Source organism: Stappia indica (assembly GCF_009789575.1).
Lineage (GTDB): Bacteria > Pseudomonadota > Alphaproteobacteria > Rhizobiales > Stappiaceae > Stappia > Stappia indica_A.
Window position 1 is genome coordinate 2,335,001 of record NZ_CP046908.1, and the last position, 112,957, is coordinate 2,447,957.

The following is a 112,957-nucleotide window of genomic DNA, read 5'->3' on the forward strand; positions in this document are numbered from 1 at the left end:
CCGAATGCGACACCCCCTCGGCAATTGTGGCAGGGCATGTCACAAATACGCCAGATTGCTCTTGTCCTTCGGGGTTCCTATGATGCCGCCTGCGCCGTAACGGGATATCGGGCGCGGCACCGCTCTCGCAGATGCGGGAAGAGCCGGTCGCCGCACATGTCCAGGCGCGGATTCTTTTGAAAGGTTCGGGCTGTTTGCGGGTACTGTCCCGCCGGCCACCAGGACAGGCATCGCGCCAGGCGCCGGGGCAGGCGCATGGTTGCCGGACGCAGGGACGGGCCCCACGGGTCCGCAAGAAGATCAAGGCAGCTGCCGCGCCGACAGGCGATGGCGGCGGCCGACGAGCACGACGAGAAGGACGGAATGCATCTCGGCGCGACACACCGCAACTCTCTGGACCTTGGCGACGAACCGCCTCTCATGGTCCATGACGAACGCGATCAGCTTCCGGACCGTCGCAGGGTCAGCCTGCGTTGGCTGACCGGGTCGGTCCTGACCGGCCTCACCTCGGTGACCCTGATGGGCGGCGCCCTGTTCGCGGCCCTCGACGGGCAGTATCAGGTCTCTGCGGCCCCCTCCCGGGGCGACCAGCCGGAGGCGACGACCTCCCGGGTGGTCGGCGGCAACGGTTCGGCCAAGGGCGATCGCGTCATTCGCGCCGCCGCGCAATATTCCAACCGGCACGTCATTCCGGTCTCGACTCTCAACCGCATCGACGGGCGGGACCACATCAAGCTGCGTCCCTACGCTCTGGTGACCGCCACCCTGGCCACCCGCGCCTCGCGCGAGGCCTCCGAGGAAATCCCTCCCTTCAACCCGCTTCAGCTCTTTTCCGATGCCAACGTCATCCCGGCGCGCGCCGTCAGCGACGCGGTCTACGATGCCCGCGTCGAGGGAGAAGTGACGATCAGCACGCGGGACTTTCCGGTCGACAATCCTCTCTCCACCGTCGACAGCGGCTATGGCGAGATGGAGATCGAACAGTTCGTGCGCCAGTCGGCACACTTCCTGTCGGGCAATTCGGTAAGCGAGGCCAGCGGCCCGGTCATCGATCCCGGCCGCTTCGACTTCAACCTCGCCCAGCAGCCGGAACTGTCGCGCCTCACCGTGCGGATCACCCCGGAGAACGTTTCCTTCGTCTCCAAGAGCGAAGCGTCCGACATCTATGCCGGCATGGAAGAGAAGATCGTGCCGGTGACGGGCGAAGAGAGCTTCCAGGAAGAGCTGATGGCGAATTACGCCACGGAGGAAGAGGCGGCGAGCATCGTCGACGCCTTCGTACGCGAGTTCGGCATCGAGAAGCTCGATACCGGCCAGCGGCTGCGCATCGCGCTCGCCCCGAGCCCGGACGAGACCGGACGCCTGCAGCCGCAGCGCGTCAGCCTCTATGCCGATACCGAGCACCGCGCCACCATCGCTCGCTCCGACACCGGCGAGTTCGTCGCCGCCCAGGCACCCGACACGTTCCTGGCAGATGCCTTTGCCGAGGCCGACCGTGTCGGCTATGCCGGCACCACCCCGACGATCTACGACAGTCTCTACCAGACGGCCCTGGAACAGGAGATGCAGCCGGAGATGATCTCCGACCTGGTACGCATCTTCTCCTTCGACGTCGATTTCAAGTCGCGGGTCAAGCCGGGCGATTCCTTCGAGGTCTTCTACGGCCTCGAGCAGGACAGCGACAACGTACCGGCCGAGATTCTCTATACGGCGCTGACCACCCGCAGCACGGCGCGCCGCTTCTACCGTTTCCGCACGCCCGACGACGGCCTCGTCGACTTTTATGACGAGACCGGCAAGAGCGCGAAGAAGTTCCTGATGCGCAAGCCGCTGTCGGGCGGCCAGTACCGCTCCGGCTTCGGCATGCGCCGTCACCCGATCGTCGGCGTGATGCGGCTGCACAGCGGCGTCGACTGGTCGGCCCAGCGCGGCACGCCGATCATGGCCGCGGGCAACGGCGTCGTGACCAAGGCGCGGTGGGTCTCCGGCTACGGCCAGCGCATCGAGATCCAGCACGCCAACGGCTACGAGACCACCTACAGCCACCAGACCAGCTTCGCCGACGGCATTCGCGAAGGCGTCAAGGTCCGCCAGGGCCAGGTGATCGGCTATGTCGGCTCCACCGGCCTGTCGACCGGTCCGCACCTGCACTACGAGGTCAAGGTGAACGGCCGCTTCGTGAACCCGATGCGTATCCGCCTGCCGCGCGGCCGCGTGCTGGAAGGCGACCTGCTGGCAGCCTTCAACCGCGAGCGCGAGCGCATCGATGCCTTGGTCGAGCGCGCAGCCGGCCCCTCGCGGATCGCATCGGCCTCTGCCGCCGCCATCAACTGAGCCACGGCTCCGCCCCGACATCAGGCCGGGCAAGAAAACGCAAAAAGGCCCGGGCATCGCTGCCCGGGCCTTTTGTTTTTCGCCTTAAGCGACCGGTCAGGCCGCGGCGCTTTCCGCACTGCCCACCTCGAAGAGCAGGCGGTCGGACCCTGCGCTCGCCTCGACCGTCTGGCCGTCGGCGATGCGTCCGCCGAGGATCATCTCGGCGAGCGGGTCCTGCACCTCGCGCTGGATCACCCGCTTCAGCGGCCTTGCGCCATAGGCGGGGTCGTAGCCCTTCTCGGCCAGCCAGTCGCGGGCGCTCGCATCGAGCCGCAGGGTGATCTTGCGGTCGGCCAGCAGCTTCTCCAGCCGCTTGAGCTGGATATCGACGATCGCCGCCATCTGCGAGCGCTGCAGGCGGTGGAACAGGATCTGGTCGTCCAGCCGGTTGAGGAATTCCGGGCGGAACGACGAGCGCACCACGGCCATCACCTGGTCCCGCACCGCCGAGGAGTCCTCGCCCTCCGGCTGGGCCACCAGATATTCGGCACCCAGGTTCGAGGTCAGGACGATCAGCGTGTTGCGGAAGTCGACCGTCCGGCCCTGACCATCGGTCAGCCGTCCGTCGTCGAGCACCTGCAGCAGCACGTTGAACACGTCGCCATGCGCCTTTTCGATCTCGTCGAACAGCACGACCTGGTAGGGCCGCCGCCGCACCGCCTCGGTCAGCGCGCCGCCCTCCTCATAGCCGACATAGCCGGGAGGTGCGCCGATCAGCCGGGAAACCGAGTGCTTCTCCATGTATTCCGACATGTCGAGCCGGACCATCGCCGTCTCGTCATCGAACAGGAACTCGGCCAGCGCCTTGGTCAGCTCGGTCTTGCCGACGCCGGTCGGCCCGAGGAACAGGAACGAGCCGATCGGCCGGTTCGGGTCCTGCAGGCCGGCGCGCGCACGGCGGACCGCGGTCGACACCGCATGCACCGCTTCCTGCTGGCCGATGACGCGCCGTGCCAGCTCGTCTTCCATCCGCAGCAGCTTGTCGCGCTCGCCTTCCAGCATCTTGTCGACCGGGATGCCGGTCCAACGAGAGACGACATGGGCCACGTGATCCGTGGTCACGGCCTCCTCGACCATCGCCCCGTCGGCACCGCCCCGGGCCTCGACATCGGCGAGCGTCCGCTCGAGCCCGGGAATGACGCCATAGGCCAGCTCGCCCGCCTTGGCGAGGTCGCCGCGACGCTGCGCCTTCTCCAGGTCGATGCGCGCCTGCTCCAGCTGCTCCTTGAGCTTCTGCTCGGACGACAGCTTCTCCTTCTCGCCCTGCCAGCGGGTGGTGAGGGCATCGGACTCCTCTTCGAGGTCCGCCAGCTCGCCCTCCAGCTTGTCCAGCCGGTCGCGGGCCGCCGGGTCGGTCTCCTTCTTCAGCGCCTCGCGCTCGATCTTCAGCTGGATGATCCGCCGGTCGAGTTCGTCCAGTTCCTCCGGCTTGCTGTCGACCTGCATGCGCAGGCGGCTCGCCGCCTCGTCGATGAGGTCGATCGCCTTGTCCGGCAGGAACCGGTCCGTGATGTAGCGGTTGGACAGGGTCGCGGCCGAAACCACGGCCGAATCGGTGATTCGCACCCCGTGGTGAAGCTCGTACTTGTCCTTGATGCCGCGCAGGATGGAGATCGTGTCCTCCACCGTCGGCTCGTCGACGAAGATCGGCTGGAAGCGCCGGGCAAGCGCCGCGTCCTTCTCCACATACTTGCGATATTCGTCGAGGGTCGTGGCGCCGACGCAGTGCAGCTCGCCGCGCGCAAGCGCCGGCTTCAAGAGGTTGGAGGCGTCCATGGCGCCGTCGGCCTTGCCCGCGCCCACCAGCGTGTGCATCTCGTCGATGAACAGGATGATGCCGCCGGCGGCCGACTGGACCTCGGACAGGACGGCCTTGAGCCGCTCCTCGAACTCGCCGCGATATTTCGCGCCGGCGATCAGCGACCCCATGTCGAGCGCAAGAAGCTTCTTGTCCTTCAGGCTCTCGGGCACGTCGCCATTGACGATCCGCAGCGCCAGTCCTTCGGCGATGGCGGTCTTGCCGACGCCGGGGTCGCCGATCAGCACCGGGTTGTTCTTGGTGCGGCGCGACAGGACCTGCATGGTCCGCCGGATCTCGTCGTCACGGCCGATCACCGGGTCGAGCTTGCCGTCCCGGGCGACCTGCGTCAGGTCGCGCGCATATTTCTTCAGCGCGTCGTACTGCCCTTCCGCCGAGGCGCTGTCGGCCTTGCGCCCCTTGCGCAGGTCGTTGATCGCCTCGTTGAGCCGGACCGCCGTCACGCCGCCATCGGCCAGCGCCTTGCCGGCCGCACTGTCCTTGACGATTGCCAGCGCGACGAGCAGCCGCTCGACGGTGACATAGGAATCGCCCGCCTTCTCGGCGAGCTTCTCGGCTTGGTCGAACACCTGTGCCAGCGCCGGCGCCAGATACAGCTGACCGCCGCCGCCCGAGACTTTCGGGAGACCGGAGAGCGCCCTTTCGGTGGCCGCCAGAACATCGCGCGAGCGCCCACCCGACCGGTCGATCAGACCGGCCGCGAGCCCTTCGGGATCGTCCAGCAAAACCTTCAGAAGATGTTCGGGCGTGAACTGCTGATGGGACTGTCCCAGCGCCTGGGTCTGCGCCGACTGGACGAAGCCCCTCGCCCGCTCGGTGTATTTCTCGAAATCCATCATGACCTCCAGATCCGGCCGCCCCCCGCAGCGAAGCAGCCTTTTCGGAATGCGGACCCGTCATGGCATCCGCACGGCCCCTCAAGGACCGTACCCAGCATATAGTGTTGCATTTCGAGCACAAAAGAGGGGGAGAGTGCGGATAGCGGTGCGGCAACGCAAAAGGGCCGCAGCGTGCGGCTGCGGCCCTTCTTTTTCAAACCCTGCGGCAGGCATACCTGCCGTGCCGGAGACGGATCACGCCTCGCTCGCGGCGGCTTCGGCGTCCGCCGGCTTGCGGCTGCGCGGCGCGCGCCGGGCCCGCGGCTTCTTTTCTTCGGTCGCTTCAGCCGGGGCCTCCGCCTCGGCGGCAGGCTCGGCACTGCCGTTCGCCGCCTCGTCCGAACCATCGCCCTCGCCCTCGCCCTGGGCGGAGCGACTGCGGCGCAGGCCGCGTCCGCGGGCACCGCGCACGCGGCGCCGGCTGCGGTCGTCGCCATCCTCGCCGGCCTCGTCGCCGGTGTCGGTGTCGGCGCTCTCGCCGGGCAGCGACTTGGTGTTGATCACCGGAATGTCGTCGACGAAGGGCTGCGGTGCGTCCACCGGCATCACCGGCTTGCCCGAAGAGGCTCCGGCCTCGCGATCCCGGTCGCGGTCGCGGCGCTCGTTCCGCTCGCTGCGGTCGTTGCGCTCGCCGCGGTCGCTCCGCTCGACGCGGTCGTTGCGCTCGGCGCGTTCTGCACGCTCGTTGCGCTCCTCGATCTCGTCGGCCTCGTCCTCGGCCTCATCGCCGCGCGGCAGGACCACCGGCTGATGCATGCTCTGCTGGGCTGCGGCAATGATGCGCAGGTAATGCTCGGCGTGCTGGAGATAATTCTCGGACATCACGCGGTCGCCGGCAGCGGCGGCGTCACGCGCCAGCTGCTGGTACTTCTCGGCGACATGGTGCGCGGTCCCGCGGATCTTCACATCGGGACCGTTGGACTCATAGGTCCGCGACAGCGGATTCGGTCCCTTGCGGTTACCACGGCCGCGGATGCGCTTGTTGTTGTTGCTCTGATTTCCTGGTCTCATTCTGCCGTTAACTCTCAAGAACGGCGACCGGCAAATCCGGTCAGGAGTCCGGTCCACCATCGGTGACCGGCGCCATGAAACGCAACTGCACAAGGCCTGTGTTGCGTGGGCCGATCAAGACAGACCTTCGGCGGGACGCGATACGACTGACGTCGCTCATTCCCGCTGGATTTTAAGGGTTCATCTTGAACAGACCGATGCCGAGCAACCCCGGGACCATCTGGTCCACCGGGCATCTTTTCCGACGGTTAGCTCCGTCGTGCGATGCGAGATCTGGCCGGAACGAAAACTATCGTACTGCCTACCCGTGGCTTCGAACGCCACCCCCGTCGGGTCTCGGCGAGGTGAACCTAGCCCTTTCCGCCCGGTTTTCCAAGCGTCTTTTTCACAAGCGCCATATCTGCCGCTATTTTGCAACACACGCCGCGCGCACGACCCGATCCTGTCCTGCAAGATCTTGAAATACCTGGACATCCTCAAGACCGGCAATTTTGGCCAGCCGGGCCACGGCAACCGCCTGCGATGCGCCGATTTCGAGAAACAACGGCGCGAATCGGGCAAGCAGCGCCTTCGCCTGAGGCAGGATCATCCGGTAGGCATCCAGGCCATCTTCGCCGGCAAACAGGGCGGCGCGGGGATCGTGCTCCCTCACCTCTCGGGAGAGCTGCACTTCTTCCGTAAGGGAAATATAGGGCGGATTCGAGACAAGGAAATCCATGCCCGGTGCCAGCATCGAGGCGAAATCGCCACGGCAGGGCAGGAACCTGTCGCCGACGCCGTTCCGGACGGCATTGTCGCGGGCCGTCAGCAGGGCGCCCGGCGCCATGTCCGTGGCAATGGCCACCGCATTCGGTAACTCGCTGAGCAGGGCGATGGCGATGGCCCCGCTCCCGGTGCCGAGGTCCGCAAAGCGATAGGGATGCTCGCGCCCCTGCGCACCCTCGCACCAGTCGAGGACGGCTTCCACCAGGCGTTCGGTGTCGGGGCGCGGCTCCAGCACCTCGCGCGACAGGGCGAATGTCAGCCCCCAGAATTCGCGCGCACCCAGGATCCGGCCGACCGGCTCGCCGGCGACACGCCGCGCGATGTGGCTGTCCGCCAGGGCCAGCACCGCGTCCGTCAGCTCGCGGTCGGGATCGGTGAGGGGCACGACCGGTTCGACACCGGCGGCAGCGGCGACCAGAAGGCGCGCATCCAGCGCCGCCGTCTCCACGCCCGCCGCGGCAAGGCGCGCCCGCGCCTCGCGGCAGACCGTGCCGATCCGCCGGTCGCGCGGGTTCGAGCTCACAGCCCTTCCGCCGCCAGCAGGGTCGCCTGATGGTCGAGCGCCAGCGGCTCGATCACCTCGTCCAGCGCCTCGCCGCTGATCACTTCGGGAAGCTTGTAGAGCGTCAGGCCGATCCGGTGGTCGGTCACCCGCCCTTGCGGAAAATTGTAGGTGCGGATGCGCTCGGACCGGTCGCCCGATCCCACCTGCAGCCGGCGCGCCTCCGTCCGCTCGCTCGCCAGCCTTGCCCGCTCCTCGTCGAAGATGCGGGCCCGCAGCAGCTGCAAGGCCTTGGCCTTGTTCTTGTGCTGCGAGCGCTCGTCCTGCACCGCGACGACGATTCCCGTCGGCATATGGGTGATGCGCACGGCCGAGTCGGTGGTGTTGACGTGCTGCCCGCCTGCACCCGACGCGCGGTAGGTATCGATGCGCAGGTCCGCATCGTTGATCTGGACATCGACGTCCTCGGCCTGCGGCAGCACCGCCACCGTCGCGGCCGACGTGTGGATGCGCCCGCCCGATTCCGTCTCCGGCACGCGCTGGACCCGGTGAACGCCCGATTCGAACTTCAGCCGGGCGAAGACCTGGTCGCCGGTCACGGACGCGATCACTTCCTTGAAGCCGCCGACCTCACCCTCGCTCGCCGAGACGATCTCGACCTTCCAGCCCTTCAACTGCGCATAGCGCTGGTACATGCGGAAAAGATCGCCGGCAAAGAGCGCCGCCTCGTCGCCGCCGGTGCCTGCGCGCACTTCGAGAATGACGTTACGGTCGTCCGCCACATCCTTGGGCAGGAAGCCGATGCGCACCTCCTGCGCCAGCGCCTCGACATGCTCGCGCAAGGCGCCGAGCTCGATCTCGGCCAGCTCTCGCATCTCCGCATCGGCGGCCGGGTCCTCAAGCATCGCCTCGACCCCGGCCAGTTCCTCCTCCGCCTTGCGCAGGGCCGTGATGCGGGCGGCCAGCGGCTCCAGTCCGGCATAGTCGCGGGACAGGCGGACATAGGTTTGCGGGTCCGGATTCTGGCTCATCCGGTATTCGAGTTCGGCGACGCGCGACAGCAGCGCATCCAGTTTTTCCGCCGGGATCATGGCGTTGCGATCCTCACGATTCGGGAAGGAAGGCCCTTGCGGGCAAGGCAGGCCTGGCGTGCAGCCTCGCTACAAGGCGACGTCCGTGTCGGACGAGAAGGCGCGCAGGAAGCCGCGGATATCGGCAGCAGCCGCCGGCTCGTCGAGGCGCGGCAGCAGGCGCGCCGCCAGCCGGCCGACATCGAGCGTGCGGACCATCGCCTTCACCGGGCCGAGAGCGGATGCCGACATCGACAGGCTGCGATAGCCCAGCGCCGCCAGCGCCATTGCCTCCAGCGGCCGGCCGGCGATCTCGCCGCACAGCGTCACCGGGGTGGAATAGGCATTGGCCTTGTCGACGATATGCTTCAGCGCCCGCAGGAAGGCCGGGCTCATCGTGTCGAAACGGCCGGCAACCCGGGTGTTGCCCCGGTCGACCGCGCTGAAGAACTGGAACAGGTCGTTGGAGCCGACCGAGACGAAGTCCACCGCCTGGAACAGCTCGTCGAGCTGGTAGAGGAGCGAGGGCACCTCGACCATCACCCCGAGCATCAGCCGTTCCGGAACCGGATAGCCGTGGCGGCGCAGGTGCTTCAGCTCGCGCTCGACCACGCCGCGCGCCTGGTGGAATTCGGCGACTTCGGTGACCATCGGGAACATCAGCTTCAGGTCGCGGCCGGCCGCGGCATGCAACAGGGCGCGGACCTGGGTGCGCAGGATGCCCGGCCGGTCGAGCCCGAAGCGGATCGCCCGCCAGCCCATGGCCGGGTTCTCCTCCTGGATCGCCCGCAGGTAGGGCAGCACCTTGTCGCCGCCGATGTCGAGCGTGCGGAAGGTGACGGGCCGTCCGCCCGCTGCATCCAGCACCTGGCGGTAATAGTCGCGCTGCTCGCTCATCCGCGGAAAGGCGGAGGCGACCATGAACTGCAGCTCGGTGCGGAACAGGCCGACGCCGCTCGCGCCCGATTCGGCGACGGCCGGCAGATCGACCAGCAGGCCGGCATTCAGCTGCAGCGAGACGTCGACCCCGTCGCGGCTGATCGAGGGCTTGTTGCGCAGCCGCCGGTACTGGGCCTGCCGGCGGGCGCGGAAGCGGACCTTCTCGGCATAGGCATTCTCGATATCGGGCGCCGGGCGCAGGTGCACCTGGCCGCTTTCGCCGTCGACGATGACCGGATCGCCGGCCTCGGCCAGGCTGACGAGATTGTCCGCAAGTCCCACCGCCGCGATGCCGAGCGCCCTCGCGACGATGGTGACATGGCTGGTCGGACCGCCCTCCTCCAGCGCGATGGCGCGGATCCGGTCGCGGCCGTAGTCCAGCAGCTCCGCCGCGCCCATGTTGCGGGCGATGATCACCGCATCCTGCGGCAGGGTCTCCGACAGCGGCCCGTGCTGGCGGCCCATCAGCTCGCGGATCAGGCGATGGGCAAGATCGTCGAGATCGTGCAGCCGCTCGCGCAGATAGGGGTCGGTCTGGCGCAGCATGCGCGCGCGCGTGTCCGACTGCACCTTCTCCACCGCCGCCTCGGCGGTCAGGCCGTTGTTGATCGCTTCCTCGATCTTCCGGATCCAGCCCCGGTCATGGGCGAACATCCGGTATGCCTCGAGCACGTCGCGATGTTCGCCATGCTGGGCGAAGTCGCCGGAATTCAGCAGATCATCGAGCGAGATCCGCAGCCGGTTGATCGCCCGCTCCAGACGCTCCAGCTCGACACCCGCATCCTCGGCGATGAGATTGGTGACCACGACGCGCGGCTCGTGCAGCACCACATGGCCGAGACCGACGCCGTCGGACAGGGCGACGCCCTGGAAATGCATCGGCCGGGTCAGGTCGAGCTTGGTGCCCTGCTGGACGATGGCTTCCAGCTCGCCGGCGGCGACCATCTCGGCGATCACCATCGCCGTGGTCTGCAGCGCCTCCACCTCGTCCTCGAAATAGGTCCGGTGCGACTGGTTCTGGACGACGAGCACGCCGAGCGTCCGGCCGGCGCGCAGGATCGGCACGCCGAGGAATGAGTTGTAGGCCTCCTCTCCCGTTTCCGGGCGATAGGCGAAGGCGGGATGCGCCTGGGCGTTCGGCAGGTTGAGCGGGCGGGCATCGGCGGCGATGAGGCCGACAAGGCCTTCGCCGACCTTCAGGCTGGTCTTGTGGACGGCATCGCGGTTGAGGCCCTCGGTGGCATAGAGCTCGAGGACGCCGTCGGCACGCAGGATATAGACCGAGCAGACCTCGGCCACCACGTTGGCCGCGATCAGGACTACGATCTTGTCGAGCCGCTCCTGTGCGTTGATCGGCTCCGCCATGACCTCGCGGAGGCGCCGCAACAGCACGCGGGGCCCTGCGAGAGTGCTCCGCATCACCCGTCAGATCCTTTCCGCACCACCGTCATGGGCCCGCGGGCCCGAAGGCCCGCGTCGCGAGGCGGCAGGTGCCGCGGATCGCTTACCCGTCCAGACCGTATAGCGAATGGAGAGTCCGCACCGCAAGCTCGGTATAGGCGGAATCGATGAGAACCGAGATCTTGATCTCCGACGTCGTGATGGCGCGGATGTTGATTCCCTTCTCGGCAAGGCCCTGGAAGCAGCGCGCGGCGATGCCCGCATGCGAGCGCATGCCCATGCCGATCACCGAGACCTTGACCACGTCGCGCGCACCCTCGATCGCCTGGTAGCCGATCAGGTCCTTCTTGTCGCGCAGCACCGCGAAGGCCCGGTCGTAGTCGCTTTCCGGCACCGTGAAGGTGATGTCGGTGGTGCGCCCGTCCGGCGAAATGTTCTGGACGATCATGTCGACATTGATGTTGGCATCGGCCAGCGAGCCGAACACCGCGCTGGCAACGCCGGGCTTGTCGGCCACGTTGCGGATGGAAATCTGCGCCTCGTCTTTCGCGAAGGCGATGCCGGTTACGACTTGCTGTTCCACGATCTCGTCCTCGTCGCAGATGAGTGTGCCCGGCGGCAGGCCGCCCGCGCCGAGCTGCGGCGCATCCGGGTCGTCGAAGCTGGAGCGCACGAAGGTGCGCACTCCGTGAACCATGGCCATCTCGACCGAGCGCACCTGCAGCACCTTGGCACCGAGCGAGGCCATCTCGAGCATTTCCTCGAAGGCGATGCGCTCCAGGCGCCGGGCACGGGGCACGATGCGCGGATCGGTGGTGTAGACGCCGTCCACGTCCGTGTAGATGTCGCAGCGGTCGGCGCGGATCGCCGCGGCCAGCGCCACCGCGCTGGTGTCGGAACCGCCGCGCCCGAGCGTCGCGATGCGGTTGTCGGGAGCCACGCCCTGGAAACCGGCGACCACGGCGACCTGGCCCTTTTCCAGCCGCTCGATCAGCCTGTCGCCGTCGATGTCGGTGATGCGGGCGGCGCCGTGCTGGGCGTCCGTCTTCAGCGGGATCTGCCAGCCCTGCCAGGAGCGGGCCTCCACGCCCATGTCCTGCAGCACGATGGCCAGCAGGCCGCTCGTCACCTGTTCGCCGGAGGACACGACCGCGTCGTATTCGCGGGCATCGTGCAGGAGCGATGCCTCGCGGCACAGGCCGACCAGCTTGTTGGTCTCGCCCGACATGGCGGAGACGACCACCGCCACCTGGTGGCCGGCATCGACCTCCCGTTTCACATGCCGCGCCACATTACGGATGCGTTCGAGATTTGCGACGGACGTGCCGCCGAACTTGAGAACCAGACGGGCCATGAGCTGTGTTGAGTCGTCTTCGAGAAGGTGAAGGTCGGCCGCCGGGACAGCGGGCCGGATCGGGCGACATCCATACAGACTGCGGCCCGCCGCCGCAACTGCCACGCTTGACAAAGAGCCTGCGACGCTCGACCAAACCTCTCGGGGAAAACCGAAAGGACAACAGCATGAGCGCCGCAGAAACCGTCGCCGGCGGATCCGGCACCACAGTCGACGATGCCGAGGTCGCCCGCTTCTCGGCCATGGCCGCCGAATGGTGGAACCCGGCGGGCAAGTTCCGTCCGCTGCACAAGTTCAATCCGGTGCGCCTTGCCTATATCAAGCGCCAGGTCAGCGCCCACTTCGGCCGCGACGAAAAGGCGCCCGATGCCTTTGCCGGCCTGCGCCTGCTCGACATCGGCTGCGGCGGCGGCCTGCTCAGCGAGCCGATGGCGCGCCTCGGCGCTCACGTGACCGGCGCCGACGCCTCGTCCACCAATATCGAGGTGGCGAAGATCCATGCCGCAAGCTCCGGCCTTGCCATCGACTACCGCGCCACCACGGCGGAGGCGCTGGCAGCGGCGGGCGAGCAGTTCGACGTCGTTCTCAACATGGAAGTGGTCGAGCATGTCGCAGACGTGCCGCTCTATCTCGATGCCTGCGCGCAGCTGGTGAAGCCGGGCGGCCTGATGTTCGTCGCGACGATCAACCGCACGCTGAAGGCCTACGCGCTGGCGATCGTCGGGGCGGAAGTCGTCCTGCGCTGGCTGCCCCGCGGCACCCATACCTACGAGAAGCTGGTGCGCCCGCAGGAGCTGCTGGAGCCTCTGACGGCCGCCGGCCTGCGGGAAATGGAGCGCTGCGGCGTCTCCTTCGATCCCCTGCGCGACCGCTGGCAGGAAACCTCCGACACCGACGTCAACTACATGATGCTCTTCTCGCGGCCGGCCTGATCCGCCGCAGCACAAGGACACCGCCGATGGATCCTCTCGTTCTCGTTCCCGGCCTGCTTTGCACCGAGGCGCTGTTCGCGCCGCAGATAGGCGCGTTGGCCGGCGACGGGGTCAAGGTCCAGGTCGCCGACCATCGCCAGGACGAGACCATTGCGGCCATCGCCACGCGGTTGCTGGGCGAGGCGCCGCCGCGCTTTGCGCTCGCGGGCCTGTCCATGGGCGGCTACATCGCGATGGAGGTCATGCGCCGGGCGCCCGAACGGCTGATGCTGCTGGACACCTCCGCACGCCCCGATACAGAGCAGCAGACCGAGAACCGCGGCCGGCTGATCGCCTTGGCCGAAAGCGGCAAGTTCGACCAGGTGACGCCCTCGCTGTTTCCGCTCTTCGTCCACGAGGACCGGCAGGAAGACGCCGCGCTGCGCGCGCTCGTCGGCCAGATGGCGATCGCCACCGGGCCGCAGGCCTTCGTCCGGCAGCAACGCGCCATCATCGCGCGGCCGGACGCGCGTCCCTTTCTCGGCGCCATCGCCTGCCCGACGACCATCGTCGTCGGCGACGGCGACCGGCTGACGCCGCCCGAGCTTGCGCGCGAGATGCAGGAGCTGATCCCGCGTGCCAAGCTGGAACCGGTGGCCGGCGCCGGTCATCTTCCCACGCTGGAGGCTCCGGACGCCGTCACCGGCCTGATGCGGACCTGGCTCGCCGCCTGACCGGCGGCCGCCAGCCGCGTTCTACTTTCCGGCCGCCGCGGCCTCGAGCCCGGCAATGTCCAGCTTCACCATCGTGAGCATGGCTTCGGCGACGCGCTTGGCGACCGCCGGGTCCGGATCGCCCATCAATTCCGTGAGGCGGCGCGGCGTGATCTGCCAATAGAGGCCCCAGCGGTCGCGCAGCCAGCCGCATTGCTGGATTTCGCCGCCCTCCGAGAGCCCGTCCCACAGGCGGTCGACCTCCGCCTGGTCCTCGCATTCCATCATCACCGAGAACGTGTGGTTGAAGCTCCAGGGCGCCTCCGTCTCGATGGCGCGGTAGCGCTGGTCGCCGAGCCGGAAGGCGGCGATCTTGACGCTGCCGGCCGGACCGGAGGGCGAGTCGGCCGGCAGCGCCGACGTCCACTCGACCGCCGATCCGGGGATCAGTCGGACATAGGTTTCAAGCGCTCCGGCCATGTCGGCCCGGAACCACAGATGCTGGATAACGGTTGCCATCGGATCCTCCCGGTCCTGCCGTCCGGAGCATGCCCGCCCGCAAGCGCATGCGGCGGACATGCTCCAACTAGTTCACGCGTCGAGGATCGGCGCGAAGCCGCCGAAGATCATCCGCTTGCCGTCGAAGGGCATGGTCTCGCCCATCTCCTTCATGCGCGGATCGCTCATCATCTTCTGGACGGCGGCGTCGCGGACTTCCTTGGATGGATATTCGATCCAGCTGAACACGACGATCTCGTCTTCCGTCGCCTTCACGGCTCCGCGGAAGTCGGTGACCTTGCCGTCCGGCACGTCGTCGCCCCAGCACTCCACCACCCGCGTGGCGCCGAATTCGCGGAACAAGGGGGCGACCGTCGCCGCGAGCTTCAGATAGCTTTCCTTGTTGGCAGCCGGCACCGCGACCACAAAGCCGTCGACATATCCCATTGCAACCATGTCCGTATCTCCCGATCTCTTGCTCGTTGGGGGAAGTTCCGGCGAACCGCCGGCGGGCTACATTTGTTCCAGCGCTGCCCGGTCCATCCAGAACAGCTCGAAGATGTGGCCGTTCGGGTCTTCGCAGCTGCGGCCATACATGAAGCCGTGATCCTGCACCGGGCCCGGGTCTGCCCGCCCACCGGCGGCGACCCCGGCCGCCACCAGGGCGTCGACCTCGTCGCGGCTGCCGACCGACAGCGCGAACAGACCCTGCACCTGAGCGCGGGCGTCGACGATGGTCTTGTCGGTGAAGTCCGCAAACCGCGCATGCGTCAGCAGCATCACCACGATGCTGTCCGAATGGACCATCGCCGCCGTCCGATCGTCGGAAAACCGCATGTCCTGCGTCGCGCCCAGCGCCTTCTGAAAGCCGATAGCCGCATCCAGGTCGGACACCGGCAGGTTGAGAAACACCATTCTGGTCACGCAAAACTCCTTGTTTCGCCCCCCGCACGGCGCCCGCCGCCATGCTTGCGAAGTCTGTGAACAAGCGCATCCGGAAGGGCCGGTTCCGCTTGACAAAAAGGTTGATATCAACATATTTAGATCATGTCAAACAGGCTTCCCTTCGAGACCACCATCGAGGTCCGCGACACCTGCCTCTGCCTGCACGCACAGCGGGCCGCGCGGGCGCTGGCACGCCGCTTCGACGAGGCGCTGAAACCGTTCGGTCTCACCAACGGTCAGTTTTCATTGCTGATGTCGCTCAACCGGCCGGAGCCGCCCTCGCTCGGCCCGGTCGCGCGCTTGCTGGCGATGGACCGCACCACGCTGACCGCAGCGCTGAAGCCGCTGGAGCGCAACGGCCTGGTCGCCTCGCGCCCCGATCCGAAGGATCGGCGCAGCCGCTTGCTGGTCCTCACCGAGAAGGGGCACGCGGCCCTGATCGCCGCGGTACCGGTCTGGCGCTCCGTTCATGCGGAGATCGACGCGGCATTGCCCGGCGACGGGCCGGATCAGGCCCGCACGCTGCTGGGCGCTCTTGGAAACGTCGGATAGAGGGAGAAAAGACGGAAGAGCGTCAGTTGCGGTCTTCGGGCAGCACCGGCAGCGGCATCACGGCGATGCCCTCCTCCAGCAGCTCGCCGACATCCTCGCGCGAGGCGGCACCATAGATGCCGCGTGCTTCCGCCTCGCCGTAGTGGATCTTGCGCGCCTCTTCGGGAAAGGCCGTGCCGACATCCTCGGCATTGGCGGTCAGCTCCGCCCGCAAGGCCCGCAGCTTTTCCATCAGCGCCGCCTGTTCCGGCGAGCGCGGGGCGGCAATCGCCGGCACCTGCGCAGGCTCTGCCCCCTCGGCCGCAGCCGCCTGCCGCACGGAGGCCGCCACCGTCTCGGCCCGCGCCTCCTTGCGGCGCGAGGTGGACACCGCCGGCGCCATCAAGGCCTTGTCGACCTCGCTGCCGCCGCACACGGGACAGGACAGCAGCCCGCCCGCCTTCTGCCTCTCGAAATCCTCGAGCCCCCGGAACCAGCCTTCGAACCCGTGGCCGGCCTTGCAGGACAGCGCATAGCGGATCACTCGGCCGCCTCCGTCCTGGACGCCGCGCCCGACGGGCCGACGCGGGTGAAGGACCGCTGGTTGGCGATGGCGGGGATCCGCCGACGCGCGTCGTCGGCCTTCTCCGGATCGAGCACGGCAAGCGCATAACCCGGCGCGTCGCCATCCACCTCGGCGATCACCTCGCCCCAGGGCGCGACGACGAGGCTGTGGCCATAGGTCTCGCGCCCGTCCTCGTGGCGGCCTCCTTGCGCGGCCGAGACGACGAAGGCGCCGTTCTCGATGGCGCGCGCCCGCTGCAGCACATGCCAATGCGCCTCGCCGGTCTGCCGGGTGAAGGCGGCCGGCGCGGTGAGCACCCGCGCCCCTGCCCCCGCCTGGGCGCGAAACAGCGCCGGAAAGCGGATGTCGTAGCAGATGCCGAGGCCGATCAGCGTGCCGGCGGCCGGCACCACGATCGCCTCCTCCCCCGGCTGATAGGTCGCCGATTCGCGCCAGCTCTCGCCGTTGGGCAGGTCGACGTCGAACATGTGGATCTTGTCGTAGCGGGCAAGCGTTGCCCCGTCGGTACCGAACAGGAAGCCGCGATTGGCAGCCTTGTCTTCACCCGTGCGGATCGCCAGCGAGCCGACATGCAGCACGATCTGCAGTTCGGCGGCCAGCGCCGCGAAGACCGCCACCGAGGGATCTTCCCTTTCGGCCCGGATCTTGACGAACAGCTCTTCCCGGCTGCGCTCCAGCAGGTTGGTCATCTCGGGCGTCTGGATATAGGTGGCGCCCTCTGCCGCCGCCTGCCGGATCAGCGTCGACGCCGCGTCGATATTGGCCGCGACATCCCGCCCGCTGCGCATCTGGATGACGGCCGCGACGAGGGTTCCATCCGTTGCCTTGCTCATGACGTTCGCCCTGTTGTCCGTGTCCCGGTTTCCGTGTCTCTGGCTCAGTTCGCCGCAAGCAGCGCGTCGAGCCGGCCGGCACGCTCCAGCGCCATCAGGTCGTCGCAGCCGCCTACATGGGTGTCGCCGATGAAGATCTGCGGAAACGTCGTGCCGCCGCGCCCGGTGCTGGCGCGCTGGATCATCTCCTTGCGCAGCTCCGGGCTGTAGGTTGCGTCATACTCGCGAAACGCCACGTCCTTCTTCTGCAGGAGCTGCTTTGCCATGGCGCAATAACCGCACAGCTGCCGGGTGTAGATCTCCACTGCCATGATATCCGTCCTGCCGTCCCCAAGCTTGCGCGCCGACTGCGTCCTTGCGAAGCCGGCACTGTTGTCCTCCCTTGCATATATTGACCATTTCCCCTTCGCCGCAAGTCGTCAGCCGAGCGGCGTGTCCGCGCCGGCATGGGCGAAGACCATCACGTCCACCGCCGTCGCCCCCTCGCGCAGCAGCGCGCGGGTCGCCGCGCCGACTGTCGCGCCGGTCGTGTAGACGTCGTCGACCAACACCACCCGCCGGCCGGAAATCGTCATCAAGCCCTGCGGCGTCACGCTGAAGGCCCCGCTGACATTGCGCGCCCGCGCCGCTGCATCCAGCCCGACCTGCTGCCGGGTGCGCTTGCGCCGGACCAGCGCCTGCGGCGCAACCGTGAGGCCAAGGGCGCGGCCCATCTCCCGCGCCAGCAGCCCGGACTGGTTGTAGCGCCGGCTCCACAGGCGAAGGCGGTGCAGCGGCACCGGCACGATCACGGGAGGCCCCGCCTCTTCCTCGCGCGGCGCAAGCAGTTCGCTCCCCGCCCGCGCCATCCATTGGCCCATGGCCGCCGCCATTGCCGGCCGGTCGTAGTATTTCAGCCGCGACACCAGCACCCGTGCCGGCCCCTCATAGGCCGCAACGGCCCGCAGCCGGTCGAAGGCCGGCGGCCGCGCGATTGCCTGCGGCGACAGGGCGCCGGGACCAAGATCATAGGCGAAGGGCAGGCCTAGACGCTCGCACCAGGGCGGCGCCAGGAACGGCATCTGCTCCCAGCACGAAGGGCACAGCGTCGCCTCCTGCCCGACGATGGCATCGCAGGCAAGGCAGGTCGGCGGCAACACCAGGTCGAGCACCCGCCGCCCGGCCGCAGCGAAGGCACCCGCCACAGCCTGCCCCCTGAGCGGCCACCTGATCCGCCTGCCGGTCCGGCCTCCATCTGCCGCCGCTTCACCGCCCGCCATTCTCTCGCCCTGCCCTTGCTGTTCAGGCCGTAGGGGCACAAGTGAACGCGCAAGCGGCGCGCAATGCAATCGAAAGGCGAAACGGATCTCGTCGCACCGGCGCAAACGCACCGCCTCTTGATCCCTCGCCCCTCCCGGCGCTACCTGTGGCACGCCGCCGCTCGGGCGGCCGGGCACCCCGCACAGGACTGGAACAGCCGTGTCACACAGCGAGCGACCTGAGATCTTCGACCGGCGCCTGTTCGCCCGCCGGCGCGCACGCGCGCTGGAGCGGCTTGCCGCCACCTTGGGAGATGCGGACTTCCTGCTGGCCAATGCTGCGACGGACCTTGGGGAAAGGCTGGCGGCGGTGAGCCGCGATTTTCCGCTCGCCATCGATCTCGGCGGCCATCGCGGGCATGTCTCGGCGGCCCTTGCCGCCTCGGGCCGCGTCGGCACCGTGCTGCGCGCCGACCTCCTGGTCGAGGACCGCTCGGTGCCGGGCGCCGCGCTCGTTGCCGACGATGCCTTCCCGCCCTTTGCCGACGGCTCGCTCGATCTCGTCGCCTCGGCCCTGTCGCTGCATCTCGTCAACGACCTGCCCGGCGCGCTGATCCAGATCCGCCGGGCCCTGCGCCCGGACGGCCTGTTCCTTGCCAACCTGCTCGGCGGCGACACCCTGTTCGAGCTGAAGGACGCCTTCATGCTGGCCGAGTTGGAAACGCTGGGCGGCGCGACGCCCCATGTCGTTCCCTTCGCCGACACGCGGGCGCTCGGCGCCCTGCTGCAGCGGGCGGGCTTTGCCCTGCCGGTCGCCGATGTCGACCGCCTGACGGTGCGCTACGGCGACATGTTCGCCCTGATGCGCGACCTCAGGGCAATGGGCGCGGCCAATATCCTTGCCGACCGCAGCCGCACGCCGCTGTCGCGCGCCACTCTTGCACGTGCCGCGGAGATCTATGCACAGCGCCATGGCGACCCGGACGGGCGGATCCGCGCCACGTTCGATCTCGTCTCGCTGTCGGGATGGGCACCGCACGAAAGCCAGCAGAAGCCGCTGAAGCCGGGCTCTGCCAAGGCGAGCCTGGCCGACGCCCTGTCGGTTATCGATGCGGAGCGGAAAAACGACGACCCGCAGCCGGACTGACGGCGCGGGTCTTGGTGCGTCGGGATCGGCCGAGCCGCGGCTTGCGGCTTCGTGCCTCGATCAGATGTTGGAGATGGCGGAGGCGACCACACCGAACACGTCGTCGCCCAGAATGCCCTGGATGCTCAGCAGCGCGCCGATGATCGCGAAGGAGACGAGCCCCATGATGAGGCCGTATTCGATTGCGGTGGCGCCCGCCTCGTCGCGGCGCATGGTGCCTGCGAGGTCGGCGAACTGGTCGCTGCGATCGCGCAACTTGTCGAACTGTCCCTGCATCTGCCGCGTCCCGTGCTGACTGCGTCAACGGTGGCGGCTGCGGATCTTCCGCTTGTCAGGCCAGATCGATCAGATGCGGAATCAGGGGTTCGTCCGCCGGAGGCATCGGGTAGTCCCGAAGCCTCACCGCTCTCACCCACTTGATCGCCTGACCTTCCCGGCCCGCCACCGTGCCCGACCATCGTCGGCATACGAAAAGTGGCATCAGCAGGTGAAATTCCTCATAAGCGTGACTGGCGAATGTGAGCGGTGCGAGGCACTCTTTCTTAACCGTGATGCCCAGCTCTTCCGCCAGTTCGCGGATGAGCGCATCCTCCGGACGCTCGCCCGGCTCGACCTTGCCGCCGGGAAATTCCCACAAGCCGGCCATCGCCTTGCCCTCGGGTCGCTGGGCGATCAGCACGCGGTTGTCGGCATCGAGCAGCGCGCAGGCCGCGACTAGCAGAAGTTTCATCCGTTTCCCCGTTCCGTTTCGGGACGCTGCTGCAAGGTTTTGCTCACCATGCCGGAAGCTTCCTGCGGCAGGCGGTAGTGATAGCCGTAGCCGCGGCGAAACCCCATGCCCCGATAGAGCGCCCGCGCAGGCCCGTTTTCCGCCGTCACCTGCAGCCAGGCCAGCCGGCAACCGCGCGCCGCGCCCTCGGCAAGACAGCGGGCGACGAGGCGGGCGCCGATCCCCTGCCGGCGGGCTTCGGGCCGCACCGCCAGATCGTAGATGCCGAGCAGGCCGCGCTCGGCGACCGCCAGCACCACGCCGAGCGGCGCGCCGTCCCGGTCCTCGGCAAGGAATGTCAGCCGCGCGACGGCGACCCGATTGAGCGCATCGGCAAGCCGTTGCAGCGCTACGCTCGTCACCGCTTCCGCCCGCGTGCCGCCGATGGTTCCGAACGCCGTGATGAAGGCATCGAGATCGACGGACCGGATGCCGTCCGCGCCCTCTTCGGCATTGGCCCCGACCTCGAGATCGCCCTGTTCGCGCACCCAAACGTCCGTCTCGCCGCTGCGCGTCCAGCCTTCGTCGTCGGCGATCTCCGCAAGTGCCATTGGCGTCAGGGGCGTATGGCGCAGATGGAAGGGCACGCCGTTGCGGGCGAACAGCACCTGCATTTCGGCAAGCCGCTGCCGTGCATCCCTGCCGTCGCGCGGATCCATCACGTTGAGGGAATTCACCCGCCGCGCCGGATTGCCGGGGGAAAGCCGTGCGACCCAGGCCCCGTCGACGACGCTGCGCTCGCTCGGGAAGCCGTTGAGATTGGCTTCCTCGAGCGCCTTGATCGTCGCCAGGTCCAGGGACGGGGCATCATCCGGCATGCGAGGCACCTGCCTCAGGACCGGTAGTCGCCGTTGATCGCGACATATTCCTTGGTGAGATCGCAGGTCCACACCGTCGCCGTGCCCTCGGCCAGGCCGATATCGACGCGGATCGCTATCTCTTCCTCGCGCATGGCGGCGGAGGCCGCCTCTTCCGAGTAGCCCGGGTCGCGCTCGCCGTCGACGGCGACGCGCACGTCGCCGAACCAGATCGCCAGCCGGTCGCGGTCGGCCGGCTCGCCGGCCTTGCCCACCGCCATGACGATGCGGCCCCAGTTGGCGTCCTCGCCGGCAATCGCGGTCTTCACCAGCGGCGAATTGGCGATGGAAAAGCCGATGCGCTTGGCCGAGGCGTCGCTCTCCGCACCCGTCACGGTGACGGAGACGAACTTGCGCGCGCCCTCGCCGTCCTTGACGATCAGTTGCGCCAGCTCGCGCATCAGCTCGCCGAGGGCCTGGCGGAAGCCGGCAAGCCGGGGATCGTCCGCCCGCTCGACCCGTTCGCCGCCGGCCTTCCCGGTCGCGAACAGCAGCACGGTGTCGGACGTGGAGGTGTCGCCGTCGATGGTGATGGCGTTGAACGTCCCGCCAACCTGCTCCGACAGCAGCTCCTGCAGGACGGGCGCGGCAATCGGCGCATCGGTGAAGAGGAAGGAGAGCATCGTCGCCATGTCCGGCGCGATCATGCCCGCGCCCTTGGCGATGCCGTTGAGCGTCACGCTCCGGCCGCCGAGATCGACGCTGCGCGAGGCGGCCTTGGGGAACGTGTCCGTCGTCATGATGGCGCGCGCCGCGCCCTGCCAGTCGCCGGCCTGTGCCTCGCTGACCAGCGTGTCGACGACGCCGGCAAACTTTTCCGCCGGCAGCGGCTCGCCGATCACGCCGGTGGAGGCAAGAAACACCTCGCCCATGGCGCAGCCGGCGGCTTCCGCCACATAGCGGGCCGAAAGCTCCGTCGCCTCGCGGCCCTTGCGTCCGGTGAAGGCATTGGCATTGCCGGAATTGACCAGCAGCGCCCGGGCACGTCCGCCGGCGAGATTGTCGCGGCACCAGTCGACCGCCGCCGACGGGCAGCGCGACTTGGTGAACACGCCGGCAACGTCCGCGCCCTCGTCGAGCAGCACCATCAGGACGTCGGTGCGGCCCTTGTACTTGATCCCGGCCTGCGCGGTGGCGAAGCGCACGCCCGCGACCGCAGGCAGTGCCGGATAGGATTTCGGGGCGAGCGGCGAGACGGCCGTGGACATCGGACACTCCCTTGAAAAGCGGGCGCAAAAGACTGCCGCGAGCCTTGCCCCATCGCCGCCGCTCGCGCAAGTCCTATCCTGCCGAGGGCCTGCGAACCGGATGCAGGAAGGCGGAAAAGCGCCGGTGCAGGAAGGGGATGAGGCCCCAGACCATGGTCACGACCACGACCGGCACGATCACCAGCGTCTGCTGCCAGAACATCCAGCCGCGGGTCAGCGGGGCAATCAGGTAGAGCAGCGCGGTCACCAGCGGATAGACGCCGGCAAAGACCAGCAGAGCGAAACGCGGACGCGACAGCACGCGCGGTGCGGCGGCCGGCGCCGGACGGGGGCCTGCTGCCTCATCGGCGCTGTCGGGCGCGGCGGAAGCGGAATGTGCGGACATCGGAGGATCTCCCGGTGAGGTGGGACAGGCCGAAGGCGATGGAGTCACCCGGACGCATTCCGGCTGCAGCGTCGGCTCTGTGGATTGGCGGTTCAGCGGATTGTTGGATTGGCGGTTCGGCTGAACGCCTTGCAGGGTGGTTTGAACGCTCGATATACGAAACGGACCGTATCGTTTCGCATTATCTAAACGGGCCGTTTCGTTTCGTCAAGCCCTGTGCTAAGGCTGCCTGTGCTAAGGCTGAATACGACGACAGAGCTGCCCGCCGCCCCCGCGGAAAGGCGGCCGAACGGCGGAAAACTCGAGGAAACGCGATGCGGGACAACAATGCGGAAGACGAAGCGGCGGATGCCGGGACCGGATCGCCCCTCGCCCGCCCCTCGACCGGCGCACGGCGCAATCCGGCAAGCGCCGATGCGATCCGCCAGGCGGCCGCCGACATTCTCGCGGAAGACGGCTATGCACGCTTTTCCATCGAGGCGGTCGCCCGCCGCGCCAGGGCCGGCAAGCCGACGATCTATCGCTGGTGGCCGAGCAAGGCGGCCCTGCTGCTCGACGTCTATCACCGCCAGAAGCACGGCGTCGTCGCGCCCGATACGGGCGATCTGGTGGAAGACCTGACGGCTTTTCTCGACTCGCTGTTCCGTCACTGGCGCGACACCCCGACCGGCCCGGTCTTCCGTTCGGTCATCGCCGAGGCCCAGAGCGATGAGAGCGCCGCCGAGGCGCTCGGCGCCTATATGGAGGAGCGTTTTTCGCAGTCGTCGCAGATGATCGAGCGCGCCCGCCAGCGCGGCGAGATCGCCGCCCATGTCGACCCGCGCCTCGCCATCGAGCTGGTGGTCAGCTTCGCCTGGTGCCGGCTGCTGACCGGGCGGCTGGACATGGAAACGGCCGCCGTGAGGGCGGCCGTCTGCCTGTTCGTGGATAGCTGGCGCACCGCGCCGGCAAGGCCGGCCTGACGGCCCGCTCGGCTTACTCGGCCTTCGGCGCCTCGGCAGGGGCCTCGCCGCCTTCCGCGGGAGCCTCGCCGGCCTCAGCCGGCGTTTCCTCGACCATCACCTCGATGCTGGTCTTGGCCTTCAGGTCCGCCAGCACCTCGGCATAGCGGGCGCGCAGCAGCTGCTGGCGCAACTGGTCGCGCACATCGGCCAGCGCCGGCGCCGGCTGCTTGCGGGCCTCCTCGACCTTGATCACGTGCCAGCCGAACTGCGTCTCCACCGGCTCCTTGGTATAGGCGCCGACCTCGAGCGCGAAGGCCGCGTCCTCGAATTCCTTGACCATGCGGCCGCGGGTGAAAAAGCCGAGGTCGCCGCCATTGGGGCCGGACGGGCCGGTCGACTTTGCCTTCGCCACTTCGGCGAAATCGGCGCCGCCGTCGAGCTCGGCGATCACCGCCTCGGCCTCTTCCTTGGTCTTCATCAGGATATGGCGGGCCTTGCGCTCGTCCTCGCCCTCGAAATTGGCGAATTCCTTGTCATAGGCTTCCTGCACCGCCTGGTCGGTGATCTTGCCTTCGATCTCGCGGGCAAGATAGGCGTTGCGCAGCGCGCGCATGGTCAGGAACTCGACCTGGCGCTTGAACGCCTCCTCGTCCTGGATGCCGGCTTCGCGCGCCGCATTGGCAAGGACGTTCATGTCGACGACCACGTCGGTCAGAATCTTGCGCCACTGGGTCGGCGGCACCTGGGAGAGCTGATCCGCGAAGTCCTGCGAGGCGAAGGCGATGTCCGCCTCGGTCACCTCGGTGTCGCCGACCTTGGCAACCACGTCGCCCGGCTCCTGTGCCAGCGCACCGGAAGTGGCCAGTCCACCGACCAGGCCGCCGGCCAGAAGCGCGGCAAGCGCGGTGCGACGCGCCGTTGCGGCAAAAAAGCGTGTCATGCTCTGTTTCCCTGTCATCTTGTGTTCCGGCAGCCGCCTCTACGGCAGTCCGCCTCTCGCCGGTTGCCTGCGCGCCCGCCGGCAAGCGGTTTGCGCGACGTTGACAACCTCCGGACCCCCTCTTATCTGTCGAGCGTCCCCCTTGGAAGGGCCGGACGCTCCCAGTCGAGCGTGCGTTCGTCTCGCCGCAATGCGGCGGTTGTGAGGCCTGCGCATGTCCGTACCGTCAATCCGATATCCGGGTTGCTGCCAGGACAGGATGCCCCGGCGCGGCCTGACCAAACGATAAGGACCGCCACATGGTCGGCCTCGGCGCACTCGCCAAGAAGCTTTTCGGTTCCGCCAATGACCGCCTGGTCAAGCAGCTGCGGAACCGCGTCACGGCAATCAACGCGCTGGAGGACGAACTCCGGGCCCTCAGCGACGACGACCTCCGCGCCCGCACGGACATGTTCCGCCGCCAGCTCGCCGACGGCGCCAAGCTCGACAGCCTGCTGGAGCCGGCCTTCGCCACGGTCCGCGAGGCCGCCCGCCGCGTTCTCGGCCAGCGCCACTACGATGTGCAGCTGATCGGCGGCATGGTCCTCAACGCCGGACAGATCTCCGAGATGCGCACCGGCGAGGGCAAGACGCTGGTCGCGACCCTGCCGGTCTACCTCAACGCGCTGACGGGCAAGGGCGTCCACGTCGTCACCGTCAACGACTATCTCGCCAGCCGCGACGCGGAATGGATGGGCCGCGTCTACCGCTTCCTCGGCCTTTCCGTCGGCGTCATCGTCCACGGGCTGACCGACGAGGAGCGCAAGGCCGCCTACGCCGCCGACGTCACCTACGGCACCAACAACGAGTTCGGCTTCGACTACCTGCGCGACAACATGAAGTACGAGCGCGGGTCGATGGTCCAGCGCGGCCACAACTTCGCGATCGTCGACGAGGTGGACTCGATCCTGATCGACGAGGCGCGCACGCCGCTGATCATCTCCGGCCCGCTCGAGGACCGCAGCGAGTTCTACAACACGGTCGACGCGCTGATCCCGCATCTTGCGGCGGAGGATTTCGAGCTCGACGAGAAGCAGCGCTCGGCGAGCTTCACCGAGGCCGGCAACGAGAAGCTCGAAGGCCTCCTGCGCGAGCAGGGCCTGCTCAAGGGCGACAGCCTCTATGACGTGGAAAACGTCTCGGTCGTCCACCACCTGCAGCAGGCGCTGAAGGCGCACAAGCTGTTCCAGCGCGACAAGGACTACATCGTGCGCAACCGCGAGGTCGTCATCATCGACGAGTTCACGGGCCGCATGATGCCGGGCCGCCGCTATTCGGAAGGCCTGCACCAGGCGCTCGAGGCCAAGGAGAAGGTGCAGATCCAGCCCGAGAACCAGACGCTGGCCTCGATCACCTTCCAGAACTATTTCCGCCTCTACACCAAGCTTGCCGGCATGACCGGCACCGCCCAGACCGAGGCCGAGGAATTCGCCAACATCTACGGCCTGGAAGTCGTCGACATCCCGACCAATGTCGGCGTGAAGCGCATCGACGATGACGACGAGGTCTACCGGACCGTCGACGAGAAATACAACGCGATCATCGAGCTGATCGAGGACTGCCGCAAGCGCGCCCAGCCGGTGCTGGTCGGCACCACCTCGATCGAGAAGTCCGAGCTGCTCGCCGCCCGCCTCAAGGCCGCCGGCTACAAGCAGGCCGACGTCTCCTCGCCGGCCGCCTTCGAGCCGCTGTTCGCCGGCACCGGCAATGCCGAGCGCATCTTCACGGTGCTGAACGCCCGCTACCACGAGCAGGAAGCCTCGATCATCGCCCAGGCCGGCCTGCCGGGCGCCGTCACCATCGCCACCAACATGGCCGGCCGCGGCACCGACATCCAGCTCGGCGGCAATGCCGACATGCGCATCGAGGACGAGCTCGCCGACATGCCGGCCGGTCCCGAGCGCGACGCCCGCGAGGCAGCGATCCGCGCCCAGGTCGAGGAGCGCAAGCAGCAGGCGCTCGCCGGCGGCGGCCTCTACGTCATCGGCACGGAGCGCCACGAAAGCCGGCGCATCGACAACCAGCTGCGCGGTCGCTCGGGCCGTCAGGGCGACCCCGGCCATTCCAAGTTCTTCCTGTCGCTGCAGGACGACCTGATGCGCATCTTCGGGTCCGACCGCATGGACGGCATGATGCAGAAGCTCGGCCTCAAGGAGGGCGAGGCCATCGTCCATCCCTGGATCAACCGGGCGCTCGCCAAGGCGCAGCAGAAGGTCGAGGCGCGCAACTTCGACATCCGCAAGAACCTGCTGAAGTTCGACGACGTCATGAACGACCAGCGCAAGGTCGTGTTCGACCAGCGCATCGAGCTGATGGACGGCGAGGCGGTGGCCGAGGCGGTGACCGACATGCGCCACGACGTGATCGAGGATCTCGTCGCCAAGCACATCCCCGAGAAGGCCTATGCCGAGCAGTGGGACACCGAAGGCCTGCAGGCCGAGGTGCGACGCCTGCTCAACCTCGACCTGCCGGTCGCCGACTGGGCCAAGGAAGAGGGCATCGCCGAGGAAGAGGTCACCGAGCGCCTGAAGAAGGCGGCCGACGAGGCCATGGCCCGCAAGGTCGGCCAGTACTCGCCCGACATCATGCGCCAGGTCGAGAAAGCCGTGCTGCTGCAGACCCTCGACCACCTGTGGCGCGAGCACCTGGCCAATCTCGATCACCTGCGCTCGGTGGTCGGCTTCCGCGGCTACGCCCAGCGCGATCCGCTGCAGGAGTACAAGACCGAGGCCTTCACCCTGTTCGAGAGCATGCTGGTCAACCTGCGCCAGGCGACCACCGCGCAGCTGATGCGCGTGGAGCTGGTCCAGGAACAGCCGCCCAGCCTGCCGGGCGACGGCAACTTGCCGCCGATGCATGCCGAGCACCGCGACCCACTGACCGGCGAGAACGAGTTCGACGAGGCTTACCTCGCCACCGCCCCCGGAACGCCGCGCGATCCGCAGAATCCCTCGACCTGGGGCAAGGTCGGCCGCAACGAGGCCTGCCCCTGCGGCTCGGGCAAGAAATACAAGCATTGCCACGGAGCCCTTGCCTGAGGAACTCTGGCAAGGATCCGGGTCGCAACGCAAACAACGGCGGGCTGCTCGGCCCGCCGTTTTTTGTGACCAGAGGCCTGTCCTGGAGGGTGAGGCGTTGAAAACCAATCCGACGCTTGAAGCAATCGAGGACTGGCTGATCCGCGAGGCGCTCGGCCAGCCGGACATCGGCGAGATGTTCTCCGGCTTCTGCGAACGCCTCGTCGCCGCCGGCATGCCGGTGGAGCGTGCCATGCTCACCTGGGCGACCCTGCATCCGCTGGTGGAGGCCGAATCGGTCCTGTGGCGGGCCGGCCGGGAGGCGCAGCTCGCGCAGTATCGCCACGACGAGGAAGAAACCGACGACTGGCTGCGCAGCCCCATCCGCGCCGTGCTCGAGGCGCGCGAGACGCGCCTGCGCCGCAATCTTGCCGGCGCCAATGCGGCGACCGACGATTTCCCGATCCTGGCAACGCTGAAGGCCGACGGCTTTACCGACTATCTCGTCCTGTCGACGCCCTTCGACCTGCCGACCGCCAAGGATTTCGGACCCTCCGGCATGCTCGTCACCTGGTCGACACGGGCGGAAGGCGGCTTTTCCGATGAGGCGGTGGAAGGGCTCGACTATCTGCAGATCCGCCTGGCGCTGGCCTGCCGCGCGACCATCCAGTCGCGGATCGCCCGCACCCTGGCCGAGACCTATCTCGGCGCGCGCGCCGGGTCCCGTGTGCTGTCCGGCCTGATCCGCCATGGCGACGGCGAACGCCTCGACGCGGTGATCTTCTACTCCGACCTGCGCGGCTCAACCGCCCTTGCCGACCGGCTCGCCCCGGACGTCTACATGATCCACCTCAACGCCTATTTCGACGCGACGGCGCGCACGGTGATGGCCCATGGCGGCGAGGTGCTGGATTTCATCGGCGATGCGGTGCTTGCCGTCTTTCCCATCGAGGCGGGAGGGTTCGACGCTGCCGCCACCCGTGCCCTGCAGGCCGCCGATGCCGTACTGGCGCGGCTGGAGCAGGCCCAGGCGGCGACCGAGCACCCGCTTCACTGCGGCATCGCGCTCTCCTCCGGCGACGTCATGTTCGGCAATATCGGCATTCCCGAGCGGCTGACCTTCTCGGTCATCGGCCGCACGGTGAATGCCGCCGCGCGCATCGAGGCGATGACCAAGACGCTGGGGCGCCCACTTCTCGTCACCGCCGACATCGCCGCCCGTGCCCCTGGCGCCTTCGCCCCGCTCGGCCGCTTCCGGCTCGCCGGCTTCGGCGAGGAGGTGGAACTGCACGCGCCCGTGTGAGAGGGCCGCGGTCAGGCAGCGGCAATCACCTCGATTTCCACCAGCCAGTCCTCCTCCAGCGTCTGCACCACGATGGCCGTGGTCGGCACCGGACGGCCGCCCAGCGCCGCGATGCGCGCATCCTTGTTCGGCCCGGCAAAGGCACCGTCCCTCAGGTAGCTCGTGACCCGGACCACGTTGTCCAGGGTCATCCCCGCTGTCGCAAGGATCCGCCGCAGGTTCTCCCAGACCAGAACCAGTTGCTCGGCAAGGGTGGCAGGGGCGCGTCCTGAGCGGTCGAGCCCCATCGTCCCGCTGACGAACACAAGGCTCCTCGCCTCCTCCAGCCGGATCGCATGGGCATAGTCGGGTGCTGCCGCGTAGACGCCGTCGACGGGATTGATCAGTTGGCTGTTCATGATGAATCTCCTTTCTATTTTCAGGAGATTGGCCGAACACAATTCTGCGTAAACTGGAAAATCGGAAATTATGTCAGAAACAGAAAACGTTCCGCCGAAGAAGACTTCTCCACGGGCGCTTGATGGGTTTGACCGAAGAATATTAGCCGTCCTGGCGGAGGACGCGAAGCGGACCTACGCCGAGATCGGCCGGGCGGTCGGTCTCTCCCCTCCCGCCGTGCACGAACGCATCAGGCGCCTGCGGGACAGCGGGGTCATCTCACGGACCGCGGCGATACTCGACGGCCCGGCCGTCGGCAAGCCGCTGCTCAGTTTCGTACATGTGGATGCGGACGGCTGGGGAAAGAGCCAGGCGATGATGCAACTGGCCGCATTCCCGGAGGTGGAGGAGATGCACTCGGTCGCGGGCGACACCTGCGTCGTCCTGAAGGTGCGGACGGAAAGCCCGCAGGCCCTTGAGCGTTTCCTGTCCCAGGTCTACGTCCTGCCCGGGATTCGCGGAACGCGAAGCTATGTGGTCCTGTCGACCTATCTCGAGCGCCCGGTTCAGGCCGACGTGACGCAAGTCTGGCCGGCGACCGGCCTGCCGCCGGGCCGCTAGCGGCCCCGCACCCGCAAGCGAAAGAAAAAGGGCGCCGAACCTTGCGGCCGCGGCGCCCCTTGAAAGACCTGTCGCAAGGTCGATGTTGGCGGCGAACCCGCCTTACATCACCGTGACATGCGCCCCGACGGACACCCGCTCGTAGAGATCCTCGACATCCTCGTTGAGCATGCGGATGCAGCCCGACGACACGGCCCGGCCGATCGACCAGTCCTCGTTGGTGCCGTGGATGCGGTATTCGGTCGCCCCGAGATAGAGAGCGCGCGCGCCCATCGGGTTCTTCGGCCCGCCGGGCATGAAGCTCGGCAGCTTGCGGCCGTTCTTGCGCTCGCGGACGATCATTTCCGGCGGCGGCGTCCAGCCCGGCCACTTGGCCTTGCGCGTCACCTTCTCGGTGCCCGACCAGGAAAAGCCCTCGCGCCCGACGCCGATGCCGTAGCGCACCGCCTTGCCGCCCGGCAGCACGTAGTAGAGATAGCGGTCGCGCGTATCGACGATCACCGAACCCGGCTTCTTGTCGGTGCGGTAACGCACCTCGGTGCGCTTGTACTTCTCGCGCACGATCTTGCCGGCGGCTTCCGGCGTGATCCGGTAGGTCTGCCAGCTCCGGCTCACCGGATCGTAGTAGCGCTCCGTCTGCGCCTTGGCAGGCGCACCGCCAGCCACCGCTGCCGCCAGCACCAGCCCGGCCAGCCCAGTCAAGATCCGTCCAGCAAAGATCCGCATATCGCCTCCCCATGCCGGCAGGATGCGCCATCCGCGCCGCCGGCTGATTCGAAACCGGAGGCGAATTTACACGGGCCTCAGGCGCCGCGCTGCTGCTCATTGGCCAGCAGGGCAAGGACATCGGCGCGATGTGGCAGGGGGGCAACAGCGCCGAAGCCGCAGACGGCAAGCGCCGCCGCCGCATTGGCGTGGCGTGCCGCCGCCAGTCCGTCGCCGCCGGCAAGGAACTCGGCCAGGAACGCCCCGTCGAAAGCATCGCCCGCGCCCGTCGCGTCCACCGCCTCGACCGCGTGCGGGGCGATCGTCTCGGTCCCTTCCGGACCTGCATAGAGCACGCCCTTGTCGCCGAGCGTCAGCGCCACTCGTGCCGCGCCCTTCGCCCGGTAGTGGTCGGCGATCTCCTGCGGGCTCTCCAGTCCCGTGAGCTGCCGCGCATCGTCGAGACCGGGCAGCAGGATGTCGGCCATCGCCGCTGTCGCCTCGACCACCGCCCGTGCCCGCGCCAGCGGCCACAGCGCCAGCCGCAGGTTGGTGTCGTAGGAGATCAGCCCGCCGGCCGCCTTCACTTCCTCGATGGCCGCGAACACCGTGTCGCAGGCGCTCGCCGAAATCGCCTGGCTGATCGCCGAGACGTGCAGGACCCTCGCCTTGCGCAGCAGCTCGAGCGGCAGGTCCTCGGGGCGCATCAGGCTCGCCGCCGATCCGCTCCGGCGATAGGAGAACGTGTGGCCCGACGGCCCGTGGGTGACGAAATAGATGCCCGTCGGCGCCTGCGCCATCCGCAGCACGCCGGTGGTATCGACGCCCTCGCCCGTCCACAGCCCGTCGAACAGGTCGCCGAACACGTCGCGCCCCGTGGCGCTGACATAGCCGACGCTCGCCCCCTGCCGGGCCGCGGCAATCGCCGCATTCGACGTGTCGCCGCCGAACCCTTGCACATAGGGGCCGCCCGGCGCCGTCTGGTTGAACTCGATCATCGGCTCGCCGAGGCAAAGAAGCTCGCTCACGTTGGTCCCGCTCCGGTCATTTCAATCGATTTAAGTCCATGCGACGCGGTCCCGCGCCTGTCAAGTCCGCGGTGCCTGCGAAGACCCCGCCGGGCACACCTCCCCTCTCGCATCCTCAAGCTGTGCATGCGAAAAGAGGCGAAAGACCACTTAGCGGAGCAACGCCCATGTCCGAATTGCCGCCCTCGATCCTGCCCGTCACCGCCAGCGGCCCGGACAGTCCGGAACCGGTGGTGCTGCTGCACGGGTTCGGCGGCGATGCGCGTGGCTTTGCCACCCTGCAGGGCGAGCTGTCGCGCAGCCGCCGCACGCTGGCCTTCGACCTGCCCGGCCACGGCCGCGCCCTCGGCTGGCCGAAGATCGGCGGCGCCGTCGTCGCCTCGCGCGCCGTGCTCGGCTCGCTGGAGGCGCTGGGGCTGACCCGCGTCCATCTCGTCGGCCATTCCATGGGCGGGGCGGCCGCAGCCCTCATCGCGCTGAAGGCGCCGGAGCGGGTGGCGAGCCTCACCCTGCTCGGCCCCGGCGGCTTCGGGCGCGAGATCAACTCGACCCTGCTGCGCCGCTATGCGGCGGCGAGCGCACCGGCGGAGCTGGAGCTTCTGCTGGAGCAGTTCTTCGGCCTCGGCTTCGACCTGCCGCGTCTCGTCGTGCGGCAGGCGGCGGAGGCCCGCGCCCGTCCCGGCGTCTGCGAGACCTTGACCGAGATCGTCGAGACCCTGCTCGACGGCAAGGACCAGAAGACCCTGCCGATTGCCGAGATCGCGGCGCTCGGCCCCCCGGTGCGGCTGATCTGGGGCGCCCAGGACCGGGTGCTGCCGGTTTCCCACGCCCGCGGCCTGCCCGGCGACATCGCCGTTCAGGTGTTCGACGGGGTCGGCCACATGCCGCATCTGGAGATCCCGCAACAGGTCGCGCGCGCCATCCGCGCCCAGACCGGCGACAGCGCCTGACACCCGGAATCCGCAAACGGCTCAAAACGCAAAAGGCCGCGTCCTTGCGGGACGCGGCCTTGAATTTTCAAGCCGAGGCGATGCTCAGGCCTTGGCCCGCTCGATCGATTCCTCGATGATGCGCTTGGCCTCGTCCGGCCCGCCGAAGCCGGTGATCTTCACCCACTTGCCCGGCTCCAGATCCTTGTAGTGCTCGAAGAAGTGCTTGATCTGCTGGATGGTGATGTCCGGCAGGTCCTCGTAGTGGACGACGTTCTCGTAGCGGCGCGTCAGCTTGTTGGACGGAACCGCGATAATCTTCTCGTCCTGCCCCGCCTCGTCTTCCATGAACAGCACGCCGATCGGGCGGCAGTTCATGATCGCGCCCGGCACGATCGGGCGCTGGTTGGCCACGATCACGTCGACCGGGTCGCCGTCGCCGCACAGCGTATGGGGAACGAAGCCGTAATTGCCCGGGTAGCGCATCGGCGTGTAGAGGAAGCGGTCGACGTACATGGCGCCGGCTTCCTTGTCCATTTCGTACTTGATCGGCTCGCCGCCCACCGAGACCTCGATGATGACATTGATGTCCTCGGGCGGGTTCTTTCCGATCGGAACGGCGTCGATACGCATGGATGGGGGCTCCTCTTTGGATGTTGGCGGCTGTATCGCAAGCGCCGTGTCCAAAGGCAAGCCGGAACTTGTTGCACTGCAACTTAAGGCCAGTGCGGCCCCGCGCCGCTGCGTCCGCCGCGCCCCGTCCTGCTCAGCGATGCTGGCCGGCGAAATGCGCCGGGCCGTCGGGCAGGCCGTAGCCGCCGCCCTGCCGGTCGAGCGGATAGGCCTCCTCCACCAGATAGGGCCCGCCGCCGACGCTGGCGCGCGAGGAGAACAGCACGAAGCGCGTCGCCGTGAAGCTCTGGGAATAGAAGTCGCCATGCTCGGCGAGCCAGCGCGCCACATCCTGGTTGCTGCAGGTGCGGCAGCGCGCCAGCGTCACATGCGGCACGTATTTGCGCCGCTCCGCCGGCAGCCGCAGCCGCTGCAGGATGCGCTCCTGTTCGCTCTGCAGCTCCATCAGCTCCGGGGTCGGCTCCACCCTTGCGAAGACCGCATGCGGCTTGCCGTTGGCGAAGGCGCCGAGCCCCGTCAGCCGGATCTCCACCGGATCGCGGCGGATGCGGTCGAGCGCATCGGCCACCTCGTCGGCCATGCGGTCGTCGATGTCGCCGATGAAGCGCAGGGTGATGTGATAGTTCTCGGGATCGATCCAGCGGACGCCGCGCAGGCCGCCGCGTATCAGGGAGAGCATGAGGCCGGTCTGGGCCGGAATCTCAAGCCCGGTGAACAGTCGAGGCATGGTCAAACCCTCCGCTGTCGCCGAAGGACTTCATCAGGACGGGTTTTTCGCTGCACCGCAAGCAAAAACGGAACGCGCTGATTTGCCAGCGCATTCCGCCTCGTGCCGGCATTTTTGCCGGGGTGGCCGGCCCGGGCTGGACAGCCCGGGCAGCCGATCGTGATTCGCGCCGCGGCCCCGCCCAGCGCTTACGGGCAGGGGCTGCCGTGGCGCTGGTAGAGCGTGTTGATCCGCTCCTCGATCTCCTCGGAGATTTCCAGATCGAGCGCACCCAGATCGTGCTCCAGCTGCGCAAGCGAGGTTGCGCCGAGGATCACCGAGGTGGTGAAGCCGCGCGACAGCGCGAAGGCGATGGCCAGCTGCGAGGGCGACACGCCGAGCTCCTCGGCAAGGTCGAGATAGGCGTTGATGGCCTCCTCCGCGCCCGGCTTCTCGTAGCGCTGCAGCCGGTCGAACAGGGTCTTGCGGGCACCGGCCGGCAGCGCGCCGTTGCGGTACTTGCCGGTGAGATACCCCTGGCCCAGCGCCGAATAGGCGAGCAGGCCCACCTGCTCCCGGTGCGCGATCTCGGCCAGCCCGCTCTCGAAGGTGCGGTTGACCAGATTGTAGGCGTTCTGGATCGACACCACCCGCGGCCAGCCGTTGCGCTCGGCCAGTTCCAGGAAACGCATCGTGCCCCAGGGGCTTTCGTTCGACAGGCCCAGCTGGCGGATCTTGCCGGCCTTCACCAGCCGGTCCATCGTCTCCAGCGTCACCTCGATCGGCGTCTCGTCGTCGCAGGGCTTGGGCTCCTTCCAGATCGTCGGATTGGAGCCGAAGCCGGAGACGTTCCGGTCCGGCCAGTGGATCTGGTAGAGGTCGATATAGTCGCTCTGCAGCCGCTTCAGGCTCTTGTCGACGGCTTCCTCGATCTGGGCGCGGGTCAGCCGGCCCTCGCTGCCGTCGTTGCGGAACCAGGTGTTCTCGGTGCGGCCCACCACCTTGGTGGCGATCACCACCTTGTCGCGGTTGCCGCGCGCCTTCAGCCAGGTGCCGATGATTTCCTCGGTGCGCCCCTGGGTCTCGGCCTTGGGCGGGATCGGATAGAGCTCGGCGGCGTCGAAGAGGTTGATGCCCCGGTCGAGCGAGAAGTCGAGCTGGGCATGGCCCTCGGCTTCGGTGTTCTGCTCGCCGAAGGTCATCGTGCCGAGCGACAAGCTGGAGACATGAATGTCCGTGCGTCCGAGACGGCGCTTTTCCATGGGCGGATCTTTCTGCTGCGATAACTGTCGAAATTAAGGAGGGTGGCGGGACCTTGACCGCTCGCGCGCGCCTCGTCAACCGCCTGCGGCCGGGTCGCCGCACAGGGCTCCGGCCGGGGCGGGAGCCCGCCTCAGCCGCGCGCGGCGGCGGCCCGCTCGATCAGCTCTTCCACCTTGGGCAGGATGCCCTCGACGATGATCGCAACACCCTTTTGCGTCGGATGGATGCCGTCGGGCAGCACCGTCTCGGCCGAGATCGGGATGCCTTCGAGGAAGTTCGGATAAAGGATCGCGTCATGCTCGGCCGCGATCTCCGCATACATGCGCTCGAACTCGGCGACATATTCATCGCCCATGTTGCGCGGCGCGGCGATGCCGGCGAGCAGCACCGGGATGCCCCGCTCCGACAGGCTCGCGACGATCTTGTCGAGGTTCGCCCGTGCCGAGGCCGTCGGCAGCCCGCGCAGCGCGTCATTGGCGCCGAGTTCCACGATCACCGCATCCGCCCCCTCGCCCAGCGACCAGTCGAGACGGGCAAGGCCCGCCGCCGTGGTGTCGCCGGAAACGCCGGCATTGATCACGATTGCGTCATGACCCCGCGCCTTCAGCGCCGCCTCCAGCTGCACCGGGAAGGCCGCCTCGGGAGGCAGCTGATAGCCTGCGGTCAGGCTGTCTCCCAGCGCCAGGATGCGCAGCGGCTCGGCCCTTGCGGGCTGCGCTGCAAAAATGCCGGCGAGGGCGATAAAAACTGTAACGAAACGTATCATGTCGGCTGATCCTCTGGACGCTCCCTGCGTAACCTCCCATATCGCGAGGAACGCGTGCAGCGCGGCATGCTGCGAATTCGACCCGTTCATATAGGCAGAGCATGACCGACGGAACAGTCCCGCCCCCCATCGTTTCCCTGTCCGGCGTTCATCTGAGCCTTGGCCGCGACGCCGGCCGCGTGCACATTCTCAAGGGCGTGGACCTCGATATCGCCGCCGGTCGCCGGGTCGGCATCATCGGCCCGTCGGGCTCCGGCAAATCCACCCTTCTCATGGTGATGGCGGGGCTGGAGCGCGCCGACAAGGGCTCGGTCACGGTCGGCGGATCGGAGCTGACAGGCATGTCGGAGGACGAGCTCGCCCGCTTTCGCGGCCGCTCCGTCGGCATCGTCTTCCAGTCCTTCCACCTCATTCCCAACATGACGGCGCTGGAAAACGTCGCCGTGCCGCTGGAGCTTGCCGGCGTGCCCCGCGCCTTCGAGGCCGCGCGCGAGGAGCTGGCCGCCGTCGGCCTTGCCGAGCGCACCTCGCACTATCCCTCGCAGATGTCGGGCGGCGAGCAGCAGCGCGTCGCCATCGCCCGCGCCCTCGTCACCCGCCCGCCCCTGCTGCTGGCCGACGAGCCGACCGGCAATCTCGACGAGACCACCGGCGCCCAGATCGTCGACCTGATGTTCTCCGCCACCCGCGAACGCGGCATGACCCTGGTCATGGTCACCCATGACGCGGCGCTCGCCCGCCGCTGCGACGAGACCATCCGCGTGCGCTCCGGCCATATCGAAACGCTCGAGCCCGTCCCCGCCGCCGCCGGGGAGGCGTGAGCATGCACGGTGTCCTGCCCGCCCCCTCGCAGCGCCGCGCCCGCCCGCCCCTCGGTCTTGCCTTCCGCTTCGCGCTTCGCGAGATGCGCGGCGGGCTGAAGGGCTTCTACGTCTTCATCGCCTGCATTGCGCTCGGTGTTGCGGCGATTGCCGGCGTCGCCTCGGTCTCGCGCGCCCTTGTAGAGGGCATTGCCGCCGAAGGCACCTCGATCCTCGGCGGCGACATGTCGGTGCGCCTGATCCACCGCACCGCAGACGAGCAGGAACTCGCCTGGCTCGACAGCCTCGGCGATCTCTCGCGCATCGCCACCTTGCGCGCCATGGCGCGCGTGCCCAGCAGCGGCGAGCAGACCCTCGTCGAGCTGAAGGCCGTCGACAACGCCTACCCGCTCTATGGCGAGATGCAGCTTTCAGGCGGCGAAGCGCTGGACGCGGCCCTTGCCCAGCAGGACGGGCTCCACGGCGCCGTCGTCGAGCCGGAGCTGCTGGTGCGCCTCGGACTTGAAAAGGGCGACACGCTGGTCCTCGGCCGCGCCAGCCTGCGCATCGCCGACACCATCGCCGCCGAGCCGGACCGCCTCAGCGACGGCATCAATTTCGGCCCCCGGATGATCGTCTCGGATGCGGCGCTGGAGGAGACCGGCCTCGTCCAGCCCGGCAGCCTGGTGCGCTGGCTCTATCGCATCCGCCTCCCCGAGGGCACCTCCAACGCCGCCGTCGAGACGCTGGCCGAGGAAGCCGACCAGCGCTTCCCGCTCGCCGGCTGGCGGGTGCAGTCGCGCGCCAATGCCGCGCCCGGCCTGCAGCGCAACATCGACCGCCTCGCCCAGTTCCTCACCCTTGTCGGCCTGACCGCGCTGGTGGTCGGCGGCGTCGGCGTCGCCAATGCGGTGCGCTCCTATCTCGATGCCAAGCGGCCGGTCATCGCCACCTTCCGCTGCGTCGGCGCCGACGGCGATTTCGTCTTCCGCGTCTACCTCATCCAGATCCTCTGCCTGGCCGGGCTCGGCATCGCCGCCGGCCTCGTCATCGGCGCCCTGATCCCCTATGTCGCCGCCGGCTTCATCACCGCCGTGCTGCCGGTCAAGGCGATCGCCGCGATCTATCCGGCCGAGCTCGGCCTCGGCGTGCTCTATGGCGGGCTCACCGCGCTCGCCTTCGCGCTGTGGCCACTCGGCCGCGCCCACGACGTGCCGCCGAGCCTCCTGTTCCGCGACGATGCCTCCGCCACCCGCACCTGGCCGCGCAAGCGCTACATCGTCGCCACCGCCGCCGCCGTGCTGCTGCTCGCCGGCCTTGCCGTCCTGCTGGCCGGCGACCTGCGCATTTCGCTCACCTATGTCGGCGCGACGGCAGTGGTCTTCGTGCTGTTGATGCTGATCGCGCGCGGCATCATGGCCGCGGCCCGCCGCATGCCGCATCCGCGCGGCGCGGAGTTGCGCCTGGCGCTGGCCAACATCCACCGGCCCGGGGCGCTGACCCCGTCCGTCGTGCTCTCGCTCGGCCTCGGCCTGTCGCTGCTGGTCGCGCTGGCGCTGATCGACGGCAACCTGCGCCGCGAACTCGGCACCACCATCACCCAGAACGCGCCGAGCTTCTTCTTCCTCGACGTGCAGCAGTCCGAGCGCGAGGCCTTCGACGCCCTGCTCGCCCGCGAGGCGCCCGGCGGCACCATCGACGGCGCGCCGATGCTGCGCGGCCGCATCGCGGCGGTCAACGGCGTGCCGAGCGACCAGATCGTCGCCCCGGAAGGCGGCGGCTGGGTCCTGCGCGGCGACCGCGGCATCACCTATGCCGCCGAAAAGCCGGCCAATGCCGTCCTGACCGAGGGCAGCTGGTGGGCGCCCGACCACAGCGGCACGCCGCTCGTCTCCTTCGAGGCGGATGCGGGCACCGATCTCGGCCTGAAGATCGGCGACACGATCACCGTCAACGTGCTCGGCCGCGAGCTGACCGCCGAGATCGCCAATTTCCGAAGGGTCGAGTGGGAATCGCTGGCGATCAATTTCGTCATGGTGTTCTCGCCCAACACCTTCGCCGGCGCGCCGCACACCCACCTGCGCACCCTCGCCTATGCCGACGGCGGGGACGAGGCCCGCGAGCTGGCGCTGCTCAAGACCCTCTCGCAGGAATTCCCGACCGTCACGGCGGTGCGCGTCAAGGACGCGATCCAGCAGGTCAACGCCCTGGTGGAGCAGCTTGCCGTGGCCATCCGGGCCGCCGCCTCCATCACGCTGGTCGCCTCGGTCCTCGTGCTGGGCGGCGCGCTCGCCGCCGGCCACCGGCACCGGGTCTACGATGCGGTGATCCTCAAGACGCTGGGCGCCACCCGCGGCCGGCTGATCGCCAGCTTCTCGATGGAATACGCGATCCTCGGCCTCGTCACCGCCGCGTTCGCGGTGATCGCCGGGGCGCTCGCCGCCTCCTTCGTTCTGGTCGAGATCATGGATGCGACCTTCACCTTCCTGCCCGTGACCGCCTTCGGCGCGGCCCTCGCCGCGCTGGTCCTGACGGTCGGCTTCGGCCTTATCGGCACCTGGCAGGTGTTGGGGCGCAAGCCCGCGCAGGTGCTGCGCAACCTGTAACGGACGCCAGGGAACGGGCGGCGGGGCTCTCCGCCGTCCGCATGTTCTCCCCAGGCGGCCGGCAAGAGGGTTCCAATATGCGCGTATCGCGATAGTCTCGCCGGAGGCTGCCCTGCGTTCCGGGGCGGCGCATGCCATGACACCCCGGGGGACAAGACCATGACCAAGACCCGCCTGCACGCGGCCCGTGCCGCCTTTCTCGCTGCCGCCATCGCCCTTTCCGGCACCGCCGCCCATGCCGAGTCGCCCTTCCATACCGGCGTCTGGCAGGTCAACGAGCCGACGGGCCCGAACGGTCTCGTGGTCAGCGACTGGCTGGTCTTCGAGAACGGGCTGCCGAAGCGCTGGCTCTATCGCCGCGCCGGCACCAACGACCAGAACCAGTTCGACTTCCTCGTGCGCAACATCGGCGAGAGCACCTATGCACCGGTGCAGATCCGCGTCTACCGGACCGGCGACCACGAGATGAAGTACACCACCTTCGTCAAGGGAGCCGAGCCGGTCGAGCATCCGGCCAAGCGCCTGTCCATCCCCAACTACAAGAACTCCTGCCTGTCGGTGGAGAACAAGGGCGAGCGCCTGTTCGGCACCTGGGCGGGGACCACGGCCGCCTCGTTCAAGCGGCTGCGCCTGTCGAAGACCAAGCTGACCATCGACGGCCAGACCCGCAACGTCGAGGTGGCGCCCGTGCGCGTCGGCCGGCTCGGCATCGTCGAGAACGGCCAGCCGGTCGCGTTCCTCACCGATGCGGGCGGCGACTACGCGGTGCTGCAGTGGTTCAAGCCGGGCATCGACACCGCCACCATGGGCGACCCGAAGAAGGAAATCCTCGACTTTGCCCGCGAGGAGATCGTCCGCTGGCCGGGCGGAACCTGCGACCGGCAGATCGCCTCGCGCCTGAAGGCGATGAAATAGGCGGTTCCGACGGTTAACCCCCGCAGCAAAATGACAGAACGGTAATGTTCGCCGATCCGATTGCACCTTGTGGGCTGCCCGGCTTGTGCCCATATTCAGGGGGACGTGCGCGCGACCGTTGCGGAACGCGACGTTCGCATGACAGGCACGGGGTTGCGCAAGGGGCATCACAGGGCTTCCGGCGCGGCCGGGAGACCGCCCGAAAGGGCAACCGTTTCAACGGATAGAGAGGATTTCGATGTCGACCTTCGACCGCAATTCCAACACGAGGTACGCTGCGGCCGGCGCACACGCACAGGCCGGCGTCTATGATGAGGGCCTGCGCGCCTACATGCTGGGCGTCTACAACTACATGGCCCTCGGCCTCGGCATCACCGGTGTGCTGGCTCTGGCCACGGCCTATTTCGCCACCACGCAGGATCCCGCCCAGGCGGCCGCCACGCTCGGCAACGGCACCCTGCTGACCCAGCTCGGCGTCACGCTCTACGGCAGCCCGCTGAAGTGGGTGGTGATGCTTGCCCCGCTGGCCATGGTGTTCTTCCTGAGCTTCCGCATCCAGTCGATGAGCGCCTCCACCGCGCAGACCACGTTCTGGGTCTATGCGGCGCTGATGGGCGTGTCGCTGTCCTCGATCTTCCTCGTCTATACGGGCGGGTCGATCGCACGGGTGTTCTTCATCACCGCGGCCTCCTTCGGTGCGCTGAGCCTCTACGGCTACACCACCAAGAAGGACCTGTCGGGCTGGGGTTCGTTCCTGTTCATGGGCCTGATCGGCATCATCATCGCCTCGCTGGTCAACCTCTTCCTTGCCTCTTCGGCGCTGCAGTTCGCCATCTCGGTGATCGGCGTGCTGGTCTTCGCGGGCCTGACCGCCTACGACACCCAGCAGATCAAGGAAATGTACCATTCGGGCGACGGCTCCGAGGTTGCCAAGAAGAAGTCGATCATGGGCGCCCTGCGCCTGTACCTGGACTTCATCAACCTGTTCCTGATGCTGCTGCAGCTGTTCGGCAACCGCGAGTAATCGCGGGGCCCGACATGGCTCAAACATCGACGAGGGCGCGGCGCAAGCCGCGCCCTTTTCGTTTGTGCCCCCCGCGCATATCCGCCCGGCCGCCCCCGGTTTGCAAAGCGTCCGCGCGCGGCGCCACTGCGTCCATTTTTGCAGCGACGGGCCTCAAACCCCTGTTTTTCAAGGGCGTCGCCGATTGACGAAACCGGCCTCCTCGCGATTATCTCGCCCCGTTCTGTACTCCCTTCCTCACGGTCGAACGGATCCCATGTCCCGCGTTGCCAGAAGACTTGCCCGCGCTGTCCGGGCCTCCACCTGCCTGTCGATCCTGCCCCTCGCCTTTGCCGCCCCCCAGACGGCGGCCATGGCGGACGAATACTCGGCCCAGTGGGGCCTCGGCATGATCGGCGCCCGCATCGCCCACGAACGCGGCTGGACCGGCCGCGGCGTCACCGTCGGCGTCGTCGACAGCGGCATCATCGCCGGCCATCCCGATCTTGAGCCGAACGTCACGCCGCAGTCCTTCAGCGGCCACACCCTCGGCCCGTCCGACGGCGACGTCGTCGGCCACGGCACCCATGTCGCCGGCACCATCGCCGCGCTCGCCAACGGCGTCGGCATGGTCGGCGTCGCGCCGGGTGCGCAGGTCACCTCGTTGCAGCTGTCCGGCCCCACCGGCGACATCGACGAACTCCGCCTCGACAGCATCGCCGCCTCGGCCATTTCCTATGGCCTCGACCACGGCATCCAGTTCTTCAACAACTCCTGGGGCTCCGACCCGATGATGCCGGAGGGCGGCACCGATCTCGAGACGGTCCGCACCTTCTTCCTGAACGAACGCCCGGAAATGATGGCGACCTTCCGCCGTGTCGTCGACCAGGGCGCGGTGCTCGTGTGGGCCAACGGCAATGACGGCCTCCCGAGCGTTGCGCTGGAGCCCGGCCTGCCGCACCTCTTCCCCGAGCTGCGGGCCAACTGGCTGTCGGTCGCCGCCGTCGGCCGCGACGGCACGCTCGCCAACTATTCCAACCGCTGCGGCCTTGCCATGACCTGGTGCCTGTCGGCACCGGGCGGCGGCGACGACGAGGATGCCGACGGCATCTACTCGACCTCCAACACCGGCGGCTATGTCAACATGTCGGGCACCTCGATGGCCGCCCCCCATGTGACGGCCGCGCTCGCCATCGCCCGCGAGATGTTCCCCGACGCCGCCGCCACCGATCTGGCGCAGCTGGTGCTGGCGACCGCCCGCGACGTCGGCGCAGCCGGCATCGACAGCGAATACGGCTGGGGCCTGCTCGACCTTGCCAACCTGACGGCCACTCGCGAGGGCAGCACGGCTTCCGTGTTCAGCCAGTCGCAGACCGCCCAGGCCTCGACCCTGTCGCAGATCGCCGGCACCATCTCGAACCTTGCCGCCGCGCACGGATCGGGCAACGCCATGCCCGGCACGGTCAGCCTGTCGAGCCATGGCGCCGCCCCCGGCGAAGCCGCCCGCTACCGGCTGTGGGGCTCGATGCTCGGCAGCTTCTCCAGCACCTCGGCCAGCGCCGCCGCGCCCGGCAGCATCAGCCGCACCGGCGGCATGCTCACCGGTATCGACGTCACGCTCGCCGACGGCATCGGCGGCGGTGTCGGCATCGGCTTCACCTCGGGCAACAGCCAGGGCGGCGGCAACACGGCACGGGCGACCGGCCTGCACGCGGTCGCCTATGGCAGCTATTCGGCCGGCGGCTTCTTCGCCGACGCGGCCGGCGGCCTGACCCGCTTCGAGACGAGCCGCACCCGCAATGCCATCGCCGGCGCGGGCGGCGCCGTCGCCTTCTCCGGCTCCAGCAATGCCGTCGATATCGGCGCCTGGTCGAATGCCCGCATCGGCATGACCTTCGAGACGATGGGCGCGACCGTGCAGCCCTATCTGCAGACCCGCCTCGTGCACCAGTGGCTGGGCAGCTCGACCGAGACCGGCGCCGGCGTCTTCTCGCTTGCCGCCCCGTCCGCCAATGCCAGCCAGTTCGATGCCGGCGCGGGCGTGCGGGTCGCAGCCCCGGCCATGGCGCTCGGGACTGTCGCAACGGTTGCCCCGGTGATGGACGTCGCCTATGCCCGGGCCATCGGCTCGCTCGGCGACCGCCGCAGCGCCACCATGCTGGGCGCCCCGGTCACCGCCACCGGCAACGGCGTCGGCCGCGACATCGCCCGCCTGTCGGCCGGCGTCGAGGTCAACTCCGCGACCAACGGCCTGTCCGGCACGCTCACCTATGCGGGCGAGTACCGGGCACGCGCCCGCTCGCATGCCCTCGCCGCGCGCATGTCCTACAAGTTCTGACGTTTCGACGGTTCCGTGCTCGCAATCCCTGCGGCACCCCCTTGCGGAGGCCGGCCAGCCTGGCCTCCGCCTTTTCCTCGTCGGTTGGGGCCGGCCAGCCTGGCCTCCGCCTTTTCCTCGTCGGTTGGGGTCGGCCCGCCTGGCCTCCGCTTTTTCCGTCGGTTGGGGCCGGCCCGCTTGGTCGCCGCCTTTTCCTTGCCGGGTCACACCAGGCTGAGGTGACGCTTCTTCTCGAAGACCTTGAGAACCTGAGCGAGGTCGCCGCCGCGCTTGAGGATCACCCCGCCCGTGCCGACGACGGCATAGGCGCCCTGCCGCTTGGCATTGCGCGGCACCTTCTCGATACGAAACAGCGGCATTTCGGAGCTGCGGCGGAAGACCGAGAACACCGCCCGGTCCTTCAGATGATCGATGGCGTAGTCGCGCCATTCGCCGGAGGCCACCCGGTGGCCGTAGACCCGCAGGATCAGGTCGAGTTCGCGTCGGTGGAAGGACACCAGAACCGGGACCGAAGGGGCGGCCGGTGGAGCGGCCGATGGAGCCGCCGGACTGCGGGCAGGCGCGAAGCCGGAGATTGCCGCCGGTTCCGCACCCGGCCTGGATGCCTCTTCATCGAATTCGCTCATCGCGCCTTCTGCCTCGCCGCCCAATGATCAGCCCGTCATCCAGCCGTCATGATGGGCTCCCCTTTCCGCCTTTGGCAAGTCCCGGCCAGTCCGGCCGCGGCCGGCGCCCCCTGCCCCCCTGGCACCGCCCGATATCCGTGCCGTGTATCGACGCGGCAAACCCTTGGGCAAAAATGGCAATTTCAAACAAATTCAGCCCGCTTCCGGGGGTTTTTGCGCCTCGTGTCGATTTCATAGTTTTGCCCCATTGCAGCCAAGACGGTGCCATCTTGGCCGGCGAAATTGGCATCGTTGCATGAGGGACTGACGACAAGGCTTCGGTACGCAACAGCCCCCCAGCCCCCCGGGGTTTTGTCTCAGGCGTTCCCCGACCCGCAAGGGCCGAGACTGCAACCGGAAGGGCCGGCTCCAATGCCGGCCCTTTTCCGTTTCTGCAGCACTTGTTCCCCGTTTCTCCGCTTTTTCCACCTTGTCGGCGACCGCCGTTGATCAGGGCATGCGCAACGGCTTTTGTCGGCCGGCGAAGGGCGCTATCATGTGCTCATGAGTATCGGCCTGACAGCCCTGCGCCCTGCGCTCCACGACGATGCCGAAGCGCTCGCCACCATCCACGAGGATGCCTGGCGATCGACCTATCGGGGTATCATCGACGGCCTGGAGCTGGAGCGGATGATCTCCCGCCGGGGGCCGAAATGGTGGCGCACCGCCCTGTCGCGCGGCGTCCAGATCCAGATCCTCGAAGTCGCCGGCATTCCTGCCGGCTATGCCACCTGGGGCCGCAGCCGCATGCGCGAGCTGCCCTTCGAGGGCGAGATCTACGAGCTCTATGTCCGGCCCGACCACCAGGGTCTCGGCTTCGGCAGCGAGCTCTTCACCGCCACCCGCGCGGCCCTGGCCCGCGCCCGCCTCGACGGCCTTGCCATCCGCGTGCTCAAGGACAATGACGAGGCGGTCCGCTTCTACCAGCGCCGCGGCGGCCAGGTCCTGATGACCAGCCGCGAACGCGTCGCCCAGACGACGCTCGACCTCACGGTCTTCGGCTGGTTCGCCGAGGAGCGCTTCTGAAGCGCCCGCCCCTTGCGAAATGCTCAGGCAGCCGCGCCGTACCGTCCCGCCGCCTCGATCCAGCCCTTGCGCTTTTTCTCGTCCGAGCCCTGCACCGGCGCGAAGGTGCGAAAGCGCACCGGCGAGAAACCGCAGAACTCCAGGATCTGCTTGCGCATCACCCGGAAACCGGGCGTCCACAGCAGGAAGCGCAGATACCAGGGCGGCGTGTCGGAGGTGACCAGCACCTCGGCCGAGCGCCCCTTCAGCAGCTTGGCCGGCACCATCTGGCCCGGCTCGTAGCGGAAGGCGAAGCCCGGCAGCAGCGCCCGGTCGATCAGCCCCTTCAGCTTGGCCGGCATCGACCCCCACCACAGCGGATGCACGATCACCAGATGCTCGCACCAGGTGATCGCCGCCTGCACGTCGGAAAGGCACGGCTCCAGCACCTTTTCCGGCTTGTAGCCCGACCCCATGTCCGGATCGAACTGCATCTGCGACAGGCGCAGCAGCTTCACCTCGTGCCCGGCACGGGTCGCGCCCTGCACATAGGAGGCGGCCAGCGCGCCGCACAGGCTGTCGGGGCCGGGATGCCCGTCCAGCACGAGAATACGTTTCGCCATTGTCGGTCTTCCTGTTTCGGAGCTAGAATTGACCGCGGTCACAAATTGATGCCGCATTTAATGACCGCGGTCAATAATTGAATCCACAAGAAGGACGCCATGGTCGGACGCCCCCAGAAACGCACCCGCGAAACCCGCGAGAAGATCCTGGCCGAGGCGACCCGCCTGTTCTCAGGCCAGGGCTTCGAGGCGACCAGCGTCGATGCGGTGGCGGAGGCCGCCGGCGTTGCCAAGGCCACCGTCTTCGCCCATTTCGCCGACAAGACCAGCCTGCTGATCGCCGCGCGCACGAGCGACCTGGAGGAGCTGGAGGCAGCTATGCGCGCCCATGTGGCCCGCGCGCCCCTCGGCGAGACCCGCGACTACATTGCCGGCATCTTCCATCCCTGGCTGGCGCTCTACCGCTCCGATCCGGATTTCGCGCGCCTCTATCTCGTCCAGACGACCCTGCGCGACGGTCCCTGGACGCGGCTGTTTCTCGATGTCTGCCAGGCGATGGAGGACTGCACGCGGGATGCGTTCGCGCGGCTGTCGCGCGAGGGCCGCCTTGCCCCCGGCGCCGATCCGGACCTTCTGGCCGAGGGCGTGCTCGCCTTCTTCTACCACATGATCGTCGGCCACAGTCTCGGCGCCCTGCCGGGCGAGGCCGAACAGACCGCCCGGTTCGACGGGCTGCTCGCCACCTGGCTTGCCGCCGGCGCGTCAGGCTGACCCCGCCCGCAGCTTTCCGGGAAACCCGGCCGCCTCGGCAACCGTCTTGACGTCGCGGCCGTTTCCTGAAAAGTTGCAATTGAAACTAATATCCGGCAGCGGCAGGGTCCCTCGGCCGGAACATGGGAGGAAACAATGCGCTTCACGGTGAAATCCGCCGGGTTCGGCCTTGCCGCGCTCGCTTGCGGGCTCGTTGCCGGCCTTGCCGGTGCCCGCGCCGACACCACCCTGGTCATGTCGTCCTGGCTGCCGCCCAAGCATCCACTGGTCGAGAACGCCATGAAGCCCTGGGCCGACGAGGTCGAGAAGGCGACGGAAGGCCGCGTCAAGGTGCGCGTGCTGGCCAAGCCCCTGGGCGCCCCGCCGGCCCATTACGACATGGCCCGCGACGGCGTTGCCGACATCACCTACGGCCTGCATTCCTTCACCCAGGACGACCGGTTCCTGCGCTCGCGCATCGGCCAGTTCTCGCTCCTCGGCAATGACGCGGTCACCGTCTCCAAGGCCTACTGGAAGGTCTATGCGGGCACGCTGGACGCCGCAGCCGAGCATGAGGGCGTCAAGCTGCTCTCCGTCTTCGCCCACGGCCCCGGCATGGTCCACAACAACCAGCGCAAGATCGAGAAGCCGGAGGACTTCGCCGGCCTCAAGCTGCGCACGCCGGGCGGCTACATCGCCGACCTGATGCAGGATCTCGGCGTCGTCACCCAGTTCATGGGTCCGGGCGAGGTCTACGAGAAGCTGTCGCGCGGCGTCATCGACGGCGTCACCTTCCCGATGGAGGCGCTGAAGGCCTTCCGCCTCGCCGACCACCTTTCCTATACGCTCAAGGTTCCCGGCGGCATCTACAACACCTCCTGGTTCCTGGTCATGAACCAGGCCAAGTGGGACGAGATCTCCGACGCCGACAAGGCCGCGATCGAGAAGCTCTCGGGCGCCGCCTTCGCCGAAAAGGCCGGCGCGGTGTGGGATGCGGCCGATGCCGGCGGCATCGCGCTCGTCGCCGAGACCAAGATCGAGGTGCACGAGGCCAACGACGCCGTCCTTGCCGCCATTCGCGAGAAAGCGGCAAAGCACGAAGCCGCCTGGGCCGAGGCGGTCAAGGCGCAGGGCTTCGACGGCGCCGCCGCCTTGGCCGAACTGCGCGCCGAGACCGGCGTCTCCTTCTGAGCCGCCAGGACGCAAGGGCCATGACGCAAACCGCCAACAGCAAGGGCCGGCCGCCGCGCCGGCCCTTTGGTCATGCTCTGGAGACGCTGCTCTCGGCGGCCTCCGGCGCGCTGCTCCTCGCCCTCACCCTCGTCACCTGCATCGACGTGGTCGCCCGCTACTGGTTCAACGCACCCTTGGCCGGCGCCTACGAGCTGACCGAGATCTTCCTCGCCTCGCTCGTCTTCCTCGCCCTGCCGGTGACCACTGGCCGCGGCGAACATGTCGAGGTCGACCTCATGGACATGGTCGCGGGCGGGCGCATCACCCGGGCCGTGCGGCCGGTCACCGGCCTGCTGGTGGCCCTGGTGCTCGCCGTGTTTTCCTGGCGGCTGTTCCTGCATGGGGAGCGGCTCGCCGAGGACGGCGCGGTCAGCGATTCGCTGTCCCTGCCGCTGGCGCCGGTCGCCTTCCTTGCCGCGGCCGCCTGCGCGCTCGCCTGCCTTGCCGCCGTCTTGCGGGCGCTTCGCCCGGACGCCTCCCCACGGGATCCCTCATGACGGAATCGCTCATCGGCTTCGCCGTCCTGCTTGCCCTCATCTTCCTGAAGATGCCGGTGGCCTTCGCCATGGCGCTGGTCGGCATCGCCGGCTTCGCCTGGATGCGCGGGCTCGACGCCAGCCTTGCCATGACCGGCACGCTGGTCTTCGACGCCGGCCTCGCCTATTCGCTCTCCGTGGTGCCGCTGTTCATCTTCATGGGCAACGTGCTCGCCCGCTCCGGCGTCGCCAACGGGCTCTATGCGGTCGCCAACCACGCGACGGCGCGCATGCGCGGGGGCCTCGCCATGGCCTCGGTCATCGCCTGCGGCGGCTTTTCCGCCGTCTGCGGCTCCTCGCTCGCCACCGCCGCCACCATGTCGCGGGTGGCCATGCCCTCGATGCGCCGCTTCGGCTATGCCGACAGCCTGGCCGCCGGCTCCATCGCCGCCGGCGGCACGCTCGGCATCCTCATTCCGCCCTCGGTGATCCTGATCATCTACGGGCTGCTGACCGAGTCCGACATCGGCAAGCTGTTCATCGCCGGCGTGGTGCCGGGCATCATCGGCCTGCTGTTCTATCTCGCCGCCGTGCAGGTCGCCGTCTGGCGCAACCCCGAACTCGCCCCGCCGGCCACCGAAGCCGAACCGCTGACCCGGCGCGACGCGCTCGGCGTCTTCGCCCTGATCGTGCTGTTCGCCATCATCATGGTCGGCATCTATGGCGGCTTCTTCACCCCGACCGAGGCCGCCGGCATCGGCGCCGGCGCCGCCCTGCCGCTCTCGGCCCTGTTCGGCCGGCTCGGCTGGCGGGCCCTTGGCGAGGCCATCGGCGAAAGCACCCGCGCCACCGCGATGATCTTCGCCCTGATCATCGGCGCCGACATCTTCACCAATTTCGTGAACTTCGCCGGCCTTCCCGACGCGCTGTCCGACTTCGTTTCGGATCTCGACGTCAGCCCCTGGCTGGTGATCCTGGCGATCGTCGCCGTCTACATCCTGCTCGGCTGCGTGCTGGAAAGCCTGTCGATGATCCTGCTCACCGTGCCGGTCTTCTATCCGCTGGTGACGGGGCTGGATTTCGGCTCGGGCCTGCTCGCCGATCCCGAGCTGGTGCTGATCTGGTTCGCCATCGTCGTCGTCGTGGTCACCGAGATCAGCCTGATCACCCCGCCCGTCGGCCTCAACGTCTTCGTGCTGCGCAGCGTGCTGGACGACGTCAGCCTGACGACGATCTTCCGGGGCGTCACGCCTTTCTGGATCGCCGACATCTTCCGCCTCGCCCTGCTCGTCGGCGTGCCGTGGATCTCGCTCTGGCTGGTCGTCGCCATGGGGTGAGGTGTCAAAGGTGAGGCTCACGCCTCACCCTGCCGCCTGAGCCCCCCCCCTCAACCGCGATCCTCCAGCACCCTTCGGGCGATCACCTGCGCCTGGATTTCCGCCGCGCCCTCGAAGATGTTGAGGATGCGCGCGTCGCACAGCACCCGGCTGATCGCATATTCCAGCGCGAAGCCGTTGCCGCCGTGGATCTGCAGCGCATTGTCCGCCGCCGCCCAGGCAACGCGCGCGCCGAGCAGCTTGGCCATGCCCGCTTCGAGATCGCAGCGCCGGCCGGAGTCCTTTTCCAGCGCCGAAAAATACGTCAGCTGCCGCGCCGCCATCAGCTCCGCCGCCATCATCGCCAGCTTGTCGGAGACGCGCGGAAAGGCGATCAGCGGCTTGCCGAACTGCACCCGCTCCTGCGCATAGCGCAGCCCCAGGTCGAGCGCGGCCTGGGCGACGCCGAGCGCCCGCGCCGCGGTCTGGATGCGCGCGCCCTCGAAGGTCTGCATCAGCTGCTTGAAGCCCTGCCCCGGCACGCCGCCGAGCAGGTTCTCATGCGCCACCTCGAACCCGTCGAAGGCGATCTCGTATTCCTTCATGCCGCGATAGCCGAGCACCTCGATCTCGCCGCCGGACATGCCCGGCGCCGGGAACGGATCGGCATCCGTGCCGCGCGGCTTTTGCGCGAGGAACATCGACAGGCCCTTGTAGCCCGGCTCCGACGGATCGGTGCGGGCGAGCAGCGTCATGATGTCGGCGCGCACCGGATGGGTGATCCAGGTCTTGTTGCCGTAGATCTTCCACACATCGCCCTCGCGCACGGCGCGGGTCTTCAGCGAGGCAAGGTCGGAGCCGGTGTTCGGCTCGGTGAACACCGCCGTCGGCAGCACCTCGCCGGAGGCGATCCGCGGCAGCCATGTCTGCTTCTGCACCTCGGTGCCCCCGCACAGGATCAGCTCGGCGGCGATCTCCGAGCGGGTGCCGAGCGAGCCGACGCCGATATAGGCCCGGCTCAGCTCCTCCGAGACGACGCACATGCTCTCCTTGCCCAGGCCGAGGCCGCCATATTCCTCCGGGATCGTCAGGCCAAAGACGCCGAGCTCGGCCATCTCGTCGATCACCTCCAGCGGGATATAGGCGTTCTTCAGGTGCCACTCATGCGCATGCGGCACCACCCTGGCGGCGGCGAAGCGGCGCATTTCCTCGCGCACCTGCTCGTAGGTCTCATCGAGCCCCGAGGTGCCGAAGATCGAGTTGCCCTCCTGCTGGCGGATCAGCTCGGCCAGCCGCGCCCGCACCGCCGGCGTGTTGCCGGTGGCGATCAGCTCCTCCACCGCCGCGCTGCGGAAGGAGGCTGCCGCCTCCGGCCCGAGCCCGAGATCGGCAAGGCGCACGACCTCGCCCTGGTTCATCGGGATGCCGCCGAAGACCTGCGCCAGATATTCGGCGAAGGCGAGGCGCACCAGAAGCTCTTCCGTCTCGCCGAAGCGGCTCTCCTCCTCCAGCCGCCCGGCATAGGCGGCGAGCTGGCGCAGCGCCTCCACATAGGTCGCCAGCCAGGCGAGCCCATGGGTCGCACGCTGCTCGGCCTCGAGCTTTTCCGCCGACAGCCGCCCATCGGCCGACACCACGCGGGCGCGCACGCGCACTGCTGCCGCATCGAGCAGCGCACCGAGCGTTTCCACCGCCTCGCCCGCCAGCGCCGTCAGCCGCGTTTCCCGTGCCTCGTGACCGAATTCGCTCGCCAGGGACATGCCTTCCTCTCCATTGCCGTTTCCCGCCGCACCCCGCCCCTCCCGGCGGGCGATGCTGCAGCGCAAACAATATCGCGGCGGCTTGGCGAAGCAATGCTTCTTTTGAAGGAGGTGAAAAGCAATAATATTTCATGCGTTTCGCGACGCAGCATGAAATGCCGGCCACGGCTTGACCCCGGGCGGCGCCTCCCGCAAAAGCGGCGGATGAACCCGTTTCGCCTGCTGCGGTCCGCGCTCGCCACCATCTACGACGCCGTCATGCACATGACGAACGACGACGGCTTCGCGCTGGCGAGCCATGTCGCGCTGTCCTCGCTGCTGGCGCTGTTTCCGTTCCTGATCTTCGTGGCCGCGCTCACCGGCTTTCTCGGCATGTCGGACATGGCCGACCGCATCGCCACGCTGCTGTTCGATGTCTGGCCGGAACAGGTCGCCCGGCCGATCTCCCGCGAGATCCACGTGGTGCTGACCCAGCCGCGCGGCGACATCCTCACCTTCGGCATCATCGCCGCGCTGTGGTTCGCCTCCAACGGCGTGGAGGCCCTGCGCGTTGCCCTCAACCGCGCCTATGGCGTCGGCGAGACCCGCAACTATTTCTACCTGCGCGCCCAGTCGCTGCTCCTGGTGCTGTTCGGCACCTTCGTGCTGATCAGCTTCGCCCTGCTGATCGTCTTCGCGCCGCTGGTCTGGCGCGCCGTCGTCGCCCATGCGCCGCTGCTGGAGCCTTTCACCGCCCGGCTCAACATCTCGCGCTACGTCATCGCCTCGCTGCTGACCCTCGGCGGCCTGTTCGTCGCCCATGCGGTGCTGCCGGACGGCCGCCGCCGGCTGCTCGACACGCTTCCCGGCGTTGCCGCCACGCTTCTTCTGTGGCTGGCCTCGGGCATGGCCTTCGGCGCCTGGCTGGCCGGCTTTGCCGACTACGTGTCGACCTATGCCGGCCTTGCCGGCGCCATGACCGCGCTGATCTTCCTCTACCTGATCTCGATCTGCTTCATCTTCGGCGGCGAGCTCAACGCGGCGATCCTGCGCCGCCGCGCCCGCAAGCTCGCCAGCGTGTGACGGAAAGGCCCTGCCTCAGGCGGGCGTGCGCCGGGTGCCGATCCGCCGCTCGCGGATGATCAGCAACGCGCCGATCACCAGCGCCGCGCCCGCCACCTGCACCAGGGACAGCGTCTCGCCGAACAGCAGGTAGCCCTCCACCGCGGTCGCCACCGGCGCCAGGTAGAACAGGCTCGACACCCGCGAGGCGCTGCCCCGCTTGATCAGGACCATCAGCAGCAGCACCGCCCCGATCGACAGCACCAGGACCAGCCAGGTCATGGCAATGAGCAACTCGCCGGTCCAGGCGATCTGCCAGTCCTCCAGCATCGACAGCGGCATGACCAGCGCCAGCGCGCCGAAATACTGCAGCAATGTCCCCGGGATCAGGTCGATGCCGACGACGAAGCGCTTCTGGTAGATCGTGCCGACCGCGATGCCGGCCGCGGCCGCAAGGCAGGCCAGCACGTTGACCGTCGAAAAACCCGCCGTGTCCGCCCCTGCAAGGCGCGGAACCACCACCAGCAGCAGGCCCAGCGCGCCGACGGCCAGCCCCAGCCAGTGGCGCGGCGCCACGCTCTCGCCCAGCACCGGACCGGCCATCAGCGCCGTCAGCAGCGGCTGCAATCCCAGGAACAGCGCCGTCACACCCGCCGGCATGCCGTTGTCGATGGCATAGAAGATGCCGCCCAGATAGACGCCATGGATCAGCATTCCGGCGACGAAGCAATGCGCCCATTCCCTCCCCCGGCGCGGCCATGTCGCGCGCAGCATCATGGCCAGCGCCAGCATCACCGGCAGAACCAGCGCGAAGCGGATCGTCAGAAAGACGAAGGGCTCGATATGCGGCGCGCCGAGCTTGGAGCCGATGAAGCCGGTCGACCACAGCAGGACGAAGATGCCGGGAACGGCCTTGTCGAAGAACGAGCGCACGGAAGATCCAGTTCATAACGTTGCGGAAGGCGGCGGCAGAAATAGCGAACCCTGCGGCATTTTGTGCCGAAGACCAAAATATCGGCACCGCAGCGCCCAGCTGGTCAGTGGAATGTTAACTTTGCTGGTGGACTTTTGCACAAGGTGGGGACTGACCAGTCGAGGTATGCCTGTGTTGCATTTTCGAGGTTTCGCGTCGGTAGCGACCTTAGTCGGCCGACTGTCCGTGCGCATCAGGATTTTTCTTCTGATCGCCGTCACCATGACAGGCCTTGCCGCCATCGGCGGCGTCTTCTGGTGGAGCCAGACAAGCGTCGAAAGCGCCTTCGCACGGGCCGAGGGCTTTTCCGACCTTGCCGGCACCGTCGCGGACCTTTCCACCGCGGCCGGCACCATGCGTGTCACCGAGAAGACCTATCTCGCCGTCCCTTCCGCCGCGCTCTACCAGTCCTTCACGTCCGAGATCGCCTCGGCGCGCAGCCAGCTCGACGCGGTGCGCGGCCTTGCCGTCGCCGCGCCCTATGCCTCGGAAATCGACCAGGTCGCCCTTGCGCTCGACAATATCGAGGCGACGTTCCGCGACCTGCATTCGGTGCAGCAGCGCCTCGGCCTTGCGGGCGGCGAGGACGGCGCGCGCGGCGCGCTGACCGTCAATGGCGATGCCCTGGTCGCCGGCGTCCAGAAGCTGGCCCGCTTCAAGCGCGGTCCCGAGACCGAGCGGCTGGCCTTTGCCGGCGTCGACCTGCAGCGCAGCGAGAAGGCCTATCTGCTCGACCGCAGCGACGTGAATCTCGGCGGCTTCGAGGTCGCCGCCGCCCGCGTCGAGCGCGCGCTCTCCCGGGCCAAGCTCGACGAGGCGGCAAGCACCGAGCTGACCGGCTTCCTCACCGCCTATCGCGAGGCCTTCGACACCTATACCGGCGCCGGCGGCGAACACACGGCGCTGGTGGAAAAGCTCGAAGCCTTCTTCGACGTGCTGCCGCCCTATCTCGCCCAGCTCCAGGCCGCCGCCGAAAGCGGCCAGGCCGAGGCATCGAGCGCCCTTGCCGAGGGCCGTTCCGTCGCCGCCATGACCATGCTGGCGATCATGGGCCTCACGGTCGCCGTGCTGCTTGCGGCCGGCCTCGTCATCGGCGCCTCGATCTCCGGACCGCTCGCCGCCCTGCGCCGTGCCATGGACCGGCTGGCTGCCGGCGAGACCGATATCGACCTGCCGGAGGCGCGCGGGCGCACCGAGCTCGATGCGATGGCCGCCAGCGTCGCCGTCTTCCGCGACAACGCGCTGGACCGGGGGCAGCTTGCCGCCGCCCAGGAGGCGGAAAACGCCGCCCGCGACCGCCGCATGCGCCATCTCGACCAGTTGATCGCCGGTTTCGAGGCGACCGTCGGCGACGCGCTCTCGCGCCTCGACGGCGCCGCCGAGGAGCTTGCGGGCGCCTCCGGTGCGCTGGACCAGGCGGCCGGGCGCGCAGCCGAGGAAGCAGCCACCGCCGGCAATGCGGTGCGGGTCGCGGCCGACAGCGTCACCTCGGCGGCCTCCGCCTCCGAGGAGCTCAACGTCTCCATCGCCGAGATCGCCGACCAGGCCAACCGCTCGACGCAGGTTGCGGAAAAGGCCGTCGCCAGCGCCCGCGACACCGGCTCCAGCATGAGCGCCCTGTCGCGCACCGCCGACCGGATCGGCCAGGTCATGGGCCTCATCCGCGACATTGCCGAGCAGACCAACCTCCTGGCGCTCAACGCCACCATTGAGGCGGCCCGCGCCGGCGAGCACGGCCGCGGCTTCGCGGTCGTCGCCGCCGAGGTCAAGGAACTGGCCAGCCAGACCGGCCAGGCCACCCAGGACATCGCCCAGCAGGTGGAGGCGATCCAGCAGGCCTCCGCCAGCGCGGTCATGGCCATCGGCGACGTCGAGCAGATCATCGTGCAGATGAACGAGATCGCCGGCTCGGTCGCCGCCGCCGTCGGCCAGCAGAGCATCGCCCTGCGCGAGATCACCGAGAATGTCGCCCGCGCCTCGGAGCGCTCCAGCAGCGGGGCCGAGGCGATGGGCCGGGTGTCCGGCGCCACCGACCATGCCCGCGGCACCGGCGCCATGGTCGGAGACCTGTCCGGCACGCTGGGCGAGCAGGCCCGCCTGCTGCGCAAGGAGATCGGTACCTTCCTGGAGAGCGTGCGCGCCGCCTGACGGTGCGCGCACCCCGCCTCTCCCCCTCTGGCCTCTCCCTCGCCGGCCACTCCCCCTATTGCCACCGCCGGCAATCTCGCCACATAACGCGTGCAGACCGAACGACGGCACGGGCGGACGAAACGCCGCCTTGCCGTTCCCGCCAGCCACGCGCGACGGCCGCCGGCTCCCCGCCGGTCTCGCAGCAAAGCCTCGCAGCAGGCCAGCCGCACGCCAGCCACACGCCAGATTGCCGAAGGAATTCCCATGCAGGACAGCATCGTCATCGTCGGAGCGGGCCAGGCCGGCGCCCAGGCCGTCCAGTCGCTGCGCACCGGCGGCTTCGGCGGCCGCATCGCCCTTGTCGGCGAGGAGCCGCATCCGCCCTACCAGCGCCCGCCCCTGTCGAAGAAGCATCTCGCCGGGGAGATCGACGACGAGGCGCTGCACCTGCGCCCCCCGAGCTTCTACGAGCAGAACGCCATCGACTGCCATTTCGGCAAGGCGGTCGAGGCTATCGACCGCGACATGCGCGCCGTCCTGCTGGCCGGCGGCGAGCAGCTTCCCTATGAGCGGCTGATCATCGCCACCGGCACCCGGCCCCACGCCCTGCCGATCGCCGGCGCCGACCTGCTCGGCGTCGTCACCTTACGCAAGATTTCCGATGTCGAGGCGATGCGCCCCCTGCTGCGCGAACCCGGCCGCGTCGCCATCGTCGGCGGCGGCTATATCGGGCTGGAGGTCGCCGCCGTCGCCCGCACCATGGGCCACGAGGTCACAGTCATCGAGGCGCAGGACCGGGTGATGAAGCGGGTGGTCTCGCCCACTGTTTCCGCCTGGTTCCAGCAGCTGCATGCGGACAAGGGCGTGCAGCTGATGCTCGACACCGGCATCACCGGCTTTTCGGGGAGCGACCGCGTCACCGGCGTGCAGCTTGCCGGCGGCGGCGAGGTTCCTTGCGACATCGCGCTGGTCGCTGTCGGCGCGGTGCCCAACGACGAGCTGGCGGCCGCCTGCGGCCTGGCCACCGGCGACGGCATTCTCGTCGACGATAGCGCGCTCACCTCCGACCCGCTGATCCATGCAGCCGGCGACTGCACCCGCTTCCATTCCGCGCTATACGGCCGCTCGATCCGCCTGGAAAGCGTGCAGAACGCCATCGACCAGGCCAAGGCCGTCGCCGCCTCGATCCTCGGCCAGGAGGTGCATTACGATCCGGTGCCGTGGTTCTGGTCCGACCAGTATGCGGTCAAGCTGCAGATCGCCGGCCTGTCGCAGGACCACGACGAGGCGCGCACCTTCGGCGATCCCTCCTCCGGCTCCTTCTACGTCGCCTATCTCGGCGGCGGGCGCCTGCTTGCCGTCGACAGCATCAACCACCCGCGCTCGCACATGATGGCGCGCCGGGCGATCGGCAAGACCTTCGAGGACGGGCTGCTTCCCGCCGCCTGAAGCTGGTGCTTGTCTGAAACGATAGCGAGGGCCGGCGGCTCAGTCGGCCGCCGCCTCGATGGCCTCCATGTCGTCGTCCGACAGGCCGAAATGGTGGCCGATCTCGTGGATCAGCACATGTGCGATGACGCCGTCCAGCGGCTCGTCATAGGCGCACCAGTAGTCGAGGATGGCGCGGCGATAGAGCCAGACCCGGTTCGGCATACGGCCGCTGAAGGCCTCCGCCCCGCCCTGCGCCAGTCCGATTCCCTCGAACAGGCCCATCAGCTCGAACGGATCCTCGACGCCGACCGACTCCAGCGCCTCGTCCTCGGCGAAATCCGCGACGCGGATCTCGATCTCGCCGCACAGCTCGCGGAATTCAGGGGGAAGTTCGTCGAAGGCAGCAAGCGCGATCCGCTCGAATTCGGCCAGATCCGGCGCCACCAGGCCCGCCCAGCTGCTGCGTTCGTTACCGGCCGCGCGAGATCCCATCTTGCCGCCTCTCCCTTAATTGGCTGTCGGGGCGATGAGGTAGGTCCAGATCAGATAGGCCGCAAGGCCCAGCGCGAAGACCGCGCCCGCGCCCCGGCCGATCTTGCGGCCCAGCCGCTCGATGGGATCGTCCTCGTCGACAGGAGCACCCGTGCGTTTGTGCGCGCCCTCGAAGGTGGTGCGCAGCACGGTCTCGCTCTCGCGCTCGGCCCGGTCGAGCACCGACTGCGCCTCGCGGCGCCGCTCTTCCTCGCGCGGGTCCCTGCCGCTCACGCCGCGCTCCCGCGCCGCCAGGCCCAGGCCGCGCCGAGCGCCAGCACGGCGATGCCGGCGGAGATCACCGCGTTCCAGCCCGCGAACGACAGGCCGAACATCCGCCAGCTCGCCTCGGTGCAGCTCACCACGCGGGTGGAGCGCAGGGCGTTCAGCATGTTGGCGGCCGAATCGGGCATTCCCCCGCCGCCGCCGCAATCCGCCGGGCCCGCCCAAAAGCCCCATTCCGCGCCGGCCTGATAGCCGCCGATCCCTGCGCCCCAGGCGAAGACGCCCGCGACCGCCAGCAGCAGCACGCTCACCACCAGCCGCCCCTGCGCCGGCGTTCCGCGCAGCATGGCGACGAGCGCCAGCACGGCCAGAGGCAGGCCGATATAATAGGGAATGCGCTGCTCCAGGCACAGCTTGCAGGGCACGTAGCCGCCGATCAGCTGAAAGCCCCAGGCCGTCAGGATCGAGGCCAGGCCTCCGGCGATCAGCAGCAGTACCAGCTGCCGGGACGTTCTTGCGGGATCGGTCATCTCACCGCCTCGGTTTCACAGGAAGCGGATTAGCGCGAAGCCGCCGACAAGGCCAATCACGAAGATCGTGAACATCAGGCCGAGGCGCTGCTCGATGAAGGTGCGGATCGGCGGCCCGAACAGGTAGAGCAGGCCGGCGACGGCAAAGAAGCGCAGGCCCCGCGCCAGCACGCTCGCCACCATGAACACCGGCAGGCTCAGCCCCGTCGCGCCGCTGGCGATGGTGATCACCTTGTAGGGAAAGGGCGTCACGCCGGCGATGAAGACGATCCACGCGCCGTACTCGTTGAAATTGCCGCGGAAGGTCTCGAACTTGTCGAGATAGCCGTAGAAGGCGAGGATCGGCTCGGCCAGCTGCAGGAACAGCAAGGCGCCGATGGCGTATCCCGCCGCCCCGCCCAGCACCGAGGTCACCGTGCAAATCGTCGCATAGGCGAACGCCTTCGAGCGCCGCGCGATCACCATCGGGATCAGCAGGATGTCCGGCGGGATCGGGAAGAACGAGCTTTCGGCAAAGGACACGGCCCCGAGCGCCGCCGGTGCGTGGCGGCCCGAGGCGAGCGACATGGTCCAATCGTAGAGGCGGCGCAACATGTCGCCTCATTAGCCGGAAGCGCGGCCCTTGTCATCCGACTTCCGCTGCGGCGCGGTGACCGCAATCGCGCACGGGACAGGCGTCATGTTTCAATTGACGGGGCAAGCGCTGCGGCTATGATCGCGCCGTTTCCCGCGGGCCCCCGTGGCGGAATTGGTAGACGCGACGGATTCAAAATCCGTTTCCCTAACCGGAGTGTCCGTTCGAGTCGGACCGGGGGCACCATTTTCCCTTTCGCACTGCCTTTCGGTTGCCTCGCGGGCCCTTCATCTGCACCTCTTGCGGGGATACCGACGAGGAGGACGCCATGCTTTCCCCCGAAGATCTTGCCGAGAATCGAAGCGAAGACCTTGCCGCCCGCCGCGCCGTCATCGACGCCTGCCTGAAGATGAACGCCTCCGGCCTCAACCAGGGCACCTCCGGCAATGTCAGCCTGCGCCACGGCGAGGGCTTCCTGATCACCCCCTCCGGCATTCCCTACGAGGCGATGCGGCCCGAGCAGGTGGTCCAGGTCCATATGGACGAAAGCTATTCCGGCGACTGGCTGCCCTCGTCCGAGTGGCGGATGCATTTCGACATCTACGCCACCCGCCCCGAGGCCGGCGCCGTCGTCCACACCCATTCGCCCCATGCCACGGCCCTGTCCTGCCTGCGCCGCGAGATCCCGCCCTTCCACTACATGATCGCCGTTGCCGGCGGGCGCACCCTGCGCACGGCCGACTACGCCACCTTCGGCACCCGCGATCTGTCGCGCGCCATGCTGGCCGCGCTGGAGGAGCGCAGCGCCTGTCTTCTGGCCAATCACGGGATGATCTGCTTCGGCCCCGGCCTCGACAAGGCGCTGTGGCTTGCCGGCGAGATCGAGACCCTGTGCCGGCAATACGCCATCGCCCTGACCGCCGGCGACCCGGCGATCCTCACCGACACGGAGATGGACGAGGTCATCGCCCGCTTCGCCAGCTACGGCCGCCAGACGGGCGAACTCGCCGAAGGCGAGGTGCCCGCGGTCGAGGCGCCGCGCCGGCGCGGATGATCCCTATTGCGCCGGCTGCCCCTGCGGCGGCCCGTTCTGCGGACGATGATAGCCCGGCCCCACGGTCAGCGGCCCCTTCGGCGAGGCATCCGCATCCAGCTCGCTGGTGATGGTGGTGTGCTGCACCTCCATCGGCTCGCGCCCGCCATAGTCGTAGAGCCGCAGCTCGACCGCATAGGGCCTGTTCTTGACGACGCCGGTCAGCGGCGGCGTTTCCAGCCCGTAGCGCTGCTCGCCGTGGCGCAGGCGCGTCTCCACCTCCACCGGCGCACCGCCCGCCGGGTTCTCGAACCGCGCCACCAGCCGCGATTGCGAGGGCGTCGGCTTCTGCACGATCACCGTGATGCCGGCGCGGATCTCGCCGAGCCGGTAATAGAACAGGAAGCCGCCGCCGGCGATCCGCACATGGGTCAGGGCCGCCTGCCGGCGCTGGTTGTCGACGACCAGCGCCAGCGCGATCCCCGCCAGCACCACCGCTGTCGCCACCGCCGTGATGCGGAACCAGCGCGTCTTCTCGAACTCGGTCACCGCCACCGCCGTCTCCTCCCGGCCAGCCGTCACATACCGCAACCAGACACCAGATCCCGTTTCCCCTCAAGCTCCGCGAGACGGGCTGAGCCGGCAAACCAAGACGCACTCAGCGCGCCTTTCTGGACAGGCCTTCAGAAAAAAGCTAGAGCCATCGCGAAGGCTGCCGCACACTGGCAGCCGCTGGAACACTGCAACGGGCGAGGCGATGGGCGCGAAACGGGAAGTCGAGCTGAAGCTCGAGCTGGCGAAGGCCGGCCAGCAGAAGCTGAAAGGAGCACCGGCGCCCGAAGGCTTCGCCGCCGAGCGCGCGGTGACGCGCACCCTGCGCTCGATCTATTTCGACACGCCGGACCAGGCCCTGCGCAAGGCGAAATGGTCGCTGCGGGTCCGCCGGGTCGGGCGCAAATGGGTGCAGACGGTCAAGGCCGGCACCGGCGTCACCGGCGGCATGTCGCGTCCGCGCGAGGCGGAGGTGGAGGTCGCAGGCCCGGCGCCGGATCTCACCCTGATCCTCGAGCCGTCGATGCGCGAAGGCCTGTGGCAGCTGATCGACGGCCAGCCCCTGGCGCCGGTCTTCGAGACCGCGATGCGCCGTACGATCCGGATCTTTACCCGCGAAAGCGACGGCAGCACCATCGAGATGGCGCTGGATGCCGGCGAGATCGTCGCCGGCGAAAAGCGGCAAGCCCTGTTCGAGGCCGAGCTGGAGCTGAAATCCGGCGATCCCGCCGCGCTCTTCGAGCTCGCCGGCCGCCTTCCTGCCCTCGCCGGCGCCCGCTTCTCGCGCCTCAGCAAGGCCGGCCGCGGCTATGCGCTCGCCGGCGGGGAACAGCCGCTGGCCGGTCCGGTCAATGCGACGGAGGCCAGCCTTGCGGCGGACACGGCCATCGGCCCGGCCTTTTGCGCCATTCTTCTGTCCTGCATGGACCAGATCGCCGGCAACCGCGACGCGGTGCTCGACAGCGACGCTCCCGAAGGTCCGCACCAGCTGCGCGTCGGCCTGCGCCGCCTGCGCAGCGCGCTGAAGGTGCATCACCCGCTGCTCGATCCCGGCACCCGCAAGGAGCTGGATGCGGCCGCCCGCGACCTTGCCCTTGCCGTCGGCGACTTGCGCGATCTCGACGTGCTGGTCGACGAGATCGTCGAGCCGGCCATGGCGGTCGCCCGGCTCGGGCCGGACACGGCCCTGCTCGACGATGCCGGGCTCGTCCGCCGGGTCGAGGCTGCGCGCCTTGCCGCGCGCAGGTCCCTGCGCGAGCAGCTTTCCGGCCCCGCCGTCAACGAGCTGCTGTTCCGCCTCGGCGCGCTGGCCCATGGCGCCGGCTGGCGCGAGGGCGAAGAGGACGGCAAGGAGGACGCCGCTGGCGATACCACCGTCGGCGCCTTCGCGGTCGAGGCGCTGGAAAAGCGCTGGAAATCGGCGGCCCGGCTGGCCGCGCGCATGGACGAGCTGACGCTGGAGGAGCGCCACGACCTGCGCAAGGAGCTGAAGAAGCTCCGCTATGCGGTGGAGTTCTTCCGCTCCGCCTGGCCTGCGCGCAAGGTCAAGCCGTTCCTCGCCCGGCTCAAGACGCTGCAGGACGTCTTCGGCTATCTCAACGATGTGGTGATGGCGGGCAAGCTCGCCGGCATGATCGCCGCCGTCGGCAGCAGGCCGCAGGTGGGGCCGCAGGTGGAAACCGCCCTTGCCGCCGGCTTCGTGCTCGGCTGGCACGAGGCGCGCGCCGCCCGTGCCTTCGAAAACGCCCGCACCCTGTGGGACGAGACGAAACGCGCCCGCCGCTTCTGGCGCGACTGAGCCTGCCCGGACGGCAGTGCCCGCGGCGCCGCGGGATGCCGTAAGTTACTGGATCGGCGCGCCCTGCTGCGGCGTCTCGCCCTGCGGGGCCTCGTCCTGCTGTTGCGGCGCGTCCTGCTGTTGCTGGCGGCGGCCGATGCCGAAGGAGCCGAGGAAGCCGGACGGCAGGCCGAAGCCCTGCTCCACCGCTTCAAGCACTTCCTTGTCGTCGACCTCGCCGTCCAGCACCTTCTGCACGTCGATATTGGTGTTGCCGCCGGTCGCCCGGTTGATCGCCTCGTTGGCGACGCCCGCAAGCCCCTCCTGCGGGTTGCGCGCCTCCTGCAGCGACTTGAACAACCCGCCGCCGAGATTTTCCAGCTGCTTCAGCGCCGCCTGCGGGTTTTCCAGGATGCCCTTGATGTCCGGATAGATCTGCGGCCGGTCCCAGGGCCCGCGCACGATCACCGGCACGCCGAGCCCTTCCAGCTCGCGCGCCTCGCCCTTGGCCAGCGGCACCGGCGCGCTGCCCTCCAGGCTCGCCACCACCCGCGGCTCCAGCCGCCAGTCGAGCATCCGCTCCGGCATGTCGACCCGGCCCGTGCCGCTCATGCGCACCAAGGGGCCGATCAGCGCCAGGTCCTCGGTCGCGGCGATGCCGCGCGTGATGGTGAAGCTCGCGCCCAGCGCCGAGAAATCCGTCTTCTGCGCCTCGTTCGAGGCCCAGCCGAGCAACGTGTCGACCGTCAGCCCGCGCACCATGCGCGGAATGTTGATGCCGCGGATGGCGCCGTCGGCGAAGTCGAAGCGGGCCGTGCCGTCGAGGCCGGAAATCAGCTCGTACTCGCTGACCCCGTGCGCCTTGACGTCGAGCGCCGTCGTCACCCGGCCCTCGATCCAGTCGAAGCCGGCGACCGCGGCCAGGAACGGCCGCGCGCTGAGATCGGTGAGCGAGAAGCGGCCGGCCAGTTCCGGCACCTGCTGCGAGCCGTCGAGCACCAGCAGGCCGTTGCCCTGCCCGCCATAGAGCGACATTTCGGCAAGCTCCGCCGACAGCCGCCCGCCTTCCAGCGTCAGTTCCAGCCGGCTCGGCCCGATCTCCAGCTTGTCGCGGACGATCTGCTTCGCCGACAGCGACAGCTGCGCATCGACGGCCTTGAGGCCGGACAGGTCGATCGGCACCCGGCTCCAGGAGCTTCCCTCGGCCCCTGGCACCCGCGCCTCGCTGCGCCCGTCGCTCGCCCGGTCGGTCTCCACTGCGTAAGGGTCGAGCCCCAGCCGGTCGAGCTCCAGCCGCGCCGTCACCTTCGGCCTCGCGCCAAGGCGCAGCTCGCCCTCGCCGCGGCCGGTCGTGTCGTCGAGGCGGATTTCCGCGCCGGTGAAGCGCACCGCGTCCTCGCCCGCCGCCAGCCGGCCGGAGAAGGAGAAGGGCCCGAGCCCGCCGCCCTCGGCCAGCGGCACGCCGAGCCAGCTCGCCAGCGCCCTCAGATTCTGTGTTTCCAGCACCACCGCGCCGTCGACCGAACCGGCCGGCGACACGCTGCCGTCATAGCCGGCCTCGACCCGCGAGCCGGCGAGCCTCAGCTTGAGCGGCGTCGGCATGCCGGCCATGGCCAGCGCCGGCGTTGCCGATCCCTCGATGCGGAAGGCATCGCCCCGCCATGTCAGCCCGCCGCTCACCGAGACCGGGGCGTCGAGCCCGGCAAAGTCGACGGCGACCGCCAGGTCCTCGATCCGGCGCGAGGCCGCGTCGTCGCCGATCGGCGAAGGCACCGGCAGGCCGGAAATGCCGCCGCCGGCCAGCGACAGCCGGCCTTGCGCATCCAGCGATCCCATCAGGGTCGCCGCATCCGCCCCGCGCGCCGAAAACCGCAGCGAGCCGCCCAGCGTTCCTTGCGCGTCCTCGCTGCGCCCGGCCAGCGACAGCAGCGTTTCCAGCCGCGCATCGGCCAGCTCCAGCTGGCCCGTCACCTGCGGTTCGCCGGCCAGCGCCACATTGGCGGTGGAGCGCAGGGTCGCCCCGGCCAGCTGCGCCTCCAGGGCACCGATCTCGACCGCGCTCGCGCTCGCGGTCACGTCGCCCGTCATCCGGAAGGGGCCGGGCTCGCGCGGCAGGCCCGCGCCGAAGGCGGCCAGCGTCGCGCCCAGTTCCTCGCCTTCCACGGCGATGCGCAGGCGGCTCGCATCCTGCGGCGCCACGTCGCCCGTGATTTTCGCGCTCGCCCCGGCGCCGCCCACGGTCAGGTCGACCGCCGAGCTGCCGCCGCCGGCAAGGCGCATCGGCGCCTCCACCGTGCCGGCGACCGTCACCGCCACGCCGCCATAGCCGAGCCCGCCGTCCAGCGACAGGGCGCCGGAGAGCGAAGGCAGGCTCAGCACCAGATTGACATTGTCCGCCTCGTGGCGCGTGCCGTCGCGGCGGTCGGAATAGATCAGCCGGCCATTGGTGATTTCCAGCCGGTCGACGCCGATGCGCGCCAGCGCCATGCCGTCGGCGGCAACGCCCGCCCCCGTTACGCTGTCGCCCGCGCCGCCCGGCGTCTCCGCCGGCACCCGCGACTGGTCGGTTGCACCGGCCGCCGGCCGAAGCGGGGCCTCGCCGTTGCTGTCGGCGATGGCCTGCGTTGCCGCGCTCCAGCGGTCGGCCGGAAAGCTCGGCTCGGGCCCGTCATTCGTCGCAATGGCCGCGCCCGCAAGGCCCGCCGTCCAGTTCGGCCGGCCGGTCTCGTCGATCTCGACGCTGACCACCGGCGCGTCGAGCCGCACATGGGTGAGGCGAATATCGCCGCCGAACAGGCCCTGCCAGGCAAGACCGAAATCCACGGTGCCGGCGCGCAGGATCTCGCCCGCCTCGCCGGTCGACACGCCGACATTTTCCGCGCTCATGCGGAATCCGGGCAGCAGCGACAGCCCGACCGGCCCGTCGAGGCGCAGCCGCCAGCCGGTCCGCTCCTCGATCTGGCTGATCAGCTCGGCGCGGATCGCGTCCTTCGGCAGGAGCAGCGGCACCACGAAGAGGGCCGCAACGAGGAGGAAGAGCAGGCTGGCAAGGCCCGCGAGTGCGCGTTTCAAACCGTATCTCCAGAAGGACGAATCAGCGCCAGTCTACGCCAAAGCATGTCGACAGGATGGCGCGGGACGGGCCGTCGCGATAGCCGCCTGCATGTTGTTTCCGCACAGCAGCATGGACAATCGCGCCCGGATTGCGGATGCTGCGGCGGTTGCGGACGGCACCGGAGGGGATATGTTTTCTGCGTTGAAGCGGTTTTTGCGCACCGCGGTCACGGGCGAGAGCGGCGAACTTACCTTCGCCGAGGACGACCACCGCCTCGCGGCGGCGGCCCTGCTCGTGCACATCATCTCCGTCGACGGCGTGGTCGACGACGTGGAGCGGGCGGCGCTGACCGAGGTCCTGCGGGCCAATTACAAGCTGACGCCCGAGATGACCACGGACCTGATCCGCGAGGCGACGCGCCGCGACAACGAGGCGGTCGACCTCTACGGCTTCACCTCGGTGCTCAAGCGCAGCCTGGAACTGGAAGAGCGGCTCAAGGTCATCGAGATGATGTGGGAGCTGGTCTATGCCGACGGCACCGTCCACGAATTCGAGGACAACACGATCTGGCGCGTCGCCGAGCTGCTTGGCATTTCCTCGCGCGACCGGCTGGCCCTGCGCCGCAAGGTCGCCGGCGACACCCCCGCCGGGTCCGGCGACGCCTCGGGCGAGGCCTGACCGTGCGCCCGGCCGTGCTGTCCTCTCGACGTCGTATCGCCTTGCAATATAAACTGGTCCCATGATCCTGGATCCCAAAGAGCTGGCCGCACGGCCCAAGGTTCTCATCGTCCTGCATCAGGAAACCTCGACGCCCGGCCGCGTCGGGCAGGAGCTGGTGCGCCGGGGCTTCGCCCTCGACATCCGCCGCCCGCGCTTCGGCGAGCTGCTGCCCGAGACCCTCGCCGACCACGCCGGCGCCGTCGTCTTCGGCGGGCCGATGAGCGCCAACGACACCGACGCCTTCATCGCCCGCGAGACCGACTGGATCGACGTGCCGCTGCGCGAGGAAAAGCCGTTCCTCGGCATCTGCCTCGGCGCGCAGATGCTGGCGCGCAATCTCGGCGCGCGCGTCTACGGCCATGACGACGGCCTCGTCGAGATCGGCTATTACGACCTTTCGCCGACCGACAGCGGCCGCCGGCTGATGCCGAAATGGCCGGGCAAGGTCTACCAGTGGCACCGCGAGGGTTTCGACCTTCCGCAAGGCGCCGAGCTGCTCGCCACCGGCGAGACCTATCCCAACCAGGCGATCCGCGTCGGCCCCTGCGCCTACGGCATCCAGTTCCATCCCGAGCTGACCTATCAGATGATGGTGCGCTGGACGACGCGCGGCGCCCCGCGCATGGCCCTGCCCGGCGCCCGCGACCGGCGCGACCATTTCGCCGGGCGCTTCGCCTTCGACCCGGCGGTGAAGGCCTGGCTCGACGCGTTCCTCGACAGCTGGATCGGCCGCGCCGACGCGCACTCCGCAGCCGCCATGGCCGCCGAGTAGCCCGCGCCCTTGTCGCGTCCCTCTGTTAGCGTCCCCCTTTGCATCCCAGGCTGGAGCGCCCCTCGATGTGCGGAATTGCCGGCATCTATGCCCCACATGGCTCGCCCGCCCTCGAGCCCTCCGCGCTTGCCGCCATGGGCGAGGCGATCCGCCATCGCGGTCCCGACGCCGGCGACATCTGGCGCGACGTCGAGGCCGGCATCGGCCTCGTCCATCGCCGCCTTGCGATCATCGACCTCAGCCCCGCCGGCGTGCAGCCGATGCATTCGCCCTGCGGGCGCTACGTCGTCTCCTACAATGGCGAGATCTACAATTACCTCGAGTTGCGCCGCGAGCTGGAGGAGGCCGGCCTTGCGCCCGAATGGCGCGGCCATTCCGACACCGAGGTGCTGCTCGCCGGCATCCGCGCATGGGGCCTTGCCGAGACCCTGAAGCGCACCGCCGGCATGTTCGCCATCGCCCTGTGGGACCGCGAGCGCCGGGTGCTGTCGCTCGCCCGCGACCGCTTCGGCGAAAAGCCGCTGCATGTCGGCCTGTTCGGCGGCGAGATCGCCTTCGCCTCCGAGATCAAGGCGCTGCGCACCCATCCCGCCTGGACCGGCGAGATCGACCGCCAGGCCATCGCCCTGTGCCTGCGCCACGGCTACATCCCCGCCCCGCGCACCGCCTTCACCCAGGCCGTGAAGATCGCGCCCGGCACCATCGTCGAGATCGACGCGGACGCGCTCACGCCCGAGAGCTGGCGCGTCACCCCCTGGTGGGACACGCTGGAAGAGGCGCGCATCGCCCGCCGCAACCGCTTTTCTGGCAGCGACCAGGAGGCCGTCGACCAGCTCGACGAGCTGCTGCGCGGTTCCGTCGCCCGGCAGATGATCTCCGACGTGCCGCTCGGCGCCTTCCTGTCGGGCGGCATCGATTCCTCCACCATCGCCGCGATGATGCAGTCGCTCAGCGCCGCACCGGTCGAGACCTTCTCCCTCGGCTTCCACGACAAGGCGACCAACGAGGCGGAGTTCGCCCGTGCCGTCGCAAACCACCTCGGCACCCGCCACAACGAGATCTTCCTCTCCGGCGAGGAGGCGCGCGACCTCGTCGACGAAATGCCGGACGTCTACGACGAGCCCTTCACCGACCAGTCGCAGCTGCCGACCTACATGGTCGCCCGCTTCGCCCGCACCCGCGTCACCGTCAGCCTGTCGGGCGATGCCGCCGACGAGTTGTTTGCCGGCTACGGACGCTACCATTCCATCGACCGGCAGTGGCAGGGCACGATGTCGGCCCGCATCGGCCGCGCCGCCCGCCGCGCCTATGTCTCGGCCCAGCTTGCCGGCATCGTCGCCCCGGCAGAGCGTCTCGGCCTGTCGCGCATCGGGCGCAAGAGCCCGGCCGGCCTGCGCCTGCGGCTGGAGGAAAAGCTCGCGGGCCTCACGGCCCGCTCGGCGGTCGCCGCCTATGAGCGCAAGTTCACGCTGATGGACACCGCCCACCGGCTGGTTCCCGGCAGCACGCGCGAGACCCACCCGCTCGCCGACACGGTGGCGCAGGAAACCGGCTGGAGCGTGCTGGAACAGGCGAGCCTGCTCGATCTCGTCCACTACCTGCCCGACGACATCCTGGTGAAGGTCGACCGCGCGGCGATGGCCCACGCGCTGGAAACCCGCGTGCCCTTCCTCGATCCGGCCGTGGTGCGCTTCGCGCTGTCGCTGCCCGACCGGGTGCGGCTGATGGGCGGCCAGCGCAAGGGCGTGGTCAAGCAGGTGCTGGATCGCTATGTGCCTGCCTCCCTGTGGGACCGGCCCAAGCGCGGCTTCGGCATTCCCTGCGCCGATTGGCTCAAGGGCCCGCTGCGCCCGCTCGCCGAGGACATGTTCTCGTCCGCGCAGATCGCCCGCCTCGGCCTGCTGGACGAGGAGCTGGTGCGCCTGTTCTGGGACGACTTCCTGGCCGGCGACCGCCGCCGCGCCAACATGGTCTGGGCGATGTTCGTGGTGCAGCTCACCCTCTCGCGCCACACCCGCTGAGGGGCGCGCGCGCGAGTTCACGCCCGCACGGCTCCCTATCGGCTGTCATCCCGCACACAACCGGCGGGACGCCCGGACCGTGCCCCGCGCGCCCGTCTCCCCCCTTGAGGGGGAGATGTCGGCACTAGCCGACAGAGGGGGGTGAGCAGGACCCGCGGCAAAACGCAACGCTCTGAAAGGGTCCTAAAGCCACACCGACAGGCCTCCCCCGCGTCAATCACCTTCGATAAAGTAGGCTGCGAAAGCCATCAGCCACACGATGCTGAACACGGACTTCAAGATGAACACGATCGGAAAGTCTTCCGTCCCGTGCCGCGCCCCTCCAAATCGATAGTAATAACTAAAATAATTTCCCTTGCCGTAGTGTTTCCTCCACCTTCTATATCCTCTAATTTCAAATATGATTATCGGAAGAAATGCTATAATTAATTTTATTATAAAACCGGCAACATCATAGAGCATTTACAAGTCTCCACCCACCCGGAATGGCGCACAACCGGGGCAGTCCGCCTCTCACCCGCTGAGGGCACCAATGGTTCCCGGCTCTGCGCTGACGCGCGGCCGGGATGACAGCCGGTGAGACTGGCAAGAACCTCGCATCCCCTCGGCCGTCACCCCGGCCGCAGGCGAAGCCGGAGAGCCGGGGCCTATTGGCTTCCAGAGCGGCAGCTACGACACGCGGGCCGAGCCGCGCACTCCGGTCTCCCCCCCCGAGAAAGAGATGAGGGGGAGATGTCGGCGCAGCCGACAGAGGGGGGGGGTGAGCAGCACCCGCGACGGAGCGCACCCCGACCGCCGGGGCTCCCCGATCCCGGATCTTCGGCCTACGGCCTCGTCCGGGAAGACGCGAGGAGAGGCATCAGCGGAAAAACACCAGCAGAAAAACTCCGCTGCGCAAAGTTACCCGACGCGAACCCCACCCGCAGGATGTCATCCCGGTTTCGGCGCAGCCGAAGACCGGGAACCAGTAACCCCGAACGGTTCGGCTCAGACCTCAGCGCTGCCGTCGCAAGGCCGGAGGCTGCAGCCGTCGCACACTCATGCGTCCCAGCGGATACTGGACGCCTGCCTGCGCAGGCGTGACAGCCGAGGGGGTGGCACCGCCTCGCCCCTCCCCGAGCCCCCCACAGCCCCCTCAGGCGAGGCGGCCGAACAGCCGCAGCCGGCTGATGCCGCCGTCGGGGTGGATGTTGAGGCGCACATGGGTGACCGGGCCGAGCGGCTTGACCGCTTCCCTGCCGATCTCGTGGATCGCGTCGGCGGAGAGCTTGGTGCGGCCCACCAGCTCCTCCCAGAACATCGACGACGTGACGATGGCCCGGTCGAGATCGCCGGTCATGCCGGCAAGATCGGCCGCCTGCATCGAGCAGCTTTCCGGGAAATTGCCCTTGTAGAAGGCCGTGTCGACGCTGGCCCGCTCGATGATGCCGCGCGCGCCCAGCTCGACAATGATCCAGTCGTGCCCCGGCTCGCGGCGCCGGCGGGTTTCCCAGCCGTCGCCCATGTTGAGCCCGCGTCCCGGCGCCAGCATCCGGTGATAGGCGCCGTAATGCGCATCGGAAAAGGCGACGATGCGCGCGCCGTTCAGCGCCGAGGCGAGATCCAGTTCCGCAGCGCCCGCCGCCTGCCGGTCGAGCTCCGGCCGGCCATAGACGCGAAGGCGCGCAACGCCGCCGTCGGGATGGATGTGCAGCCGCACATGGGTCCACACGCCGGCATCGAGGCAAGTGAAATAGTGATGGGCGCTCGGCCCCAGCGGCGACATCGGCAGCAACTCGGTCCACTGGGTCGCAGCGTCCGGATCGCCGGCACAGGAGGCTGCCTCGATGCGGCAGGCCGGCGGGTAGTTGCCGGTGAAATGCGAGGTGTCGACGTCGAAGCCGGTGATGCGGCCGCGCACGGCCAGGCGCACCACCGCGATGTCGTGGCCCGGACCCCGGCGGCGGCGCGATTCCCAGCCGTCCATCCACTTGCCGTTGTCGTCGTAGCGATCCGGATAGAATACCGCCGCATCGTCCGCGAGCATCCGCGAGACCTCGGCGAAGAAGTCGTCGGTGACCGACACCGCGGCGGCACCGAGGCCGGCGGAGGCGAGGTTGATGTCCTTGCGGGCGAAATCCGGACGGCTGTCCGGCTGAGGAGACGTCATGACAGGGGTCCTTCAGGCTAAGGCGCGCGGGCGGCGCGCCGAAAGGCAGACAAGGGCGCGCAAGGCGCGCCGGAAAGGGCGACCGGACAACCCGGCTCAGCCGGCAACCAGATCCTTGAGCCGCAGCAGCGCGATCCGCTCCACCTGGGCACAGGCGGTAGAAAACTCGGCAGCCCGGTCGTTGGCGATGCGGGCCTCGAAATTCTCCAGGATTTCCGCCTTGCTGCGCCCCTTCACCGCCAGGATGAAGGGAAAGCCGAAGCGGGACGTGTAAGCCTCGTTGAGGGCGGTGAAGCGCGCGCGCTCCGCATCGGTCAGCGCGTCGAGCCCGGCGGAGGCCTGCTCGCCGGCGGACTCCGCCGTCAGGCGCCTGGCCGCCGCCAGCTTGCCGGCAAGATCGGGATGCGCCCGCAGGACGGCGAGCCGCTCGTCCTCGCTCGCCGCGCGGAACTCCGCAACCAGCCGGGCATGCAGCCCCTCGGCCGTGTCGGCGTCGGAGGCCAGCCCCTTCGCAAGCGCCCGCTCGGCGATCCACGGCGAATGTTCGAAGACCCCGCCGAACCGGGCAAGGAAGGCGGCGCGGTCCATCACTGAGGGACGCGTCGCGGAAGACGGATCGGGATGCTCGCTTGCGGTCACGGAAGGGTCTCCGGATGGGTTCGTCTATTGGTAATGCAAAACAATGATCCTCTCTTTCAAAATTTTCTTGAAAGAGATGTCCGCCGCGCCGGGGCTTGCGGGCCTGCACGAAACGCTCCCAGAAGCGACCTGCACTTGTCCCCGTTTGCGCGAGATTGATCCGGGTTTGCGACGGATTTTGCGCAGCTTTCTCGAAATCTCGCAGAATCCGTCGCAAACTGGCGCAAATTCCGCCGATTTCAGCGAAAATTTCAACCGGATTTCGGTTCTTTTCGGTACGCACGGGGATAGATTCCGCCTCGATTTGCCCCCTCGCCGGCAGGGAAACGGCCCTTGCAGCGGATTTACACCCGCACCACTCCCGGCCCGGCATGCAGCCAATCCCCCCTCAATCTCCGGCAAGGGCGGCATCGACCGCCGCCTTGCAGCGCGCTGTCACGAAGTCGATGAACAGGCGGATCTTCGGATCCTGGTAGCGCTTGTGCGGGTAAAGGCAGGCGAGCTGCACCGGCAGCGGCGGCGTCGCCCGGCAGACCTCGACCAGCCGCCCGGCCCGCAGGTGATGCGCCACCTCGAACAGCGGCTTGTTGACGATGCCGCAGCCGGCAAGCGCCCAATCGGTGAGCACGTCGCCGTCGTCCGATTCGAACGGCCCCGACACCTCGTACCGCTCCGGCCCGCCCGGCTCCTTGAGCGTCCAGTTGAATTCGCTGGTGCCGGGAAAGCGCAGCAGCAGGCAGGAATGGCGGCCGCGCACCAGCTCCGCGCCGCTTTCCGGCGTGCCGTGGGCGGCCAGATAGTCGGGCGCGGCGCACAGCACCCGCGCGCAGTCGACGACGGGGCGCATCTTCAGGGCCGAATCGGCCGGCTGGCCCAGCACGAAGGCGATATCCAGCCCCTCGCCCAGCACGTCGACCTTGCGGTCGGACAGCCGCAGCCGCACGTCGATATCCGGATATTCCGCCTTGAACGCCGGGATCAAGGGCGCCACCAGCCGCCGGCCGAGGCCGAGCGGTGCGGCCACGAAGATCGAGCCGCGCGGATGGCGGGCGACATCGGCCACCGCCGCCTCCGCCTCCTCGATGGCGTCGAGGATCTTCACCGCGCCCTTGTAGAAGATCGAGCCGTGCTCGGTCGGCGTCAGCTTGCGCGTCGTGCGGTTGAACAGGCGCACGCCGAGATGCTTTTCCAGCTCGCCGATGCGGCTGGACACCACCGCCGGCGAGACCCGCTGGTCCCGCGCCGCCGCCGACATCGAGCCGAGATCGACAGCCCGCACGAAAACCCGGAGAGTGTTCACATAGGACATGGGATGCCCTTACCGCCCTCAAGAAAATCTTGATAGTGATCGAAGCATATCGCGACTTTTTTGCAAATCGCGGATCTGTCACTCTCGCGCGAAATCCGGCAGCGCGGCCCGCGGACGGTTGGCACGTTTCGTGATTGGACTTTGCGCCGAGCGGGCGCGGGCCCGTCGGGCGCGCGGCGCACCTCGAGTGCCCCAAGGAGGGAGAGAATCATGGAAGTGGCGATTGCCTGGGACTGGCTGGCCTTTGCCTTGCGCTGGCTGCATGTGGTGACGGCCATCGCCTGGATCGGCTCGTCCTTCTATTTCATCGCCCTCGATCTGGGCTTGCGCAAGGCGCCCGACCTTCCCCCTGGCGCCCATGGCGAGGAATGGCAGGTCCATGGCGGCGGCTTCTACCATATTCGCAAGTATCTGGTGGCGCCCGCCACCCTTCCCGAGCACCTGACCTGGTTCAAGTGGGAGAGCTACGCCACCTGGCTCTCGGGCTTCGCGCTGATGTGCGTCGTCTATTATGCCGGCGCCGATCTCTACATGATCGACCCCGCGGTGATGGAGATGTCGCGCTCCGGCGCCATTGCGCTCTCCATCGCCTCCATCGCCTTCGGCTGGATCGTCTACGATCTGCTCTGCCGCTCGCCGCTCGGGCTCAGCACCACCGGCTTGATGCTGCTGCTCTACGTCGTGCTGGTCGCCATGGCCTGGGGCTACACCCAGGTCTTCACGGGCCGCGCCGCCTTCCTGCATCTGGGCGCCTTCACCGCCACCATCATGTCGGCAAACGTCTTCCTGCTGATCATCCCCAACCAGAAGAAGGTGGTCGCCGCGCTTCTGGCGGGCGAGACGCCGGACCCGGCGCTCGGGGCCCAGGCCAAGCAGCGCTCGCTGCACAACAATTACCTCACTCTCCCCGTCGTCTTCCTGATGCTGTCCAATCATTATCCCCTGGCCTTCGCGACGCAGTACAATTGGGCGATTGCCTCGCTGGTTTTCCTGATGGGCGTCACCATCCGGCACTTCTTCAACAGCACCCACGCCCGCAAGGATGCGCCGTGGTGGACCTGGTTCGTCACCGCCGCGCTCTTCCTCGCCGTCGTCTGGCTGTCGACCCTGCGCCCCGGCGAGGAGGCGAGCGACACGGCGGAACGCACCCACCGGCTGCCGCCGCAGATCGCCCGCTTCGTCGAGGACGAGCATTTCGAGGCGGCGCGCGACACGGTGCTGACGCGTTGCTCCATGTGCCATGCGGCCGAGCCCTTGTGGGAGGGAATGGCGGCGGCGCCCAAGGGCGTGCGGCTGGAAAGCGACGCGGAGATCGCCGAGCATGCCCGCGAGATCTACCTGCAGGCCGGCATCACCCACGCCATGCCGCCGGCCAACGTGACCTATATCGAACCGGACGAGCGCGCCGTTCTCGCCGCCTGGTATCGCAGCGCCACCCGCTGACCGGGCGCCCACCGGGTGTGCAGTTGCCCGAAAGACTTGCAATCTGTCCCCGGCCGGTGGATTGCCGATCCGTTTCGTATTAAGAAGATCCCATCATCAACAGGGATCCGCCCCGGCCGAAACGTCATCGACGTTCTTCGGCGCGCCGACGTATTTTTCATACGGAATATCGCGGTGCGCGGGTCCCGAACCTGACGGGAGGGACGACAGCACGATGACGGTTCTGACAGAGGCCGAGGATATCTCGGACATCGCTTTCGGCTACATGGGATCGAAGGCGCTGTTCGCCGCGCTCCACTTCGGGGTCTTCACCCAGCTGGGCGAAGGCCCGGCCTCCGCCGACGATCTCGCCCCCAGGATCGGCCTGCCGCGTGAACGCTGCCGCACCCTGATGACCGCCCTCACCTCGCTCGGCCTGACCGGGATCCGGGATGGGCGCTATGCGAATTCCCCCGCCGCCGAGCGGTTCCTGGTCAAGGGCGCCCGCCACGACTTCGGCGACTACCTGCGCCTGCAGGTCGGCCAGCAGATGTACCCGCTGATGGACCAGATCGAACCGGCGCTGGCCGGCGAGCTGCCGCAGGAGGCGACCGCCTCCTATGACGACTGGTTCTCCGACCCGGACGAGGCCCGCCTCTACTCCGAGAGCCAGCATGCCGGCTCGCTCGGCCCGGCGCGCGGCCTTGCCAAGCGGGTCGACCTTTCGGCGGCGCGCAGCCTGCTCGATGTCGGCGGCGGCACCGGCGCTTTCGCCATCACCCTGTGCAAGGCCTTCCCGCAGCTGTCGGCAACGCTGGTCGAGTTTCCCAATGTCGCGGATATCGGCGAGGGCTTCGTCGCCCGCGCCGGCCTGTCGAAGCGCATTACCTACCGACGCGGCAACGCGCTCGAGGCCGAGTGGCCCAAGAACCAGGACGCGGTGCTGATGTCCTATCTCCTGTCCGGTGTGCCCGATCATGCCCATGACGATCTCTTCGCCCGCGCCTTCGCGCATCTGGCGCCCGGCGGGTTGCTGATGATCCACGACTTCGTCGTCGATGCCGACCGCAAGGGCCCGCGCAACACCGCCCTGTGGCAGCTCCAGCACACCGCCTTCACGCCCGAGGCCCGCTCGATCGCCGACGACTGGCTGGCCAAGCGGCTCACAGCCGCCGGCTTTGCCGACGTCTCGGTCGAGCCGCTGATCCCCGGCATGACCAAGCTGGCGCTGGGGCGCCGCCCCTGATCCCGCGCGACGCGCCACCCTGCAGGCGATGCAAGCCTGCAACAGGGTGGCGCAAGCCGGTCACATTGCTGCGAAATCGCTTCGCGGTAAGGGTTCCGTCAGCTAAACCGGACTATAGAAGACCAGACACAGACCGATTTCCGGAGCCGGCTGGACCGCCATGCGCAAGAACACCTTCGTTTCCGCCCTTACCGCCGCCGCCATTCTGGCCGGCGCGAGCCTGGCCGCTCCGGCGGCTCTCGCCCAGGACGGCATGGCAGCGCCGCAGGACATGCCCCTGCCGTCCCGGCAGTATGTCATCGACGTCGGCGTCGGCGCGCTGGTCTCGCCGAGATACGAAGGCGCGGACAGGATGATGGTCTCGCCGCTGCCGATCATCTCGGTCGGCCGGTTCTACCTGCCGGGCTTCGGCCAGGTCAGCGACGGTGAAAAGACCACCCGCGGCGTCTTCTTCTTCCCCTCGTTCAGCTTCGTGGGCGAGCGCAAGGCCTCCGACAGCGTCAAGCTGACCGGCACCAACAAGATCGACTGGGCGCTGGAACTCGGCCTCGGCGCCGGCTTCCGCTACGACTGGTTCCGCGCCTTCGTCGAGCTGCGCCAGGGCATCAACGGCCATACGGGCCAGGTCGGCCAGGTCGGCGCCGATGTCATCCTGAACCCGCTGGAGCGGTTGGAAATCGCCTTCGGTCCCCGTGCCGACTTCGCCAGCGGCGATTACATGAGCACCTATTTCGGCGTCACCGCCGCCGAGGCGGCCGCCTCGCTCGGCAACCTGACCGCCTACAAGGCCAGCGGCGGCTTCAAGTCGATCGGCCTTTCGGCGCGTGCCAGCTATGCGGTCACCGACACCACCGCGCTGCACCTGCAGGCCGGCTGGGACCGCTATATCGGCGATGCCCGCAAGAGCCCGATCGTCCGCCGCGGCCACGAAAACCAGTTCACCATCGGCGCCGGCGTCACCTACCGCTTCTCCTTCGACCTGTTCAACTGAGTCGGACCGCCCGTTTCACGGCCCCGGCGGACCGATGACGCAAGTCCCCGCCCGGATCGACGACGAGCATGACCTCGCCGCGGGTCTTCGGGAGCTTCTGGCCATCGCGCCGGATCTCGGCCGCCTGGCAGCGGCCGGCGACCCGCTGCCGCTGCGCCGCCATCCCCCGACCTTTGCCGAGCTTGCCCGCATCGTCACCGCCCAGCAGGTGTCGCTGGCGAGCGCCGCTGCCATCTACGGCCGGCTTGAAACGCTGATCGCCCCCTTCGATGCCGAGACCGTCCTGCGCCTGAGCGACGACGAGCTCGGCCAGGCGGGTCTGTCGCGGGCCAAGATCGCGGCGTTCCGGGCGGTGTCGGAAGCCATCGCCGACGGCCTCGATCTCGCCGGCCTCATCCGCCTGCCGGCGGAGGACGCCCGCGCCCGCCTCGTTTCCTTACGCGGCATCGGGCCGTGGACGGCGGATGTCTTCCTGCTGTTCTGCGCCGGGCACCCGGATGTCTTTCCCGCCGGCGATGTCGCCCTGCAGGAAGCCTTGCGCGACGCCCTCGCGCTCGATGCCCGCCCCGGCACCCGCGAGGCCGAACGGCTGGCCCGGCGCTGGTCGCCCTGGCGCGGCGTCGCGGCCCGGCTGCTTTGGGCGCATTACCGCCGCCTTACCGGCCGCGGGACCGGCCTGCCGGTCTGATCAGGCCCTGCTGCCGGCTTGGCTGTTGCCGTCTTCGGTATCGGTCTTGCTCAGCGCTGCGCGCGCCGCCTCCCGGTGCTCCTCGCGCATGTAGCGGCCGATCAGGGCGAGCACGCCGAGCAGGATGCTGGCGTCGTCCGTGAAGCCGATGCCGAGGATGGCGTCGGGGATGATGTCGAAGGGTATGACGAAATAGGCAAGGCCGGCGAAGATCGTACCGCGCACGCGCACCGGCGTTGCCGGATCGACGGCGCAATAATAGGCGGCGATCACGTCCTCCATGAAGGGGATCTGCCGCGCCGCCTTGCGCGCCACCTTGAAGAGGCGCGCGCCGACCCGCTCCTCGCGACCCTTTTCGGGGCCGAGGATTTCCGGATCGATGCCGAGATCGTCGTAACGTGCCGCCATGCCTGCCGTCTCCTTGCCGGACCTTGCGAAGGTCCTGCGGACAGCCCCCATCACGGGCCGAAATGGCCCGCTTTTTACCCCATGCGTGGGCCGAAACGGCCCGCGCCCGCCCCTTATGTGGGGCGGGCGCGGTGTGTTTTCAAAGAGGCAGGCAGGGAGGCCCCGAGCAGGCCTTCATGAATACCGTCAGTGGCGGAAGTGCCGCATGCCGGTGAAGACCATGGCGAGCCCGGCCTCGTCGGCCGCCGCGATCACTTCCGCATCGCGCATCGAGCCGCCCGGCTGGATCACCGCCGTCGCCCCGGCGGCCGCTGCCGCCAGAAGACCGTCGGCGAAGGGGAAGAAGGCATCGGACGCCACCACCGAGCCGATGGTGTTCGGCCGGTCGGCGCCGGCCGCCTCCGCCGCGTCCTCGGCCTTGCGCGCGGCGATCCGGGCACTGTCGATGCGGCTCATCTGGCCGGCGCCGATGCCGGCGGTCGCGCCCTCGCGCACATAGACGATGGCGTTCGACTTGACGTGCTTGGCGACGCGGAAGGCGAACTTGAGGTCGGCCATTTCCTGCTCGGTCGGGGCGCGCTTCGTCACCACCTTGAGGTCGAGATCCTCCACCGTGCCGGTGTCGCGGTCCTGCACCAGGAGGCCGCCGGCGACCGACTTGACGATACGCGCGCCGGCGCGCGGATCGGCGAGCCCGCCGGTGATCAGCAGGCGCAGGTTCTTCTTTGCCGCCACGATGGCGAGCGCCTCGTCGCTGGCCTCCGGCGCGATGATCACCTCGGTGAAGATCTTGACGATCTCCTCGGCCGCGGCCGCATCCAGCTTGCTGTTGAGCGCGACGATGCCGCCGAAGGCCGAGACCGGGTCGCAGGCCAGCGCCTTCAGATAGGCGTCCTTGAGGCTTGCGCCCGTGGCGACGCCGCAAGGGTTGGCGTGCTTGATGATGGCGACCGCCGGCGACACGCCCGGATCGAACTCGCTGACCAGCTCGAACGCGGCGTCCGTGTCGTTGATGTTGTTGTAGGACAGTTCCTTGCCCTGCACCTGGCGGGCGGTGGCGACGCCGAAGCGGCGCTCCGGCGTCAGGTAGAACGCCGCCTTCTGATGCGGGTTCTCGCCGTAGCGCATGACGGAAGCGAGACGGCCGCCGAAGGCCACATGGGCCGGCGCGTCCTCGCCGATGGCGGCGGCGAACCAGTTGGAAACCGCCGCGTCATAGGCCGCCGTGCGGGCGAAGGCCTTCTGTGCCAGCCGCTTGCGCAGCGCCAGCGGCACCTTGCCCTCGTGCTCGCCGAGCGCCTCGATCACCTCGCCATAGTCGGCCGGATCGCTGACCATCGTCACATAGGCGTGGTTCTTGGCCGCCGCGCGGGTCATCGCCGGGCCGCCGATGTCGATGTTCTCGATGGCGAGCGCGAAGTCGGCGCCGGAGGCGACCGTCTCCTCGAAGGGATAGAGATTGACGCAGACGAGGTCGATGCCGGTGATGCCGTGTTCCTGCATGGCCGTGGCATGCTCGGCATCGTCGCGGATGGCGAGCAGCCCGCCATGCACGGCCGGATGCAGCGTCTTGACGCGCCCGTCCATGATCTCGGGAAAGCCGGTGACCTCCGAAATGTCGAGCACCTTCAGCCCGGCATCAGCCAGCGTCTTGCGCGTGCCGCCGGTCGAGACCAGCTCGACGCCGAGCCCTGCAAGCGCGGTCGCGAACTCGATGAGGCCTGTCTTGTCGGAGACGGAGAGCAGGGCGCGCCTGACGGGAACGAGATCGGGAACGGGAATGCGTTTCGACACCACGGCCATTGCGGAGGGTCCTTCGGGTTTTCGGCGGGACAGTGATCTGCGTGCGCCTAGCACGAAGCGCGGAAAACCGGAAGCCGAGGAAGGGGGATTGGGTAAAAAATGCGCAAGAGCACGGACGGTGCGGCAATGCGCGCGGGGCTCTACAGGTCGAGCTCGCCGCTGGTCGCATCGCTGACGCGCCGCCGCGTCGCCCGCCCCGCCGCCGTGCGGCAGAACTGCCAGGCCGCCTCGCGGCGATGGGCAAGCCGGCCGTAGAGCACGATCTGCTCGCAGCGCCGATGGCCGGAACTGTCGGAAAGATAGATGGATTCCTCGATCCCCATCTCGCAGCCCGGCGCGGTGAACTCCCACGCCTCGCCGTCCGGCGCCACCAGGAGGATGCCGGTGCCCGAACGGATCGAGCTTGCCTTGATCGAGGGATGCAGATGGAAGCGGACGGCGAACTCGTGGTCGCGCCCGGTACGCGCGGTCGGGCGGAACCGGTCGATGCCGTCCAGCACGCTGCCGTCCTGCGACAACGTGACGTCGCGCTCGTGGATGAGGCGCAGAGTGTCCTGGTAGCCGTTGTGGCTGGCAATGATGCGGATGCCCGACGGCCCTTCCTCGCGCTCCACCGGCACGCTGGTCGGCCCGGTCAGGATCGGCGCGCCGAGCCAGCCGCCGAAGCGGGTCTCCGACAGGAAGCGCGCGGACGAGGTGTCGTCGATCGTCGCGGTGGAATGGGCGGCCGTTGCCCGCGAGACCGAGCGCCAGGCACCGCGCTCGCTGTTCGAGACGCCGCAATTGACGACGATGCGGGTGCGCCGCGACGACATTTCGAAGGACAGGCACCCGGCATGGGCGGTTAGGCTCAGCGCCGGCTCCGGCGGCACGCCCGTATCCATCAGCAGCAGCGTATCGCCGCAGGTGACGCGCTGATAGCCCGAATGCGGCGCATTGCCGGGCGGCCCGCCGCGCGCATCGTCATAGGCAAGGATCGTCGCGACGAGGTCGACCGGTGTCGCACCCATGCCGTTGAAATGCGCGAAGGTGCCGTCGCCGTGGCGGAAGAAGCGGACCATCGGCATCATCCGGTCGATGGCCTGCATCACCGTCGGCGAGGCCGGCATGCCCTGCACGGTCAGCGCCTGGCGAACCGGCAACAGGTCGACGAGAATATCCAGCAGCGCCGCCGGGTTGCGCGAGATATGGCCGCCATCGGCAAGGATCTGGCGGGCCAGTTCCTGGTCCAGCCGTCTCAGGCTCTGGCGCACGAAGCGCCCCTGCCCCGACATGGAGACGGTGGCCGCGGCAACGGCCATGGCCGCCTGCAGGCGCGGCACCCCGTCCGGCGTTTCGTTCATGGTGCGGCGAAGATAGCGGACCTGGCGCGCGAGCGAGCGCAGGAAGCGGCGATAGAACTCGCGGTCGCAGCCCTCCAGGATCAGCGGCGATTGCGACAGCCAGGCCAGCACCCGGCGCGCCACCACCTGCTGCTCCCAGGCCGCATCCTGCCAGTAGCCGCAGCTTCTTATCCAGTCGTCGACCAGCGCCCGCGCATTCTGCCGCGCGACCACGGTCTCCGCCGCCTTGAGGTGGCGCAGCCAGCCGAAGCCGTGCAGGGCGCGGGCCCAGTCGGCGGACGGTGCATGCACCTCGAAGGGGGACTGGCCGGATGTCTCGACGAGCTGGCCGGCGAACAGGAAGCGCCCGGCATAGATGTCGGCGGCATTGGTACCGTCGGCGGTGCGCAGATCCTGCGGGGCGATGATCAGGCGGGCGGGCGTGCCGGAAAACAGCCGCCAGCGGAACAGCGGCCCGCCATGCATCCATCTGAGCAGGGACTGCCAGGCGGCCTGCGCGAGGAGACGCCACACCCGTGCCCGTTCGGTCACCGACATTAGCGTCACCTGTGCCACCTTCCCTCCAGCCGCGCTGCCGTCGTGCCGAGCCCTTTCGCGAATCCACTTCGCCTGCAAACTTCAGTTTCCGGCAACAGGGTTAGCGATCCGTTACCCATTTCAGCACGATTCGAGGGATTCACAGCGGATGCAAGGCGTCTTGAGGGCGGATCAGCGACGGACGAGGCGGGCGGCGAAGAAGCCGTCCATGCCGCCGTCCTGGCGCGGCTCGCGCGGCAAAGACACCGGCAGCGTCCGCAGGTCGCCCTCCGCCGTCACCAGACCCGCAAAGCCGGTCTCCGCCTCCGCGATGGGCAGGCGCGCGAAATCGGGATTGGCGGCAAGGAACCGGGCGACGACAAGCTCGCCCTCCGCCGGCTCCAGCGAGCAGGTGCAGTAGACGAGGCGCCCGCCCGGCTTCAGCCATCCGCTCACCCGCTCCAGCAGCAGCGCCTGGGCGGCGGCAAGGCTCGCGATGTCCTCCGCCCGCCGGTTCCAGGCGACGTCCGGGTGGCGGCGGATCGTGCCGGTCGCCGAACAGGGCGCGTCCAGCAGGATGGCGTCGAACGGCTCGGCCGGTTCGTACTCGGCAAGATCGGCGGCCACCACTTCGGCGGCCAGGCCCAGCCTTGCAAGGTTCTGCGAGAGCCGCTCCAGGCGGCGGGCGGAAATATCGACGGCGGTGACATGGCCGCCGGCCACAGCCAGCTGCGCGGTCTTGCCGCCGGGCGCCGCGCACAGGTCGGCAACGCGCAGGCCCGCGACATCGCCGAGCAACCGCGCAGGGATCGCGGCGGCCGCGTCCTGCACCCACCAGGTGCCGGCGTCATAGCCCTCCAGCGCCTCGATGCGACCGCCCGGCCGGGCGAGCCGCACTGTGTTGCCGCCGATGGCCGTACCACCGAGCGGTTCGGCCCATCCTTGCGGGTCGGCCTTCACGGTGAGATCGAGATTGGGCTCCATCAGGTGCATCTCGGCAAGGGCGAGCGCCACCTCCTCGCCATAGGCCTTCTGCCAGCCGGCGAAGAGCCAGACCGGCGTGTTGCGCCAGGGCTGTGACGTGGCGGCGAGCAGCTCCTCGCGCTCGGCCACCATCCGCCGCAACACCGCATTGACAAGGCCCTTGTAGCGCCGCGAGCGGTTGTCCGCATCGGCCAGCGCCACGGCGATGGCCAATGCCGCCCGGTCCGGCACTTCCATGAACAGAACCTGCGCGGCCGCGACATGCAGGATGTCGAGAACGAAGCCGGTCTTTTCCGGCACCGGCCGCTCCAGCAGCCGGTCGACAATGGCGGAAATCTGCCCGCGCCGGCGCAGCGCCGTGCCCAGCATTGCGCGTACCAGGCCCCGGTCGCGGGCGATCAGCGCGGAAAAACCGGGATGCCCGCCGGCCTCCTTCAGTTCGTCGTCGAGCGGACGGCGCCCGGTGACGACACGGCCGAGGATTTCCACCGCGACGCGGCGCGCCGCCAGCCCCACCGTCGAATGGTCCGGCTGGTAGCGGGTGCGTATGGGCTTCCCCGCCTGCCCCTTGCGGGGCCGGGAGTTGCGCTCGCGGTTGTCGGTCTTGTCGCTCACCGGCTCGGATCGCCTCACGGGGCGGGCAGCGCGCGAAGCGCACGGCACCGCCGCATCAAAAGAAGGATAGGCGGTATGCCCGCAAACGGCAGGCGATCACAACCCCTAAAGCAACATGGCCCTAAAGCAGCATGGCCCCAAAGCCCTGAAGCAAAACCATCCCGGCGCGGCCCGCCCGGTGGGCCGCGACCGGCTCAGCCCCAGGGCCCGCGCCGGCCGGAACTGCCCCCGGCACCTCCGCCATTGCCGCCATCGTCGCGGCGGCGCGAGCGCCCCCACGGCCCCGGAGGATCGCTGCGCACCGGACCCTCGCCGGCCGGGCCGCGATCGCGCGGCCCCGTGGACGCATAGGCGGCCCCGCCGCGCGAATAACCGCCGCCGCCCATCGATCCGGCCAGCTCCTGCAGCGCACGGATGCGGTTGTCGGTGTTGGGGTGGGTGGAGAACAGATTGTCCATCCGCTCGCCCGACAGCGGGTTGATGATGAACATATGCGCGGTCGCCGGATTGCGCTCCGCATCCGGATTGTGGACCCGCGCCGCGCCGCCGGCGATCTTTCCCAGCGCCGAGGCGAGCCAGATCGGATTGCCGCAGATCTCCGCGCCCATGCGGTCGGCGGCATATTCGCGGGTGCGGCTGATCGCCATCTGCACCAGCATCGCCGCAAGCGGGGCGACGATCATCGCGATCAGCACGCCGATGAAGCCGAGCGGGTTGTTGTTCTCCCGGTTGCCGCCGAAGAAGAAGGCGAAATTCGCGAGCATCGAGATTGCGCCGGCAATCGTCGCCGTCATGGTCATGATCAAGGTGTCGCGGTTCTTCACATGGGCGAGCTCGTGCGACATCACGCCGGCGACCTCTTCCATGGTCAGGCTTTCCAGCAGGCCGGTGGTGGCCGCGACCGCCGCGTTCTGCGGATTGCGGCCCGTGGCGAAGGCGTTGGGCTGCGGATTGTTGATGAGGTAGACCTTCGGCATCGGCAGGTCCGCACGCGCGGCCAGCTGCCGCACCATGTGGAACAGCTCCGGCGCCTGGCTCTCGTTGGCCTCCACCGCATGGTGCATGCGCAGCACCATCTTGTCGGAGTTCCAATAGCTGAACAGGTTCATCGCGGCGGCAACGGCGAGCGCGATCATCATGCCGCCCTCGCCGCCGATCAGGAAGCCGACGCCCATGAACAGCGCCGTCATCGCGGCGAGAAGAAGTGCGGTGCGGAAGTAGTTCATCTCACCTGCCTGTGTCGTGGGGCCACTATGGCGACAGCTGCATCTTTGACCCTATATGTTGGCGGCAACGCGATTTTCTGCAAGAGAGCAACGCGAGCCCACCGCAGGACGGCGGCCGAAACGGCCGGCCCGGACCGGAGCACGACGACAATGACCGAGACCGAAGACACCGCCATGACCCCGCACGCGGTCGCCGCAAACGACGATACGGCCCCGCAGCGCCGTTTCGAGGACCTGCCGCCGGCCGCCCAGCGGGCGCTTCAGGAAGCCGAGGCGCGCCGCCGCGAGATCGATGCGAAGGGCGAGGCCCTGCCGCGCGAGATCGACGGGCGCGGCGGGCTGGAGCCGACCCGCTACGAGGACTGGGAGATCAAGGGCCTGGCCTGCGATTTCTGACGCTCTCGCTCTCGGCCAATCGCACCGCCCGCCGGCAGGACGGCTGATCGCGGCTTGGTTAATGAGGGATTTACCATCGGCGAATAGGCTTGGCGCTGCAGCCGGTCTTCCGTCCGTCGCCCCGTCCGGGCGCCGGCACGGTCGGCCTGACGTCAACAGGCCGGGAGGTCCGCCGCAGGGCTGGCGGGATCCCGGTGAATGGTTCGAGCCGAATGTCTTCTGACGCCGCCCCCCAGGCCGCAAGGTCCGCTTCCCTGCCCTCCTCGAACCCGTTCGAGCGGCTGGCCGCGCTGATTGCCGACCTTTCACCGGGCATGGACCCGGTCGTGATGACCATCGGCGAGCCGCGCCATGCCGTGCCCGGCTTCGTCGCGCCGGTCCTGGCCGGATCCATCGGCGATTTCAGCCGCTACCCCAACATTCGTGGCACCGACGCCTTCCGCGAATCGGTGGGCCGCTGGCTCGACCGCCGTTACGGCCTCGGCGGCACGCTGGACGTTGCCCGCGGCATCCTGCCGCTGAACGGCTCGCGCGAGGGACTGACCTTCGCAGCCCTCGGCGCCCGCGATTATCTCGCGAAAACCGGCGCCCGGCCGGCCGTGCTGATGCCCAATCCGTTCTACCAGACCTATGCCGCCGCCGCCCATGTGGCCGGCGCCGAGCTGGTCGCGCTCGATGCGCGCGCCGAAACGGGCTTCCTGCCCGATCTCGATGCGCTGTCGCCCGAGCTGCTCGACCGCACTACCGCCTTCTACTATGCCTCGCCGGCCAATCCGCAGGGCGTCGCCGCCGACCTTGCCACCTGGCAGCGGGTGATCGCGCTGGCCCGCCGCCACCGCTTCCTGGTGGTCGCCGACGAGTGCTACTCGGAGATCTACCGCGATGCGCCGCCCGCCGGCGTGCTGGAGGCCGCCCATGCCATGGGCGAGGGCTTCGCCAACGTGGTCAGTATCAACTCGCTGTCGAAGCGTTCGAACCTTGCCGGCCTGCGCGTCGGGTTCGCGGCTGGCGATCCGGACTTCCTGGAAGCCTGGGCACGCTTTCGCGGGCTTGCCGCACCGCAGGTCTCCATGCCGCTGCAGGCGGTGGCCGCCGCCGCCTTCGCCGACGAGGCGCATGTTGCCGAGAACCGGCGGCTCTACAACGCGAAATACGAGGTCGCGCAGCGCCTGCTGGCGCCGCTGTTCGGCCCGGTCGTGCCGCAGGCCGGCTTCTTCCTGTGGCTCGACGTCGCCCGCTGGGGCGGCGGCGTGACCGTCACCCGGCGGCTGTGGGCCGAGGCCGGCGTCAAGGTGCTGCCGGGCGCCTATCTGGCGATGGACGGGGCATCGGGCAATCCGGGCGCGGACTATATCCGCATTGCCCTCGTCGACGACGAGACGACCATCGAGCGGGCGCTGTCCCGCGTGGTTGCGGTACTGGGAGACTAGAGGATGCGTCGCGCCACTCCGATGAGAAGCGGCCGGGCCGCAGCGCTCGGCCTCGAGGACACCGAGGCACCGCTCAAGCGCTTCCTCAGACGTAACATCATCGGCGCGGCCGGGCTGTCGCTGATCGCGCTGTGCGCCGCGCTCGCCGCCGCGCTCGCCACCTGGTCGACGGGCGATCCGAGCCTCAGCCACGCCACTTCCGCGCCGGTGCGCAACGCGCTCGGCCAGCCCGGCGCGATCATCGCCGACATGTTCATGCAGGCGATCGGCCTTGCCTCGGCCGTGTTCCTCATCCCGGTGGTCCTGTGGGGCTGGCGGCTGGTCGCGGCCCGCGCCACCCGCATCGCCACCCGCCGCATCGTCTTCTGGGGCCTCGGCACCCTGCTTGCCGCCGGCGCGCTTGCCGCCCTTCCCGTTCCTTCCGGCTGGCCGCTGCCCACCGGCCTCGGCGGCTTCCTCGGCGATTTCGTCCACCGCCTGCCGGCGTTGCTGACCAGTGAGCTCACCGACGGCATGGCGATGATCGTCGGCATGCTCGGCCTCGGCGTTCCGGCCGCGATCTGCATGCTGCGCGCCGCCGGCTGGCTCGGCCGCGATCCGGAGCCCGTGCGGGCTCCCCTGCCCGAACCCTCGCACCATGCCCGCTCCGTCGGCGCGGTGCCGGATTTCGACGAGGACGACGACGAGGATGCCGGCGAGAGCCGCTTCGGCGCGCTGAGGGGCGCCGTCACCCATTGGGGCCTGCTGGCGCGCGCCAATGCCCGCCGCCTGCTCGGCCGCCGCGCCGCCCCGCGCCGCGCTTCCGACCCTTACGACGATGCCTTCATCGACGAGGACGGCGAGGACTGGGACGAGGAGCGCGGTGCCCGCGCGCAGGACCCGGCGGAGCACGAGGACGAGGATCCGGTCGGCCGCCGCGGCGGCTTCTCCGCCCTGCGCCGCCGCCTCGCCAGCAAGCTGCTGCCCAGGGAAGACGACGGTCTCGACGCCTTCTACGACACCAACGCCCCGGCCGAGCCGGCCTTTGCCGACGCCTATGGCGAAGACTATGACGAGGAGGCCGGCGAGGCCGACGACGGCTATGCGGACGAGACCGGCGCCACCATCGACGACCTGCCGGATCTCGACGACGACGGCCCGCTCGACGAGCTGTCGACGCCGCTGCCGCGCGCCATTGCGGGTCCCGCAAGCCGCGGCCCGGCGGCGCAGCTGCCGAGCCGCGTCGTGCCGCCCGCCGGCCGGCCCAAGCCCGGCCGCCGCGCCACCGAGGAGGCGCAGCCCTCCTTCCTGCGCAATCCGTCCGTCTACGAGCTGCCGCCGCTGCACCTTTTGTCCGAGCCGAAGGCGGCCGGCAAGCAGACGGCCGTCAACACCGACGCGCTGGAGCAGAACGCGCGCATCCTGGAGGGCGTGCTGGAAGATTTCGGCGTGCGCGGCGAGATCATCGAGGTCCGCCCCGGCCCGGTCGTCACCCTGTACGAACTGGAGCCGGCACCGGGCATCAAGTCGAGCCGCGTCATCGGCCTTGCCGACGACATCGCCCGCTCGATGAGCGCCATTTCGGCCCGCGTCGCGGTGATCCCGGGCAAGAACGCCATCGGCATCGAACTGCCCAACCAGCGCCGCGAGATGGTGTTCCTGCGCGAGCTGCTGGCCGCCAGCGACTACGAGAAGACCAAGGCCAAGCTGGCGCTGACGCTGGGCAAGACCATCGGCGGCGAACCGGTGATCGCCGACCTTGCGCGCATGCCGCACCTGCTCGTTGCCGGCACCACCGGCTCGGGCAAGTCGGTCGCCATCAACACCATGATCCTGTCGCTGCTCTACCGGCTTGAGCCGGAGCAGTGCAAGCTGATCATGATCGATCCCAAGATGCTCGAACTGTCGATCTACGACGGCATCCCGCATCTTCTGACGCCGGTCGTCACCGACCCGAAGAAGGCCGTCGTCGCGCTCAAGTGGACCGTCCGCGAGATGGAGGAGCGCTACAAGAAGATGTCGAAGATGGGCGTGCGCAACATCGACGGCTACAACACCCGCGTCTCCCAAGCGCTGGAAAAGGGCGAAGTCTTCAATCGCACGGTGCAGACCGGGTTCGACCGCAACACCGGCGAGCCGATCTTCGAGAACGAGGAACTGCCGCTGGAGACGATGCCCTATATCGTCGTCATCGTCGACGAGATGGCCGACCTGATGATGGTCGCCGGCAAGGACATCGAGGGCGCGATCCAGCGCCTGGCGCAGATGGCCCGTGCCGCCGGCATCCACCTGATCATGGCGACCCAGCGCCCGTCGGTGGACGTCATCACCGGCACGATCAAGGCCAACTTCCCGACCCGCATCTCCTTCCAGGTGACCTCGAAGATCGACAGCCGCACCATTCTCGGCGAGCAGGGCGCGGAGCAGCTGCTGGGCCAGGGCGACATGCTCTACATGGCCGGCGGCGGCCGCATCCAGCGCGTCCACGGTCCGTTCGTCGCCGACGAGGAGGTGGAGGATATCGTCAGCCACCTGAAGCGCCAGGGCACGCCGCAATATCTCGAGGCGGTGACGGAAGAGGACGACGGCGGCGACAGCCCCTACGACGCGCTGGCCGGCGGCAGCGGCGGCGACGACGACGGCAACGACCTTTACGACAAGGCGGTCGCCGTGGTGCTGCGCGACAAGAAGGCCTCGACCTCCTACATCCAGCGGCGCCTGTCGATCGGCTACAACCGCGCCGCCTCGATCATCGAGCGGATGGAGCGCGAGGGGCTGGTGGGCGCGGCCAACCATGCCGGCAAGCGCGAGATCCTGGTCCAGAACGGGGTCGAGGACGACTATTGACCGCGCAAGGCACGCAGCCCGTGGCCCGTCGCAACTTTGCCACAGCTGCCTGTTAGCGCATCCTGACAATTGACGGTATGCGGCGCGCTCATTCGGTGAGCCGCATACCCGACCGAGCCGACGGAGCCGTTTCGATGACCAGCATCGCCCGCCGCACGCTGATTGCCCTTGCTGCCAGCGCGGCCCTTGCCCTTTCCGGCCTCGCACCCGCGGGTGCCGCCGCGCTGAGCTCTGACCAGAAGACCAAGCTCGCCGAGGTGAATTCCTACTTCAACTCGGTGAAGACCATGCATGGCGACTTCATCCAGTTCGGCCCCAATGGCGAGCGGGCGGAAGGCAAGTTCTATCTCGCCCGGCCGGGCAAGATCCGCTTCTACTACAACCCGCCCTCCAAGGTGGACATCGTCGCCGACGGCAAGTCGGTCTCGGTCAAGGACCGCAAGCTCGCCACCCAGGACATCTGGCCGCTGAACGAGACGCCGCTGCGCTTCCTGCTGGCCGACCGGATCAACCTGGAAGCGGATGCGGAAGTCGCCAGCGTCTCGGTCGAGCCGGATCTGGTCACCGTGGTGCTGGCCGACAATTCCACCTTCGGCACCGGCAAGCTGACGCTGATCTTCGACGCCGCCACCACCGAGCTGAAGCAGTGGACGGTGACGGACGCGCAGGGCTACGACACCTCGGTGGCGATCTACAACACCAAGGTCAACGGCCCGACCGACCCGAAGCTCTTCAACATCGACTACAACGCCAACACGATGCAGCGCCGCGGCAACTGACCGCCCGGCAGACGCTCTTCCACAGGCGCATTTCGCGTGAGCACAGCCGAGGCGACCGTGCGACGGCCCGTCTTTGTCGAGATCCTCGAGCGCCTCGCCGCCCAGCGCGGCGCGCGCATCGAGACCGAACCGCTCTACGGCTATGCCGGGGCGGTGATCGATGCGGTTGGCCGCCGGCATTTCTTCAAGGGCACCCATTTCGACATCAACCGGGCGGGCGCTGCCGCCCTTGCCCGCGACAAGGACTATGCCGGCCGCTTCCTGGCGGCCGCCGGGCTCGCGACCCCGCGCGGCGTGCTGCTGCACGGGCCGCGCCGCACCGTCCAGCTTTCCCTCAAGAACCCGTTAGTCGCCGCCCGCCTGCCGGACCGCGCGGCCGCGCATGCCTTCGCCGAGGAGGTCGGCTATCCCCTTTTCGCCAAGCCGAACGAGGGATCGGAGGGCGACGGGGTGACCCGCGTCGGCGATGCCGCCGGCCTCGACCTTGCCCTCGATGCGCTGCTGGCGCTGCACGACCGGGTGCTGGTGCAGCAGGCGGTCGCCGGCGAGGACCTGCGCGTCGTCGTGCTCGACGGCAGGGTCAAGGCCGCCTTCGCGCGTCGCCCGCTGTCGGTCACAGGCGACGGCGCCAGCCCGCTTTCCGCGCTGATCGCCGCTCGGCTTGCGGAGTTCGCCAGCGACGGCAAGGGCGCGCGCATCGCCGCCGACGACCCCCGCATTCTCAGCGAGCTCGCCGCCTCGGGCTTCACGCCGGACAGCATCGCGGAAAAAGGCGCGACCATCGCCCTGCTGGCCAATGCCAACCTGTCGACCGGCGGCAGCGCCAGCGACATCACCGACACGCTCAATCCCGCCGCCGCTGATGCCGCGATCCGCGCCGCCGCGGCGCTCGGCCTGCGCTTTGCCGGCGTCGACCTGCTCGCCGCGCCCGGTGCGCCGCCGGTGGTTCTGGAGGTCAATGCCGCCCCCGGCCTTGCCTATTTCCACCGCATGGGCCCGCAGGCCGCCGCCCGCGTCGAGGCGATCTACGCCGACCTGCTGGACGCGCTGCTGGCGTCCTGAGGGCTTTTCCGCCTTCCCTGCCATGAACGTCATCACCTCATGGTGTCGAGCTGGCGTCCCGGTCCGGCTTTGAAGAGGGCGACGATCTTTGGCAAGTCGGCGGGGAAAGCACACCGCCCGCCCCGCCCACAGAGTGTCGTCCCGGTTTCGGCGCAGCCGAAGACCGGGAACCAGTAACCCCGAACGGTTCGGCTCAGGCCGCAAGGTTGCCGCCGCAAGGCCGGAGGTTGCTGCCTGCGTGCCATCATTCGCCCCAGCGGATACTGGACGCCTGCCTGCGCAGGCGTGACAGCGGAGGGGGTGGCCAGGGCCGTCCCGCCTCACGCAAGCACAGCCCTCCCCCGCGTCTTCCCGGGCAAGCGAAGCGCGACCCGGGACCGACGAGCCGAAAGCCTTCCGGTACTCCATAACCGCCCGGACCTCCCCGATCCCGGCTCGGCGCTGACGCGCCCTCCGGGAGGACGCGGGGACAGGCATCGGTTTCCCCAAAAGCAAAAGGGCCAGCGAATGCCGGCCCTTCTTTTTCGTATCGCAGTGTCCGGACGCGCTCTGGCGAGCCGGAGCGCGGTCTCCAAATCAAGACGTGACGAGGTTGCGCAGCACGTAATGCAGGATGCCGCCGGCGCGGACGTATTCCAGCTCGTCCTCGGTGTCGATGCGGCACAGCACCTCGATGGTCTTGGTCGTGCCGTCGGCGAACTCGACCAGCATGTCGACCATCTGGCGCGGCTTCAGGTCGGTGACGCCCTTGATCGTCACCTTCTCGGCGCCGGTGATGCCGTGCGACTGCCAGCTCTCGCCGTCCTTGAAGGTGAAGGGCAGCACGCCCATGCCGACCAGGTTGGAGCGGTGGATACGCTCGAACGACTGGGCGATCACGGCGCGCACGCCGAGCAGGCGGGTGCCCTTGGCAGCCCAGTCGCGCGACGAGCCCGTGCCGTATTCCTTGCCGGCGAAGATGACGAGCGGCGTGCCCGCCTCCTTGTAGTCCATCGCCGCGTCGTAGATCCACTTCTGCTCGCCGTCCTTCATGGTGACGCCGCCTTCGACGCCCGGCACCATCTGGTTCTTGATGCGGATGTTGGCGAAGGTGCCGCGCATCATCACATGGTGGTTGCCGCGACGGGCGCCGTAGGAGTTGAAGTCCTTCTTGGCGACCTGGTGCTCGAGCAGATAGACGCCGGCAGGCGCCTCCGCCTTGATCGAGCCGGCCGGCGAGATGTGGTCGGTGGTGATGGAATCGAGGAACAGGCCCAGGACCGCCGCGCTCTCGATGTCCTCGAGCGGCTTCGGCTCCATGGTCATGTCTTCGAAATAGGGCGGGTTGGCCACATAGGTCGAGTTCATCGGCCACTTGTAGGTCATGCCGCCCTCGACCTTGATCCCCTGCCAGTGCTCGTCGCCCTTGAAGACGTCCGAATAGCGCTCGCGGAACATCTCCTCGGTGATCGAGGAGCGGATCAGGTCGGTGATCTCCTGGTTGGTCGGCCAGATGTCCTTCAGGTAGACCGGGTTGCCGTCCTGGTCCTCGCCGAGCGGATCTTCCGCGACGTTGATGAACATGGAGCCGGCGAGCGCATAGGCGACGACCAGCGGCGGCGAGGCGAGGTAGTTCGCCCGCACGTCCGGATTGACGCGGCCCTCGAAGTTGCGGTTGCCCGACAGCACCGAACAGACCACCAGGTCGTTCTCGTTGACCGCCTCGGAAATCGCCGGGTCCAGCGGACCGGAATTGCCGATACAGGTGGTGCAGCCATAGCCGGCCAGGTTGAAGCCCAGCGCGTCGAGATCGTCCTGCACGCCGGCCTTCTTCAGGTAGTCGGTGACCACCTGCGAACCGGGAGCCAGCGAGGTCTTCACCCACGGCTTGACCTTCAGGCCCTTCTTCAGCGCGTTGCGGGCGACGAGGCCGGCACCGATCAGCACCGAGGGGTTCGACGTGTTGGTGCAGGAGGTGATCGCCGCGATCACCACGTCGCCGTCGGCCAGACCATGGGTCTTGCCGTTGACGTCATAGCGCTGGCGGGCCTGGCCGGTGACGCCGGTGGCACCTTCGTCGACAAAGCGCGATTCGCCGGTCGAGCCCGGAAGGGTGGACGGATCCTTGCCGCCGCCCTTGATCTCGCGCAGCGCGGCGACGAACTTCTCGGCCGCCTCGTCGAGCGCGACGCGGTCCTGCGGGCGCTTGGGGCCGGCGAGCGAAGGCACGACGGTGGAGATGTCGAGCTCCAGCGTGTCGGTGAAGATCGGCTCGGCCGTGTCGGAGGTGCGGAACATGCCCTGCGCCTTGGCATAGGCCTCGACCAGGGCGACCCGCTCGGGATCGCGGCCCGTCGAACGCAGGTATTCCAGCGTGTCCTCGTCGACCGGGAAGAAGCCGCAGGTCGCGCCGTATTCCGGCGCCATGTTGGCGATGGTCGCGGCGTCCTCGAGGCTCAGGTTGTCGAGGCCCGGGCCGTAGAACTCCACGAACTTGCCGACCACGCCCTTCTTGCGCAGCATCTCGACGACGCGCAGCACCAGGTCGGTGGCGGTGATGCCCTCGCTGAGCTTGCCGGTCAGCTTGAAGCCGACGACCTCGGGGATCAGCATGGAGATCGGCTGGCCGAGCATGGCCGCCTCGGCCTCGATGCCGCCGACGCCCCAGCCCAGAACGGCCATGCCGTTGACCATCGTCGTGTGGCTGTCGGTGCCCACCAGCGTGTCCGGATAGGCGAGCGTCTCGCCGTCCTCGTCCTTGGTCCACACGGTCTGGCCGAGATACTCAAGGTTGACCTGGTGGCAGATGCCGGTTCCCGGCGGCACGGCGCGGAAATTGTCGAAGGCCGACTGGCCCCAGCGCAGGAACTCGTAGCGCTCGCCGTTGCGCTCGTATTCCAGCTCGACATTCTTGGTGAAGGCGTCCTGGGTGCCGAAATAGTCGATCATCACCGAGTGGTCGATGACCAGGTCGACCGGCACCAGCGGGTTGACCTTCTTCGGGTCGCCGCCGAGCTTCACGGCCGCATCGCGCATCGCGGCAAGGTCCACCACGGCCGGAACGCCGGTGAAGTCCTGCATGAGCACGCGCGCCGGACGGTAGGAGATCTCGTGCTCGGAGGTGCGGGTCACCAGCCACTTGGCGACGGCGCGGATGTCGTCCGCGGTCACGGTGCGGTTGTCCTCGAAGCGCAGGAGGTTCTCCAGCACGACCTTCAGCGAATAGGGGAGCCTGGACACGCCCTCCAGCCCGTTCTTCTCCGCCTCGGGGAGGGAGAAATAGGTGTAGGTCTTGTCACCGACCTGGAGCGTCTTCCTGGCCTTGAAACTGTCGAGTGATTTGGTCACGGCTGGCGGTCCCCTTGTTGTCCTCGGGCGGATGCGGCCCCATGGCCGCCTGGCACCCAACGAATGCGCATCCCCGGCGGAAAGCGTCGTCTTGGGATACGCCGCCGGCCGGGTTTGCCGTCTCGCGTCTGCGGGCACCTGGGTGCGCCGCGTGCGGGTTGGCGCCCGTATAGCGAATTTCGGCGCGCGGGGCCAGCGGTTAGCGGCGCGAGCCGTCTCGTCATTATGGCGAGGTCGCGCGGCCGGCAGGCGCGCCGGCAGCGACGCATTGCCGCTTGATCGCCGCCGGCCTGCATGCCATGCCTCGTCCTGCCGGGCGGACCATCCGTGCGGGCACGAAAACCGCCGCTGCCGGCCATGACCGGCCCGGCGCGCGCAGCAGATCCGGGGCCGATGCGTCTTCTTGCCGAACAGCTTGCCTGCGACCGCGGAGGCCGCAGGGTCTTCGCAGGCCTCTCGCTCGCGGTCTCGAGCGGCGAGGCGATGGCCGTCACCGGACCGAACGGCGTCGGCAAGTCGAGCCTGCTGCGCGTGCTGGCGGGCCTGGTGCCGCCGGCCGAGGGCACGGTCCGCGTCGAGGGCGGCGAGGCGGAGGCCGAGCCTTTCGAGCATTGCCACTATGCCGGCCATCTCGACGCGGTGAAGCCGGCCCTCTCGGTCATCGAGAACCTTGCCTTCTGGCGCGACTTCCTGGCCGGGCTGCCGGCGCTCGGCGGTCTTTCCCCGCGTTCTCCGCAGGCGGCGCTCGACCTGCTCGGCATCGGCCACACCGCCGACCTGCCGGCCGCCTATCTGTCCGCCGGCCAGCGCCGCCGTCTGGCGCTCGCCCGGCTGCTGACCATCCCGCGTCCCGTCTGGCTGCTCGACGAGCCGACCGCCGCGCTCGACGCCGCCTCGGAGGCGCAGCTGACCGAGCTGATGCGCGACCATGTCGCCGGCGGCGGCATCATTCTCGCCGCCACCCACCAGGCGCTCGGCCTCGACGGCTTGCTGAGGCTGCATCTCGAGGCTCCCGAGCCCGCCGACACGGAAATCCCGGCATGACCGCGGCCGACCGCCCGCGCGGCTGGGTCGCCGCCCTGTTCTCCCGCGAGCTGCGCCTGTCGCTGCGCTCGGGCGGCGGCGCGCTGATCGGCGTGCTGTTCTTCCTGGCCGTCGTCACGGTCATTCCCTTCGGCGTCGGACCGGATCTCAACCTGCTCGCCCGCATCGGCCCGGCCGTGCTGTGGATCGGCGCCCTGCTCGCCACGCTGCTCGGCCTCGACCGCCTGTTCCAGGCCGACCGCGACGACGGATCGCTCGACCTCGTGCTGATGGCCGGCCGGCCGCTGGAGATCGTCGTGCTGATCAAGTGCCTCGCTCATTGGGCCGGCACCTGCCTGCCGCTGGTCGCCGCCGCCCCGGTTCTGGCGATCTTCCTCAACCTGGAGCCGCTGGCCATCGGCGCGGTGACGCTGACGCTGGCCGTCGGCACCCCGGCCCTGACGCTGATCGGCGCGGTCGGCGCGGCGCTGACCGTCAGCCTTCGCCGCGGCGGGCTGCTGCTGGCCGTGCTCGTGGTGCCCTTCTCGATACCCGTGCTGATCTTCGGGGTCAGCGCGTCCGGGGCGGCGGTGAGCGACCCGGCCCCCTTCCTGGCGCCGTTTCTCTATCTCTGCGCGGTCACGCTGATCACCGCCGTGGTCGGCCCCTTTGCCGCTGCGGCAGGCCTGCGCTTCTCCGCCGACTGAGGGACACGCAAAGGTGTCGCATTCTCCCCGATTGAAAGCAGGCTCCAGCGACACTAGAACAGTTCCATGGGATTGATGGATCTTGCCAACCCGACGCGCTTCATGTCGTTCTCCGGCCGGCTTCTGCCGTGGCTGGGAGGCGCCTGCGCGCTCGCCTTCGCCGCCGGGCTCTACATGACCTTCTTCGTCGCGCCCGACGACTACCAACAGGGTGCCACGGTCAAGATCATGTTCCTGCATGTGCCGGCCGCCTGGCTCGCCATGATGTGCTACTCGATCATGGCGATCTCCGCGCTCGGCACCCTGGTGTGGAAGCATCCGCTCGCCGACGTCTCGGCACGCGCCGCCGCCCCCATCGGCGCGGCCTTCACCTTCCTGTCGCTGGTCACCGGCTCGCTCTGGGGCAAGCCGATGTGGGGCACTTACTGGGTCTGGGACGCGCGCCTGACCTCGGTCCTCGTGCTCTTCGTCATGTATCTGGGGCTGATCGCCCTGTGGCGGACGATGGAAGACCCGATCCGCGCCGGCAAGGCGGCGGCGGTCCTCACCCTGGTGGGCGCGGTCAACCTGCCGATCATCAAGTTCTCCGTCGACTGGTGGAACACGCTGCACCAGCCGGCCAGCGTGATGCGGCTCGACGGCCCGACCATCCATCCGACGATCCTCTGGCCGCTGCTGACGATGGCGCTCGCCTTCACCCTTCTGTTCCTCGTCATGCACCTGATGGCGATGCGCAACGAGATCCTGCGCCGCCGCCTGCGCACGCTGCAGCTCGGCGCCGCCAGCACCCGCGTCGCCGCGGCACGACCACAGGCCGCCGAATGACCGAGCTTCTCGACCTCGGAGCCCATGCGGGCTTCATCCTCGCCTGCTACGCGATCACGCTGGCGACCATCGTCGGCCTGTTCGCCTGGCTCGCCGCCGACCGCAGGACCCTCACCGCCGCACTGGCGAAGCTGGAGGCGGACGGCGTGCGCCGCCGTTCGAACGCGACTGCCTCCGGAGAGCGCGGATGAGCACCGAACTGGAAACCAGGACCGAAACCGGCGGCCAGCCGGACGGCGCCCCCCCGCGCCGCCGCGTGCCCTTGCTGGCCTTGCTGCCGCTCATCGTCTTCGGCCTGCTCGCCGTGCTGTTCCTGATCCAGCTGCTCAGCGGCAAGGACACCTCGCAGGTTCCCTCCGCCCTGATCGACAGGCCCGCACCCGAATTCTCGCTGCCGCCCGTGCCCGAGCTGGTCGACGGCGGCGCGCCCGTCCCCGGCGTTTCCCGCGCCGATCTCGTCGGCAAGGTCAGCATCGTCAACATCTTCGCCTCCTGGTGCGTGCCCTGCCGCCAGGAGCATCCGCTGCTGGAGGAGCTTGCCCGCTCCGGCCAGGCGCAGATGATCGGCATCAACTACAAGGACAAGGCGGAGAACGCCCGCCGCTTCCTCGGCACGCTCGGCAACCCCTATTCGCGCGTCGGCGCCGACGAGAACGGCCGCGCCGCCATCGAGTGGGGCGTCTACGGCGTGCCCGAGACCTTCATCGTCGATGCCGCCGGCACCATCCGCTTCAAGTTCATCGGCCCGCTGTCGCCGGAAACCTACCGCGACGTCTTCCTGCCGCAGCTGGAAGACGTCCTGGCGAGCCCGAACGGCTGACCCCGGAACCGCCGTTCCCGATTGCGTGATTTCAAGCCCTCGTGAGTGGCCTTCGCCTGCGACCCAACCTATTGTCGGGGCTCTCGGGCTGCGGCATCCGCTGCGGTCGCCGCTTTCACAGGAATGGTCAGATCCCCCGATGCGGGCACCGGCACATCTCATTCTGTCCGTCTTTCTGGCGCTGGCTGCGGCGCTCCCGGCAGCGCAGGCCGGCGAGCAGCGCGCCGTCGTCGAGCTGTTCACCAGCCAGGGCTGCTCCTCCTGCCCGCCGGCCGACAAGCTGATGGGCGAGCTCGCCCGCCGCGGCGATCTCGTCACCCTCACCTATCCCGTCGACTACTGGGATTATCTCGGCTGGCGCGACACGCTCGCCTCGCCCGATTACGGCGCCCGCCAGCGCGCCTATGCGGAGGCGCGCGGAGATCGCGCCGTCTATACGCCGCAGATCGTCGTCAACGGCAGCGGCCATGTGGTCGGCAGCGACCGCAGCGCCCTGCAGGCCGAGCTGGACAAGCAGGCGCCTCTGCCGGTCACCGTCGATCTCGAGATGGCCGGCGATCTTCTCGAAGTCCATGTCGACGGCGCGTTGCCCGCTTCGGTGAAGATGGCGACGATCTATTTCGTCTTCGTCTCCCGCCCGGTCGAGGTGGAGATCGACCGCGGCGAGAACAGCGGCCGGAGCGTCACCTATCACCATGTGGTGCGCGGCATCCGCGCCATCGGCATGTGGGAAGGCGGGCCCGCCAGCTACCGCCTGCCGGCCAGCGAGATGCGCAAGATGAAGGCCGGCCATTGCGCCGTGCTGGTCCAGGTGGAGCCGGGCGGCCGGCCGGGCATGATCCTCGGCGCGGCGATGCAGTGAAGAGGCCCGGCAGGTTTGTCTTGAGGGCAAAAAAGGGTTAGGGCTTTGCCCGCAATCGGGGCCCTCGTGTCCCGGACCACTTGCGAGGCTGCCCTTCCATGACCCTTCGCCTGCGCGTTGCGCTCGCCAGCATCTTCGTCGGCCTCGCCGTCCTCGCGCTGAAATACCTGGCCTATCGCTGGACCGGGTCGGTGGCGCTGTATTCCGACGCGCTGGAATCGATCGTCAACGTCGCCTCCGCGATCGCCGCCTTCCTCGCCGTCTGGTTCGCCGCCAAGCCCGCCGACAGCAACCATCCTTACGGCCACCACAAGGCCGAATACATGGCCGCCGTCCTCGTCGGCGTGCTGATCGTGCTGGCGGCCCTGTCCATCGGCCACGAGGCCTGGAAGAACTATCTCGACCCGCAGCCGGTCGATTTCACGCCGGAAGGCCTGGGGGTCAACGCGCTTGCCACCGTGCTCAACGGCATCTGGGCAACCGTCCTGGTGCGCATCGGCCGCGGCCATCGCTCCATGGCGCTGGTCGCCGACGGCAAGCATCTCTACACCGACGTCTTCTCCTCGCTCGGCGTGCTGGCCGGCGTCATCCTGGTGATGCTGACCGGCATTCGCGAGCTCGATTCGCTGCTGGCCGGCCTCGTCGCGCTCAACATCCTGTGGTCGGGCTGGGGGTTGATGAAGGAATCGCTCGGCGGGCTGATGGACGAGGCGGTCGCCCCGGCGCTGCAGGACCGCATCCGCGAGGTCATTTCCACCTCCGCGGACGGGGCCATCGAGGCGCACGACCTGCGCACCCGCTCGGCCGGCCACGTCGTCTTCGTGGATTTCCACCTGGTCGTGCCGGCCGACATGACGGTCGAGCGCGCCCACGACATCTGCGACCGCATCGAGGCGGCGATCTCCAAGGAGGTGCCGGGCGCGCGCACGACGATCCATGTCGAGCCCGAGCACAAGGCCAAGCATACCGGCATCGTGGTGATCTGAAGCTTCTCGCGCCGGGACGGCAGCCGGATCAGCCCGCCCGCCCCGCAATCGCCCGGTCGAGGGCGGAGAACAGCGCCGCCGGCAGCACCGGCTTCTCCAGCAGCAGGTCGAAGCCCGACGGCCCCTCGCGCTCCTCCTAAGGTTGAGTTGAGACCCGGAGTCTGTGCACTATACGAGCAGCTATCATCGGCTGCGGTAGACTTCTTTCGTGCAGGGGGCGGGAATGGAGAATTATAGCCAATACCGCCGAAATAACATCTCCCAGGTGTGAAGAATGATTGGAATCTTTGAAAAGTCCGCCTTTAAATCGAAGTTGTTTGCATGTTTCTTGGCTTTTCATTCATGCTCCGCAACCGGAAGAACATCGGCTGCGGATGATGTTGAATTTAAGTTGCAATTCCTAAACGAAGAAGAAGAAGAAGTAAATCCGAGATTGGATTTGAGTTACATACTTAGCAAGTGCCCTGATGACAGCAACGGATCCGTATTCGTTCGGCTTCGTAGTGGGCGATCGTTCGCAGTTCCTGTGGATCTTATATCGATTTTCAAACAAGAGATTGTAGAGCCGGCGGAGATTCAAGCGAATAACGTCGCACCCCCCGGATGTAAAGATAACCCGTTTTACGTGAAGCTAATCAATTTAGTAATTAAGAGCCGGGAATTTGGTGGCTATACGGTAATATTATCGGATTCCCCAGGGGTATTAATGCTTTACAACTCAACAGCCAGAGGATTCGAGCGCCTCTGCAGAAAATACCCCTCGAACAAGAAAATAATGAAAGGGATTACTGCGTGTTACGGGCCGGGAGAGGGGAATAGATCGGCAGCTTATTATAGGACAGACCCCGTTGTTCATGGTTCAAATTTAAAGCCAATCTATTGGAGTTGCCCTGCTGCTATGCATAAGGATGGTGCAAGGCTCTACTGTACTGTCTGGTACATGTATGACGAGTATTTTGGTGTTCGCTATAGATATCATGAGACCAATATAACGCCAGATAAATTCATAAAATTCGACCGATACATTCAGTCGCAAGTTAGGTCCATAAGATACCCCGAAATCGACATGACGAAACCACGAGATTAAAATCCTAGATTACACGTGCGGAACTAGCAGAACTATGCCCCGGCGGATCATTGCCGGAAACGGACGCCGTTTCCGGCACAATTATGAGTCCACGACCTAGCCCGCCCGCCCGGCGATCGCCCGGTCGAGGGCAGAGAACAGCGCCGCCGGCAGCACCGGCTTTTCCAGCAGGAGATCGAAGCCCGACAGGTCTTCCCTTTCGCGCGCAGAGAGCGTCGCGGCGGTGATGCCCAGCACCGGGAGGCGGGCGGCGGCGTCCCCCCGACCACGGATTTCCGCCAGCGTCTCGATCCCGTCCATGCCGGGCATGTTGATGTCGAGCAGCACCGCATCCACCGGCTCGCGCGCCAGCAGCTCCAGCGCCTCGCGCCCACCGCTCGCCAGCAGCGTGTCGCAGCCGAAGGCGCCGAGCATCGCCTCCATCATCTTGCGGTTCGCCTCGTTGTCGTCGACCACCAGCAGCCGCCTGCGCACCAGGCAGCGGATGTTCGGCCTCTCGCGGCGCCCGCCCGGCTTGCCGTTCCCTCGCACCGCGCCGCCGCCCTCGAACGGGCGCAGCGGCAGGCGCAGGGAAAACCGGCTTCCCGCCGGCGAGCTCTCGGCCAGCTCCAGCCGCCCGCCCTGGGCGACCGCCAGCCGGCTGGCGCTCCACAGGCCGAGCCCGCTGCCCGTCGCCGTATCGCGGGCGAGTTCCCCGCGCCGCCGGGCGCGAAACAGCAGCCCGCGTTCCTCGCCCGGAATGCCGATCCCGGTATCGGCAAGGCTCAGCTCGAGCTCGGGCGCCCCCGCGCCGCCCCCCTCGCGCGCCCCCTCGCCGCCGACACGGGCGGTGAGCGTCAGCCCGCCCTCGGCCGTGTATTTCAGCGCATTGTCGTAGAGAACGGAGAGGATGCGGCGCAGCGCCAGCGGATCGGCGACCCGGTAATTCGCCAGCCCGGCGGCGATGTCGCGCCGCTCGGCCAGCCCGCGCACCCGCGCCTCGGCGGAAAACAGCTCGCATACGGACAGGATGTCGGTGGCGACGTCGCAGGCGTCCTCGTCCTCCGGCGTGGTGCCGGCGAGCCCCTGCGTCGTCATCGACAGCAGCGCGTCGATGGCCATTTCCAGGGTCCTCAGCGCCGAGGCCTGGCGCTGGGTGGTGGGATCGGCGCCGATCATCTCGGCCGCTGTGCGCATGGCCGCCAGCGGCGTGCGCAGGTCGTGCAGCAGCACCGCCACCCGGTCGACGGAAGCCGCCTCCTGCGCCGCCTCCCTGTCACCGGCGCCGGCTTGCGGACCGGCTGTGGGCGCCTCGCCCTCCGGTGCGATCGTTCCGACCATGGTGCAGAATCTCCTCGCGTCCCCTTGCCTGCCATGGTGCCCTACCTGCCGGGCAAATCAAGCGGGGCATGGCGGGCATGCCCGACTGCGGCTTGTCGGCGCACCCCGGGCGTGCGAAAGAGCCTTCATGGTCGACCAGATCCTCTCCATCGTTCTACCCGTCTTCGCGCTGATCGGCATCGGCTATGCCGCCGCCCGTTTCGGCATTCTCGATGCGAAGATCGGCGATGCCCTCGGCCAGTTCATCTATGTGATCGCCATCCCCGTGCTGATCTTCCGCACCCTGGCGACGAGTTCGCTCGGCGGCGTCTCGCCCTGGGGTTTCTGGATCTCCTATTTCACCGGCGTCGCCGTGGTCTGGGCGCTCGGCACGGTGATCGTCCGGCACGTGTTCGGGCGCGAGGCGCGCGCCGGGGTGATCGCCGGCATCAGCGCCGGCTTCGCCAACACGGTTCTGGTCGGCATCCCCCTGATCACCGCGATCTACGGCGACGAGGGGCTGGTACCGCTCTTCGTGCTGATCTCCATCCACCTGCCGGTGCTGACCGTGGTCTGCGCCGTCCTGATGGAGCGGGCCGCCGTGCTCGACGGCACCCAGGAGGCGAAGCCCTTGGGCGAGCTGCTGGTCGGCATCGCCCGCAATCTCGCCACCAATCCGATCGTCATCGGCATCGTCGCCGGCGGCATCTGGCGCGTGACCGGCCTGCCGATCGAAGGCGTCTTCGCCGACGTGCTCGCGCGCATTGCCGGTTCGGCGATCCCGGTCGCCCTGTTCTCGCTCGGCATGAGTATCGTCGCCTACGGCATCCGCGGCAATCTGGTGCCCGGCCTGCTGCTCAGCGTGCTGAAGATCGGCGTGATGCCGGCGGTGGTCTACCTGATGGCGGCGCATGTGGTGCACCTGCCGCCCCTGTGGGTTTCGGTGGCGACGCTCACGGCCGCCTGCCCGACCGGCATCAACGCCTTCCTCTTCGCCAACCGCTACGGCACCGGCCATGCCATGTCGGCGAACTCGATCACCATGACGACCGGCCTTGCGGTCGTCTCCACCGTGCTGTGGATGGCCTTCCTCGGGCTGTAAGGATCAGGGCTGCAGGGATCAGGGCTCCAGCCCGACCAGCCGCCGGATCTCTTCCGGCGTCGCGCCCTTTTTCCGCAGCTCGGCCAGCGCGGTATCGCCCTGCGACTTCGACAGCTTGCGCCCGTCCTCGCCCATCACCAGCCGGTGGTGGCGATAGAGCGGCTCGGGCAGGCCGAGCAGCGCCTGCAGCAGCCGGTGCACCGCCGTTGCCTCATAAAGGTCGCGCCCGCGCACCACATGGGTGATGCCCTGCAACGCGTCGTCGACCACCACGGACAGGTGATAGCTCGTCGGCGTGTCCTTGCGCGCCAGCACCACATCGCCCCAGCGCGCCGGATCGGCGGCGATGGGTGTGGGCGCCTGTCGTCCCTCGTCGTCTTGCAACTCCTGCCAGGACAGCGGCGCCTTGCAGCGGGCGAGCGCAGCGCGCATGTCGAGCCGCAGCGCGAACGGCGCCCCTTGCGCTTCGCGCGCCGCGATCTCCTGCGGGCTCAAGACCGCCTCGTCGCCGGGATAGAGCGGCGCCCCGTCCGGGTCGCACGGCCAGGGCTGCCCGCGCGTCTCTGCCAGCTGCGCCACCGCGCGCGCGATCTCGCCGCGGGTCAGGAAGGCCTTGCGCACCAGCCCCATGGCGGAAAGACGGTCAAGCGCCGCCGCATACTCGTTGAAATGCTCCGACTGCCGGCGCACCGGGCGCTCCCAGTCGAGCCCGAGCCAGGCGAGATCCTCCAGCACCCCGGCCTCGAGTTCCGGCGTGCAGCGGGTCCGGTCGATGTCCTCGATGCGGATCAGCAGCCGCCCACCGAGCGCCCTCGCCATGCGCGCATTCAGCAGCGCCGACAGGGCATGGCCCAGATGCAGGCGGCCGTTCGGCGAGGGGGCGAAGCGGAAGGCAGGTCGGCTCATGGCGTGATCTTGTTGGCGATCCCCGCCGCCGCGTCAATCTTCCCGCGAGGGCGTACGAGGCGCGCGCCCGAACCACGCCGCAACGTCTTTGCCTCCCCGGTCCCGGGTCGCGCTCCGCTTGCCCGGGAAGACGCTAGAGGAAGGCTGGAGCGACAAAACACCTGCCGAGGGTGCCAATGGTTCCCGGCTCTGCGCTGGCGCGCGGCCGGGATGACATCCTGAGAGAGAGGCAGCGCCTCGCCCCACCCTCCGCCGTCACCCCGGCCGCAGGCGAAGCCGGAGAGCCGGGGCCTATTGGCTCCCGGAGCGGAGGCGAGGGCACACCGACGCACACCCCACGCCTCAGCGGTCCTTGTCGTCCATGTCGCTGCAGGTCTTGAGCGAAATGCCGTAGGGCAGCTTCGTGGTCGCGTCGCCGCAGGCCCCGACCATGCGCGCCCCGTCGAGGCCGCTGGCGCCCGAAAGATCGGCCCCCACCAGCCGCGTGCGCCGCATCAAGGCCCCGTCGAGCCGCGCGCCCGACAGGTTGGCGCCGGTCAGGTCGGCGCTGGAAAAATGCGCGCCGGTCAGATCCGCATCGCGGAAATCCGCCCCCACCGCGCTCACCCGGTCGAAATCCGCATTGGGCAGCCGCGCGCCGGCGAATGTCGCCGACATCAGGTTGGCGCGTTCCAGGTTGACGCCCTCCATCTTCGCCTTGCTGAAATCGGCACCCGACGCGTTGGCACGGATCAGCAGCGCCTGGCGCAGGTCCGCCCCTTGCAGGCCGGCGCCCACCAGATTGGTCTCGATCATGTCGGCATTGCGCAGGTCCGCGCCCGCAAGGCTCGCCTCGGTCAGGATCGCCTTTTCCAGATCGACGCCGCGCATCGATCCCTTGGACAGGTCGGCGCCGGTCAGGTCCGTGCGCTCCAGCTCGGTGCGCCGCAGGTCCGCGCCCGCAAGGTTCGCGCCGATGAGCGAAGCCTCCTTGAGGTCCGTCTCGCGCAGGTTCGCCCCTGCCAGTTGCGCCCTCTCGAGGGTCAACCCGCGCAGCTCGGACAGGCGCAAATCGCAGCCTGCGCATTCGCCGCTGCGCTTCAACCGCTCCAGATCGCTTTCGGAAAGCGCAGGACCGGTCGCCGCCAGCAGCGCGATCATTGCCGCCGCTGCGGCACCCGCTTTCGCCTGGCCCTTCCCGCGCGCGAAACTGGCCCAGCGCGCCTGGCGCGCAAAACTGGCCCGGCGCGCCTGGCGCGCAAAACTGGCACCGAATATCGTCATTACGAACCTCTCCCGTCGGCCCGGCGCCTCTCCCTGTGTCACAGTTAGGGCTGTGGAGCGGGCAATTTAAGGGCGCGGCGGCGCAATGGAGCGAGAATTCGCACCCTTGCCCGAACGGGCCTTGCGGCATTGTGGAAAACGACTGTTAATACCCTGTGGAAAATCCGGAGGGAGCCGGCACGAAGAGAATTGGGGGGAGACATGAACCATCCAGGTCTTGCACCGGCTTTTGCGCGTGCGCGAAAGCTCCTGGCCGCGCTGTCCTGCGCGCTCGTCCTGATGCTTGCGCCCGGCCTTGCCGGCCCGGCAAAGGCCGCCGGCCTCATCGCCCGCATCGATCTGTCCGACCAGCGCATGCGGGTCTACAGGGACGGACGGCAGATCCACGACTGGCCGGTTTCCACCGCCCGGCGCGGCTATCGCACCCCGGTCGGCACCTTTCGGCCCGGCCGCATGCACCGCCGCTATTTCTCGCGCAAGTATCACGGCTCGCCGATGCCGCATTCGGTGTTCTTCCTCGGCGGCTATGCCATCCACGGCACCAATGACATCCGCAATCTCGGCCGCCCCGCCTCTCATGGCTGCGTCCGTCTGCACCCGGACAATGCCCGCCGGCTGTTCGGTTTGATCCGCGACGGCGGCAAACAGAATGCGCGAATCGTCATCACCCGGTAACCTTTACCGGCGATGGCCGGCCCGGCCGGTTGCGCAAGCGACTGGAAATGGGGAATAATCACCGGACGTAGCAGCCGAGCGGTGCGCCTTGCGCAGTTCTCGGCAGTCGTCATCCGGTTTCAGCAGCACTTGCGTGCCGGATGAGATGCTGGCGGGACGAAGGAAGACAGCGGGGTCGCATTTGCCGCCTTCCCTCGTCCGCCAATCGCTGACGACGCACAACCTGACTATCAGCGTGCCAATAATGCGGCAAAACCCTTGCCAAATCGTTGGCACGCTGATTTCGCAGATGTGGTGCGCGCACCTTCCAGAACCGCAACATACCGGGGTCGTTAACGGGTCGCTAACCGCCCCGCGACGCAATCTGCAAGGCGAAGCGCAAAACGCGGTTAAGGGGCGTTAACGAAGCGCGCAAAACGCCGTTCGGACGCGAATCACCTTCGCGAAAAACGAATCACCCGGCGGGCGCGCGTCACAGGAACTCGGCGCGCAGATCGACGCTCGAGCGCTTGCCGACGGCCTCGTAATGCGCGTCCGCCCAGTCCTGCGCCGCCGCGCGGCCGATGTCGCGCAGATGGGTGAGGAACCGCCATTCCGCGTTGACCTTGGAGGACGCCTGCAGCGGGTTCAGCTCGGTCGCCGAGATCCGGTGCATGTGGACCTTCTGGTAGTGCCCGGCCTCCAGCTTGCCGTCCTCGATCAGCCGGGTGACGAACTCGATGGCGCGCATTTCGCGCAAGAGCGTCGAGTTGAAGGTGATCTCGTTGAGCCGGTTGAGGATCTCGCGCGCCGTGCGCGGCGTTTCCTTGCGCTCCACCGGGTTGATCTGCACCAGCACCGTGTCGCTGCTTCCGGTCGTGCCGAACAGCGGGAACAGCGGCGGGTTGCCCATGTAGCCGCCGTCCCAATAGGGCACGCCGTCGATCTCCACCGCCTGGAACACATGCGGCAGGCAGGCCGAGGCCATCACCGCATCGAGCGTGATCTCGCCGTCGGAAAACACCTTGATCTTGCCCGACTGCACGTTGGTGGCGCTGATGAAGATCTTCAGCCGGTCGCAGGCGCGCACCGCCTCGAAGTCGACCGTCTGCTCCACCACGTCGCGCAGCGGATTGATGTTGAGCGGGTTGAACTCGTAAGGAGAGGCGAAGCGCGAGGCGATGTCGAAGGCGAGATAGCTCGGCGACATGTCGAGGCTCCACTGCCCCATGATGATGTCGATGGGCGAGCGCCGCAGCGGGCTGAGCCAGGCCTGGTCGCTGACCGCCTTCCAGAACTTCTCCAGCGCCTCGCGCGCCCCGTCCTCGCCGCCCTTGTGGAAGCCGTCGGCCAGCACCACCGCGTTCATCGCCCCGGCCGAGGTGCCGCTGATGCCCTCGATGGTGAAGCGGCCGCTCTCCAGCATCCAGTCGAGCACGCCCCAGGTGAAGGCGCCATGCGCCCCGCCGCCCTGCAGGGCGAGATTGATCGGCTTGGGAGCTTTGCTCATGGGTCGCCTCGGGCTGTCGCAGGAATGGGAGAACGGCATCGCCCGGCGCGGGGGCCGGGCGATCCGGGTAGGTCGTCGTGCCGGGCGCCCTTTACTGGGCGACCCAGCCGCCATCCATCTGCAGCATGGTGCCGGTGATCGAGGCCGCCTGGTCGCCGGCCAGGTACAGCGCCAGCGAGGCCACCTGGTCGACGGTGACGAATTCCTTGGTCGGCTGGGCGGCCAGCAGCACGTCGCGCTTGACCTGTTCCTCGGTCAGCCCACGCGCCTTCATCGTGTCGGGGATCTGGCGCTCGACCAGCGGCGTCCAGACATAGCCCGGGCAGATCGCGTTGACGGTGATGCCGCACTGGGCGACTTCCAGCGCGATGGTCTTGGTGAAGCCGGCGATGCCGTGCTTGGCCGCCACATAGGCGCTCTTGAACGGCGAGGCGACCAGCGCATGGGCCGAGCCGGTGTTGATGATGCGGCCCCAGCCGCGGGCCTTCATGCCCGGCACCGCCGCGCGCGTCGTGTGAAAGGCCGAGGACAGGTTGATCGCGATGATCGCGTCCCACTTCTCGATGGGGAATTCCTCGACCGGCGAGACGTGCTGGATGCCGGCATTGTTGACCAGGATGTCGAGCGAGCCGAACGCCGCCTCGGCCTCCGTCACCATCGCGGCGATCTCGTCCGGCTTGGTCATGTCGGCGGACGAATAGCGGCACTTGACGCCGAACTCGCTCTCGATGCCGGCGCGCTCCGCCTCGATCGCCTCGGCATCGCCGAACCCGTTGATCGTCACATTGGCGCCGTTCGCCGCATAGATGCGGGCGATGGCAAGGCCGATGCCCGAGGTCGAGCCGGTGACGAGGGCGGACTTGTTGGTGAGCATGCGAAGAGATCTCCTGTCCTGGCGGACGCTGGAAACGGTCCGAAAATCGGTGCCGCCTGCGCCGGACCGGCGCGGCAAGGCCGCCCGTTCAGGCGGCCCGCCACATAGAACATGAGATCGCGCTGCACTGCAACAAGAGGCGGCGGGCCGCCCGGGTCACCCTGTCGCAGGCAGTTCCGGTCAGTCGGCCGGCGGTGCCGCCGGCGGCGCCATGTCGCGTTCGCGCAGGATGTAGTAGCCGCCGGACAGGATGCCGATCTGCAGCGCGGTCAGGGCGATCTGCAGCGCCAGCGACAGGATCAGCACGGCGATCGCGGCGAACACCGCTCCCCCGCCAATCGTGTTGGCGACGAAGGACAGGACCATGTCCACGGCGCCGATACACAGGCCGGTACCGACGCCGGCCAGCGCCATGGGCAGACCCAGCCCCTCGCTGCGATAAAACGCATCGCTGATGCCCAGCGGCTCGTCCAGCGCCGTTGCCGGCAGGATGAGGCACAGCCGCATGAAGGACGGCAGGATCAGCAGCACCAGTATACCGGCAGCGATGATCAAGCCCATCCAGCCCTGCATGAACAGGGTCGCGACGGTCATCACCACGATGGACGGGATCAGCATGATGAGAAACGCCAGCAGCGTCTTGCCGAGATAGGCGATCTCGCGCCGGCCGAAGCTGAGATTCACCGGCCCGGGCCGCTCGCCGAGCAGCAGGTTGCGGTGCCAGGCGACGGCGATGGAGGCGGAGGAGCACAGCCAGACCGCAACGACCACGAACCCGACCGCGATGGAATTGGCGGCAAGCAGCGTGCCGAGTACGCCGAGCACGGCGACCAGCGCATACCAGGCCCAGACGATCCGCAGGAACCCGTCGAAATCGGAAAACAATGCCTTGAACGCACCGGTGAACAGCCGGGCGGTTGTCCTTGCAAACATGGAGCCCCCTTCAAAAAGACCTTCCACTTCTGCGACAGGCTGGCGCCTCAGGCAAGTCATGATCGCATCTGCACCGTCGGCGGGGCGGGCAACTCCTGCGCGGCTCAATCCCGACGGGAGCGGGTCTCGATGACCGAGCGCACCGCCTGGCGCGCCTTGTCGCGGCCGGCCTCCGCCCGCCGTTCGGCCGCCCGTTCCGCGTCAGCGATCTTCAGGCCGGCCTGTTCCACGAACCGCTCGCGCGTCAGGGCATAGGCGGTGGCATGCATCGAGGCGAAGAGCCAGGTGACGATCACCATCACGCCCATCGGCACCAGCGCCGAGCGCAGCTCCGCGGCCATGCCCGTCGCCGGCACGAAGGCTTCGCCGACCAGCCAGACCAGGCCGACCCACAGGCCCGCCGCCAGCCCCGCCACCAGCGCCACGGCCAGCGCGGCGAGAACCAGCGCCCAGCCGATACCGGCGGTCAGGCGCCAGGAGTCTCCCAGCGACATGCGGTCGTCGAGCGCGGCCGCCGGCAGCACCAGCGACAGCCGCTGCACCAGCATCACCGTCAGGAACGGGCTGGCCAGCAGCAGGGCGAAGCCGGCCGGCGCCAGCACCGGCAGCAACAGCCCGGCGACCAGCAGCATCGGCACGAAGAAGACGCCGGAAAGCGCGCCGAGCAGCAGCAGCTTCCACGCGACCCGCAGGTTGCGCGCGCCGAAGGCGAAAGGAAACGCCCGCTCGCCAAGCAGGATGCGCCGCAGATAGGCCACCGCAATGGAAAAGCCGGTGGCGACATTGGCCACCCCCGCCAGGATGCGCAGCGCCCGTTCGCGGTCGCCGCCCAGCCCCTCGCCGGCCAGCGGCTCCATCATGTAGGAGCCGGTGGAAAAGCCCGTTTCCGGCATCAACTGGCCGCTGATCGCCAGGTTCAGCGCCAGCAGCAGCAGCATGTAGCCCCAGCCGGCGGCGAACAGCGTGCCGAACCGGTCGCGGGCAAGCTCAAGGGTCCGGCTGAGAACGACGAGCAGCATGGGCGGGCTCCCTGCCCCTTTTTGGAAAATGGCGCCCATTTCAGATGCTGTCTCGCACCGCCCGCGTCAAGCAGGCAGGGGCGGTGCTCTCTGCTGCGGCCTTGCGAAAGCACGTGGCGCGCCCTATTCAATCGGGCGGTATCCTTGCAGGGCGGGAGCGCAGGCCTTCCGCAAGATCGGGACGATCGGCGACATGCAGAGCAACAGCCCCATCCGCGAAACGCAGGCCGGACCGGCCGCACGGCGCGTCTCGGTCCCGGTGAAGGTCGGCTCGGTCACCGTCGGCGGCGGCGCCCCGGTCGTCGTCCAGTCGATGACCAACACCGACACGGCCGATATCGACGCCACCGTCGCCCAGGTCTCGGCACTGGCGCGGGCCGGCTCGGAAATCGTGCGCATCACCGTCGACCGCGACGAGAGCGCCGCCGCCGTGCCGCGCATCCGCGAGCGGCTGGAGCGGATCGGCGTCCATGTGCCGCTGGTCGGCGACTTCCACTATATCGGCCACAAGCTCCTGAGCGATCATCCGGCCTGTGCCGAGGCGCTGGAGAAATACCGCATCAATCCGGGCAATGTCGGCTTTCGCGACAAGCGCGACCGGCAGTTCTCCGAGATCGTCGAGATCGCCCTCAAGCACGACAAGCCGGTGCGCATCGGCGTCAACTGGGGCTCGCTCGACCAGGAGCTGCTGACCCACCTGATGGACGAGAACGCCGCCAGCCCCGCGCCCGTCTCGGCCGCCGCGGTGATGCGCGAGGCGATCGTGCGCTCCGGGCTTCTGTCGGCCGCCAGGGCCGAGGAGCTCGGCATGGGCCGCGACAAGATCATCCTGTCGGCCAAGGTCAGCCAGGTGCAGGACCTCATCGCCGTCTATGCGGACCTTGCCGCGCGCTGCGACTACGCCCTCCATCTCGGCCTGACCGAGGCCGGCATGGGCACCAAGGGCATCGTCGCCTCCGCCGCCTCCATGGGCATCCTGCTGCAGCAGGGCATCGGCGACACGATCCGCGTGTCGCTGACGCCGGAGCCCGGCGGCGACCGCACCCGCGAGGTGCAGGTGGCGCAGGAACTGCTGCAGGTGATGGGCTTCCGCGCCTTCATCCCCGTCGTCGCCGCCTGTCCGGGGTGCGGCCGCACCACCTCCACCGTGTTCCAGGAGCTGGCCCGCGACATCCAGGACGACATCCGCCGCTCCATGCCGGTGTGGCGCGAGAAATATCCCGGCGTCGAGGCGCTCAACGTCGCGGTGATGGGTTGCATCGTCAACGGTCCGGGCGAGAGCAAGTTCGCCGATATCGGCATCTCCCTGCCCGGCACGGGCGAGGCGCCCTCCGCCCCCGTCTTCGTCGACGGCAAGAAGGTCGCGACCCTGCGCGGCGCCGGTATCGCCGAGGAGTTCAAGGCGATGGTCGACGCCTATATCCGCAACCGCTTCGGCGGCGAACGGTCCGCTGCGGAATGACCAAGCTCATGCCCGCCGCGGCCGACGCGCGCGACGTCCTCGTCATCAATTCGCAGGTCGTTCGCGGCTCCGTCGGCGGCCGCGTCACGCTCTTCGCGCTGGAACGGCTCGGCCACCAGGTCTGGTTCCTGCCCACCATCCTGCTGCCGTGGAACCCGGACGAAGGGCGCGGCCACCGCCATGTGCAGGACGATGCGGGCTTTGCCGCGCTCGCCGACAACCTGATTGGCGCCGACCTGCTGCCGCGCATCGGCGCGGTCGTCTCCGGCTATCTCGGCAGCCCCTCGCAGGCCGCCGCCGTCGCCCGCCTCGTTGCGGCGGTGCGCAAGGCCAATCCGCGCGCGCTCTATCTCTGCGATCCGATCAGCGGCGACGACGGCGACCTCTACGTGCCGCAGGAAACCGCCGCCGCCGTGCGCGACACGCTGCTGCCGCTCGCCGATGTGGCAACGCCCAACCTCTTCGAGCTGCAATGGATGAGCGGCCGCCGGATCGAGAGCGAGGCGGACACCATCGCCGCCGCCCGCGCGCTCGGGCCGCAGCGCGTGCTGGTCACCTCCGCCCCCGCCATGCGCCGCAACTCCACCTGCAACCTGCTGGTGACGCCGCGCGCCACCATCGCCGCCGAGCACGGGCTGGTGCCGAACGCACCGCATGGCACCGGCGACCTGATGGCCGCCACCTTCACCGCCGGCCTGTTGGCCGGGCTCGACGACGAGACCGCGTTGAAGCGCTCCGCCGGCACCGTCTTCGAGATGGTCGCCCGCTCGGTCAAGCGCCATGCCCGCGACCTGCTGCTTGCCGACGAGCAGTCCTCGCTGATCAATCCGATGGCGCTCGTTTCCTGCCGGCGCGTGCTCGACGCGCCGCTGCGCGCCTGAGCGGCCGGGACGCGAAGCCCATGCTGCGGGTCGCCGGCATCGACGGCTGCCGCTCGGGATGGATCGCGGTCCTGCGCGAATTCGCGGCGCCGGATGCTCCGCCCCGCCACACGCTGCTGCAGCTGCGCGCCTTCGGTGAGCTTCTCGCCGATCCTGGCATTTCCGTCCTTGCCGTCGACATGCCCATCGGCCTGCCGGAGCGTGCCGGCCTTGGCGGGCGCGGGCCGGAGCGCTGCGTGCGCCCGCTGCTCGGCGAGCGCCAGTCCTCGGTCTTTTCCGTGCCCTCGCGCGCTGCCGTCTTCTGCGAGGACTACGGCGAGGCCTGCAGCACCGCGCTCGCGACCTCAGAGCCGCCGCGCAAGGTGTCCCGCCAGGCCTTCCACCTCTTCCCGAAGATCCGCGAGATCGACGCGCTGATGACCCCGGCGCTGGAGGCGCGCGTCTTCGAGGTGCACCCCGAGCTCGCCTTCTGGCGGCTCAACGGCGAACGGGCAATGAGCCTGCCGAAAAAGGTGAAAAGCGCGGCCAGCATGCCGGGCCTCGAGGAGCGCATCGCCCTATTGTGCCGCTACGGCTACGACGAGGCATTCCTGCGCCAGCGCCCGCCATCCGGGGCCGGCCGCGACGATCTGATCGATGCCTGCGTCAATGCGGTGATCGCCGAGCGCATCGCGCAGGGGCGTGCGACGCCGTTCCCGCGCGAGCCGGAGCGCGACGCAAGAGGCCTGCGCATGGCGATCTGGGCGTAAAACCTACGACAGTTCCAATGATCACGGCTTGGC

Annotated in this window: 102 protein-coding genes, 1 tRNA gene and 1 pseudogene (1 of these 104 only partly in view); 51 read left to right on the top strand and 53 right to left on the bottom strand. The window is 68.5% G+C overall.

What is annotated here, in order from left to right; translation table 11 throughout:
* Positions 1-327 precede the first annotated feature (327 nt).
* Entirely contained in the window at positions 328-2,334 is a 2,007-nt protein-coding gene (locus GH266_RS10925) for a M23 family metallopeptidase (protein WP_209001583.1), read from the top strand.
* Between the two features lie 96 nt (positions 2,335-2,430).
* On the opposite strand, the gene clpB is transcribed toward GH266_RS10925, so the two are convergent.
* From clpB to GH266_RS10955, 6 genes are all read right to left on the bottom strand, one after another.
* On the bottom strand, positions 2,431-5,031 hold the full coding sequence (gene clpB, locus GH266_RS10930; protein ID WP_158193931.1) for an ATP-dependent chaperone ClpB: 2,601 nt from the start codon (positions 5,029-5,031) through the stop codon (positions 2,431-2,433).
* Between the two features lie 237 nt (positions 5,032-5,268).
* Complete coding sequence (locus GH266_RS10935) at positions 5,269-6,084, bottom strand: DUF4167 domain-containing protein (RefSeq protein WP_158193932.1); 816 nt, start codon at positions 6,082-6,084, stop codon at positions 5,269-5,271.
* A 406-nt stretch (positions 6,085-6,490) separates the two neighbouring features.
* Positions 6,491-7,372 carry a peptide chain release factor N(5)-glutamine methyltransferase gene (gene prmC, locus GH266_RS10940; protein ID WP_158193933.1) on the bottom strand — a complete coding sequence of 294 codons (882 nt, stop codon included), beginning with the start codon at positions 7,370-7,372 and terminating at the stop codon, positions 6,491-6,493.
* Positions 7,369-8,442 (bottom strand): peptide chain release factor 1, encoded by a 1,074-nt coding sequence (gene prfA, locus GH266_RS10945; RefSeq protein WP_158193934.1) that lies wholly within the window; start codon positions 8,440-8,442, stop codon positions 7,369-7,371. Before prfA ends, prmC begins: the two co-directional genes overlap by 4 nt.
* 69 nt (positions 8,443-8,511) lie before the next feature.
* Positions 8,512-10,779, bottom strand: coding sequence for a phosphoenolpyruvate--protein phosphotransferase (ptsP, locus tag GH266_RS10950; RefSeq protein ID WP_158193935.1), 2,268 nt, complete (start codon positions 10,777-10,779; stop codon positions 8,512-8,514).
* Positions 10,780-10,864: 85 nt separating this feature from the next.
* Entirely contained in the window at positions 10,865-12,115 is a 1,251-nt protein-coding gene (locus tag GH266_RS10955) for an aspartate kinase (RefSeq protein WP_158193936.1), read from the bottom strand.
* Between the two features lie 167 nt (positions 12,116-12,282).
* Between GH266_RS10955 and ubiG the strand changes: the two genes are divergently transcribed.
* Together ubiG and GH266_RS10965 are read left to right on the top strand one after the other, a co-directional pair.
* On the top strand, positions 12,283-13,047 hold the full coding sequence (ubiG, locus tag GH266_RS10960) for a bifunctional 2-polyprenyl-6-hydroxyphenol methylase/3-demethylubiquinol 3-O-methyltransferase UbiG (RefSeq protein WP_158193937.1): 765 nt from the start codon (positions 12,283-12,285) through the stop codon (positions 13,045-13,047).
* Positions 13,048-13,073: 26 nt separating this feature from the next.
* Entirely contained in the window at positions 13,074-13,760 is a 687-nt protein-coding gene (locus GH266_RS10965) for an alpha/beta fold hydrolase (RefSeq protein ID WP_158193938.1), read from the top strand.
* Between the two features lie 21 nt (positions 13,761-13,781).
* On the opposite strand, the gene GH266_RS10970 is transcribed toward GH266_RS10965, so the two are convergent.
* The 3 genes from GH266_RS10970 to GH266_RS10980 all read right to left on the bottom strand — a co-directional run bounded on the left by GH266_RS10970 (position 13,782) and on the right by GH266_RS10980 (position 15,152).
* Positions 13,782-14,258 (bottom strand): VOC family protein, encoded by a 477-nt coding sequence (locus tag GH266_RS10970; RefSeq protein ID WP_158193939.1) that lies wholly within the window; start codon positions 14,256-14,258, stop codon positions 13,782-13,784.
* Positions 14,259-14,330: 72 nt separating this feature from the next.
* A complete protein-coding gene (locus GH266_RS10975; protein WP_158196159.1) occupies positions 14,331-14,684 on the bottom strand; it encodes a DUF1428 domain-containing protein in 354 nt (117 codons plus the stop codon).
* Positions 14,685-14,750: 66 nt separating this feature from the next.
* Positions 14,751-15,152, bottom strand: coding sequence for a VOC family protein (locus GH266_RS10980; RefSeq protein WP_342354299.1), 402 nt, complete (start codon positions 15,150-15,152; stop codon positions 14,751-14,753).
* Between the two features lie 132 nt (positions 15,153-15,284).
* On the opposite strand from GH266_RS10980, the gene GH266_RS10985 reads away from it, so the two are divergent.
* A complete protein-coding gene (locus GH266_RS10985) occupies positions 15,285-15,734 on the top strand; it encodes a MarR family winged helix-turn-helix transcriptional regulator (protein ID WP_158193941.1) in 450 nt (149 codons plus the stop codon).
* Between the two features lie 22 nt (positions 15,735-15,756).
* On the opposite strand, the gene GH266_RS10990 is transcribed toward GH266_RS10985, so the two are convergent.
* From GH266_RS10990 to GH266_RS11005, 4 genes are all read right to left on the bottom strand, one after another.
* Positions 15,757-16,257: a DUF1178 family protein gene (locus GH266_RS10990; protein WP_158193942.1), complete on the bottom strand. Its 501-nt coding sequence runs from the start codon at positions 16,255-16,257 to the stop codon at positions 15,757-15,759.
* Positions 16,254-17,132, bottom strand: coding sequence for a carbon-nitrogen hydrolase family protein (locus GH266_RS10995; RefSeq protein ID WP_158193943.1), 879 nt, complete (start codon positions 17,130-17,132; stop codon positions 16,254-16,256). Before GH266_RS10995 ends, GH266_RS10990 begins: the two co-directional genes overlap by 4 nt.
* A 44-nt stretch (positions 17,133-17,176) precedes the next feature.
* The gene (gene grxC, locus GH266_RS11000) at positions 17,177-17,446 is read right to left on the bottom strand and encodes a glutaredoxin 3 (RefSeq protein ID WP_158196160.1); all 270 of its coding nucleotides are present in this window, start codon (positions 17,444-17,446) and stop codon (positions 17,177-17,179) included.
* 105 nt (positions 17,447-17,551) lie between these two features.
* The gene (locus GH266_RS11005; protein ID WP_244953809.1) at positions 17,552-18,316 is read right to left on the bottom strand and encodes a ComF family protein; all 765 of its coding nucleotides are present in this window, start codon (positions 18,314-18,316) and stop codon (positions 17,552-17,554) included.
* Positions 18,317-18,590: 274 nt separating this feature from the next.
* Between GH266_RS11005 and GH266_RS11010 the strand changes: the two genes are divergently transcribed.
* Complete coding sequence (locus tag GH266_RS11010) at positions 18,591-19,517, top strand: methyltransferase domain-containing protein (protein WP_199270504.1); 927 nt, start codon at positions 18,591-18,593, stop codon at positions 19,515-19,517.
* 60 nt (positions 19,518-19,577) lie between these two features.
* On the opposite strand, the gene GH266_RS11015 is transcribed toward GH266_RS11010, so the two are convergent.
* From GH266_RS11015 to GH266_RS11035, 5 genes are all read right to left on the bottom strand, one after another.
* On the bottom strand, positions 19,578-19,793 hold the full coding sequence (locus GH266_RS11015; protein WP_244953810.1) for a Flp family type IVb pilin: 216 nt from the start codon (positions 19,791-19,793) through the stop codon (positions 19,578-19,580).
* 55 nt (positions 19,794-19,848) lie between these two features.
* A complete protein-coding gene (mutT, locus tag GH266_RS11020; RefSeq protein WP_158193945.1) occupies positions 19,849-20,247 on the bottom strand; it encodes an 8-oxo-dGTP diphosphatase MutT in 399 nt (132 codons plus the stop codon).
* Positions 20,244-21,104, bottom strand: a complete 861-nt coding sequence (locus GH266_RS11025; protein ID WP_158193946.1) for a GNAT family N-acetyltransferase — start codon at positions 21,102-21,104, stop codon at positions 20,244-20,246. The genes mutT and GH266_RS11025 overlap by 4 nt, the downstream gene beginning before the upstream one ends.
* A 14-nt stretch (positions 21,105-21,118) precedes the next feature.
* Complete coding sequence (argJ, locus tag GH266_RS11030; RefSeq protein ID WP_158193947.1) at positions 21,119-22,351, bottom strand: bifunctional glutamate N-acetyltransferase/amino-acid acetyltransferase ArgJ; 1,233 nt, start codon at positions 22,349-22,351, stop codon at positions 21,119-21,121.
* Positions 22,352-22,424: 73 nt separating this feature from the next.
* Positions 22,425-22,736, bottom strand: coding sequence for a putative antibiotic biosynthesis monooxygenase (locus GH266_RS11035; protein WP_244953811.1), 312 nt, complete (start codon positions 22,734-22,736; stop codon positions 22,425-22,427).
* A gap of 314 nt (positions 22,737-23,050) precedes the next feature.
* Here GH266_RS11035 and GH266_RS11040 point away from each other — a divergent pair, with 314 nt between their 5' ends.
* Positions 23,051-23,698, top strand: a complete 648-nt coding sequence (locus GH266_RS11040; RefSeq protein ID WP_158193948.1) for a TetR/AcrR family transcriptional regulator — start codon at positions 23,051-23,053, stop codon at positions 23,696-23,698.
* Positions 23,699-23,711: 13 nt separating this feature from the next.
* Here the strand turns inward: GH266_RS11040 and GH266_RS11045 are convergent, their stop codons facing one another.
* Positions 23,712-24,620 carry a peptidylprolyl isomerase gene (locus GH266_RS11045; protein ID WP_158193949.1) on the bottom strand — a complete coding sequence of 303 codons (909 nt, stop codon included), beginning with the start codon at positions 24,618-24,620 and terminating at the stop codon, positions 23,712-23,714.
* A gap of 299 nt (positions 24,621-24,919) precedes the next feature.
* On the opposite strand from GH266_RS11045, the gene secA reads away from it, so the two are divergent.
* Positions 24,920-27,697, top strand: coding sequence for a preprotein translocase subunit SecA (gene secA, locus GH266_RS11050; protein ID WP_158193950.1), 2,778 nt, complete (start codon positions 24,920-24,922; stop codon positions 27,695-27,697).
* Positions 27,698-27,794: 97 nt separating this feature from the next.
* Positions 27,795-28,979: an adenylate/guanylate cyclase domain-containing protein gene (locus GH266_RS11055; RefSeq protein WP_199270505.1), complete on the top strand. Its 1,185-nt coding sequence runs from the start codon at positions 27,795-27,797 to the stop codon at positions 28,977-28,979.
* Positions 28,980-28,990: 11 nt separating this feature from the next.
* On the opposite strand, the gene GH266_RS11060 is transcribed toward GH266_RS11055, so the two are convergent.
* Complete coding sequence (locus GH266_RS11060; protein WP_158193951.1) at positions 28,991-29,377, bottom strand: RidA family protein; 387 nt, start codon at positions 29,375-29,377, stop codon at positions 28,991-28,993.
* 70 nt (positions 29,378-29,447) lie between these two features.
* Between GH266_RS11060 and GH266_RS11065 the strand changes: the two genes are divergently transcribed.
* Complete coding sequence (locus tag GH266_RS11065; RefSeq protein WP_158193952.1) at positions 29,448-29,978, top strand: Lrp/AsnC family transcriptional regulator; 531 nt, start codon at positions 29,448-29,450, stop codon at positions 29,976-29,978.
* Between the two features lie 102 nt (positions 29,979-30,080).
* Here the strand turns inward: GH266_RS11065 and GH266_RS11070 are convergent, their stop codons facing one another.
* Positions 30,081-30,680: a L,D-transpeptidase gene (locus GH266_RS11070; RefSeq protein ID WP_244953812.1), complete on the bottom strand. Its 600-nt coding sequence runs from the start codon at positions 30,678-30,680 to the stop codon at positions 30,081-30,083.
* Between the two features lie 101 nt (positions 30,681-30,781).
* Positions 30,782-31,711 carry a sugar kinase gene (locus tag GH266_RS11075; protein ID WP_158193954.1) on the bottom strand — a complete coding sequence of 310 codons (930 nt, stop codon included), beginning with the start codon at positions 31,709-31,711 and terminating at the stop codon, positions 30,782-30,784.
* Between the two features lie 167 nt (positions 31,712-31,878).
* On the opposite strand from GH266_RS11075, the gene GH266_RS11080 reads away from it, so the two are divergent.
* Entirely contained in the window at positions 31,879-32,661 is a 783-nt protein-coding gene (locus tag GH266_RS11080; RefSeq protein ID WP_158193955.1) for an alpha/beta fold hydrolase, read from the top strand.
* Between the two features lie 84 nt (positions 32,662-32,745).
* Here the strand turns inward: GH266_RS11080 and ppa are convergent, their stop codons facing one another.
* From ppa to GH266_RS11100, 4 genes are all read right to left on the bottom strand, one after another.
* The gene (ppa, locus tag GH266_RS11085) at positions 32,746-33,273 is read right to left on the bottom strand and encodes an inorganic diphosphatase (protein WP_158193956.1); all 528 of its coding nucleotides are present in this window, start codon (positions 33,271-33,273) and stop codon (positions 32,746-32,748) included.
* 133 nt (positions 33,274-33,406) lie between these two features.
* Positions 33,407-34,000 (bottom strand): RNA 2',3'-cyclic phosphodiesterase, encoded by a 594-nt coding sequence (thpR, locus tag GH266_RS11090; RefSeq protein WP_158193957.1) that lies wholly within the window; start codon positions 33,998-34,000, stop codon positions 33,407-33,409.
* 188 nt (positions 34,001-34,188) lie between these two features.
* On the bottom strand, positions 34,189-35,241 hold the full coding sequence (locus GH266_RS11095) for an aldo/keto reductase (RefSeq protein WP_158193958.1): 1,053 nt from the start codon (positions 35,239-35,241) through the stop codon (positions 34,189-34,191).
* Positions 35,242-35,372: 131 nt separating this feature from the next.
* The gene (locus GH266_RS11100) at positions 35,373-36,008 is read right to left on the bottom strand and encodes an arylesterase (protein WP_158193959.1); all 636 of its coding nucleotides are present in this window, start codon (positions 36,006-36,008) and stop codon (positions 35,373-35,375) included.
* Positions 36,009-36,109: 101 nt separating this feature from the next.
* On the opposite strand from GH266_RS11100, the gene GH266_RS11105 reads away from it, so the two are divergent.
* The 5 genes from GH266_RS11105 to GH266_RS11125 all read left to right on the top strand — a co-directional run bounded on the left by GH266_RS11105 (position 36,110) and on the right by GH266_RS11125 (position 43,670).
* On the top strand, positions 36,110-36,829 hold the full coding sequence (locus GH266_RS11105) for an ABC transporter ATP-binding protein (protein ID WP_158193960.1): 720 nt from the start codon (positions 36,110-36,112) through the stop codon (positions 36,827-36,829).
* Positions 36,830-36,831: 2 nt separating this feature from the next.
* The gene (locus GH266_RS11110; RefSeq protein ID WP_158193961.1) at positions 36,832-39,414 is read left to right on the top strand and encodes an ABC transporter permease; all 2,583 of its coding nucleotides are present in this window, start codon (positions 36,832-36,834) and stop codon (positions 39,412-39,414) included.
* A gap of 159 nt (positions 39,415-39,573) precedes the next feature.
* Complete coding sequence (locus GH266_RS11115) at positions 39,574-40,329, top strand: hypothetical protein (RefSeq protein ID WP_158193962.1); 756 nt, start codon at positions 39,574-39,576, stop codon at positions 40,327-40,329.
* 238 nt (positions 40,330-40,567) lie between these two features.
* Positions 40,568-41,353 carry a Bax inhibitor-1/YccA family protein gene (locus GH266_RS11120; RefSeq protein WP_158193963.1) on the top strand — a complete coding sequence of 262 codons (786 nt, stop codon included), beginning with the start codon at positions 40,568-40,570 and terminating at the stop codon, positions 41,351-41,353.
* Between the two features lie 256 nt (positions 41,354-41,609).
* A complete protein-coding gene (locus GH266_RS11125; RefSeq protein ID WP_158193964.1) occupies positions 41,610-43,670 on the top strand; it encodes a S8 family peptidase in 2,061 nt (686 codons plus the stop codon).
* Between the two features lie 203 nt (positions 43,671-43,873).
* Here the strand turns inward: GH266_RS11125 and GH266_RS11130 are convergent, their stop codons facing one another.
* Positions 43,874-44,296 (bottom strand): DUF2794 domain-containing protein, encoded by a 423-nt coding sequence (locus tag GH266_RS11130; RefSeq protein WP_158193965.1) that lies wholly within the window; start codon positions 44,294-44,296, stop codon positions 43,874-43,876.
* Between the two features lie 543 nt (positions 44,297-44,839).
* On the opposite strand from GH266_RS11130, the gene GH266_RS11135 reads away from it, so the two are divergent.
* Positions 44,840-45,361 (top strand): GNAT family N-acetyltransferase, encoded by a 522-nt coding sequence (locus tag GH266_RS11135; protein WP_158196164.1) that lies wholly within the window; start codon positions 44,840-44,842, stop codon positions 45,359-45,361.
* 23 nt (positions 45,362-45,384) lie between these two features.
* Here the strand turns inward: GH266_RS11135 and GH266_RS11140 are convergent, their stop codons facing one another.
* Entirely contained in the window at positions 45,385-45,963 is a 579-nt protein-coding gene (locus GH266_RS11140) for an NAD(P)H-dependent oxidoreductase (RefSeq protein WP_158193966.1), read from the bottom strand.
* Between the two features lie 99 nt (positions 45,964-46,062).
* On the opposite strand from GH266_RS11140, the gene GH266_RS11145 reads away from it, so the two are divergent.
* The 4 genes from GH266_RS11145 (at position 46,063) to GH266_RS11160 (ending at position 49,699) form a co-directional block, all read left to right on the top strand.
* Positions 46,063-46,674, top strand: a complete 612-nt coding sequence (locus tag GH266_RS11145; protein ID WP_158193967.1) for a TetR/AcrR family transcriptional regulator — start codon at positions 46,063-46,065, stop codon at positions 46,672-46,674.
* Positions 46,675-46,809: 135 nt separating this feature from the next.
* A complete protein-coding gene (locus GH266_RS11150; protein WP_158193968.1) occupies positions 46,810-47,844 on the top strand; it encodes a TRAP transporter substrate-binding protein in 1,035 nt (344 codons plus the stop codon).
* A 20-nt stretch (positions 47,845-47,864) separates the two neighbouring features.
* Positions 47,865-48,383: a TRAP transporter small permease gene (locus GH266_RS11155; protein ID WP_158193969.1), complete on the top strand. Its 519-nt coding sequence runs from the start codon at positions 47,865-47,867 to the stop codon at positions 48,381-48,383.
* A complete protein-coding gene (locus tag GH266_RS11160; RefSeq protein WP_158193970.1) occupies positions 48,380-49,699 on the top strand; it encodes a TRAP transporter large permease in 1,320 nt (439 codons plus the stop codon). The genes GH266_RS11155 and GH266_RS11160 overlap by 4 nt, the downstream gene beginning before the upstream one ends.
* A 50-nt stretch (positions 49,700-49,749) precedes the next feature.
* Here the strand turns inward: GH266_RS11160 and GH266_RS11165 are convergent, their stop codons facing one another.
* A complete protein-coding gene (locus GH266_RS11165; protein WP_158193971.1) occupies positions 49,750-51,438 on the bottom strand; it encodes an acyl-CoA dehydrogenase family protein in 1,689 nt (562 codons plus the stop codon).
* A gap of 204 nt (positions 51,439-51,642) precedes the next feature.
* Here GH266_RS11165 and GH266_RS11170 point away from each other — a divergent pair, with 204 nt between their 5' ends.
* Positions 51,643-52,500 (top strand): YihY/virulence factor BrkB family protein, encoded by an 858-nt coding sequence (locus GH266_RS11170; RefSeq protein WP_158193972.1) that lies wholly within the window; start codon positions 51,643-51,645, stop codon positions 52,498-52,500.
* A 15-nt stretch (positions 52,501-52,515) separates the two neighbouring features.
* Here the strand turns inward: GH266_RS11170 and GH266_RS11175 are convergent, their stop codons facing one another.
* Positions 52,516-53,412: a DMT family transporter gene (locus GH266_RS11175; RefSeq protein WP_209001585.1), complete on the bottom strand. Its 897-nt coding sequence runs from the start codon at positions 53,410-53,412 to the stop codon at positions 52,516-52,518.
* A 226-nt stretch (positions 53,413-53,638) separates the two neighbouring features.
* Between GH266_RS11175 and GH266_RS11180 the strand changes: the two genes are divergently transcribed.
* Positions 53,639-55,600: a methyl-accepting chemotaxis protein gene (locus tag GH266_RS11180; RefSeq protein WP_158193973.1), complete on the top strand. Its 1,962-nt coding sequence runs from the start codon at positions 53,639-53,641 to the stop codon at positions 55,598-55,600.
* Between the two features lie 246 nt (positions 55,601-55,846).
* Positions 55,847-57,031, top strand: a complete 1,185-nt coding sequence (locus tag GH266_RS11185; RefSeq protein WP_158193974.1) for an NAD(P)/FAD-dependent oxidoreductase — start codon at positions 55,847-55,849, stop codon at positions 57,029-57,031.
* A 39-nt stretch (positions 57,032-57,070) separates the two neighbouring features.
* Here the strand turns inward: GH266_RS11185 and GH266_RS11190 are convergent, their stop codons facing one another.
* Genes GH266_RS11190 through GH266_RS11205 form a run of 4 tightly spaced genes read right to left on the bottom strand, consistent with a single transcriptional unit; the run spans position 57,071 to position 58,893 of the window.
* Entirely contained in the window at positions 57,071-57,505 is a 435-nt protein-coding gene (locus tag GH266_RS11190) for a metallopeptidase family protein (RefSeq protein ID WP_158193975.1), read from the bottom strand.
* A 15-nt stretch (positions 57,506-57,520) separates the two neighbouring features.
* Positions 57,521-57,778: a hypothetical protein gene (locus GH266_RS11195; RefSeq protein ID WP_158193976.1), complete on the bottom strand. Its 258-nt coding sequence runs from the start codon at positions 57,776-57,778 to the stop codon at positions 57,521-57,523.
* Entirely contained in the window at positions 57,775-58,299 is a 525-nt protein-coding gene (locus GH266_RS11200) for a disulfide bond formation protein B (protein ID WP_158193977.1), read from the bottom strand. The genes GH266_RS11195 and GH266_RS11200 overlap by 4 nt, the downstream gene beginning before the upstream one ends.
* A gap of 15 nt (positions 58,300-58,314) precedes the next feature.
* Positions 58,315-58,893, bottom strand: coding sequence for a YqaA family protein (locus tag GH266_RS11205; protein WP_158193978.1), 579 nt, complete (start codon positions 58,891-58,893; stop codon positions 58,315-58,317).
* Between the two features lie 139 nt (positions 58,894-59,032).
* Here GH266_RS11205 and GH266_RS11210 point away from each other — a divergent pair.
* Both GH266_RS11210 and GH266_RS11215 read left to right on the top strand, forming a co-directional pair.
* Positions 59,033-59,119: transfer RNA gene (locus GH266_RS11210), tRNA-Leu, on the top strand.
* An 82-nt stretch (positions 59,120-59,201) separates the two neighbouring features.
* Positions 59,202-59,927 carry a class II aldolase/adducin family protein gene (locus tag GH266_RS11215; RefSeq protein WP_158193979.1) on the top strand — a complete coding sequence of 242 codons (726 nt, stop codon included), beginning with the start codon at positions 59,202-59,204 and terminating at the stop codon, positions 59,925-59,927.
* Positions 59,928-59,930: 3 nt separating this feature from the next.
* Here GH266_RS11215 and GH266_RS11220 read toward each other — a convergent pair whose 3' ends face one another.
* Positions 59,931-60,461: a hypothetical protein gene (locus tag GH266_RS11220; protein WP_158193980.1), complete on the bottom strand. Its 531-nt coding sequence runs from the start codon at positions 60,459-60,461 to the stop codon at positions 59,931-59,933.
* A gap of 202 nt (positions 60,462-60,663) precedes the next feature.
* On the opposite strand from GH266_RS11220, the gene GH266_RS11225 reads away from it, so the two are divergent.
* A complete protein-coding gene (locus GH266_RS11225; RefSeq protein WP_158193981.1) occupies positions 60,664-62,256 on the top strand; it encodes a CYTH and CHAD domain-containing protein in 1,593 nt (530 codons plus the stop codon).
* Between the two features lie 45 nt (positions 62,257-62,301).
* On the opposite strand, the gene GH266_RS11230 is transcribed toward GH266_RS11225, so the two are convergent.
* Positions 62,302-65,307, bottom strand: a complete 3,006-nt coding sequence (locus GH266_RS11230; RefSeq protein ID WP_158193982.1) for an AsmA family protein — start codon at positions 65,305-65,307, stop codon at positions 62,302-62,304.
* A gap of 172 nt (positions 65,308-65,479) precedes the next feature.
* Between GH266_RS11230 and GH266_RS11235 the strand changes: the two genes are divergently transcribed.
* The 3 genes from GH266_RS11235 (at position 65,480) to asnB (ending at position 68,803) form a co-directional block, all read left to right on the top strand.
* Entirely contained in the window at positions 65,480-65,968 is a 489-nt protein-coding gene (locus GH266_RS11235) for a tellurite resistance TerB family protein (protein WP_158193983.1), read from the top strand.
* A gap of 61 nt (positions 65,969-66,029) precedes the next feature.
* Positions 66,030-66,782 (top strand): glutamine amidotransferase, encoded by a 753-nt coding sequence (locus tag GH266_RS11240; RefSeq protein ID WP_158193984.1) that lies wholly within the window; start codon positions 66,030-66,032, stop codon positions 66,780-66,782.
* 65 nt (positions 66,783-66,847) lie between these two features.
* On the top strand, positions 66,848-68,803 hold the full coding sequence (gene asnB, locus GH266_RS11245; protein ID WP_158193985.1) for an asparagine synthase (glutamine-hydrolyzing): 1,956 nt from the start codon (positions 66,848-66,850) through the stop codon (positions 68,801-68,803).
* Positions 68,804-69,938: 1,135 nt separating this feature from the next.
* On the opposite strand, the gene alc is transcribed toward asnB, so the two are convergent.
* The 3 genes and pseudogenes from alc to GH266_RS11260 form a co-directional block, all read right to left on the bottom strand.
* Complete coding sequence (alc, locus tag GH266_RS11250; RefSeq protein WP_158193986.1) at positions 69,939-70,952, bottom strand: allantoicase; 1,014 nt, start codon at positions 70,950-70,952, stop codon at positions 69,939-69,941.
* Positions 70,953-71,048: 96 nt separating this feature from the next.
* Positions 71,049-71,579 (bottom strand): annotated as a pseudogene (uraD, locus tag GH266_RS11255) (2-oxo-4-hydroxy-4-carboxy-5-ureidoimidazoline decarboxylase); the annotation flags it as partial.
* A gap of 400 nt (positions 71,580-71,979) precedes the next feature.
* Complete coding sequence (locus GH266_RS11260; protein ID WP_158193987.1) at positions 71,980-72,900, bottom strand: LysR family transcriptional regulator; 921 nt, start codon at positions 72,898-72,900, stop codon at positions 71,980-71,982.
* Between the two features lie 207 nt (positions 72,901-73,107).
* Between GH266_RS11260 and GH266_RS11265 the strand changes: the two genes are divergently transcribed.
* The 4 genes from GH266_RS11265 (at position 73,108) to GH266_RS11280 (ending at position 77,247) form a co-directional block, all read left to right on the top strand.
* A complete protein-coding gene (locus GH266_RS11265) occupies positions 73,108-74,343 on the top strand; it encodes a urate hydroxylase PuuD (RefSeq protein WP_158196167.1) in 1,236 nt (411 codons plus the stop codon).
* Between the two features lie 214 nt (positions 74,344-74,557).
* Entirely contained in the window at positions 74,558-75,568 is a 1,011-nt protein-coding gene (locus GH266_RS11270; RefSeq protein WP_158193988.1) for a methyltransferase, read from the top strand.
* Positions 75,569-75,728: 160 nt separating this feature from the next.
* Entirely contained in the window at positions 75,729-76,559 is an 831-nt protein-coding gene (locus tag GH266_RS11275) for a MipA/OmpV family protein (protein ID WP_158193989.1), read from the top strand.
* 34 nt (positions 76,560-76,593) lie between these two features.
* Entirely contained in the window at positions 76,594-77,247 is a 654-nt protein-coding gene (locus GH266_RS11280) for a DNA-3-methyladenine glycosylase family protein (RefSeq protein WP_158193990.1), read from the top strand.
* On the opposite strand, the gene GH266_RS11285 is transcribed toward GH266_RS11280, so the two are convergent.
* From GH266_RS11285 to htpX, 5 genes are all read right to left on the bottom strand, one after another.
* Positions 77,248-77,655 (bottom strand): YkvA family protein, encoded by a 408-nt coding sequence (locus tag GH266_RS11285; protein WP_158193991.1) that lies wholly within the window; start codon positions 77,653-77,655, stop codon positions 77,248-77,250.
* 186 nt (positions 77,656-77,841) lie between these two features.
* Positions 77,842-79,458: a bifunctional phosphoribosylaminoimidazolecarboxamide formyltransferase/IMP cyclohydrolase gene (gene purH / locus GH266_RS11290; RefSeq protein ID WP_158193992.1), complete on the bottom strand. Its 1,617-nt coding sequence runs from the start codon at positions 79,456-79,458 to the stop codon at positions 77,842-77,844.
* Between the two features lie 140 nt (positions 79,459-79,598).
* The gene (locus GH266_RS11295; RefSeq protein WP_209001586.1) at positions 79,599-81,338 is read right to left on the bottom strand and encodes a heparinase II/III family protein; all 1,740 of its coding nucleotides are present in this window, start codon (positions 81,336-81,338) and stop codon (positions 79,599-79,601) included.
* A gap of 171 nt (positions 81,339-81,509) precedes the next feature.
* Positions 81,510-82,916 carry an RsmB/NOP family class I SAM-dependent RNA methyltransferase gene (locus GH266_RS11300; protein WP_158193993.1) on the bottom strand — a complete coding sequence of 469 codons (1,407 nt, stop codon included), beginning with the start codon at positions 82,914-82,916 and terminating at the stop codon, positions 81,510-81,512.
* Between the two features lie 194 nt (positions 82,917-83,110).
* Positions 83,111-84,142, bottom strand: a complete 1,032-nt coding sequence (htpX, locus tag GH266_RS11305) for a zinc metalloprotease HtpX (protein WP_158193994.1) — start codon at positions 84,140-84,142, stop codon at positions 83,111-83,113.
* 150 nt (positions 84,143-84,292) lie between these two features.
* Here htpX and GH266_RS11310 point away from each other — a divergent pair, with 150 nt between their 5' ends.
* The 5 genes from GH266_RS11310 (at position 84,293) to GH266_RS11330 (ending at position 90,635) form a co-directional block, all read left to right on the top strand.
* Positions 84,293-84,538 (top strand): DUF1674 domain-containing protein, encoded by a 246-nt coding sequence (locus GH266_RS11310; RefSeq protein ID WP_199270507.1) that lies wholly within the window; start codon positions 84,293-84,295, stop codon positions 84,536-84,538.
* A gap of 212 nt (positions 84,539-84,750) precedes the next feature.
* Positions 84,751-85,968 carry an aminotransferase class I/II-fold pyridoxal phosphate-dependent enzyme gene (locus GH266_RS11315; RefSeq protein ID WP_158193995.1) on the top strand — a complete coding sequence of 406 codons (1,218 nt, stop codon included), beginning with the start codon at positions 84,751-84,753 and terminating at the stop codon, positions 85,966-85,968.
* A gap of 3 nt (positions 85,969-85,971) precedes the next feature.
* Positions 85,972-88,794 carry an FtsK/SpoIIIE family DNA translocase gene (locus GH266_RS11320; protein ID WP_158193996.1) on the top strand — a complete coding sequence of 941 codons (2,823 nt, stop codon included), beginning with the start codon at positions 85,972-85,974 and terminating at the stop codon, positions 88,792-88,794.
* Positions 88,795-88,928: 134 nt separating this feature from the next.
* Entirely contained in the window at positions 88,929-89,573 is a 645-nt protein-coding gene (locus tag GH266_RS11325) for an outer-membrane lipoprotein carrier protein LolA (RefSeq protein WP_158193997.1), read from the top strand.
* Positions 89,574-89,609: 36 nt separating this feature from the next.
* Positions 89,610-90,635, top strand: coding sequence for an ATP-dependent carboxylate-amine ligase (locus GH266_RS11330; protein WP_158193998.1), 1,026 nt, complete (start codon positions 89,610-89,612; stop codon positions 90,633-90,635).
* A gap of 576 nt (positions 90,636-91,211) precedes the next feature.
* On the opposite strand, the gene acnA is transcribed toward GH266_RS11330, so the two are convergent.
* A complete protein-coding gene (gene acnA / locus GH266_RS11335; protein ID WP_158193999.1) occupies positions 91,212-93,962 on the bottom strand; it encodes an aconitate hydratase AcnA in 2,751 nt (916 codons plus the stop codon).
* A gap of 393 nt (positions 93,963-94,355) precedes the next feature.
* On the opposite strand from acnA, the gene ccmA reads away from it, so the two are divergent.
* The 8 genes from ccmA (at position 94,356) to GH266_RS11375 (ending at position 100,272) form a co-directional block, all read left to right on the top strand.
* On the top strand, positions 94,356-95,006 hold the full coding sequence (gene ccmA, locus GH266_RS11340; RefSeq protein ID WP_158194000.1) for a heme ABC exporter ATP-binding protein CcmA: 651 nt from the start codon (positions 94,356-94,358) through the stop codon (positions 95,004-95,006).
* The gene (ccmB, locus tag GH266_RS11345; protein WP_158194001.1) at positions 95,003-95,692 is read left to right on the top strand and encodes a heme exporter protein CcmB; all 690 of its coding nucleotides are present in this window, start codon (positions 95,003-95,005) and stop codon (positions 95,690-95,692) included. The genes ccmA and ccmB overlap by 4 nt, the downstream gene beginning before the upstream one ends.
* A gap of 66 nt (positions 95,693-95,758) precedes the next feature.
* On the top strand, positions 95,759-96,517 hold the full coding sequence (locus GH266_RS11350) for a heme ABC transporter permease (RefSeq protein ID WP_158194002.1): 759 nt from the start codon (positions 95,759-95,761) through the stop codon (positions 96,515-96,517).
* The gene (ccmD, locus tag GH266_RS11355) at positions 96,514-96,708 is read left to right on the top strand and encodes a heme exporter protein CcmD (RefSeq protein WP_158194003.1); all 195 of its coding nucleotides are present in this window, start codon (positions 96,514-96,516) and stop codon (positions 96,706-96,708) included. The genes GH266_RS11350 and ccmD overlap by 4 nt, the downstream gene beginning before the upstream one ends.
* Positions 96,705-97,337, top strand: a complete 633-nt coding sequence (locus GH266_RS11360; RefSeq protein WP_158194004.1) for a DsbE family thiol:disulfide interchange protein — start codon at positions 96,705-96,707, stop codon at positions 97,335-97,337. Before ccmD ends, GH266_RS11360 begins: the two co-directional genes overlap by 4 nt.
* A 139-nt stretch (positions 97,338-97,476) precedes the next feature.
* Positions 97,477-98,199, top strand: coding sequence for a DUF1223 domain-containing protein (locus GH266_RS11365; RefSeq protein ID WP_158194005.1), 723 nt, complete (start codon positions 97,477-97,479; stop codon positions 98,197-98,199).
* A gap of 98 nt (positions 98,200-98,297) precedes the next feature.
* Positions 98,298-99,185, top strand: a complete 888-nt coding sequence (locus tag GH266_RS11370) for a cation diffusion facilitator family transporter (RefSeq protein WP_158194006.1) — start codon at positions 98,298-98,300, stop codon at positions 99,183-99,185.
* Between the two features lie 274 nt (positions 99,186-99,459).
* On the top strand, positions 99,460-100,272 hold the full coding sequence (locus GH266_RS11375) for a hypothetical protein (protein WP_158194007.1): 813 nt from the start codon (positions 99,460-99,462) through the stop codon (positions 100,270-100,272).
* A 96-nt stretch (positions 100,273-100,368) separates the two neighbouring features.
* Here GH266_RS11375 and GH266_RS11380 read toward each other — a convergent pair whose 3' ends face one another.
* Positions 100,369-101,592 carry a hybrid sensor histidine kinase/response regulator gene (locus GH266_RS11380; RefSeq protein WP_158194008.1) on the bottom strand — a complete coding sequence of 408 codons (1,224 nt, stop codon included), beginning with the start codon at positions 101,590-101,592 and terminating at the stop codon, positions 100,369-100,371.
* Between the two features lie 127 nt (positions 101,593-101,719).
* Here GH266_RS11380 and GH266_RS11385 point away from each other — a divergent pair, with 127 nt between their 5' ends.
* Positions 101,720-102,673 carry an AEC family transporter gene (locus GH266_RS11385; protein ID WP_158194009.1) on the top strand — a complete coding sequence of 318 codons (954 nt, stop codon included), beginning with the start codon at positions 101,720-101,722 and terminating at the stop codon, positions 102,671-102,673.
* An 18-nt stretch (positions 102,674-102,691) separates the two neighbouring features.
* On the opposite strand, the gene gluQRS is transcribed toward GH266_RS11385, so the two are convergent.
* Positions 102,692-103,579: a tRNA glutamyl-Q(34) synthetase GluQRS gene (gluQRS, locus tag GH266_RS11390; RefSeq protein ID WP_158194010.1), complete on the bottom strand. Its 888-nt coding sequence runs from the start codon at positions 103,577-103,579 to the stop codon at positions 102,692-102,694.
* 342 nt (positions 103,580-103,921) lie between these two features.
* The gene (locus GH266_RS11395) at positions 103,922-104,842 is read right to left on the bottom strand and encodes a pentapeptide repeat-containing protein (protein ID WP_158194011.1); all 921 of its coding nucleotides are present in this window, start codon (positions 104,840-104,842) and stop codon (positions 103,922-103,924) included.
* A gap of 201 nt (positions 104,843-105,043) precedes the next feature.
* On the opposite strand from GH266_RS11395, the gene GH266_RS11400 reads away from it, so the two are divergent.
* Positions 105,044-105,517, top strand: coding sequence for a L,D-transpeptidase (locus tag GH266_RS11400; protein ID WP_209001587.1), 474 nt, complete (start codon positions 105,044-105,046; stop codon positions 105,515-105,517).
* 472 nt (positions 105,518-105,989) lie between these two features.
* On the opposite strand, the gene GH266_RS11405 is transcribed toward GH266_RS11400, so the two are convergent.
* From GH266_RS11405 to GH266_RS11420, 4 genes are all read right to left on the bottom strand, one after another.
* On the bottom strand, positions 105,990-107,006 hold the full coding sequence (locus GH266_RS11405; protein WP_158194012.1) for a patatin-like phospholipase family protein: 1,017 nt from the start codon (positions 107,004-107,006) through the stop codon (positions 105,990-105,992).
* Positions 107,007-107,097: 91 nt separating this feature from the next.
* The gene (locus GH266_RS11410) at positions 107,098-107,880 is read right to left on the bottom strand and encodes a 3-hydroxybutyrate dehydrogenase (protein ID WP_158194013.1); all 783 of its coding nucleotides are present in this window, start codon (positions 107,878-107,880) and stop codon (positions 107,098-107,100) included.
* 180 nt (positions 107,881-108,060) lie between these two features.
* The gene (locus GH266_RS11415; protein WP_158194014.1) at positions 108,061-108,813 is read right to left on the bottom strand and encodes a hypothetical protein; all 753 of its coding nucleotides are present in this window, start codon (positions 108,811-108,813) and stop codon (positions 108,061-108,063) included.
* A gap of 104 nt (positions 108,814-108,917) precedes the next feature.
* Positions 108,918-109,832 carry a 4-hydroxy-3-methylbut-2-en-1-yl diphosphate synthase gene (locus tag GH266_RS11420; protein WP_158194015.1) on the bottom strand — a complete coding sequence of 305 codons (915 nt, stop codon included), beginning with the start codon at positions 109,830-109,832 and terminating at the stop codon, positions 108,918-108,920.
* A 193-nt stretch (positions 109,833-110,025) separates the two neighbouring features.
* Here GH266_RS11420 and ispG point away from each other — a divergent pair, with 193 nt between their 5' ends.
* The 3 genes from ispG to GH266_RS11435 are packed head-to-tail and all read left to right on the top strand — an operon-like array spanning position 110,026 to position 112,924.
* Entirely contained in the window at positions 110,026-111,294 is a 1,269-nt protein-coding gene (ispG, locus tag GH266_RS11425) for a flavodoxin-dependent (E)-4-hydroxy-3-methylbut-2-enyl-diphosphate synthase (protein WP_158194016.1), read from the top strand.
* Positions 111,291-112,175: a pyridoxal kinase gene (pdxY, locus tag GH266_RS11430; RefSeq protein ID WP_158194017.1), complete on the top strand. Its 885-nt coding sequence runs from the start codon at positions 111,291-111,293 to the stop codon at positions 112,173-112,175. Before ispG ends, pdxY begins: the two co-directional genes overlap by 4 nt.
* Positions 112,176-112,195: 20 nt before the next feature.
* A complete protein-coding gene (locus tag GH266_RS11435; protein ID WP_158194018.1) occupies positions 112,196-112,924 on the top strand; it encodes a DUF429 domain-containing protein in 729 nt (242 codons plus the stop codon).
* A gap of 21 nt (positions 112,925-112,945) precedes the next feature.
* On the opposite strand, the gene GH266_RS11440 is transcribed toward GH266_RS11435, so the two are convergent.
* Positions 112,946-112,957 carry the 3' portion of a L,D-transpeptidase family protein gene (locus GH266_RS11440; RefSeq protein WP_199270508.1) on the bottom strand. Its footprint extends 1,224 nt past the window's final position, so only the last 12 of its 1,236 coding nucleotides appear in the window; its start codon lies beyond the right edge, outside the window — the gene reads right to left on this strand; it ends in the stop codon at positions 112,946-112,948.

Bases quoted from the DNA above. Each gene is read 5' to 3' on its own strand.
- GH266_RS11405 (WP_158194012.1), bottom strand. From the start codon at position 107,006: ATGAGCAAAGCTCCCAAGCCGATCAATCTCGCCCTGCAGGGCGGCGGG.
- GH266_RS11165 (WP_158193971.1), bottom strand. From the start codon at position 51,438: ATGTCCCTGGCGAGCGAATTCGGTCACGAGGCACGGGAAACGCGGCTG.
- GH266_RS11080 (WP_158193955.1), top strand. From the start codon at position 31,879: ATGTCCGAATTGCCGCCCTCGATCCTGCCCGTCACCGCCAGCGGCCCG.
- GH266_RS11420 (WP_158194015.1), bottom strand. From the start codon at position 109,832: ATGCTGCTCGTCGTTCTCAGCCGGACCCTTGAGCTTGCCCGCGACCGG.
- GH266_RS11225 (WP_158193981.1), top strand. From the start codon at position 60,664: ATGGGCGCGAAACGGGAAGTCGAGCTGAAGCTCGAGCTGGCGAAGGCC.
- GH266_RS11380 (WP_158194008.1), bottom strand. From the start codon at position 101,592: ATGGTCGGAACGATCGCACCGGAGGGCGAGGCGCCCACAGCCGGTCCG.
- GH266_RS11360 (WP_158194004.1), top strand. From the start codon at position 96,705: ATGAGCACCGAACTGGAAACCAGGACCGAAACCGGCGGCCAGCCGGAC.
- ptsP (WP_158193935.1), bottom strand. From the start codon at position 10,779: ATGCGGAGCACTCTCGCAGGGCCCCGCGTGCTGTTGCGGCGCCTCCGC.
- prfA (WP_158193934.1), bottom strand. From the start codon at position 8,442: ATGATCCCGGCGGAAAAACTGGATGCGCTGCTGTCGCGCGTCGCCGAA.
- mutT (WP_158193945.1), bottom strand. From the start codon at position 20,247: ATGAAACTTCTGCTAGTCGCGGCCTGCGCGCTGCTCGATGCCGACAAC.
- GH266_RS11385 (WP_158194009.1), top strand. From the start codon at position 101,720: ATGGTCGACCAGATCCTCTCCATCGTTCTACCCGTCTTCGCGCTGATC.
- GH266_RS11315 (WP_158193995.1), top strand. From the start codon at position 84,751: ATGTCTTCTGACGCCGCCCCCCAGGCCGCAAGGTCCGCTTCCCTGCCC.
- GH266_RS11110 (WP_158193961.1), top strand. From the start codon at position 36,832: ATGCACGGTGTCCTGCCCGCCCCCTCGCAGCGCCGCGCCCGCCCGCCC.
- GH266_RS10935 (WP_158193932.1), bottom strand. From the start codon at position 6,084: ATGAGACCAGGAAATCAGAGCAACAACAACAAGCGCATCCGCGGCCGT.
- GH266_RS11115 (WP_158193962.1), top strand. From the start codon at position 39,574: ATGACCAAGACCCGCCTGCACGCGGCCCGTGCCGCCTTTCTCGCTGCC.
- GH266_RS10955 (WP_158193936.1), bottom strand. From the start codon at position 12,115: ATGGCCCGTCTGGTTCTCAAGTTCGGCGGCACGTCCGTCGCAAATCTC.
- GH266_RS11100 (WP_158193959.1), bottom strand. From the start codon at position 36,008: ATGATACGTTTCGTTACAGTTTTTATCGCCCTCGCCGGCATTTTTGCA.
- GH266_RS11275 (WP_158193989.1), top strand. From the start codon at position 75,729: ATGCGCAAGAACACCTTCGTTTCCGCCCTTACCGCCGCCGCCATTCTG.
- secA (WP_158193950.1), top strand. From the start codon at position 24,920: ATGGTCGGCCTCGGCGCACTCGCCAAGAAGCTTTTCGGTTCCGCCAAT.
- gluQRS (WP_158194010.1), bottom strand. From the start codon at position 103,579: ATGAGCCGACCTGCCTTCCGCTTCGCCCCCTCGCCGAACGGCCGCCTG.
- GH266_RS11045 (WP_158193949.1), bottom strand. From the start codon at position 24,620: ATGACACGCTTTTTTGCCGCAACGGCGCGTCGCACCGCGCTTGCCGCG.
- GH266_RS11035 (WP_244953811.1), bottom strand. From the start codon at position 22,736: ATGTCCGCACATTCCGCTTCCGCCGCGCCCGACAGCGCCGATGAGGCA.
- argJ (WP_158193947.1), bottom strand. From the start codon at position 22,351: ATGTCCACGGCCGTCTCGCCGCTCGCCCCGAAATCCTATCCGGCACTG.
- GH266_RS11365 (WP_158194005.1), top strand. From the start codon at position 97,477: ATGCGGGCACCGGCACATCTCATTCTGTCCGTCTTTCTGGCGCTGGCT.
- GH266_RS10985 (WP_158193941.1), top strand. From the start codon at position 15,285: ATGTCAAACAGGCTTCCCTTCGAGACCACCATCGAGGTCCGCGACACC.
- htpX (WP_158193994.1), bottom strand. From the start codon at position 84,142: ATGAACTACTTCCGCACCGCACTTCTTCTCGCCGCGATGACGGCGCTG.
- GH266_RS11200 (WP_158193977.1), bottom strand. From the start codon at position 58,299: ATGACCGATCCCGCAAGAACGTCCCGGCAGCTGGTACTGCTGCTGATC.
- GH266_RS10995 (WP_158193943.1), bottom strand. From the start codon at position 17,132: ATGAGCAAGGCAACGGATGGAACCCTCGTCGCGGCCGTCATCCAGATG.
- GH266_RS11150 (WP_158193968.1), top strand. From the start codon at position 46,810: ATGCGCTTCACGGTGAAATCCGCCGGGTTCGGCCTTGCCGCGCTCGCT.
- ispG (WP_158194016.1), top strand. From the start codon at position 110,026: ATGCAGAGCAACAGCCCCATCCGCGAAACGCAGGCCGGACCGGCCGCA.
- ccmB (WP_158194001.1), top strand. From the start codon at position 95,003: ATGACCGCGGCCGACCGCCCGCGCGGCTGGGTCGCCGCCCTGTTCTCC.
- GH266_RS11160 (WP_158193970.1), top strand. From the start codon at position 48,380: ATGACGGAATCGCTCATCGGCTTCGCCGTCCTGCTTGCCCTCATCTTC.
- ccmA (WP_158194000.1), top strand. From the start codon at position 94,356: ATGCGTCTTCTTGCCGAACAGCTTGCCTGCGACCGCGGAGGCCGCAGG.
- GH266_RS11240 (WP_158193984.1), top strand. From the start codon at position 66,030: ATGATCCTGGATCCCAAAGAGCTGGCCGCACGGCCCAAGGTTCTCATC.
- GH266_RS11205 (WP_158193978.1), bottom strand. From the start codon at position 58,893: ATGTTGCGCCGCCTCTACGATTGGACCATGTCGCTCGCCTCGGGCCGC.
- GH266_RS10970 (WP_158193939.1), bottom strand. From the start codon at position 14,258: ATGGCAACCGTTATCCAGCATCTGTGGTTCCGGGCCGACATGGCCGGA.
- GH266_RS11015 (WP_244953810.1), bottom strand. From the start codon at position 19,793: ATGCAGGGACAGTTCGACAAGTTGCGCGATCGCAGCGACCAGTTCGCC.
- GH266_RS11185 (WP_158193974.1), top strand. From the start codon at position 55,847: ATGCAGGACAGCATCGTCATCGTCGGAGCGGGCCAGGCCGGCGCCCAG.
- GH266_RS11325 (WP_158193997.1), top strand. From the start codon at position 88,929: ATGACCAGCATCGCCCGCCGCACGCTGATTGCCCTTGCTGCCAGCGCG.
- GH266_RS11025 (WP_158193946.1), bottom strand. From the start codon at position 21,104: ATGCCGGATGATGCCCCGTCCCTGGACCTGGCGACGATCAAGGCGCTC.
- GH266_RS11215 (WP_158193979.1), top strand. From the start codon at position 59,202: ATGCTTTCCCCCGAAGATCTTGCCGAGAATCGAAGCGAAGACCTTGCC.
- GH266_RS11190 (WP_158193975.1), bottom strand. From the start codon at position 57,505: ATGGGATCTCGCGCGGCCGGTAACGAACGCAGCAGCTGGGCGGGCCTG.
- GH266_RS11155 (WP_158193969.1), top strand. From the start codon at position 47,865: ATGACGCAAACCGCCAACAGCAAGGGCCGGCCGCCGCGCCGGCCCTTT.
- GH266_RS11060 (WP_158193951.1), bottom strand. From the start codon at position 29,377: ATGAACAGCCAACTGATCAATCCCGTCGACGGCGTCTACGCGGCAGCA.
- GH266_RS11125 (WP_158193964.1), top strand. From the start codon at position 41,610: ATGTCCCGCGTTGCCAGAAGACTTGCCCGCGCTGTCCGGGCCTCCACC.
- GH266_RS11135 (WP_158196164.1), top strand. From the start codon at position 44,840: ATGAGTATCGGCCTGACAGCCCTGCGCCCTGCGCTCCACGACGATGCC.
- GH266_RS11235 (WP_158193983.1), top strand. From the start codon at position 65,480: ATGTTTTCTGCGTTGAAGCGGTTTTTGCGCACCGCGGTCACGGGCGAG.
- GH266_RS11310 (WP_199270507.1), top strand. From the start codon at position 84,293: ATGACCGAGACCGAAGACACCGCCATGACCCCGCACGCGGTCGCCGCA.
- GH266_RS11400 (WP_209001587.1), top strand. From the start codon at position 105,044: ATGAACCATCCAGGTCTTGCACCGGCTTTTGCGCGTGCGCGAAAGCTC.
- GH266_RS11260 (WP_158193987.1), bottom strand. From the start codon at position 72,900: ATGTCCTATGTGAACACTCTCCGGGTTTTCGTGCGGGCTGTCGATCTC.
- purH (WP_158193992.1), bottom strand. From the start codon at position 79,458: ATGGCCGTGGTGTCGAAACGCATTCCCGTTCCCGATCTCGTTCCCGTC.
- ccmD (WP_158194003.1), top strand. From the start codon at position 96,514: ATGACCGAGCTTCTCGACCTCGGAGCCCATGCGGGCTTCATCCTCGCC.
- GH266_RS11120 (WP_158193963.1), top strand. From the start codon at position 40,568: ATGTCGACCTTCGACCGCAATTCCAACACGAGGTACGCTGCGGCCGGC.
- GH266_RS10980 (WP_342354299.1), bottom strand. From the start codon at position 15,152: ATGGTGTTTCTCAACCTGCCGGTGTCCGACCTGGATGCGGCTATCGGC.
- GH266_RS11280 (WP_158193990.1), top strand. From the start codon at position 76,594: ATGACGCAAGTCCCCGCCCGGATCGACGACGAGCATGACCTCGCCGCG.
- GH266_RS11040 (WP_158193948.1), top strand. From the start codon at position 23,051: ATGCGGGACAACAATGCGGAAGACGAAGCGGCGGATGCCGGGACCGGA.
- GH266_RS11170 (WP_158193972.1), top strand. From the start codon at position 51,643: ATGAACCCGTTTCGCCTGCTGCGGTCCGCGCTCGCCACCATCTACGAC.
- GH266_RS11415 (WP_158194014.1), bottom strand. From the start codon at position 108,813: ATGTTTGCAAGGACAACCGCCCGGCTGTTCACCGGTGCGTTCAAGGCA.
- GH266_RS11320 (WP_158193996.1), top strand. From the start codon at position 85,972: ATGCGTCGCGCCACTCCGATGAGAAGCGGCCGGGCCGCAGCGCTCGGC.
- thpR (WP_158193957.1), bottom strand. From the start codon at position 34,000: ATGCCTCGACTGTTCACCGGGCTTGAGATTCCGGCCCAGACCGGCCTC.
- GH266_RS11375 (WP_158194007.1), top strand. From the start codon at position 99,460: ATGATTGGAATCTTTGAAAAGTCCGCCTTTAAATCGAAGTTGTTTGCA.
- pdxY (WP_158194017.1), top strand. From the start codon at position 111,291: ATGACCAAGCTCATGCCCGCCGCGGCCGACGCGCGCGACGTCCTCGTC.
- GH266_RS11410 (WP_158194013.1), bottom strand. From the start codon at position 107,880: ATGCTCACCAACAAGTCCGCCCTCGTCACCGGCTCGACCTCGGGCATC.
- GH266_RS11065 (WP_158193952.1), top strand. From the start codon at position 29,448: ATGTCAGAAACAGAAAACGTTCCGCCGAAGAAGACTTCTCCACGGGCG.
- GH266_RS11130 (WP_158193965.1), bottom strand. From the start codon at position 44,296: ATGAGCGAATTCGATGAAGAGGCATCCAGGCCGGGTGCGGAACCGGCG.
- GH266_RS11095 (WP_158193958.1), bottom strand. From the start codon at position 35,241: ATGGAAAAGCGCCGTCTCGGACGCACGGACATTCATGTCTCCAGCTTG.
- asnB (WP_158193985.1), top strand. From the start codon at position 66,848: ATGTGCGGAATTGCCGGCATCTATGCCCCACATGGCTCGCCCGCCCTC.
- GH266_RS10975 (WP_158196159.1), bottom strand. From the start codon at position 14,684: ATGGGATATGTCGACGGCTTTGTGGTCGCGGTGCCGGCTGCCAACAAG.
- GH266_RS10965 (WP_158193938.1), top strand. From the start codon at position 13,074: ATGGATCCTCTCGTTCTCGTTCCCGGCCTGCTTTGCACCGAGGCGCTG.
- GH266_RS11105 (WP_158193960.1), top strand. From the start codon at position 36,110: ATGACCGACGGAACAGTCCCGCCCCCCATCGTTTCCCTGTCCGGCGTT.
- alc (WP_158193986.1), bottom strand. From the start codon at position 70,952: ATGACGTCTCCTCAGCCGGACAGCCGTCCGGATTTCGCCCGCAAGGAC.
- ppa (WP_158193956.1), bottom strand. From the start codon at position 33,273: ATGCGTATCGACGCCGTTCCGATCGGAAAGAACCCGCCCGAGGACATC.
- GH266_RS11285 (WP_158193991.1), bottom strand. From the start codon at position 77,655: ATGGCGGCACGTTACGACGATCTCGGCATCGATCCGGAAATCCTCGGC.
- GH266_RS11370 (WP_158194006.1), top strand. From the start codon at position 98,298: ATGACCCTTCGCCTGCGCGTTGCGCTCGCCAGCATCTTCGTCGGCCTC.
- ubiG (WP_158193937.1), top strand. From the start codon at position 12,283: ATGAGCGCCGCAGAAACCGTCGCCGGCGGATCCGGCACCACAGTCGAC.
- clpB (WP_158193931.1), bottom strand. From the start codon at position 5,031: ATGGATTTCGAGAAATACACCGAGCGGGCGAGGGGCTTCGTCCAGTCG.
- GH266_RS11395 (WP_158194011.1), bottom strand. From the start codon at position 104,842: ATGACGATATTCGGTGCCAGTTTTGCGCGCCAGGCGCGCCGGGCCAGT.
- GH266_RS11270 (WP_158193988.1), top strand. From the start codon at position 74,558: ATGACGGTTCTGACAGAGGCCGAGGATATCTCGGACATCGCTTTCGGC.
- GH266_RS11145 (WP_158193967.1), top strand. From the start codon at position 46,063: ATGGTCGGACGCCCCCAGAAACGCACCCGCGAAACCCGCGAGAAGATC.
- GH266_RS11140 (WP_158193966.1), bottom strand. From the start codon at position 45,963: ATGGCGAAACGTATTCTCGTGCTGGACGGGCATCCCGGCCCCGACAGC.
- GH266_RS11295 (WP_209001586.1), bottom strand. From the start codon at position 81,338: ATGTCGGTGACCGAACGGGCACGGGTGTGGCGTCTCCTCGCGCAGGCC.
- GH266_RS11350 (WP_158194002.1), top strand. From the start codon at position 95,759: ATGGGATTGATGGATCTTGCCAACCCGACGCGCTTCATGTCGTTCTCC.
- GH266_RS11435 (WP_158194018.1), top strand. From the start codon at position 112,196: ATGCTGCGGGTCGCCGGCATCGACGGCTGCCGCTCGGGATGGATCGCG.
- GH266_RS10925 (WP_209001583.1), top strand. From the start codon at position 328: ATGGCGGCGGCCGACGAGCACGACGAGAAGGACGGAATGCATCTCGGC.